Source organism: Mucilaginibacter sp. PPCGB 2223 (assembly GCF_001705515.1).
GTDB lineage: Bacteria > Bacteroidota > Bacteroidia > Sphingobacteriales > Sphingobacteriaceae > Mucilaginibacter.
This window is the reverse complement of sequence record NZ_MDJS01000001.1, coordinates 922,743-1,038,085: the sequence shown is the minus strand read 5'-3', so window position 1 is coordinate 1,038,085 and position 115,343 is coordinate 922,743. Positions and strand designations below refer to the sequence as shown.

119 protein-coding genes and 1 riboswitch (2 of these 120 cut by a window edge) are annotated in these 115,343 nt (G+C 44.0%); of the genes, 60 read left to right on the top strand and 59 right to left on the bottom strand.

The window, feature by feature from the left end; translation table 11 throughout:
• Positions 1-127, bottom strand: the beginning of a protein-coding gene (locus BEL04_RS04365; RefSeq protein WP_066000612.1) for a DUF3347 domain-containing protein. 374 nt of this gene lie to the left of the window's left edge; only the first 127 of its 501 coding nucleotides appear in the window; the start codon lies at positions 125-127; its stop codon lies beyond the left edge, outside the window.
• 156 nt (positions 128-283) lie between these two features.
• Here BEL04_RS04365 and pelA point away from each other — a divergent pair, with 156 nt between their 5' ends.
• Positions 284-1,495 (top strand): pectate lyase, encoded by a 1,212-nt coding sequence (gene pelA, locus BEL04_RS04360; RefSeq protein ID WP_066000610.1) that lies wholly within the window; start codon positions 284-286, stop codon positions 1,493-1,495.
• On the opposite strand, the gene BEL04_RS04355 is transcribed toward pelA, so the two are convergent.
• The 4 genes from BEL04_RS04355 to BEL04_RS04340 form a co-directional block, all read right to left on the bottom strand.
• Positions 1,479-1,958, bottom strand: coding sequence for an energy transducer TonB (locus tag BEL04_RS04355; protein WP_083227755.1), 480 nt, complete (start codon positions 1,956-1,958; stop codon positions 1,479-1,481). The two genes, pelA and BEL04_RS04355, sit on opposite strands and share 17 nt — an antisense overlap.
• Positions 1,959-2,031: 73 nt before the next feature.
• On the bottom strand, positions 2,032-3,006 hold the full coding sequence (locus BEL04_RS04350; RefSeq protein WP_066000603.1) for a polyprenyl synthetase family protein: 975 nt from the start codon (positions 3,004-3,006) through the stop codon (positions 2,032-2,034).
• A 16-nt stretch (positions 3,007-3,022) separates the two neighbouring features.
• Positions 3,023-5,158, bottom strand: coding sequence for a ribonuclease R (gene rnr / locus BEL04_RS04345; RefSeq protein WP_066000601.1), 2,136 nt, complete (start codon positions 5,156-5,158; stop codon positions 3,023-3,025).
• Positions 5,159-5,212: 54 nt separating this feature from the next.
• Positions 5,213-6,196 carry a chitinase gene (locus tag BEL04_RS04340; protein WP_083227754.1) on the bottom strand — a complete coding sequence of 328 codons (984 nt, stop codon included), beginning with the start codon at positions 6,194-6,196 and terminating at the stop codon, positions 5,213-5,215.
• Positions 6,197-6,318: 122 nt separating this feature from the next.
• On the opposite strand from BEL04_RS04340, the gene BEL04_RS04335 reads away from it, so the two are divergent.
• From BEL04_RS04335 to BEL04_RS23955, 3 genes are all read left to right on the top strand, one after another.
• A complete protein-coding gene (locus BEL04_RS04335) occupies positions 6,319-6,867 on the top strand; it encodes a cob(I)yrinic acid a,c-diamide adenosyltransferase (protein WP_066000599.1) in 549 nt (182 codons plus the stop codon).
• 91 nt (positions 6,868-6,958) lie between these two features.
• Entirely contained in the window at positions 6,959-7,180 is a 222-nt protein-coding gene (locus BEL04_RS04330) for a DUF2795 domain-containing protein (protein ID WP_002996718.1), read from the top strand.
• A 160-nt stretch (positions 7,181-7,340) separates the two neighbouring features.
• Positions 7,341-7,487 (top strand): lmo0937 family membrane protein, encoded by a 147-nt coding sequence (locus BEL04_RS23955; RefSeq protein WP_139112915.1) that lies wholly within the window; start codon positions 7,341-7,343, stop codon positions 7,485-7,487.
• A gap of 65 nt (positions 7,488-7,552) precedes the next feature.
• Here the strand turns inward: BEL04_RS23955 and BEL04_RS04325 are convergent, their stop codons facing one another.
• The 3 genes from BEL04_RS04325 to BEL04_RS04315 form a co-directional block, all read right to left on the bottom strand.
• Positions 7,553-8,239, bottom strand: a complete 687-nt coding sequence (locus BEL04_RS04325; RefSeq protein WP_066000597.1) for a 2-C-methyl-D-erythritol 4-phosphate cytidylyltransferase — start codon at positions 8,237-8,239, stop codon at positions 7,553-7,555.
• Between the two features lie 78 nt (positions 8,240-8,317).
• Positions 8,318-9,367, bottom strand: a complete 1,050-nt coding sequence (gene queA, locus BEL04_RS04320; protein WP_066000592.1) for a tRNA preQ1(34) S-adenosylmethionine ribosyltransferase-isomerase QueA — start codon at positions 9,365-9,367, stop codon at positions 8,318-8,320.
• Between the two features lie 180 nt (positions 9,368-9,547).
• Complete coding sequence (locus tag BEL04_RS04315; protein ID WP_066000591.1) at positions 9,548-9,991, bottom strand: hypothetical protein; 444 nt, start codon at positions 9,989-9,991, stop codon at positions 9,548-9,550.
• Positions 9,992-10,220: 229 nt separating this feature from the next.
• Between BEL04_RS04315 and BEL04_RS04310 the strand changes: the two genes are divergently transcribed.
• Together BEL04_RS04310 and BEL04_RS04305 are read left to right on the top strand one after the other, a co-directional pair.
• Positions 10,221-11,762 carry a glycoside hydrolase family 28 protein gene (locus BEL04_RS04310; protein WP_139112914.1) on the top strand — a complete coding sequence of 514 codons (1,542 nt, stop codon included), beginning with the start codon at positions 10,221-10,223 and terminating at the stop codon, positions 11,760-11,762.
• A 253-nt stretch (positions 11,763-12,015) separates the two neighbouring features.
• The gene (locus tag BEL04_RS04305; protein WP_066000587.1) at positions 12,016-12,819 is read left to right on the top strand and encodes a murein L,D-transpeptidase catalytic domain family protein; all 804 of its coding nucleotides are present in this window, start codon (positions 12,016-12,018) and stop codon (positions 12,817-12,819) included.
• A gap of 1 nt (position 12,820) precedes the next feature.
• Here BEL04_RS04305 and BEL04_RS04300 read toward each other — a convergent pair whose 3' ends face one another.
• The 3 genes from BEL04_RS04300 to BEL04_RS04290 form a co-directional block, all read right to left on the bottom strand.
• On the bottom strand, positions 12,821-14,260 hold the full coding sequence (locus BEL04_RS04300; RefSeq protein ID WP_254659525.1) for a L,D-transpeptidase family protein: 1,440 nt from the start codon (positions 14,258-14,260) through the stop codon (positions 12,821-12,823).
• 154 nt (positions 14,261-14,414) lie between these two features.
• Entirely contained in the window at positions 14,415-14,642 is a 228-nt protein-coding gene (locus BEL04_RS04295; protein WP_066000583.1) for a hypothetical protein, read from the bottom strand.
• 6 nt (positions 14,643-14,648) lie between these two features.
• The gene (locus BEL04_RS04290) at positions 14,649-15,221 is read right to left on the bottom strand and encodes a pentapeptide repeat-containing protein (RefSeq protein WP_066000581.1); all 573 of its coding nucleotides are present in this window, start codon (positions 15,219-15,221) and stop codon (positions 14,649-14,651) included.
• A 160-nt stretch (positions 15,222-15,381) separates the two neighbouring features.
• Here BEL04_RS04290 and BEL04_RS04285 point away from each other — a divergent pair, with 160 nt between their 5' ends.
• Positions 15,382-16,449: an arabinan endo-1,5-alpha-L-arabinosidase gene (locus BEL04_RS04285; protein ID WP_083227753.1), complete on the top strand. Its 1,068-nt coding sequence runs from the start codon at positions 15,382-15,384 to the stop codon at positions 16,447-16,449.
• Positions 16,450-16,507: 58 nt separating this feature from the next.
• Positions 16,508-17,758, top strand: coding sequence for a YdcF family protein (locus BEL04_RS04280; RefSeq protein WP_066000579.1), 1,251 nt, complete (start codon positions 16,508-16,510; stop codon positions 17,756-17,758).
• Here BEL04_RS04280 and BEL04_RS04275 read toward each other — a convergent pair.
• Positions 17,730-18,908, bottom strand: coding sequence for a lipopolysaccharide assembly protein LapB (locus BEL04_RS04275; RefSeq protein ID WP_066000578.1), 1,179 nt, complete (start codon positions 18,906-18,908; stop codon positions 17,730-17,732). The two genes, BEL04_RS04280 and BEL04_RS04275, sit on opposite strands and share 29 nt — an antisense overlap.
• A 130-nt stretch (positions 18,909-19,038) precedes the next feature.
• Here BEL04_RS04275 and BEL04_RS04270 point away from each other — a divergent pair, with 130 nt between their 5' ends.
• The 7 genes from BEL04_RS04270 to BEL04_RS04240 all read left to right on the top strand — a co-directional run bounded on the left by BEL04_RS04270 (position 19,039) and on the right by BEL04_RS04240 (position 24,711).
• Complete coding sequence (locus BEL04_RS04270) at positions 19,039-19,539, top strand: hypothetical protein (protein WP_066000576.1); 501 nt, start codon at positions 19,039-19,041, stop codon at positions 19,537-19,539.
• Between the two features lie 124 nt (positions 19,540-19,663).
• Entirely contained in the window at positions 19,664-19,951 is a 288-nt protein-coding gene (locus BEL04_RS04265; protein WP_066000574.1) for a hypothetical protein, read from the top strand.
• Between the two features lie 105 nt (positions 19,952-20,056).
• Positions 20,057-21,091, top strand: coding sequence for a glutamate 5-kinase (gene proB / locus BEL04_RS04260; RefSeq protein ID WP_066000573.1), 1,035 nt, complete (start codon positions 20,057-20,059; stop codon positions 21,089-21,091).
• Entirely contained in the window at positions 21,091-22,338 is a 1,248-nt protein-coding gene (locus BEL04_RS04255) for a glutamate-5-semialdehyde dehydrogenase (RefSeq protein WP_066000572.1), read from the top strand. Before proB ends, BEL04_RS04255 begins: the two co-directional genes overlap by 1 nt.
• Before the next feature lie 58 nt (positions 22,339-22,396).
• Positions 22,397-22,783, top strand: a complete 387-nt coding sequence (locus tag BEL04_RS04250) for a hypothetical protein (RefSeq protein WP_066000570.1) — start codon at positions 22,397-22,399, stop codon at positions 22,781-22,783.
• A 110-nt stretch (positions 22,784-22,893) separates the two neighbouring features.
• Positions 22,894-24,285 (top strand): hypothetical protein, encoded by a 1,392-nt coding sequence (locus BEL04_RS04245; RefSeq protein WP_066000568.1) that lies wholly within the window; start codon positions 22,894-22,896, stop codon positions 24,283-24,285.
• 168 nt (positions 24,286-24,453) lie between these two features.
• A complete protein-coding gene (locus BEL04_RS04240) occupies positions 24,454-24,711 on the top strand; it encodes a YtxH domain-containing protein (RefSeq protein WP_066000566.1) in 258 nt (85 codons plus the stop codon).
• A 54-nt stretch (positions 24,712-24,765) separates the two neighbouring features.
• Here the strand turns inward: BEL04_RS04240 and BEL04_RS04235 are convergent, their stop codons facing one another.
• Both BEL04_RS04235 and BEL04_RS04230 read right to left on the bottom strand, forming a co-directional pair.
• Entirely contained in the window at positions 24,766-25,533 is a 768-nt protein-coding gene (locus BEL04_RS04235; RefSeq protein ID WP_066000564.1) for an SRPBCC family protein, read from the bottom strand.
• Between the two features lie 64 nt (positions 25,534-25,597).
• Entirely contained in the window at positions 25,598-26,812 is a 1,215-nt protein-coding gene (locus BEL04_RS04230) for a serine hydrolase (protein ID WP_254659524.1), read from the bottom strand.
• An 80-nt stretch (positions 26,813-26,892) separates the two neighbouring features.
• Positions 26,893-27,103, top strand: a riboswitch (cobalamin riboswitch).
• 103 nt (positions 27,104-27,206) lie between these two features.
• On the opposite strand from BEL04_RS04230, the gene BEL04_RS04225 reads away from it, so the two are divergent.
• The 5 genes from BEL04_RS04225 (at position 27,207) to BEL04_RS04205 (ending at position 31,799) form a co-directional block, all read left to right on the top strand.
• On the top strand, positions 27,207-29,168 hold the full coding sequence (locus BEL04_RS04225; protein ID WP_066000562.1) for a TonB-dependent siderophore receptor: 1,962 nt from the start codon (positions 27,207-27,209) through the stop codon (positions 29,166-29,168).
• 65 nt (positions 29,169-29,233) lie between these two features.
• Positions 29,234-29,803: a DUF6580 family putative transport protein gene (locus tag BEL04_RS04220; protein ID WP_066000561.1), complete on the top strand. Its 570-nt coding sequence runs from the start codon at positions 29,234-29,236 to the stop codon at positions 29,801-29,803.
• A 71-nt stretch (positions 29,804-29,874) separates the two neighbouring features.
• Positions 29,875-30,561 (top strand): NAD-dependent deacylase, encoded by a 687-nt coding sequence (locus tag BEL04_RS04215; protein WP_254659523.1) that lies wholly within the window; start codon positions 29,875-29,877, stop codon positions 30,559-30,561.
• A 53-nt stretch (positions 30,562-30,614) separates the two neighbouring features.
• Positions 30,615-31,100: a TlpA family protein disulfide reductase gene (locus BEL04_RS04210; RefSeq protein WP_066000557.1), complete on the top strand. Its 486-nt coding sequence runs from the start codon at positions 30,615-30,617 to the stop codon at positions 31,098-31,100.
• Positions 31,101-31,184: 84 nt separating this feature from the next.
• Positions 31,185-31,799 carry a thioredoxin family protein gene (locus BEL04_RS04205; RefSeq protein ID WP_066000555.1) on the top strand — a complete coding sequence of 205 codons (615 nt, stop codon included), beginning with the start codon at positions 31,185-31,187 and terminating at the stop codon, positions 31,797-31,799.
• Between the two features lie 85 nt (positions 31,800-31,884).
• Here BEL04_RS04205 and BEL04_RS04200 read toward each other — a convergent pair whose 3' ends face one another.
• Positions 31,885-32,205 (bottom strand): hypothetical protein, encoded by a 321-nt coding sequence (locus BEL04_RS04200; RefSeq protein ID WP_139112913.1) that lies wholly within the window; start codon positions 32,203-32,205, stop codon positions 31,885-31,887.
• Between the two features lie 93 nt (positions 32,206-32,298).
• Positions 32,299-32,955: a TMEM175 family protein gene (locus tag BEL04_RS04195; protein ID WP_066000552.1), complete on the bottom strand. Its 657-nt coding sequence runs from the start codon at positions 32,953-32,955 to the stop codon at positions 32,299-32,301.
• Positions 32,956-33,007: 52 nt separating this feature from the next.
• On the opposite strand from BEL04_RS04195, the gene BEL04_RS04190 reads away from it, so the two are divergent.
• Positions 33,008-35,185, top strand: a complete 2,178-nt coding sequence (locus tag BEL04_RS04190) for a penicillin acylase family protein (protein WP_066000551.1) — start codon at positions 33,008-33,010, stop codon at positions 35,183-35,185.
• A 187-nt stretch (positions 35,186-35,372) separates the two neighbouring features.
• Complete coding sequence (locus BEL04_RS04185) at positions 35,373-35,894, top strand: hypothetical protein (protein ID WP_066000550.1); 522 nt, start codon at positions 35,373-35,375, stop codon at positions 35,892-35,894.
• A 9-nt stretch (positions 35,895-35,903) separates the two neighbouring features.
• On the opposite strand, the gene BEL04_RS04180 is transcribed toward BEL04_RS04185, so the two are convergent.
• From BEL04_RS04180 to BEL04_RS04140, 9 genes are all read right to left on the bottom strand, one after another.
• Positions 35,904-36,734: a family 16 glycosylhydrolase gene (locus tag BEL04_RS04180; RefSeq protein WP_066000549.1), complete on the bottom strand. Its 831-nt coding sequence runs from the start codon at positions 36,732-36,734 to the stop codon at positions 35,904-35,906.
• A gap of 27 nt (positions 36,735-36,761) precedes the next feature.
• The gene (locus tag BEL04_RS04175) at positions 36,762-37,568 is read right to left on the bottom strand and encodes a DUF4393 domain-containing protein (RefSeq protein WP_066000548.1); all 807 of its coding nucleotides are present in this window, start codon (positions 37,566-37,568) and stop codon (positions 36,762-36,764) included.
• Between the two features lie 41 nt (positions 37,569-37,609).
• Positions 37,610-39,895, bottom strand: a complete 2,286-nt coding sequence (locus tag BEL04_RS04170) for an ATP-dependent helicase (protein WP_066000546.1) — start codon at positions 39,893-39,895, stop codon at positions 37,610-37,612.
• Between the two features lie 255 nt (positions 39,896-40,150).
• Complete coding sequence (locus BEL04_RS04165) at positions 40,151-40,546, bottom strand: hypothetical protein (protein ID WP_217493597.1); 396 nt, start codon at positions 40,544-40,546, stop codon at positions 40,151-40,153.
• Positions 40,547-40,582: 36 nt separating this feature from the next.
• Positions 40,583-41,707 carry a magnesium/cobalt transporter CorA gene (corA, locus tag BEL04_RS04160; protein ID WP_066000543.1) on the bottom strand — a complete coding sequence of 375 codons (1,125 nt, stop codon included), beginning with the start codon at positions 41,705-41,707 and terminating at the stop codon, positions 40,583-40,585.
• Positions 41,708-41,744: 37 nt separating this feature from the next.
• Positions 41,745-42,263 carry an N-acetyltransferase gene (locus BEL04_RS04155; protein ID WP_083227752.1) on the bottom strand — a complete coding sequence of 173 codons (519 nt, stop codon included), beginning with the start codon at positions 42,261-42,263 and terminating at the stop codon, positions 41,745-41,747.
• A gap of 52 nt (positions 42,264-42,315) precedes the next feature.
• Complete coding sequence (locus tag BEL04_RS04150) at positions 42,316-43,302, bottom strand: alpha/beta hydrolase fold domain-containing protein (RefSeq protein WP_083227751.1); 987 nt, start codon at positions 43,300-43,302, stop codon at positions 42,316-42,318.
• 140 nt (positions 43,303-43,442) lie between these two features.
• Complete coding sequence (locus BEL04_RS04145) at positions 43,443-44,045, bottom strand: CDP-alcohol phosphatidyltransferase family protein (protein WP_066000541.1); 603 nt, start codon at positions 44,043-44,045, stop codon at positions 43,443-43,445.
• A gap of 13 nt (positions 44,046-44,058) precedes the next feature.
• Positions 44,059-45,156 carry a mandelate racemase/muconate lactonizing enzyme family protein gene (locus tag BEL04_RS04140; protein ID WP_066000538.1) on the bottom strand — a complete coding sequence of 366 codons (1,098 nt, stop codon included), beginning with the start codon at positions 45,154-45,156 and terminating at the stop codon, positions 44,059-44,061.
• Positions 45,157-45,533: 377 nt separating this feature from the next.
• On the opposite strand from BEL04_RS04140, the gene BEL04_RS04135 reads away from it, so the two are divergent.
• The 4 genes from BEL04_RS04135 (at position 45,534) to BEL04_RS04120 (ending at position 53,196) form a co-directional block, all read left to right on the top strand.
• Positions 45,534-47,540 carry a thioredoxin domain-containing protein gene (locus BEL04_RS04135; RefSeq protein ID WP_066000535.1) on the top strand — a complete coding sequence of 669 codons (2,007 nt, stop codon included), beginning with the start codon at positions 45,534-45,536 and terminating at the stop codon, positions 47,538-47,540.
• A 15-nt stretch (positions 47,541-47,555) separates the two neighbouring features.
• A complete protein-coding gene (locus BEL04_RS04130; RefSeq protein ID WP_066000533.1) occupies positions 47,556-48,056 on the top strand; it encodes a peptidylprolyl isomerase in 501 nt (166 codons plus the stop codon).
• Positions 48,057-48,236: 180 nt separating this feature from the next.
• Positions 48,237-50,678 (top strand): hypothetical protein, encoded by a 2,442-nt coding sequence (locus BEL04_RS04125; RefSeq protein ID WP_139112912.1) that lies wholly within the window; start codon positions 48,237-48,239, stop codon positions 50,676-50,678.
• Positions 50,679-50,688: 10 nt separating this feature from the next.
• Entirely contained in the window at positions 50,689-53,196 is a 2,508-nt protein-coding gene (locus BEL04_RS04120) for an MG2 domain-containing protein (RefSeq protein WP_066000526.1), read from the top strand.
• Between the two features lie 27 nt (positions 53,197-53,223).
• On the opposite strand, the gene BEL04_RS04115 is transcribed toward BEL04_RS04120, so the two are convergent.
• The gene (locus BEL04_RS04115) at positions 53,224-53,631 is read right to left on the bottom strand and encodes a thioesterase family protein (RefSeq protein WP_066000524.1); all 408 of its coding nucleotides are present in this window, start codon (positions 53,629-53,631) and stop codon (positions 53,224-53,226) included.
• Positions 53,632-53,804: 173 nt separating this feature from the next.
• On the opposite strand from BEL04_RS04115, the gene rpsO reads away from it, so the two are divergent.
• From rpsO to BEL04_RS04085, 6 genes are all read left to right on the top strand, one after another.
• A complete protein-coding gene (rpsO, locus tag BEL04_RS04110) occupies positions 53,805-54,083 on the top strand; it encodes a 30S ribosomal protein S15 (protein WP_066000522.1) in 279 nt (92 codons plus the stop codon).
• Positions 54,084-54,211: 128 nt separating this feature from the next.
• Complete coding sequence (gene pnp, locus BEL04_RS04105) at positions 54,212-56,347, top strand: polyribonucleotide nucleotidyltransferase (protein ID WP_066000517.1); 2,136 nt, start codon at positions 54,212-54,214, stop codon at positions 56,345-56,347.
• Between the two features lie 216 nt (positions 56,348-56,563).
• Complete coding sequence (locus BEL04_RS04100) at positions 56,564-56,845, top strand: hypothetical protein (protein ID WP_066000509.1); 282 nt, start codon at positions 56,564-56,566, stop codon at positions 56,843-56,845.
• A gap of 51 nt (positions 56,846-56,896) precedes the next feature.
• Positions 56,897-57,553 carry a ribulose-phosphate 3-epimerase gene (rpe, locus tag BEL04_RS04095; protein ID WP_066000507.1) on the top strand — a complete coding sequence of 219 codons (657 nt, stop codon included), beginning with the start codon at positions 56,897-56,899 and terminating at the stop codon, positions 57,551-57,553.
• A gap of 209 nt (positions 57,554-57,762) precedes the next feature.
• On the top strand, positions 57,763-58,830 hold the full coding sequence (gene serC / locus BEL04_RS04090) for a 3-phosphoserine/phosphohydroxythreonine transaminase (protein ID WP_066000505.1): 1,068 nt from the start codon (positions 57,763-57,765) through the stop codon (positions 58,828-58,830).
• 25 nt (positions 58,831-58,855) lie between these two features.
• Positions 58,856-59,803, top strand: a complete 948-nt coding sequence (locus BEL04_RS04085) for a D-2-hydroxyacid dehydrogenase (RefSeq protein ID WP_066003435.1) — start codon at positions 58,856-58,858, stop codon at positions 59,801-59,803.
• 129 nt (positions 59,804-59,932) lie between these two features.
• On the opposite strand, the gene BEL04_RS24160 is transcribed toward BEL04_RS04085, so the two are convergent.
• The 7 genes from BEL04_RS24160 to BEL04_RS04045 form a co-directional block, all read right to left on the bottom strand.
• The gene (locus BEL04_RS24160) at positions 59,933-60,613 is read right to left on the bottom strand and encodes a hypothetical protein (RefSeq protein ID WP_175403995.1); all 681 of its coding nucleotides are present in this window, start codon (positions 60,611-60,613) and stop codon (positions 59,933-59,935) included.
• Positions 60,614-60,840: 227 nt separating this feature from the next.
• Positions 60,841-61,485, bottom strand: a complete 645-nt coding sequence (locus BEL04_RS23805; protein ID WP_083227749.1) for a hypothetical protein — start codon at positions 61,483-61,485, stop codon at positions 60,841-60,843.
• A gap of 78 nt (positions 61,486-61,563) precedes the next feature.
• On the bottom strand, positions 61,564-62,088 hold the full coding sequence (locus BEL04_RS04065) for a hypothetical protein (RefSeq protein ID WP_139112911.1): 525 nt from the start codon (positions 62,086-62,088) through the stop codon (positions 61,564-61,566).
• Between the two features lie 80 nt (positions 62,089-62,168).
• The gene (locus tag BEL04_RS04060; RefSeq protein WP_066000495.1) at positions 62,169-62,669 is read right to left on the bottom strand and encodes a hypothetical protein; all 501 of its coding nucleotides are present in this window, start codon (positions 62,667-62,669) and stop codon (positions 62,169-62,171) included.
• Between the two features lie 88 nt (positions 62,670-62,757).
• The gene (locus BEL04_RS04055) at positions 62,758-64,149 is read right to left on the bottom strand and encodes an MBL fold metallo-hydrolase (RefSeq protein WP_066000493.1); all 1,392 of its coding nucleotides are present in this window, start codon (positions 64,147-64,149) and stop codon (positions 62,758-62,760) included.
• A gap of 97 nt (positions 64,150-64,246) precedes the next feature.
• Positions 64,247-66,070 carry an ABC transporter ATP-binding protein gene (locus tag BEL04_RS04050; protein WP_066000491.1) on the bottom strand — a complete coding sequence of 608 codons (1,824 nt, stop codon included), beginning with the start codon at positions 66,068-66,070 and terminating at the stop codon, positions 64,247-64,249.
• Between the two features lie 45 nt (positions 66,071-66,115).
• A complete protein-coding gene (locus BEL04_RS04045) occupies positions 66,116-66,637 on the bottom strand; it encodes a hypothetical protein (protein ID WP_066000488.1) in 522 nt (173 codons plus the stop codon).
• Positions 66,638-66,873: 236 nt separating this feature from the next.
• On the opposite strand from BEL04_RS04045, the gene BEL04_RS04040 reads away from it, so the two are divergent.
• Positions 66,874-68,886 (top strand): DUF1800 domain-containing protein, encoded by a 2,013-nt coding sequence (locus BEL04_RS04040; RefSeq protein WP_066000486.1) that lies wholly within the window; start codon positions 66,874-66,876, stop codon positions 68,884-68,886.
• A 53-nt stretch (positions 68,887-68,939) separates the two neighbouring features.
• The gene (locus tag BEL04_RS04035) at positions 68,940-70,226 is read left to right on the top strand and encodes a DUF1501 domain-containing protein (protein WP_066000484.1); all 1,287 of its coding nucleotides are present in this window, start codon (positions 68,940-68,942) and stop codon (positions 70,224-70,226) included.
• A 67-nt stretch (positions 70,227-70,293) separates the two neighbouring features.
• On the opposite strand, the gene BEL04_RS04030 is transcribed toward BEL04_RS04035, so the two are convergent.
• Complete coding sequence (locus BEL04_RS04030; RefSeq protein WP_066000482.1) at positions 70,294-71,163, bottom strand: AraC family transcriptional regulator; 870 nt, start codon at positions 71,161-71,163, stop codon at positions 70,294-70,296.
• A gap of 143 nt (positions 71,164-71,306) precedes the next feature.
• On the opposite strand from BEL04_RS04030, the gene ppsA reads away from it, so the two are divergent.
• Positions 71,307-73,763, top strand: coding sequence for a phosphoenolpyruvate synthase (gene ppsA / locus BEL04_RS04025; RefSeq protein WP_066000480.1), 2,457 nt, complete (start codon positions 71,307-71,309; stop codon positions 73,761-73,763).
• Between the two features lie 93 nt (positions 73,764-73,856).
• On the opposite strand, the gene BEL04_RS04020 is transcribed toward ppsA, so the two are convergent.
• Complete coding sequence (locus tag BEL04_RS04020; protein ID WP_066000478.1) at positions 73,857-74,480, bottom strand: NUDIX hydrolase N-terminal domain-containing protein; 624 nt, start codon at positions 74,478-74,480, stop codon at positions 73,857-73,859.
• A 75-nt stretch (positions 74,481-74,555) separates the two neighbouring features.
• Positions 74,556-75,284 (bottom strand): hypothetical protein, encoded by a 729-nt coding sequence (locus BEL04_RS04015; RefSeq protein ID WP_139112910.1) that lies wholly within the window; start codon positions 75,282-75,284, stop codon positions 74,556-74,558.
• Between the two features lie 138 nt (positions 75,285-75,422).
• Here BEL04_RS04015 and guaB point away from each other — a divergent pair, with 138 nt between their 5' ends.
• Positions 75,423-76,892: an IMP dehydrogenase gene (guaB, locus tag BEL04_RS04010; RefSeq protein ID WP_066000474.1), complete on the top strand. Its 1,470-nt coding sequence runs from the start codon at positions 75,423-75,425 to the stop codon at positions 76,890-76,892.
• A 75-nt stretch (positions 76,893-76,967) separates the two neighbouring features.
• Here guaB and BEL04_RS04005 read toward each other — a convergent pair whose 3' ends face one another.
• The 3 genes from BEL04_RS04005 to BEL04_RS03995 are packed head-to-tail and all read right to left on the bottom strand — an operon-like array spanning position 76,968 to position 78,617.
• Positions 76,968-77,561, bottom strand: a complete 594-nt coding sequence (locus BEL04_RS04005; RefSeq protein ID WP_066000468.1) for a hypothetical protein — start codon at positions 77,559-77,561, stop codon at positions 76,968-76,970.
• Complete coding sequence (locus BEL04_RS04000) at positions 77,548-78,045, bottom strand: RNA polymerase sigma factor (RefSeq protein ID WP_066000466.1); 498 nt, start codon at positions 78,043-78,045, stop codon at positions 77,548-77,550. Before BEL04_RS04000 ends, BEL04_RS04005 begins: the two co-directional genes overlap by 14 nt.
• A 44-nt stretch (positions 78,046-78,089) precedes the next feature.
• Positions 78,090-78,617: a hypothetical protein gene (locus BEL04_RS03995; protein ID WP_066000464.1), complete on the bottom strand. Its 528-nt coding sequence runs from the start codon at positions 78,615-78,617 to the stop codon at positions 78,090-78,092.
• 124 nt (positions 78,618-78,741) lie between these two features.
• Between BEL04_RS03995 and BEL04_RS03990 the strand changes: the two genes are divergently transcribed.
• From BEL04_RS03990 to rpmA, 4 genes are all read left to right on the top strand, one after another.
• Complete coding sequence (locus BEL04_RS03990) at positions 78,742-80,130, top strand: dicarboxylate/amino acid:cation symporter (RefSeq protein ID WP_066000461.1); 1,389 nt, start codon at positions 78,742-78,744, stop codon at positions 80,128-80,130.
• Between the two features lie 82 nt (positions 80,131-80,212).
• Positions 80,213-80,710 (top strand): hypothetical protein, encoded by a 498-nt coding sequence (locus BEL04_RS03985; RefSeq protein ID WP_083227748.1) that lies wholly within the window; start codon positions 80,213-80,215, stop codon positions 80,708-80,710.
• A gap of 154 nt (positions 80,711-80,864) precedes the next feature.
• Complete coding sequence (gene rplU / locus BEL04_RS03980; protein ID WP_066000458.1) at positions 80,865-81,173, top strand: 50S ribosomal protein L21; 309 nt, start codon at positions 80,865-80,867, stop codon at positions 81,171-81,173.
• A 47-nt stretch (positions 81,174-81,220) separates the two neighbouring features.
• A complete protein-coding gene (rpmA, locus tag BEL04_RS23800) occupies positions 81,221-81,664 on the top strand; it encodes a 50S ribosomal protein L27 (protein WP_083227747.1) in 444 nt (147 codons plus the stop codon).
• Between the two features lie 78 nt (positions 81,665-81,742).
• Here the strand turns inward: rpmA and BEL04_RS03970 are convergent, their stop codons facing one another.
• The 3 genes from BEL04_RS03970 to BEL04_RS03960 all read right to left on the bottom strand — a co-directional run bounded on the left by BEL04_RS03970 (position 81,743) and on the right by BEL04_RS03960 (position 83,850).
• Positions 81,743-81,976: a hypothetical protein gene (locus BEL04_RS03970; protein ID WP_066000457.1), complete on the bottom strand. Its 234-nt coding sequence runs from the start codon at positions 81,974-81,976 to the stop codon at positions 81,743-81,745.
• 132 nt (positions 81,977-82,108) lie between these two features.
• Positions 82,109-82,528 carry an energy transducer TonB gene (locus tag BEL04_RS03965; protein ID WP_083227746.1) on the bottom strand — a complete coding sequence of 140 codons (420 nt, stop codon included), beginning with the start codon at positions 82,526-82,528 and terminating at the stop codon, positions 82,109-82,111.
• Positions 82,529-82,533: 5 nt separating this feature from the next.
• Positions 82,534-83,850, bottom strand: a complete 1,317-nt coding sequence (locus BEL04_RS03960) for an energy transducer TonB (protein WP_139112909.1) — start codon at positions 83,848-83,850, stop codon at positions 82,534-82,536.
• A gap of 212 nt (positions 83,851-84,062) precedes the next feature.
• Between BEL04_RS03960 and BEL04_RS03955 the strand changes: the two genes are divergently transcribed.
• The 4 genes from BEL04_RS03955 (at position 84,063) to BEL04_RS03940 (ending at position 86,039) form a co-directional block, all read left to right on the top strand.
• Entirely contained in the window at positions 84,063-84,635 is a 573-nt protein-coding gene (locus BEL04_RS03955; protein WP_066000443.1) for an RNA polymerase sigma factor, read from the top strand.
• 8 nt (positions 84,636-84,643) lie between these two features.
• A complete protein-coding gene (locus tag BEL04_RS03950) occupies positions 84,644-84,985 on the top strand; it encodes a hypothetical protein (protein ID WP_066000441.1) in 342 nt (113 codons plus the stop codon).
• A complete protein-coding gene (locus BEL04_RS24155) occupies positions 84,985-85,551 on the top strand; it encodes a hypothetical protein (RefSeq protein WP_066000439.1) in 567 nt (188 codons plus the stop codon). Before BEL04_RS03950 ends, BEL04_RS24155 begins: the two co-directional genes overlap by 1 nt.
• A gap of 62 nt (positions 85,552-85,613) precedes the next feature.
• On the top strand, positions 85,614-86,039 hold the full coding sequence (locus BEL04_RS03940; protein ID WP_066000437.1) for a hypothetical protein: 426 nt from the start codon (positions 85,614-85,616) through the stop codon (positions 86,037-86,039).
• Positions 86,040-86,084: 45 nt separating this feature from the next.
• Here the strand turns inward: BEL04_RS03940 and BEL04_RS03935 are convergent, their stop codons facing one another.
• From BEL04_RS03935 to trpS, 6 genes are all read right to left on the bottom strand, one after another.
• Positions 86,085-86,786, bottom strand: a complete 702-nt coding sequence (locus BEL04_RS03935) for a hypothetical protein (RefSeq protein ID WP_066000435.1) — start codon at positions 86,784-86,786, stop codon at positions 86,085-86,087.
• Positions 86,787-86,860: 74 nt separating this feature from the next.
• A complete protein-coding gene (gene yidC / locus BEL04_RS03930; RefSeq protein WP_066000434.1) occupies positions 86,861-88,672 on the bottom strand; it encodes a membrane protein insertase YidC in 1,812 nt (603 codons plus the stop codon).
• 26 nt (positions 88,673-88,698) lie between these two features.
• A complete protein-coding gene (locus tag BEL04_RS03925; protein WP_066000432.1) occupies positions 88,699-90,309 on the bottom strand; it encodes a CTP synthase in 1,611 nt (536 codons plus the stop codon).
• A 148-nt stretch (positions 90,310-90,457) separates the two neighbouring features.
• Positions 90,458-91,192 (bottom strand): 3-deoxy-manno-octulosonate cytidylyltransferase, encoded by a 735-nt coding sequence (gene kdsB, locus BEL04_RS03920; protein WP_066000430.1) that lies wholly within the window; start codon positions 91,190-91,192, stop codon positions 90,458-90,460.
• Positions 91,192-91,806: a deoxynucleoside kinase gene (locus tag BEL04_RS03915; protein ID WP_066000428.1), complete on the bottom strand. Its 615-nt coding sequence runs from the start codon at positions 91,804-91,806 to the stop codon at positions 91,192-91,194. Before BEL04_RS03915 ends, kdsB begins: the two co-directional genes overlap by 1 nt.
• 75 nt (positions 91,807-91,881) lie before the next feature.
• Positions 91,882-92,877 (bottom strand): tryptophan--tRNA ligase, encoded by a 996-nt coding sequence (trpS, locus tag BEL04_RS03910; protein WP_066000426.1) that lies wholly within the window; start codon positions 92,875-92,877, stop codon positions 91,882-91,884.
• A gap of 37 nt (positions 92,878-92,914) precedes the next feature.
• Between trpS and BEL04_RS03905 the strand changes: the two genes are divergently transcribed.
• From BEL04_RS03905 to BEL04_RS24150, 7 genes are all read left to right on the top strand, one after another.
• A complete protein-coding gene (locus BEL04_RS03905; RefSeq protein ID WP_066000423.1) occupies positions 92,915-93,658 on the top strand; it encodes a 1-acyl-sn-glycerol-3-phosphate acyltransferase in 744 nt (247 codons plus the stop codon).
• A 41-nt stretch (positions 93,659-93,699) separates the two neighbouring features.
• A complete protein-coding gene (locus tag BEL04_RS03900; protein ID WP_066000421.1) occupies positions 93,700-94,431 on the top strand; it encodes a 1-acyl-sn-glycerol-3-phosphate acyltransferase in 732 nt (243 codons plus the stop codon).
• Positions 94,428-94,709, top strand: coding sequence for an Asp-tRNA(Asn)/Glu-tRNA(Gln) amidotransferase subunit GatC (gatC, locus tag BEL04_RS03895; protein WP_066000418.1), 282 nt, complete (start codon positions 94,428-94,430; stop codon positions 94,707-94,709). Before BEL04_RS03900 ends, gatC begins: the two co-directional genes overlap by 4 nt.
• Before the next feature lie 2 nt (positions 94,710-94,711).
• Positions 94,712-95,080, top strand: a complete 369-nt coding sequence (locus BEL04_RS03890; RefSeq protein ID WP_066000416.1) for a DUF1801 domain-containing protein — start codon at positions 94,712-94,714, stop codon at positions 95,078-95,080.
• A 67-nt stretch (positions 95,081-95,147) separates the two neighbouring features.
• Positions 95,148-95,870 carry an ABC transporter ATP-binding protein gene (locus BEL04_RS03885; RefSeq protein ID WP_066000413.1) on the top strand — a complete coding sequence of 241 codons (723 nt, stop codon included), beginning with the start codon at positions 95,148-95,150 and terminating at the stop codon, positions 95,868-95,870.
• 6 nt (positions 95,871-95,876) lie between these two features.
• A complete protein-coding gene (locus tag BEL04_RS24665) occupies positions 95,877-96,008 on the top strand; it encodes a hypothetical protein (protein ID WP_256389276.1) in 132 nt (43 codons plus the stop codon).
• A 41-nt stretch (positions 96,009-96,049) separates the two neighbouring features.
• Positions 96,050-96,202: a hypothetical protein gene (locus BEL04_RS24150; RefSeq protein WP_175403994.1), complete on the top strand. Its 153-nt coding sequence runs from the start codon at positions 96,050-96,052 to the stop codon at positions 96,200-96,202.
• Between the two features lie 14 nt (positions 96,203-96,216).
• Here BEL04_RS24150 and BEL04_RS03880 read toward each other — a convergent pair whose 3' ends face one another.
• Together BEL04_RS03880 and BEL04_RS03875 are read right to left on the bottom strand one after the other, a co-directional pair.
• A complete protein-coding gene (locus tag BEL04_RS03880) occupies positions 96,217-97,959 on the bottom strand; it encodes an ABC transporter ATP-binding protein (RefSeq protein WP_066000411.1) in 1,743 nt (580 codons plus the stop codon).
• Positions 97,960-97,962: 3 nt separating this feature from the next.
• Positions 97,963-98,667, bottom strand: a complete 705-nt coding sequence (locus tag BEL04_RS03875; protein WP_066000410.1) for a 3'-5' exonuclease — start codon at positions 98,665-98,667, stop codon at positions 97,963-97,965.
• Between the two features lie 170 nt (positions 98,668-98,837).
• On the opposite strand from BEL04_RS03875, the gene BEL04_RS03870 reads away from it, so the two are divergent.
• Together BEL04_RS03870 and BEL04_RS03865 are read left to right on the top strand one after the other, a co-directional pair.
• On the top strand, positions 98,838-99,278 hold the full coding sequence (locus tag BEL04_RS03870; protein WP_066000409.1) for a helix-turn-helix domain-containing protein: 441 nt from the start codon (positions 98,838-98,840) through the stop codon (positions 99,276-99,278).
• Positions 99,279-99,305: 27 nt separating this feature from the next.
• Positions 99,306-100,004, top strand: coding sequence for a CPBP family intramembrane glutamic endopeptidase (locus BEL04_RS03865; RefSeq protein WP_066000408.1), 699 nt, complete (start codon positions 99,306-99,308; stop codon positions 100,002-100,004).
• Positions 100,005-100,297: 293 nt separating this feature from the next.
• Here the strand turns inward: BEL04_RS03865 and BEL04_RS03860 are convergent, their stop codons facing one another.
• The 4 genes from BEL04_RS03860 to BEL04_RS03845 all read right to left on the bottom strand — a co-directional run bounded on the left by BEL04_RS03860 (position 100,298) and on the right by BEL04_RS03845 (position 105,246).
• A complete protein-coding gene (locus BEL04_RS03860; protein WP_066000407.1) occupies positions 100,298-100,702 on the bottom strand; it encodes a hypothetical protein in 405 nt (134 codons plus the stop codon).
• 102 nt (positions 100,703-100,804) lie between these two features.
• Positions 100,805-103,222, bottom strand: coding sequence for a type I DNA topoisomerase (gene topA, locus BEL04_RS03855; RefSeq protein ID WP_066000404.1), 2,418 nt, complete (start codon positions 103,220-103,222; stop codon positions 100,805-100,807).
• 177 nt (positions 103,223-103,399) lie between these two features.
• Positions 103,400-104,488 (bottom strand): tRNA 2-thiouridine(34) synthase MnmA, encoded by a 1,089-nt coding sequence (gene mnmA / locus BEL04_RS03850; RefSeq protein WP_066000402.1) that lies wholly within the window; start codon positions 104,486-104,488, stop codon positions 103,400-103,402.
• 155 nt (positions 104,489-104,643) lie between these two features.
• Complete coding sequence (locus tag BEL04_RS03845) at positions 104,644-105,246, bottom strand: TIGR04282 family arsenosugar biosynthesis glycosyltransferase (RefSeq protein ID WP_066000398.1); 603 nt, start codon at positions 105,244-105,246, stop codon at positions 104,644-104,646.
• 663 nt (positions 105,247-105,909) lie between these two features.
• On the opposite strand from BEL04_RS03845, the gene BEL04_RS03840 reads away from it, so the two are divergent.
• Positions 105,910-106,920, top strand: coding sequence for an LLM class flavin-dependent oxidoreductase (locus tag BEL04_RS03840; protein WP_066000396.1), 1,011 nt, complete (start codon positions 105,910-105,912; stop codon positions 106,918-106,920).
• Position 106,921: 1 nt separating this feature from the next.
• Positions 106,922-107,323, top strand: coding sequence for a hypothetical protein (locus BEL04_RS03835; protein ID WP_066000393.1), 402 nt, complete (start codon positions 106,922-106,924; stop codon positions 107,321-107,323).
• 3 nt (positions 107,324-107,326) lie between these two features.
• Here BEL04_RS03835 and BEL04_RS03830 read toward each other — a convergent pair whose 3' ends face one another.
• A complete protein-coding gene (locus BEL04_RS03830; protein ID WP_066000391.1) occupies positions 107,327-107,614 on the bottom strand; it encodes a hypothetical protein in 288 nt (95 codons plus the stop codon).
• A gap of 66 nt (positions 107,615-107,680) precedes the next feature.
• The gene (locus BEL04_RS03825) at positions 107,681-107,908 is read right to left on the bottom strand and encodes a hypothetical protein (protein ID WP_066000389.1); all 228 of its coding nucleotides are present in this window, start codon (positions 107,906-107,908) and stop codon (positions 107,681-107,683) included.
• Between the two features lie 190 nt (positions 107,909-108,098).
• Here BEL04_RS03825 and BEL04_RS03820 point away from each other — a divergent pair, with 190 nt between their 5' ends.
• From BEL04_RS03820 to BEL04_RS03810, 3 genes are all read left to right on the top strand, one after another.
• Entirely contained in the window at positions 108,099-109,409 is a 1,311-nt protein-coding gene (locus BEL04_RS03820; RefSeq protein WP_066000387.1) for an aspartate kinase, read from the top strand.
• 87 nt (positions 109,410-109,496) lie between these two features.
• Positions 109,497-110,702, top strand: coding sequence for a diaminopimelate decarboxylase (gene lysA / locus BEL04_RS03815; protein ID WP_066000385.1), 1,206 nt, complete (start codon positions 109,497-109,499; stop codon positions 110,700-110,702).
• Positions 110,703-111,000: 298 nt separating this feature from the next.
• The gene (locus BEL04_RS03810) at positions 111,001-112,359 is read left to right on the top strand and encodes a GH1 family beta-glucosidase (RefSeq protein ID WP_066000382.1); all 1,359 of its coding nucleotides are present in this window, start codon (positions 111,001-111,003) and stop codon (positions 112,357-112,359) included.
• Positions 112,360-112,388: 29 nt separating this feature from the next.
• On the opposite strand, the gene BEL04_RS03805 is transcribed toward BEL04_RS03810, so the two are convergent.
• Both BEL04_RS03805 and BEL04_RS03800 read right to left on the bottom strand, forming a co-directional pair.
• Positions 112,389-113,336, bottom strand: a complete 948-nt coding sequence (locus BEL04_RS03805; RefSeq protein ID WP_175403993.1) for an aldo/keto reductase — start codon at positions 113,334-113,336, stop codon at positions 112,389-112,391.
• Positions 113,336-113,710 carry a hypothetical protein gene (locus BEL04_RS03800; protein ID WP_066000379.1) on the bottom strand — a complete coding sequence of 125 codons (375 nt, stop codon included), beginning with the start codon at positions 113,708-113,710 and terminating at the stop codon, positions 113,336-113,338. The genes BEL04_RS03805 and BEL04_RS03800 overlap by 1 nt, the downstream gene beginning before the upstream one ends.
• A 95-nt stretch (positions 113,711-113,805) precedes the next feature.
• Here BEL04_RS03800 and BEL04_RS03795 point away from each other — a divergent pair, with 95 nt between their 5' ends.
• Both BEL04_RS03795 and msrA read left to right on the top strand, forming a co-directional pair.
• Positions 113,806-114,021 carry a DUF3820 family protein gene (locus BEL04_RS03795; protein ID WP_066000378.1) on the top strand — a complete coding sequence of 72 codons (216 nt, stop codon included), beginning with the start codon at positions 113,806-113,808 and terminating at the stop codon, positions 114,019-114,021.
• Positions 114,022-114,109: 88 nt separating this feature from the next.
• On the top strand, positions 114,110-114,763 hold the full coding sequence (msrA, locus tag BEL04_RS03790) for a peptide-methionine (S)-S-oxide reductase MsrA (protein WP_066000377.1): 654 nt from the start codon (positions 114,110-114,112) through the stop codon (positions 114,761-114,763).
• A 53-nt stretch (positions 114,764-114,816) separates the two neighbouring features.
• On the opposite strand, the gene BEL04_RS03785 is transcribed toward msrA, so the two are convergent.
• Positions 114,817-115,343, bottom strand: the 3' portion of a protein-coding gene (locus tag BEL04_RS03785; protein ID WP_066000374.1) for a WbqC family protein. Its footprint extends 82 nt past the window's final position; the window shows 527 of its 609 coding nt (coding positions 83-609); the start codon falls outside the window, past its right edge — the gene reads right to left on this strand; it ends in the stop codon at positions 114,817-114,819.

Sequence of the window (115,343 nt, the reverse complement as noted above, 5' to 3'; positions counted from 1 at the left end):
CGGCGAGGGCATTTTTTATTTCGAGGTACGCTGCCAGAACCTTATTAATTGAAGTATTGGTGCCGGCTTTTACAACGGTAACGATTAGCAATAAGATCGCTGCTACGCAGTATTTTAAAGTTTTCATGAGTTGCTGGATTTATTTAATCAAAATTAAGGTAAATAGGTAATATATACTACGCGGTTATCGTTTTTTAATAACGCGGTTATCTGTATTTTATTTATGACAATTTAGACATTCAATAATAAAAGCGATAATTTTACCATACTAACACAAACCTAAATGGAACAGCTATACAAATCAGGCCGATCGTTATTTAACAGGAAGCTTTTAACTGTGCTGATGACATTTTTATGGATAGCACCCGCCTTTGCACAGGATACCCAATATAAGATAGATGAAGAAGCCTTTGGCGATAATTCCCGTCATTGGTATGGTATTTTTGATAAACACAACATCATAAACCCTATGCCAGGCAGGCCGAGATATAAAGCAACCGACATTACCCAGGTTGCCGATAATATCCTGTTGTTTCAAAAAAATAACGGCGGATGGCCAAAAAATTACGATGTAATGGCCATACTGACAGATTCGCAGAAAGACAGTGTACTTAAAACCAAAGCCGATTATAACACCACCTACGATAACGGCAGTACTTATACCCAAATAACCTGCTTAGCAAATGTTTATACAGCAACCAAGCAGGACAAGTATAAGAACGCCGCAATTGCAGGCCTCAATTTTATTCTGTCGTCACAATATAAAAACGGCGGATGGCCGCAGTACTATCCCCTGCAATCAGACTATAGCCGTTGTATTACCTATAATGATGGTGTATTTGAAGGCATTATGGAGCTTTTGCAGGATATTAAAGATAACAAGCCCGAATATGCTTTTGTAGATGATAAACTCCGCGAAAAGCTTGTTAATGCTTATAACAAGGGCTTAGCCTGCATCCTCAAAACGCAGATCAATGATATGGGCAGGCCAACAGCATGGTGCCAGCAATACGATGAAGTTACGCTGAAACCAGCCTGGGCACGTAAGTTTGAACCGCCAAGTATCAGCAACGGTGAAAGCTCCGGCATAGTGCTGTTTTTAATGCGGATAGATCACCCTAAAAGAGAGATTGTTGAAGCGATACAAAATGCCGTTGCGTGGTTTGATACATCGAAAATATATTACACACGTGTTAAAACTATTGCGGCCCCGCGCATGGTAACTCCATTTCGCGTTTCGGTTACAGACAGGATAACGGTTGAAGATACAACCGCCCCGCCCATCTGGACGCGTTATTACGAGTTGAAAACGCACAAACCTTTGTTCAGTGACAGGGATAGCCGGATGCTTTACTCGTTAGCTGATGTGCCGCGTGAGCGCCGCGACGGTTATGGCTGGTATACCTACAACCCGCAAAAGGTATTGGATAAGTATCCAGAATGGCAGCAAAAATGGGCGCCAGGTAAAAATGTGCTGGCTAAGGCTGCAAACTGAAGTTTATTGCTATGGTAAACTGAACACGCACAATCCTGTTGCCAATAAGCCCGGGCGACCATTTGGGCATGGCCTTAACCAGCCGTTCAGCTTCGATTGCCATGGTCGTAGAAGGAGCAGTTAAAGCTTTTACATTATTGATGCTGCCGTCTTTTTCGACCACAAAACGCACCAATGCCTTGCCTTGCCTGTTGTCTTCCCTGTCGCGGGTAGGATACTGCATATTGTCGTTGATATACCGCTTTAGCGCATTGTCGCCACCGGGGAAATTAGGCATTATATCGGCTTTGGTATAAATCTCATTACTGTATTTAATGGAGTCGGCTTTTGCTTTTTTTGCCTGTTTGATAGAATCAGCAATTTGCTTTTTTCTGAGCTTAGCCAGATCGTCGGTTTTTGGGGTTTGAGCGTTGGCGGTTGAGGCTAACCAAAACAAGAGTAGGATAAGATAGTGTGATTTCATAAGTTTAATATTTCACTAACGCTGCATATTAGTGTTAATTACGCTATCATATCAATCATTTGCAAATCGGTTGTTAATATTCCCGCACCAGCAACTGATCTGCAAACTCCTTTAATACAGCCTTACGCTCGTTAGGCAGGTTTATCGCTTTAAAACTTTGCATAGCGCTGCGGGCATATTTATTCATTTCGGCTTCAGCCTGCTCGCGTATACCTAATCGGGCATAAATGTTTTTGATTGCCGTTACCTTTTCCACAGCATCAAAATCGGTAAGAGTGAGCCAATGATTGAGTTGGGCAAGATCACCGCCTTTGGCTAATTCCAGAGCTTTAATAAGCAAATAGGTTTTTTTGTTCGATAAGATGTCGCCGCCAACCTGTTTACCGAATTTTTCGGGGTCGCCGTATACATCCAATATGTCATCCTGCAACTGGAAGGCTATGCCTAACTGCTCGCCAAAGTTGTAAAGCAGCGCTGCGTCCGCAGGGCTGGCACCTGCAATCAAAGCGCCAATCTTCATCAATCCGCCGAGCAATACCGCAGTTTTGAGGCGTATCATGTTAATGTACTCATCAACCGAAACCCTGTCGCGGCTCTCAAAATTCATATCGATCTGCTGGCCCTCACAAACGCCTGTGGCAGTTTCGTTAAAAGCATCAAGCACCGGGCGTAAAATACTGTCATCAACCAGCATCATCAGGCGGTTGGCTTCAACCATCATCACATCGCCCGATAAAATGGCCACATTGGTATCCCATTTTTCGTGCACGGTTGGTTTGCCGCGGCGAAGGGGCGCCTTATCCATGATATCGTCGTGCATCAGGGTGAAATTGTGAAATACCTCGATCCCTATCGCCGCCGACAGTGCTTTTTGGATATCTCCTCCAAATAAATCACAAGCCATTAATAACAGACAAGGACGTAAGCGTTTGCCGCCGAGCGACATGATATAATCTATCGGTTCGTAAAGTTCGACAGGTTCGTGGCCGTATTTTTTTGAGGCTAAAGCTTTTGTAACAAGTTGCTGCAGATAAGGTATCGAATGCATGTATGGTGTAAATCTGTTAATCCTGAACTAAAGTAAAATCGATCTGCTTTTTTGTGAGATCGACGTTTTTTACTTTTATCCGCACTTCGTCGCCCAGACGGTAGGTTTTCTTTTTGCGTTGACCGATTATCGCATAGTTCTTTTCGTCGAGCGTATAAAAATCGTCGGAAATATCGCGCAGACGGATCATGCCTTCGCATTTATTATCCACGATCTCTACATACATACCCCATTCGGTAACACCCGAAATAATGCCCGTAAAGATATTGCCAACCTGCTCTTTTAAGTATTCGGCCTGCTTGTATTTAACAGAAGCACGCTCGGCATCGGCAGCTTTTTTTTCCATCTGTGAGCAGTGAAGGCATAAAACCTCATAGTGCTCGGCATTTACCGATTGCCCATGTTGCAGGTAATGCTGTAACAAACGGTGAACCATTACATCCGGGTAACGGCGGATGGGAGAGGTGAAGTGGGTATAATAATCAAAAGCCAAACCGTAATGACTTGTCTTTTTTGTGGTATAAACAGCCTTGGCCATTGAGCGGATTGCCAACTGAGTTAACACGTTCTGCTCTTTTTTGCCTTCAACATCCTCCATCAGGAAGTTAAGCGAACGTGCTATATCCTTATCTGATTTGGTGCTGATCTTGTAACCAAAACGTGCCGCAAACTGCGCGAAACTTTGGAGGGTTTCGGTTTTTGGTGAGTCGTGTTCGCGGTATACAAAGGTGTATTTATGCTTGCCGGTCCCCAGTTTTGCCACATATTCGGCCACCTTGCGATTGGCCAGCAACATAAAATCCTCGATGAGTTTGTGCGCGTCTTTACGCTCTTTTACATAAACACCGATCGGCTTGCCGCCATCATCTAACTTAAATTTAACTTCGGTAGTTTCAAAGCTGATAGCGCCGTTTTTAAATTTGCGCTCACGCAGGACGTAAGCAAGCTTATTAAGTAGGTTGATTTCTTTTACATAATCGCCCTCCTGAGTCTCTATCACAGTCTGAACCTCCTCGTAAGTAAACCGGCGGTTGGAGTGTATAATGGTTTTGCCAAACCACTGATCAATAATATGCGCCTGCTCATCGAGCTCAAATACTGCCGAGAAACACAATTTATCTTCGTTAGGTCGCAGCGAGCATAAGCCGTTTGACAATCTTTCGGGCAACATGGGTATTACACGGTCGACCAGGTAAACCGAGGTAGCACGCTCATAAGCTTCTTTATCTAAGGCCGAATCCGGGATGATGTAATGAGATACATCGGCTATGTGGACACCAATCTCATAATTGCCATTATCAAGGTAACGAACCGATAAGGCGTCGTCAAAATCCTTAGCATCAAACGGGTCGATAGTAAAAGTCGTCACCGGGCGAAAATCGCGGCGTTTGGCAATCTCTGCCTCGTTTATGGTTTCTGAGATATGGTTAGCTTCATGCTCCACTTCTTTTGGGAATGAAAGCGGGAAACCGTATTCGGCCAGGATAGCGTTCATTTCGGTATCATTCTCGCCTTGCTTGCCCAGTACATGCTTGATGCGGCCGATGGGGTTTTTAGCTTCAGGCGGCCAGTCGGTTATCTCGGCCACCGCTTTTTCTCCATTCCTGGCGCCGTTAAGATCGGGTAGGGGGATGAAGATATCGTGCATCATTTTCCGGTCGTCCGGAATGAAGAATGCAAAACGCTCGGAGAGTTTTACTATGCCTGTAAACTCCATTTTATGGCGTTTGATGATCTCGATCACTTCGCCTTCTTTACGTTTGCCTTTGCTTTTGGCATAAACGTAAACCTTCACCCAATCGCCGTTAAGGGCATTGCGCAATTTACGAGGGGCAACAAAAATATCGGTTTCCGATTCATCATCGGTAATGATAAATGCTGATCCATCATTGGTCAGATCGACTTTGCCTTCGATAAAAGTTTTAAGTTCGATCAGTTTGAAGCTGCCCGGCGATACCTCTTTAAGGGTTTGTTTAAACGCTTCGTCTTTAAGTATTTCGAGGATAACCGCCTTGGATTCGGGCTCTCTGATATTGAGTTTTGCAGATACCTGCTTGTAGTTTAATGATTGATTGCCATTTTGTTCAAACACATCGAGCACTAATTGCGTAAGCACTTGTTTGATGCTGTTATTGGCTGATTTTTTAGACATATGTATATATTATACCATAAAGGTAAGGCTATTCCGGGTAGCCTGAAAGAATATTTAATTGTAAGGCTGTGTTTTACTGCAACTACATGCACAATCGGGGTCAGAAACGCCAAGCATCGTTAAAAAATGCTGGTAAAAGCCGATGCGATCCGTCATGCCGAAAACGTCACCATGGTTGCATTCGATATCGCCGTTGATAATGTTGATAGTCATGCCAAAACCAGGCCTGCGGTTCTTGGCGATATCATCGGCTTTGGGCTTCCAGTTGCCCACCATCACGTCGTGAGCCGATGGTTTGTAGGTTACCGGCGTCATCCAGAAAAATATGGCAGCTTTAAACGCTACAACAGCATTCGTCGCTACCAGGTCCGGGTTATTCAGCAACACCGTTTTATCGCCGAAAATGCAATCTGATGCATAGCCATAATTGCCGTTATAACTTAATTGCAGCGGACCGCGGCCGTAATAGTTTTTGCCTTTTACAGGCGGATAAGCATCGTTATCGGATATGTAAACAGCATTGGTGTTTAGCTCATGTGTGTACATCAGGCCATCATCGTATTTGCCATTCATGCCATGCCGTGTCTCGTGGGCCACATTAGCAAAAAAGGCTGCAAGTTCTCTTTTATTAGTTAGCAGGTCTTTTTCCGAACAAAAAGTGCCATAATCGATATTAACAAAACTATACGGGCGCTTTTGTGCCCAGGGTTCGTTCCAGTCCTCATCCTGGCGAACTACCACAGGCCTGCCGGTAAGTTTATCGGTACGGGTAACCCTGTAAATGGATACTTCGCGCTTTTCGACCTTTAATTTTATCTGCCCTAACTCTCTGACAGCCTGTATAAATGCCTGATAGGTGTAAAATTTATCGCGCTGTGGGAACAACGAATTGAAATCCTTTTCCGTAAAGAAGGATGAAACGCCCTTAGGAACTGCTGTACCTGCAGATTTTACAGTTGAACTGCATTTAAAACTAAAGAGTATTAAAGCGACAAGGCAACCGAAAACTGTTTTAAGATAGAATGCAAGTAGTTTCATGAAGGAGTAACGTATAAAACAGTTATAATGTGTGCAATATTAATAAAACAGTTTGACTGGCACTGATAAAAAATTATTAACACATGCTGAAAATGCGGCGAAATAATTTTTATTTGTATAAGATGAAGATTTATACCAAGACAGGCGACAGGGGCCAGACATCGTTGATAGGAGGTACGCGCGTGCCCAAACATCACGTGCGCATTGAAAGCTATGGTACTGTCGATGAGTTAAATTCGTACATTGGGCTGATACGCGACCAGGATATTGACGCAAAGCATAAAGATGTTTTAAAAGAGGTACAGGACAGGCTTTTTACAATAGGAGCCAGCCTCGCATCTGATCCGGAGAAATCGAAAATGAAGATACCTGACCTGCATAATGCTGATATCGAACTCCTTGAGCAGGAAATGGACCGTATGGATAGCGAATTACCGCCTTTGCGACATTTTATTTTGCCCGGAGGAAGCAATGCGATATCTTTTTGTCATCTTGCACGTTGTGTATGCAGGCGTGCCGAAAGGTTGGTGGTTCATTTAGCGGAGGAAAGCTTTGTAGAGGAGAAGGTGATCATTTACCTCAACAGGCTGAGCGATTACCTTTTTATCCTGGCCAGAAAAATTGGTAGTGAGCATAAAATTGCCGAAAATGAATGGATTGCAAGGGTTTAAGCGTTGAAATTTATTTTGAGAAATAATTTGAAAATCAAATTGGAAATATTATACTTTTGCAAAAAATAGAAAAAATCGAAATTTAGAAAATATGTATTGGACACTCGAACTGGCATCGCATTTAGAAGATGCACCATGGCCCGCAACTAAAGATGAATTAATTGATTACGCTATACGTTCAGGTGCGCCTGTTGAGGTTATTGAGAACCTCCAGGCATTGGAAGACGATGGTGAGCCGTACGAAAATATAGAAGAGATATGGCCTGATTACCCTACAAAAGATGACTTCTTTTTTAACGAAGATGAATATTGATTGGTAATTTTTGTTAAATAATTTAATCTGATATTAATTAAAAATATCTTAAGGTTAAATAATGATGATAAATAGGCCCTGGCATAATTTGCCAGGGCTTTGTTGTTGATAATGGAACGGTTTTAGCCTGTATGGTGGTATAATAAAAAAACATACTACCATGAGAAGTTTACTTTATATTATAGCTGTTATCCTGATCATAGGATGGGCGTTAGGAGTTTTTTACTATTCGGCCGGTAGCCTGATACATGTGTTGCTGGTTATAGCGATCATCGCTTTGCTGTTGGGCGTTATACGCAGGGCGTGACAAGTATTGAGATATGCGTATTGCGTGTTGAGATAAGAAAAATCGCATCACGCAATACGCTATACTCAAATCTTCTTCAACAGCATTTCAGCAATTGCAATATCTTCGGGGAAAGTAATTTTGATATTGGTGTAAGTACCCGGTACGATATGGATGTTAATGCCTAATTGCTCCACAACGCTGGCATCATCAGTAAATTCGGGTTTGTATTCCTGCTCGTAAGCTTTGTTTAAGATATCCGACCGGAAGACTTGTGGTGTCTGTACCAGGTATATCTCATCGCGGTTTAACGCAGCCGACAGCTCATTTTTAACCTGCCGGATCGAATCGCGGCTTTGTACGGCCACAATAGCATTACCATTGATTGCGGCATACTGGTAAGCCTCATCAATAACTTCGGCACTTGTTAAAGGTCTTACAGCATCGTGTATGGCAATTACACTACCTCCTTCAATCAGGCTCAACCCGTTTTTTACAGAATGGAACCGAGTTTCGCCACCGTTAGTTACGGTGTGTGGTACGGTGAAGTTATGTTTCCGGCAAAGCTCATCCCAGTATTGACGGTGTGCCTGCGGTAAAACTAAAATAATCTGTGGTTGGCTCTGGCTATGGTAAAAGGCGTTGATGGTATGCATCAGCACCGGGAGGCCGTTAAGCGATAAGAACTGTTTGGGTATAGCGGCTTGCATACGCATACCAGAGCCGCCGGCGACGATGATGACGTGATTTTTAAATTTTAGATTTTCTTTCATCGATTTCAAACGGGCATAAAACAAAAATGAGTATTGAAACCTTAATCTCAATACTCATATCTAATACTCAAATCTAAATTAAATAATCAGCATCGCATCGCCATAGCTGTAAAAGCGGTATTTTTCTTTTACGGCAACTTCGTATGCGTTCATTACGTTTTCGTAACCGCCAAAGGCACAGATCATCATCAGTAAGGTCGACTCCGGTGTGTGGAAGTTGGTGATCATCGAATTGGCAATGCTAAAATCGTACGGCGGGAAGATGAACTTACTTGTCCAGTCGTTAGCTGCCTTTAAGGTTTTATTTGCCGATACGGCCGACTCGATGGCACGCATCGACGTAGTACCCACAGCGCAGATGCGGCGTTTGGCTTCGATACCTTTATTTACAATATCGGCTTGTTTTTGTTCGATAATAAACTGTTCCGAATCCATTTTGTGCTTAGTCAGATCCTCAACCTCAACCGGGCGGAAGGTGCCCAGGCCAACGTGCAAGGTTACTTCGGCAAATTCAACACCTTTTAATTCCAGGCGTTTCATCAGTTCGCGGCTAAAGTGCAAGCCTGCGGTAGGCGCGGCAACTGCACCTTCGTTTTTGGCGAAAATGGTTTGATAGCGCTCTTTATCTTCTTCGGTAGCTTTACGTTTAATGTATTTCGGCAGCGGGGTTTCGCCCAATATCTCTACATTACGCCTAAATTCTTCATCGGTACCATCGAACAGGAAACGGATGGTACGGCCTCGCGAGGTGGTATTGTCAACAACCTCGGCAATCAGTAGATCGTCATCGCCAAAGTATAGCTTGTTACCTACGCGTATTTTACGGGCCGGATCAACCAGCACATCCCATAAACGCAGTTCTTTGTTCAGTTCGCGCAGCAGGAACACTTCGATAGTAGCACCGGTTTTTTCCTTATTACCGTACAGGCGGGCTGGAAATACTTTGGTGTTATTGATGATCATCACATCTTTATCGTCAAAATAATTCAGAACATCCTTAAATATTTTATGCTCAATTTTTCCGGAATCGCGGTGCAAAACCAATAAGCGCGATTCGTCCCGCTGATCGCTGGGTGAATGAGCTATTAATGAATCGGGTAGGTTGAATTTAAACTGAGATAATTTCATGCTGTAAAAAAAGAATTTTAGGGCGCAAATGTATTAATAATTTATGATAGTTAAACGCGCAATTTTATTACAAAACTGTAACGATATTGTTTAAGATATTTGCGACATAGCAGGTATTTTAAATGCAAATTGCCCCGTACAAGGTACAGGGCAATTTGATAGGATAGCGAAACGGCAAAATCACTCTGCGTGCGATTGTAATTTTTGGTCTATCAAAAGCAGCTCGGTAATTTGAAATATATCATTTTTAACATTCTTAAAACGCTGGTTCAGGTCTTTGATCTCTTCGGCAAGCCTGTTATGTTCGAGGTATAAAAAATCTTCGCGTTTCTCCATATTGTTTTTGAGGGTATTATCAAGATTGGTGCGGTGAGTGATCACTTCGTCTTTGATAATCTGCTTATGCAGGCAAACACGTTTTAAATGATCGTTGATCAGTTGAATCCGGTTAACGTGCTCCTGGTGCAGCGCTACCGCAAAATATTTCTCAAGCAATATGTTTAAAAATTTGGCTTCGTCATCAAAAAACAAAAGATCATCTAACCAATGTTTGGTAGCAAGATAAATTTCCTGCAAGCCTGGTACCTCCTGTACGTTAGCTTGTATTAATGTTTGATCGCCCATGATGAGTTAATTTTAAGTGGATTTGCAACATAAAGGTACAACAGGATATGCCATACAGTGTATGACTATTGTCATTATAATACAACAGCACTGGTCATTTTTTGTTGACAAATGCGGTTAATATCGTCCGGGAACGTTTGCACAGATTTTTATCGGGGCAGAGTAAACACAGCAATTGAATTTTGAGATATTTGATACACTACAAACACCTAAAAACCTATTTTGAATAATGAGATTACCAAACAAATTTACCTGCAGCCTATCCGCACTGCTGCTTATCGCCGGTATGGGCAAGGCCCAAACTATGACACCTTATAATGTTAAAAACTTCGGGGCCACTGGTGATGGAAAAACCATCGAGACACAAGCCATCAACAAAGCTATCGAGACTGCCGCTGCCGCGGGCGGAGGCACTGTTTATTTTCCGGCAGGCAATTATCAAAGTGGTTCGATCCATCTGAAAAGCAACGTGTCGTTGTACATCGACCAGGGAGCTACCATTATTGCTGCCGAAGCAACCAAAGAGGCTGGTTATGATGAGCCGGAAAAGATTGTGACAAACGAATATGAGGATTTTGGCCACCGCCATTGGCATAACAGCCTGATATGGGGCGAAAACCTGCACGATATTTCTATCCTGGGGCCAGGTACCATTTGGGGAAAGGGCCTGGAGCGTACCAACCACGCCGAGATGAAAGGTGAGGAAGATAAGAAACCCAATAAATCCATTGCGTTGTACAAATGCCGCAATATTATCATCCGTGATATTTCGATATTGCATGGCGGTTGGTTCGGCATATTGGCTACCTCTGCCGATAACATGACCATTGATAATGTAAAAATGGATACCAACCGCGACGGCATGGATATCGACTGCTGCCAGAATGTACGTATTTCCAACTGCAGCGTTAACTCCCCGTACGATGATGGTATCTGCCTCAAAAGCTCCTATGGCCTAAACACCGGCCGGGCCTGCGAAAACATTACCATTACCAATTGCCAGGTAAGCGGTTTTGACGAAGGCTCCTTTTTAGATGGTACCTATAAACGTACTGTAAAATATAACGGCGGGCCTACCGGTCGTATTAAATTCGGAACTGAATCAAACGGCGGTTATAAAAATGTGGCTATATCCAACTGTGTATTTAGCTATTGCCGCGGCCTTGCGCTCGAAAGTGTTGATGGCGCTTTGATGGAAGACGTGTCGATCAATAATATTACAATGCGCGATATTGTGAATGCCCCGATATTTGTGCGTCTTGGCGCCCGCATGCGTGGCCCCGAAGGTACGCCAATTGGTGCGGCTACGCGCATTAGCATAAGCAATGTAACGGCTTATAATGTTGATGCCATGCAGGGAGCCATTATTGCCGGCTTGCCCGGCTATGAAATTAACGATTTAACGTTAGAAAATATTCATATTTACTTTAAAGGCGGCGGAACAAAAGAACAAGCGTCAATCGTAGTTCCCGATCAGACGAAATTATACCCGGAGCCTAAAACTTTCGGTATTACACCGTCTTACGGGTTTTACATCAGCCATGTAAAAGACCTGAAGATGCGTAATGTAGAAACTAATTATATCGCCGAAGATATGCGGCCACCATACTTTTTAGAGTTTGTTAACGGCGTTGATTTTCAGCATATCCGCTCACAAAAAGCCGCAGGAGTACCCACGTTTATGCTAACCCAGGTAAAGGATTTTAATATCTTTAATACTGCGCAGGTGCCCGATACCAAACTTACGTCAGTAGATAAAAAAAATCTGTAAACGTTCGATATTAACCGGACAGCGGAAGTGCAAGCTTCCGCTTTTTTTATGCCAGTGCTTTTTTTTCTTTAATCTTGATGGTAATTTAATTTCTTAATAATTAATTGTAGTTTAAAATAAAGACCATTTTACTACGTTGAATAGGACCTGGCATTTCATTTATAGCGATAAAGTTTGCTTTTAAATTAATAATTGGTAACCTTTAGATCTAAACCAGCGTATAAACAGTGTCTTTAATTAATTTAGATTATTTATGAGAAAACGATTTTTGTGGGTTACGTGTGTTTCACTGGCATTATCTTTTGTTATTATCAGCTGGACAAGCAAAGTTCTTAAACCAGCACCTGTCAGTCAAGCCTCTTCAGTTACAACAGGATCAACAACACAGTTTTTTGAGAGTTACATTACCAATATTTACCAAACTGCAAGGCTGGCCAATTTTGGTATGGATAACGCTGTTTTTGAAAGAGCCATGACAGGTTTTTTTAACCTGAAAAGCGCTAATAAATTACCTTCCGACTGTTCGATCGTAACGGTAGTCGACCTCGCAAAATCGAGTTGCAGCAAGCGCATGTGGATAGTCGACCTGAAAAAGATGCAGCTTGTGCTGAATACCTGGGTATCGCACGGGGAGGGCAGCGGCGGCGATATAGCTACCAATTTTTCGAACAGCGTCGATTCGTACCAAAGCAGCCTGGGTTTTTACGTAACCAATAATGTTTATCAGGGCAAACACGGCGTTTCCTTACGGCTTGACGGCATGGACGAAGGTTTTAACGATATGGCCGCAAAACGCGATATAGTTGTACACGCAGCCTCGTATGTAAGCCAGAGTTCAATTAACCAGCTTGGCCGTTTAGGACGCAGCCAGGGTTGCCCGGCCGTTTCGGCGAAAGTGATTAACCGTGTTATCAATACCATTAAAGGCAAAACTCTGCTGTTTATCAATGGTAACGATGAGAGCTATACTTCCAAATATCTTGACCGCGACATGGCGGCCAACTTTGCCTTTAACCAAACCAATGGCGGGGGGCAGGTTACCGCTGCAGTATTGTAATTTATACCGTAGTAAATTTTTGCAGGTGTGCATATAACACAATGTCCTGCGCGTAAATATCTTTTCGATATTGTATGGTTCCGGTTTCATCAACCCAACAGGTAATGTAGGTGATGTAGACCGGAACTTTTTTTGGCAGATAAAGCCGTGTCGGCTCTGGATTGTCTTTGCCATAGTTATCTAAAATGGTTTGATAGCGTTCGCCATCGCCAAAAAGCGCGTGGGCAAATTCCAATGGCTTTTCCAATCTCACACAGCCGTGACTCACGGCACGCATCGCTTGTTTAAAAGGCGCCTGCGTGGGTGTATCGTGCAGGTAAACGTTGGTTTTATTGTTGAACAGGAATTTAATTTTGCCTAAAGCGTTGTCTGCGCCGGGTTGTTGTTTAAATTCGTAAGAGTCGTCGTCTTTTTTTACCTGGCTCCAGTCGATAGTTTCAGTATCTTCAATTTTTTGTCCGTTTTTGTATACATCGATGTTTTTATTGGAGAGGTAGTAACGATCTTTCGCCGCTTCAACCATGATCTCCTTACTGGCAATACTTTGCGGTATATTCCATACAGGGTTAACTTCGGCCACATAGATCAGGCTGTTCAATTGCGGCGTTTCGTGTGTAAAGGGCCTGTCCACTTTGTCGCTGTCGTCATATTCAACCAGGGTATTGGCGTGATCCTGGTTGCGCCCTTCGCCTACACAAACTTTCATACATAAAGCGCATTTGCCGTTCTCCATCAGGTTAAGTGTAAAATCGGGAATGTTGACCACTACATAGCGGTTTTCGGTTGGCTTATTCTTCCAGCGTAGGCGTTCGAGATTGACCACCAGGATGCGCTGGGTTTCCTCTTTGCTCATACCAGGCGCTAAAGTTCCGCTTGCCAGGGCTTTTTGCAGAGCCAGGTATTGTGGGTTACGAGGCTGGATACTGTCGAGGTAACTTTTGAGATTTTCTACCGAAAAAATGCGGCTTGTTGAAGCGCTGTCGGGACGCAATGTTTTGGTATAATAGTTAGCATAAATGCGTTTGGGGTCTATCAGGCCAAATTGTAGTGCGTTAGCGTAAGTGATAAGCGAATTGGCAACCAATAACTCCAGTTTTGCCATATCGCGGTAAGCCTGATTAAGCGATTTTATCGCCTTTTTATCGTTTAGCCGGCTCAGCAAAGCTTTGATCGTATCGGTATGGAACATAGCCGGTACGAGGCCGTGCTCTGCTGTACGATCCAGGTAACTGGTGAGATTTTGGATATCGCCATTAGCTGTATGATCCATCAAAAAAATGGGATCGTACTCATTTTGCCTGTACCAGGCTTCGATTACTTTATAATTATTTAGCGAAGTTTTTTGCTGCTGCAAAGCCTGTTGCAGAACAGGTGCGAACCCCTGCGGGGTAACATCTTTAAAAACTTTATTGTGCGATCTCTCAAAAAGAACCTCGCCCATATCGGAACGCGATTTCTTATGGCAACTGGTTAAGGCGAACAGGATAATTAAAAGAGCGGAAAATAATACTGGCCAAAAAGTATACCGGGCATTATTAGAGATAATCATAGGGTGTGTTCAGTTATATTTACACACCAGTGCAATTGCTATGCCACTAAAACTGTGTAAGCTGCCAGCGCAGCCGGTCGATCTGGTCGCCGATGAGCTGTACATTCTCTGCAGTAAGATCCTCGCGCGAATATTCCTCAAGCATCCAGCCACTGCCGTCCCTGCGGATATAACCGATAAATTTATGATCGAGCGATATGCGGTAATAATCTTTCTGTATCTGTTTTACTTTTACCAGTTTATTGCCGCTAAAAGGTATAATATGTTCGTCCATGAAAGATTATTCAATGATGAGGTTGTATTTAATTAATAAGCCGGATAATGCATGCGAGCTGAATTTCGCTTTTGCCATGGTGTTATTTTCCGGATCGATGTTAAAATTGCTTGCCGATGACAGGTCAGCGCCTTTTAATATCGTGCGGTCGAAAATAGTGCGGTTCAGATCACAGTTTCTGAAGATGGCGTTAGTGAGGTCTGCTTCGCTAAAATCGGATTCAATCAGCGAGCAATCTTCAAACACAGTGCTTTTCAGGCGCTTTTTCTGGAAGATGGTATAATCAAGGATACACTTGGTAAAGCTTACCGCGAACGAAAAGTTATTGCTGGTGCTGAAATTAACGCCTGTAAACTTACAATCGCGAAACTCTACCTCCTGGAAACCGGTGTTGATGAGTTTGGCCAGCGACAGGTTACAGGTATCCATGCTGCAATTGATAAAGGTGATCTGCGACAGGTCGGCGTACGAAAAATCGCAGTTGCTGAAGGTGCAGCCCTCAAATATTCTGTCGCGCCCTTCGATATCGGCGCCCTTAATATTTTTGTAAATCTGGTTCTCGGTAAGTTGCTGTTCCATGAATTTGTCAGGGTAAATATCCGGCAATTTTTTCAGAATAAGTTAATGACTTACCAACAGGGCATTCTTCTTTATATTGTTTAACATCATCATTCGACAGGATTGTACAGGATGCGAGTTACTCAATTTGTGAATAGTTTTAGGCTACCAATTACAATCTATGAGCCATTTTTTAACCAGAGCATTAGCCATTGCGCTTTTGGCGCTTACCATACATGCATCGGCACAAACTACACCGCCTGCCAATAACCAGCAGCGGCAGCCAAGGCCGGATACCATTATCAGTAATAACGGCCTAAAGGGTAACCTAAATGCTCACGATCCCTGCATGATCAAGGCCGGGGATACTTATTACGTGTTGACTACAGGCATGAGCATCAAATCATCAAAAGATATGGTGAACTGGACGAATGCCGGGCCAGTTTTTGATAAAGGCATGTCCTTTTCGTGGTGGAACAATGATATCCCCGGCAAGGTCGGCCTTTGGGCGCCCGATATCCATTATGCCGACGGGCAGTATCACCTGTATTATTCGGTTTCGGCATGGATGAATTTTAAATCGGGCATAGGTTATGCTACCAATGTTACTTTAGATAAGAAGGCCCCGAAGTATAAATGGATAGACCACGGTCTGGTTGTGAACTATAAAAACGGCGGCGACAGCGTGAATTGCATCGACCCGAATGCTTTTACCGATGCAGATGGAAAGAAATACCTGATCTACGGCTCGTACAAAGGCGGTTTGCGTTTAATAGAGCTTAACCCCAAAACCGGCAAACCCGATAGCGATAAACCCGAATTGTACACCATTACCACCAAACTGGGCGAAGGCAGCTACATCATCAAAGGGCCGGAGTATTACTATATTTTCGCTTCGCGCGGAAAATGCTGTTCGGGGATACAAAGCACCTACCAGATTGTAATAGGAAGATCGAAAAGTGTGAAGGGGCCCTACCTGAACAAGGAAGGCAAAAGCTGGATAGATAACAATTATTCGGTTTTCCTTGCCGGCGACTACGATGAACCGGGGCGTGGCCACAACGGCTTTTTTGCACAGGGCGATACGACTTATATTGTGTACCATGCCTACACCCGGTCATTTGGCGGGCAATCTTTGCTGAATATCAAGCCATTGCATATCGATAAGGATGGCTGGCCGAGTTTGAACCCTAATGATAAATTGTTTGAGATGCCCGAATTTGAGAAGAGGGTATTTGCGGGGAAATGATAGTTTGCTGCATTTGCCATTCGTTAACTTTTACTTATCTTGACTGGCGAAAGCCGATATGAAAAAGTGCCTCTTACTACTTGTTTTCGCTGTTTTTGGGTTGCGCCTGTTTGCCCAGGAAAGCCATCCCAGCCAACAGTACCAACCTATAGGGCAAGGCAGCGTTAAGGTTAAAAACTACTACCTGCTATCGCTCATCAAACACGATCCGGCTGTAATGCGCCTGCTCGAAAACGATGCCGTACTTGCTGATATGGCTGCTAAACGTAATGCGGCGATCAGTGCCAGTTTAACGGATTGTAAGGATTATACCTGTTTTACCGCAAACCTCAAATTTACCGATGATCAGATCAAAACGGTTGGCGAACGCCTGGCGGCTTTGTATACGCCGCTCAACGCATTGGGTAAGCTGGTTAAAACGCAGCTCATTCCATCGGGCACGCATGTGCTGAACCAAAAACTTGAGCCTAAACAATTGCTTGTAAAAGCCTGGGAGATAGAAGCTTCCGGCGTTAATAGGGTCATCAGCGTTTACGCCGAAGGTAAAAAGCCTAATTATCCAACGATAGATTCGATCAGTTTTAACGTGCACGCTAAGGGCTATACTACGCAAATGGCCAATGCTGTAGCTACTTTATACGTTGAAGTAAAAAGCAGCAAACTGTTCTTCCAGGCGCCTCTTACCGCTGCTTTAATATTTTTAGATATTAACGAACGTACGGACGCCGCCAACGACGAACCGATGGCCGAGACGGTAAATAAAGCTGCAGTTGAAAAAGCCAGAACGGTGGATTGGAATAAGTACAGATACTCAGTAATCCTGGTGCCCGGAGCCGGGCCCGGCGAAAGCGGCATGGCCCTGAGCGCCGAGGGGATGTTGCGTTGCCGTCTTGGCGCAAACCGTTATTTTGAGGGCCTGGCCCCGTTTGTTATGACGTCGGGCGGGAAGGTGCATCCTTTCAAAACCAAATTTTGCGAGGCCGACGAAATGAAAAAATATTTGGTCGAAAGCCTGCATGTGCCCGCGAGCGCTGTCATTGTTGAACCACAGGCGCGGCATACTACTACCAATATGCGTAACGGGGTAAGGTTAATGTATCATTACGGGTTCCCGTTTGGTAAACCGGCCATTACCTGTACCGACAAATCGCAAAGCGAATACATTGAGAAAACAATGGCCGACCGCTGTATGAAAGAATTGGGTTATATGCCTTACAAGTTAGGCAAGCGCTTATCCGACACGGAACAGGAGTTTTACCCGCTCATCGAATCGCTGCAGATCAATCCGTTGGAGCCGCTTGACCCTTAACATTACCCTGTAAAGCCGCTACGCGGCTTTGCACATACTCAATATAAGCTTTTTGGATAGCAGGCGGCTTGCTTTCGAGGTACTTTTTATAGTATTTAAGTGCGTTGCGCTTATCTTTTAATTTGCTGTCGTACAGGTTGGCCAGCGCGTACAACACCATATCTTTTTCTTTGAAAAATAAGCTTTTCTGATAATTGGCGATGGTGCTTTTTAGCTGGTGCAGTTCGTCGTAACTGTCGGCCATTTCGCTGTAATAGAGGTTAGTATTAGGCGATATGCTTTCGCGTAAGGTAAGCTCAAAATAGTCGATAGCCTTATGATACTGTTTGAGCGCTTTATAGCTTTCTGCCGTGAAATAGTATTCGCGTTCGGTTTTAAAGATATCCTGCATCAGGGCAAACGTTTCGATACAGCATTCGTAATTTTTGATCATATAATAAGAAGCACCCAGTTTTTTTAGTACTTGTGCAGATTGATCGCCAAGGTCCATCATCTTATTGCAGGTTTTGATCGTTTCGTTGTATTCTTCGGCGTTGTAGGTTACGTTCACCAGGCATCGCAATAAAAACAGGCTGGCAGAGTCGGCTTTCAGGGCCCGGTTCAACACCGTTTCGGCCTGTTTGGTATGCTTCAGGCCCGATAATACAAAACTCAGTTCGGCCGCTACGTCAGGATCTTCCGGGTTAAGTTTGTTGGCTGTCTGAAGGTTTTTTAAGGCTTTTAAAGTATCGTTCCTCTCTCGGTATAGCAAACCAACCTGTTTAAAGGCCCTGAAGTTCGTACGGTCAAGTGTCGTGATGCGTTCGTAAAAGTAAAGAGCTTTAGTCTTATTCTCCCTTTGGGAATTGATGCCGGCCAGACTGAAAAGGGTAGATACGTTGGTGGAGTCGATCTGGTACAGGCGTTGATAATACGCCTCTGCATCGGCTAATTTACCCGCCATCTGAAAAGTGTAGCCCAGGCGGGATAGTGCCCGGGTATCAGTTATTGGTTCGGTATATATGTTTTTCAGGTAAGCGGCTGCCTCGGCATAACGCTGGCTTTGGTACATATCGAGCAGCAAAGCATCATCGGCTTTGGTTTGGGCTAATGTTGCTGTAGTTGTTAAAAACAGCAGAATAACTGTAAGATAGGCGATCAACGTTTTCATCGCTCAAATTTAAACTAAAAATATAGTTTAAAAAAGAAGGTAGTTGATGTTTTGTAACATAATTGAAATATTGGCCCGGTGTTTGTTTTGTTTCAGTTAAATAATTAACAAATAACTAAATGATTATATTATGAAGAAGATAAGTTTAATAATTGCGACAGTAATACTGGCATTTACCGTAAGCAGTTCGCTGGCACAAAAAAGTGATACCAATCACGTCGAAGTTAAAAAGAAAGTTAAGGCCGGCGTGCACGGGCATACCAAAACCAAAATTAAAGTAAGCGGTAAGGGCACAGCGGGCGCTGTTGGCGCAGCCGCAAACGGGAGCACCCCGGTTATTGCACCGGCGCCACAACCCACAACGGTTGTGGTAACACCGCCACCGGCAGAAAAGGAAATTGTAACAGTACCAGCCCCGACACCTCCGGCACCGCAGCCAAAAACAACGGTTACCACTACCACAACAACAAACCCTTCATCAACGGTTCATGCAGTGCAGACAACCAAAACCAGTACAACCCGGACCACCGTTCATAAAACAGCCCCGGCAACGCACCGTGTGGTTAAGCATATTGTTAAAAAAACGCCCGCAACCACGACAACCACAACCACTACGGTTAAAAACCAGTAGAAAATTATATCAGATATAAGCCTGCGGAAAAGCATCTTCTGCGGGCTTTTTTGTTTTACCTGAAACAAAAACAATCTGCAGGTACTTATAGATAGAGTAAATATTAACCTTAAAACTGATTGTCATGGATAAGATTAAGAAGTTTGAACTGATGGAAAAGATTGCACATGAGTTGGTCGATCTGCGTAACAGCCAGCAGGCCATCATACAAAAACTGACCAAAATAGAGGTCGATAATATCGATCTGGGTGATAAAAAACTGGAAAAAGACCTGCCCGATATGCACCAGCGGGTATCGGATAACCTGGATACCATAGCCGAAATACTGGAATATTTTGAAGGAAAAACGAGCGAGTATGAAGCATCGAACAACATCCAGCAACTTAAAGAGCAGGAAGCTATGAAACACTGATGTTAACAGGCATCCCCGGAAGGGGGCAGTTTTTAAGTCCTATTTGTAAATTTAACCCATATATTTTGTCGTCTTTTTATAGCTTTGGGCATTTAAAATATACAATTGACAAAGCCTATACTCGTTATCAAATTTGGGTCGGCATCCATTACGCATAAAAACGGCGAACTGGATGAGGTGGTAATGGTGGATATTGCCCGCCAGGTGGCAGCCATACATGGCGGTTATCACATCGTACTGGTATCCTCGGGAGCAGTGGCTGCAGGTAAAAAGTTTGTAAAAAACTATGCGGGCACCATTACCGAGCGTAAAGCCGCCGCAGCCGTGGGCAACCCGATATTATTGAACAAATATGCACAGTTTTTCGCTCCGTATGGCATTGCCATTGCACAAAGCCTTTGCGAACGGCAGCATTTCAGCAACCGCGATCAGTTTTTGCAACTGAAGAAAACCTATGAAGATCTTTGGGCAAACGACATTATTCCTATCGCCAACGAGAACGACGTAGTAAGTAACCTTGAGCTTAAGTTTTCGGATAACGACGAGCTTGCCACGCTGATTGCCGTTGGCTTCGGTGCATCTATTCTGTTATTCAGTACTTCGGTTCCTGGTGTTTTAGATGCTGATGGACAGGTGGTTAAAGAGATGCCCGTGATCGATAAAAACGAGCTTGCACTGGCTAATAAGGAAAAATCGGCACTGGGTTTGGGCGGCATGGTATCGAAATTAACCTTTGCCCGCCTGGCAACGCGCATGGGTATTAAGGTAGTGATTTTTGGTATACGCACCACCGACGGCATTTTACAAGCTATTGAAGGAAAGACAGGTACATTGTGCCATCCGCAGAAATGCTCTATCCCGGCAAGGAAAAAATGGCTGGGCAGTGGCAGTTTGGTAACGGGCAGCCTGCAGGCCGATAGCGGAGCCTGCAAAGCCATACAAAACGGGCATAGTCTGCTGGCTGTAGGCGTTAAAGCGATTGTTACTAAATTTGAATCGGGCGAGGTGTTTGAGATATTAGATGAGAACCAACTGAGCATAGCCGTTGCACGGGCCAAAGTTTCGTCGGACGAAATATGGATTGACGTTAAAACCCAGAAACTCATCATCGCCCACGCCGACGATATTGTATTATTATAATGGAAAGCATCCAAACGTTATTAATTGACGCCAGCAAGGCCACACGGTCCATCAATTCGGCTACAGACGAGCAGAAGCAGGGCGTACTGCGCAAACTCGCGAATGAGATCATTGCGCATACACAGCTGATCATAGATGAAAATAAAAAGGATCTTGACAGGATGCCGGATACCGACCCCAAAAAGGACAGGTTACTGCTGAATGAAGCCCGTATTAAAGACTTGGCCGACAGCCTGAATGATATTGCCGGCTTACCCGATCCTACGGGAAAACTGATGCTGGAAAGCACGACTAAAAATGGTTTACAGATACGGAAAAAGACAGTACCGCTGGGCGTGGTCGGTGTGATCTACGAGTCGCGGCCGAATGTCACCATCGATGTGGCAGCTTTGTGTATCCGCAGCGGTAATGTATGCGTTTTGCGCGGCGGCAGCGATGCTCTGTACACCAATATTGTGCTGGTAAGCATTATACACAGCGTTTTGCACGATTCGGGTTTAAACCCGGCCATAGTACAGCTGTTGCCAACCGATCGTAAATACATTAACGAGATGCTGTCGGCAGTAAAACATATCGATATCATTATCCCGCGCGGATCGCAGCAACTGATCGACTTTGTTCGTGCGAACTCTAAGGTGCCAACCATTGAAACAGGTGCAGGCGTATGCCATACATACGTGGAGCAAACGGCCGACCTGGAGAAGGCCGCAGCCATTGTTGTGAACGCCAAGGTATCGCGCCCATCGGTATGTAATGCACTGGATACCATAGTAGTTGACAGGGGTGTTGTAAAGCAATTATTAATGCTGGCCGCGCCCGGCTTACTGGCTTACAACGTTGAAATATTTGCCGATAACGAAAGCTACCCGGTTTTAAAAGAGCTCAATTATCCTTATCTGCAGCAAGCCACAGCAGAAGACTTTGGCCGCGAATTTTTGGATTTTAAATGCTCTGTTAAAGTGGTTGGGGGATACGAAGATGCGGTAGAACATATCACCCGGTATTCATCAAAACACTCGGAAGCCATTATTACACGAAATAAGGAGCTGGGCCAACGCTTTATGAATGAGATAGATGCGGCGGCCGTTTATATCAATGCTTCGACACGCTTTACCGATGGCGGCATGTTTGGGCTTGGCGCCGAAATTGGTATCTCGACTCAAAAACTGCATGCCCGCGGGCCTTTTGCTTTGGAGAAACTCGTCACCGAAAAATGGTACGTGCATGGCGACGGGCAGGTGAGGTAGATAGATGAGCAAGTAGAGCAGAAGCGTTTTTATTCAAATAATTATTACTTTTGCTACCATGAAACGTATAGTCGTCATAGTGCTTACTGCTGTTTACCTGTTCTCATCGCTTGGTGTGGCAGCTAAAAGCATGTATTGCTCAGGCGTACTTACGTCTACAACTATTGCCTACAGCGACCATAGCAAGGAAAAATGCAAAATGGGCGTCGAAATGCGCAAATGCTGCAAAACTAAAAGGCGGTATCTCAAAGTAAAAGATCAGCATTACGGTTCGGCTACTTTAGCGTTTCTGGCAAAGCTATTCCCGGTGTTCAGCCATTTCTCATCGACGGATACCGTACTTGATGAGCCTTGCCTGTACCGTTTGCATGCGTATAACAGTAAAGCGCCTCCGTCGGCGTTTAGTACGCCAACCTACATTTTGCACTGCACCTATCGCATTTGATCTTCTTCGATCGAAGGTAAAGTCTTTTTACCTGTCCTGAAATATCCTGAAACAAGTTCAGAATAACTTTTCTTTTTTATCTGTCTATTTATTTCTTAGAACTATTTACCATGAAGAAGATCATCATATTTATCGCTGTTATAGCGATCAACCTGTCCGCGAAAGCTCAAATGCACATGCCGGGCATGCAGATGGATACTGCTAAAAAGAAACCGGCTCAAAACGCAGGTACTACCCCAAAGAAGATGGACATGGATATGAGTGGGATGTATATGGGCGATATGAGCCACGCTTACTCGCTTAACCTGCCCATGAACCGCGACGGATCGGGTACCTCATGGCTGCCTGATCAATCGCCCATTTACGCTTATATGCTCACTGCAGGGAAATGGAACCTGATGTTTCATGGCGCGGTGTTTTTAAGATATACTACACAAAATTTTAATAACGATGGAAAAAGGGGGCAAGCCAGTAAATTTGATGCTCCGAATTGGGCTATGGCCATGGCGCAGCATAAAGTTGGTGAGAACGGTTTGTTCAGTGCCAGTTTAATGATGTCGGCAGATGCATTGACCGAAGGCGGTTATGGTTATCCGTTGCTGTTTCAATCCGGCGAAAGCTGGAAAAATATTCCGCTGGTTGACAGGCAGCACCCACACGATCTGCTCGCCGAACTGGCCGTAGCTTATACCCATGCATTTAATAAGGACGCCGATCTGACGGCATATGCTGGCTACCCAGGCGAACCGGCTTTGGGCCCCGTGGCCTTTATGCACCGGCCATCGGCGATGAACGACCCGGATGCGACGCTTGCGCACCACTGGCAGGATGCAACCCATATTACCTTTGGCGTAGCTACCCTGGGTTTCAGGTATAAAATGGCTAAGATAGAAGCGTCGTTGTTTAACGGTCGCGAGCCTGATGAGAATCGTTATAATTTTGATAAACCGGTGTTCAATAGTTATTCGTACCGCTTATCGGTTAACCCGAACGAGCACCTGGCCCTTCAGTTTTCGCAAGGTTACATCAAAGGGCCCGAGGCTTTAAACCCGTTGGAAAACATCCTGCGCACTACGGCATCTATTAGCAAACAGTACAATTTTACTGATGATAAATTTCTTAGCAGCGCGTTGATATGGGGGTATAACCATGTTGAAGAACCTGATGGGCATACAGCCAACGAGCATTCGGTTACTGCCGAAGGGAACATCCAGCTGAACAAAACCGCGGTATATGTGAGATACGAGTTTGTGCAGAAAACAAGTGATGAGCTAAACCTTTTGCCGCCCGACGTAAATGGTGCAATATTTAATGTAAACGCAATAACCCTGGGTATTAATCACAGGGTTTTGCAGGCAGCAGGCACCAATTTTACACTCGGTGTGCAAGGCACGCTGAATGTCATCCCGCAAGGGTTAAGCACACTTTACGGCAGCTCCCCCCTTGGTGCTGAGGTTTACCTGAAGATCAGCCCGGCGTTGATGAAGACAATGAAGATGTAAAATTAACCCGTTCAGAATGATACTGTTGGTACCGAAAACAATAATTGGACATTAATTTTACAATTTTTAACAACTAATTCCTTCGGCAAGCGTTAAAAAATGAGCAAATTTGTAAAGCTTGTAGCAAAGCGGTACTAACCAAATTATTGAGATACATTTTTTATTTATATGAATAACACTTCAAAATCGGCTGCATTATTATTGGCAGGGTTGGCTGCAGGAGTAACCCTGGGTGTTTTATTTGCCCCTAAAAAAGGAAAAGAGAACCGGGAAAAACTGGCAAAATCGTTGATTGGCCTGCGTGATGCAGCGGCCGACCAGGTAGATAACCTGTTAACTATTGCAGATAACATGATCATTACGATGAAAACTCGTAATGATATGTATGCTCATCAGCACGACGATATTGAAAACGCGATCATTTAAAAAAGACTTATAAAACAAAAAGCCTCCCGGATACCGGGAGGCTTTTTGTTTTAATTAAATATCATCCTGTGTTTCTATACTCACGATGGTAATCGTATCCTGATCTGCAGTTGTCTCGCGGTCATCGGTACTGTAAGTTTCCATATAGTCTTTAAAGCTTAATACATCCTGCCTTACCAGTTTTTCGAAAACGGGGTTCAGTAATTTGGCAATACCAGTGCCCACGCCGCCGGCAGGAGGCAGGTAACTGATCACAACTTTAACAATAGTGCCTTGCTCGCCCGGGGTATCTTCAAATATCACTTTGCCCGAATTGTTGATAGTAGAACCCGGTATCGATTGCCAACTGATAGAGCTGCCTGATATATCTTCAGTAATCTCAGCATCCCAGCTAATATTGGCGATGTTGCCCGGTATTTTAGCTTCCCAATGCGAATATCTTGCATTAACAACCTGGATATTATCCAGATGACTCATAAACAAGGGCAGGTTTTCCAGCCGGCGCCAAAAATTGTATACATCCTGCCGGTGCCTGTTAACTGTAAACGTATAATTAATATTAATGCTTACCGGCTCGGTGGTGGTTTTACCTAAACGTGTATACAACTCGCAATGGCCGGTTACGCCGCGCTGTACCAGGTACCCGCCTGCAAATATGCGCAATGCGCTTCGTAACGGGTGCCTGAACATGCGCGATAGCCCGCCAAATGCCATCCGGGTACCTAAGGCAACCGAGGCCACGCGCTCGGGCCATTCGAGGTTGATAACCGGTGTTGAGGTACCGCCTGTATATTGATCCTGATTTAGTGCTGTATCTGGCATAACATTTATCTTTTATGTATAAATGTTAACCAATTACCGGTCAAGTAGTTTTCGTTAAATGAAATTATTTATAATCGAACCTAAACCTGCTCAGGTCCGGAAGATGCCTTTTTTTGCGCTGCAACTCGTACTGGTAAATGGTTTGACCCAGGTTCTTCATAAAAGGCAGGCAAACAGTAGTGTACTCATACTTATTATCATTCAGGATACCGTCTTCGTTTGATTGTACCACGGCGGTGAGCATAAACTCCACCTTGTTTTTAAAATCGACGATGTAAGCATTATCGATATCGTAACCGTACGAGTCGCCTATTTTATTGAAAATGCGAACATCGGGGTTGATCACTGCGGAGGTATCGGAGCCGTAAAACAGGTACTTGCAAAATGCGGGGTAGTACTCTGGTCGCGGGTAGGATGGGTGATCACTTTCCGTCGGGAACATGCTCATGTATTTATACACAAAGCTGTAGTCGTCGTCGGTTAAATTAAAACGCTGTTCTTTCGGGAATGATTTGGGAAAGATCAACCTGCGCAGCACCATTTGCTGATCAGCAATAGGGTAAACGTTTTTATCTTCAAAACTAAACTGTCCCATCACCAGTTTATCGTGGCTATCCATATAGCCTTTGCCCTGCAACATATTTTCGAGGTGCATGGGGTATTCGTTCGGGTCGAAAGCGGCGGGTTTGAGGTAAATAGTTTTGTCTCCGTCGTAAAAACGGATAGGGTTGGTGTGTTTTGTTGATTCGCCGGCATCGCCAATGGCCAGCCGGCCGATAATGCGGGTATTATTGAGATTGTACTTTTTAAGCTTGGTGTTGATCTCGGCACGATCGTTAAACTCATACAGGCGGTTATAGGCATCATTATCACTGGTGAGTAATATTTTTTTAATGTAGTTTTCGATACTGGGCAGGCCGTCTGCCGAAGAAGCATCTTTGGTTACCCGTGTCTGGCCTTTAAATGCTGTATCAGTTTCCATGTGTGTTTTACGTGTAAGCCCTGCAATTTTAAGTTCGTTCAGTTTTTCGAGTGCGAAGATGGCCGTAGGCAATTTAACCGTGCTGGCGGGATAAAAATAATGGTTGGCGTTGAGCCGGTAACTGTATTGTTTAAAATGCGGCTGGTTGTTGGCATCACGGTCAATCTGCGTATACAGTATCTGCACTTCGTTATGGGTGGGGTGTTTTAATATGCCCGCAAACAGCTCCGGGTGGCTTTCTAATAGTTTTTTAAGAAAAACTGTATCGGTTTTTTGAGCTGCCGCGTATAGTGACATAAGCATTGTAAGTAAAGTGCAATAAAATTTCATAGGGGTAAATATAGCCGATTTTGTATTGCGGATAATAAATGTTGTATTACATTTGCAACGCTTTCGGTTTCTTTACGAACGAGATCGTAATGGATTAAAAGGGAATCCGGTGTAAGTCCGGAACTGTCCCGCAGCTGTAAGTCCGGCTTAACCTGCAAGGGTTAAGCTTAGTTGAATTCACATGGTCACTGTTGAAAAATGGGAAGGCCTCAACAAAAAGGATAAGTCAGAATACCTGCCATAAGCATTATAATATTCATAGCTTTCGGGGATAGAAGCTTGGATGAGATAGCACCTCGCGTGCCTTTCCCATTCCTTATTCTTCATTTCTGTTTGCTGTGGGCTAAACCCTCACAACAACATGAAAAAAAACTATTTAGCAGTTGCTGCAAGCCTGGGGCTTGTACAACTTGGGCTGCAGGTAAACACAGCCCACGCGCAAAGCGCAAAATCAGCAGACACCAGTAAAAGCTTAAACGAAGTAGTAGTTACCGCTACCCGTTCTCCAAAAAAACTGGCCGATATCGGCAGGGTAGTTACAGTTATCGGCCCTGAAGAGATCAGGCAATCGCAGGGGAAAACAGTGCCACAATTGTTAAACAGCGTTGCCGGCATCACCTTTTCGGGTGCGCAAAACAACATGGGTATCAGCTCGTCCCTGTATGTTCGCGGAGCCTCGGTTGGCAATACGCTGATCCTGATCGACGGTTTCCCGGTGAATAATGCCGGTTCTATCGACGGCAGCTATGATCTGAATGCTTTTTCGGTAGATCAGATCGAACGTATCGAAATACTGAAAGGTAGTGGTTCAACATTGTACGGCTCTGATGCTGTTGCCGGTGTGATCAACATCATTACCAAACATCCTAAAACACCAGGCTTAAAAGCCGACGTGCAATTGAGTGGGGGTAGCTATAACACGTTTAAAGAGAGCGCGGGCTTATCCGGCAAATTAAATAAAACGGGGATCGCTTTAAATGTATCTAATGTCGATTCAAAGGGGTTCCCGGCGGCAACCGATACCACAGGTAAGGCCGGCTTTAAAAATGATGGCTACCATCAGCGGGCTGTTAGTTTGAATCTGGATCAGCAATTAAGCGATAAATTAACGCTGAACGGCAACTTTCAAACCAGTTATAATTATGGCGACCTGCCCGACGGCGCCTTTACGGATGATCCTAACTACACTTATCACAACACGTTTTTGTTTGGCGGTATAGGCGCTAAATACCTGTTGCCAAAAGGTGCGTTGCAGTTAAATGTGAGCCAGAACACAGTTTGGAATAAGTTTTTAGAATCTCCTTCGGCGGCTAATTTCAATACCAGCTACGAGGGTAAGAACATCGGCCGCATAACTAATGCTGAGCTGATTTATAACCAAACCCTGAACCAAAACTTTGATATTACCAGCGGCGCCGGGTTTAAATACAGTAATACGAGCCAGTTTAGCCATTATAGCCAACCAGGTTATGATCCAGGGCCAAATGTCAGCGGTCCCGATAATAATATAACCAGTGTGTTTAGTTCACTGTTTTTTAAATCTGATATCTTCCACATGGAGTTAGGGGGACGTTACAATAACCACAGTAAATATGGAGGTAACTTTACTTATACCATTAATCCATCGGTTATCATAGCCGATCGGTTTAAGATATTTGGCACTGCCGCTTCTGCCTTTAAAGCTCCATCTCTGTACCAGTTGGCATCGCAGTACGGCAACAATGACCTCAAGCCCGAAACCACAACTTCGTACGAGGCCGGTTTTGACTGGAGCATTACCAACACCTTATCATTCAACACGGTTTTCTATAAACGTAAAACAACCGATGTAATTTATTTTTATACAAACCCGTCAACCTTTAAATCCTATTACCAAAATGGTAACCTGGAAGATGACAAAGGCTTTGAAAGTGAGTTGAATTACCATATCGAAGGGTTAACGGCTTCGGCATATGCCGCCTACGTAACCGGTACACAAACAGATACCAAAGGGGTTGATACACATAACCTGTTGCGCCGCCCAAGGAATACCTATGGCGCAAGTATAGCTTACGATGTGACCAAAGTATTTGAGGTTGGTGTAAATTACAAATACACCGGCGAGAGAAGCGATACGCATTTTTTAAATGTAGCGCCGTATTCGCGTGTTGAAGGTTTGGCGCCTTATAGCCTTGTAGACCTGCACGTACAGGCGAAGGCTACGAAGAAGTTGAGCCTTTATGTTGACCTGAATAACCTGTTCGACGCCAAATACATCGATTGGATAGGCTATAATACCCGTGGCTTTAATGCATATGGTGGTTTAAAATACCAGATCAATTAAGGCACTATCCGGGTTTTATTTTGTAATTTAGTTTAAGTATTTTTGCAATAAGAATAAAAAGAATTATGTCGACACAGCAAAAAATTAATATCCGTAACGGTGTACTCGTTTTAATGATCGTGGTTGCCACTTCGGTACGTATGCTCAACCCGGGCAATATTGTTACCTGGGCTAACTTTACACCGGTTGGCGCTGTGGCATTATTTGGAGGAGCCTATTTTTCGGATAAATGGAAAGCCTACCTGGTGCCTTTGGTTGTACTGCTGATAAGCGACCTGGTGATCAATTATACTAAGTACGATAAAGTGGGTTTGTATAATGGCGCCTGGATAGTTTACCTGAGCTTTGCAGTGATGGTATTTATCGGTACACTGATCAAAAAGGTGAGTGCTTTAAAAGTAATTCTGGCATCTGTAACTGCGGTAGTAATACACTGGCTGCTTACCGACATGACATTCGGCAGCACTTTTTACGGCCCCGGTTTAACTGGTTATTTTCAATCGCTCACAGCAGCTATCCCGTTCGAAGCTAAGATGATCTGGGGTACTTTGCTTTTCTCGGCCCTGTTATTCGGAGGTTTTGAAGCAGCCAAAACAAAATATGCCGTTTTACAGGTGCAGCCTCAAGTAGCATAATTTAATCTGAATTTGATAATTGGAGCGCCCTGTAAAACCAGGGCGCTTTTTTTGTACCTATGTTTATCACGATGAAACAGAAACTGGTAGTATTGACCGGCGCCGGTATCAGCGCCGAAAGCGGATTGAAAACCTTCCGCGACAGCGACGGCCTTTGGGAAGGTTACGATATCAATGATGTAGCAACGCCCGAAGCCTGGGAGCGCAACCCGGCCCTGGTGCAGGAGTTTTATAATATGCGCCGTAAACAGGTGCTGGAGGCTGAACCTAATGCCGCGCATTATGCCCTGGCAAAACTGGAAGAAAAATATGATGTAACGATTGTTACCCAGAATATCGACGATCTGCACGAAAGGGCAGGATCGACCAATGTGGTACATCTGCATGGTATTATCACCCGGTCGCAGTCGAGTAAAAATCCAAGGCTAACTTACCCCATTAAAGGCTGGGAATTGCGAATGGGCGAGCTTTGCCGTTTAGGATCGCAGTTGCGCCCGCACGTGGTTTGGTTTGGCGAAATGGTACCGATGATAGAGCCTGCTGCCAAAATATGCAGCCAGGCTGAGGTGTTTATTTTGGTAGGATCATCGCTGGCAGTATACCCGGCATCGGGATTGATCAATTACGTGCCCGGCAATGTGCCCAGATATATTGTCGACCCAAAGATACCGGCGGTTTACGGCGTGCCGGATCTGATCAAAATAGAGGAAAAAGCGACCATTGGTTTACCCGTCCTGGTTGACGAGTTAATGAAATAATTGGTAATTTAGTATTGTTATCACAAAAGCATTTGCAAAACGTTATCTACCTGATGAAGTACCGGAATTTTATACTCTTATTCTTGCTTTCGACCATTGGCCTGGCTGCACCTGCCCAAACCAGAACGGTTACGCCGATCACTTACCAGCAACTCGAAAAGCGGATAAGCAACAAGGACACCGTTTATATAGTTAACTTTTGGGCTACCTGGTGCGCACCATGTGTTGCCGAACTCCCCAATTTTGAAAAACTACAACAAACCTATAAAGGTCAGCCGGTAAAAGTGTTGCTGTTGAGTATGGATTTTAAATCGAAACTTAACGAGGTTAAAACATTTGCCAGTAAGAGGAAATTGATCAGCGAAGTGTACCTTGCAGATAAGCCAAGCGAGCAGGTTTTTATTGACCAGGTAGACAAAAACTGGAGTGGCGCATTGCCTGGAACGATGATTGTGAATGCACAAAAAGGTATCCGTAAGTTTTATGAAAAAGAGTTTACTTATGATGAACTGAATAAATTATATCAAACCAATAAATAATTAAACGCCATGAAACCATCATAAACTACTACAAAAAGCAAATTGTTTATGATAGCTTCATAACCATTAAAAAAAAATAAAATCATGAAAAAATTATTTGCCTTGTTAACTGTGGCCGTAATTGGCCTCACAGCCTTTAAAGCCGATAATGGCGGTTATAAAGTTGGCGATGTTGCTGCCGATTTTAAATTGAAGAATGTAGACGGTAAAATGGTCTCGCTGGCTAATTATAAAGCCGCAAAAGGTTTTATCGTTGTATTTACCTGTAACCATTGCCCTTATGCCAAGGCTTACGAAAGCCGCATTATGGATCTCGACAAAAAATATGCCGCCAAAGGCTACCCGGTGATAGCGATCAGCCCGAACGACCCTGTAAGCGAGCCACAGGATTCGTTCGATAATATGAAGAAACGCGCCTCCGAAAAGGGTTATACTTTTCCGTATACCATAGATGAAACCCAGGATGTAACCCGCGAATACGGCGCAAAAGCTACACCGCATGTTTTCGTCTTACAAAAAACAGATAAGGGCAATGTGGTAAAATATATCGGCGCCATTGACGACGATACCGAGAACAGCAACCCTAACCACACCCGCTATGTGGAAAATGCTGTAGATGCGTTATTGACCGGGAAAAGTGTAGCAACGACCAGCACAAAAGCCATAGGCTGCTCTATCAAATGGAAGAAGGGAGCCTGATTTAGTGTGCAGACGTGCAAATTATAGCATATAAAAAAATCCCGGTTGATCATCCAGCCGGGATTTTTTTATGGAGATGCTGCGATTATTTCGCTTCTGTAATACTGCTTACATCAATCGAGTCGTCGGTTACGGTACCTTCTACAGTAACTTTTTTACCGGCAAATTTGATCACCTTTTTTTGATTGGCAATACTGTAAACTTTATCGCCTACAACCAGGACAGCTGCCGCCCCGCCTTTGATACATTTTGCAGCGCAGGCAGCATGATCGGCACTATTGGCTTTACCCTTAGCTGCACACATGGCATCGCCGATGTAGCCGGTTAATGTTGTTTTTTCTACCTTAAAAGCAAAAGTAGTGCTCATGGCTGCGGCCATCATCAGTAATAAAAAAAGTTTTTTCATGGCTAATTGGTTTAATGTTTTGATTATCAAATATAACTAAAAAGATATTTAAAAATCAAATGGCTATGATTTACATCTTGTGCTTGTTCTTACTTACTCTTTCGCTGCTTTAGGGTAGTACCTTTTTGCACTTGCACGAACGATGAGCATCTGAAACATGACGATGTAAACAACATACTGTACCATATTTAGCAAGTTTACGGCCACTATCGCAAGCACAGCAAAGGGCGTTAATATTAAATTTAACCGGTGTGCTTTCCATTTGAGCGTAGTTTCGATAGTTGACGGCGAAAAACATAGTTTTTGTTTATGTTTTACGATGTATTGAATAATTAAAGTTTGTGCGAATATACCCGTCAATATAACGCCGATATAAACATCAAGTGCCCATAGGTTGTGTGGCGATATAGTGCCCGCGATAATAGAAACAGCAAATGGAAAAAGCGAAATAGCAAATAGGAAGAACAGGTTACGCGCTATCATAGGCGTATCATAGTCTTTTAAAACCTTAAAAATTTTGAGGTGGCGCACCCAAAATACACTTACCAAAAAGAAACTTAAGGCATAAGCGCCAAGGCGGGGCCCGAGGTCTATAAAAGCCTGAGCTATCTTCTCGGCCGTGGCATGGCGCAAATCTTCCGGGATTCTTATCTCAAGCACCATGATGGTGATGATAATGGCAAATACAGCATCGCTGAACAGGATGACCCGCTCTAATTCAAATTCCCGTTTTAATTCTTTTTCTTCCATTGGATAAATACCTTATTTGTACTAAATTACATTTTTAATAGTTAACCCGACCATGCTCCGACTTTCGTTTTTTTGCACATTATTGTCGCTGTCCATATTTTGCAGTGCCCAAAAACTTTCAAAAACAGATGTTGCCCGCTGCCAGGGAGAGGCCGGGCGGGTAACCATCATCCGCGATAACTGGGGCGTACCGCATATTTATGCCAAAACAGATGCCGATGTGGTTTTCGGTTTGCTTTACAGCGAATGTGAAGACAACTTTAAAGGCGTAGAACGCAACTACCTTAACGTGTTAGGCCGTACTGCCGAGGCCGACGGGGAGAAAGCGGTATATACCGACTTGCTTATGCGCCTTGCCGAAGACAGTACCGATGCCATTAAAGACTATAAACGTTGTGCCCCCGCCTTTAAAAAATTGCTCGATGCTTTTGCCGATGGCATTAACTATTACCTGTATAAACATCCCGAAGTTAAGCCTGCCGTTTTAACCCGCTTTAAACCCTGGTATGCTTTAATGTTTACCGACGGTAGCGTAGGTGCGACGATAACTGGCGGGGCTACCGTTGAGGACGTACGCAGGTTCTACGGTAATGATGAACCACAATTGGGCTATGACTACAAAATAAACGACGAGCTGATCGAAACCGGCTCGAACGGTTTTGCCATTTCTCCATCAAAAACGGCCAGTGGTAACGCCATGTTGTATATCAACCCGCATGTACCGTTCTATTTCCGCTCGGAAGTGGAACTGGTGAGCCAGGAAGGCCTGCATGCTTATGGCGCCGTTACCTGGGGGCAGTTTTTTGTTTACCAGGGCTTTAACCGGCATTGCGGCTGGATGCACACAACAAGCAACGCCGATGTTGCAGACCTGTACGCTGAGAAGATAAGCCATACCGGTAACAGGTTATTTTACGAGTACGAGCATAAGCAATTGCCCGTCCGTCCGCAAAAGGCAGTTGTTAAGTTTAAATCGGATAACGGTATCACAGCTAAAAGTTTTACCATTTACTTTACGCATCACGGCCCGGTAATGGGCAGCCGCGATGGCAAATGGTTAAGTTTGCGGGCCAACAACCGTTCGCTGGATGCCTTACTCGAATCGTGGCAGATCACTAAAGCTAACACCTTTGAAGAATATAAGAAGGCCATGGGCCTCCTTTCCAACGCAACCAACAATACAGTTTATGCCGACGACAAAGGCAATACGGCATTTTGGTATGGGAACTATGTGCCTAAACGCGATCCGAAAATCGATTGGACACTGCCCGTTGACGGTACCGTTGCCGCTACCGAGTGGCTGGGTGTGCACCCTTTAAACGAGATCGTGCACGTTTACAATCCACAATCGGGTTTTATACAAAATTGCAACGCCACGCCCTATGCTTCGGCAGGCGCAAGCAGTCCCGATAAGGCAAAATACCCGGTTTATATGGCGCCCGATGGGCAGAATTACCGTGGTGTTAACGCCATAAAATTATTGAGCGATGCCCGCGGCCTTACCCTTGATGCCTTGATTGCCAAAGGTTACGACCATTACCTGGCCGCTTTCGATGATCTGCTGCCGCCGTTGTTTAAAGCCTACGACCAAAGCGGCGATTCGGTAAAACAGGCCCTTGCCGACCCCATTAAATTATTAAAAGATTGGGACAAACATTCATCCGTAAACTCTGTCGCTACAACTGTTGCTACACAGTGGGGTATGCTGATGCTCGACAAAATGCCCAGGCCCAAAACGGTCGAGGAAGGTACATTCGCAACAACCCGCATCTCAGCTTTTGCCGCTTACCTGGATGGGAAAACACAGATAGGCTACTTGCTGTATGTGGTCAATAATCTGCAAAAAACTTATGGTACCTGGAAAGTGCCTTTAGGCGAAATTAACCGTTACCAGCGCCCCGACGACGGCAAAACGTTTGACGATAGCCGGCCGAGTTTGCCGGTAGGGCAGGTGTCGTCGGCATTCGGTCAATTGCCCTCGTTTGTAAGCAGGCAAATGGGTACCCAAAAGCGTTATGGCTATTCGGGCAATAGTTTTATTGCTACTGTCGAGTTCGGTAAGCGCATCAAAGCCAAAAGCATCATTACCGGCGGCCAATCGTTCGATCCCAATTCTAAACACTTTACCGATCAGGCGCAGATGTATATCGACGGCCGGTTTAAGGATGTGCTGTTTTACAAAGAGGATGTTTTAAAACATGCTGAGCGGACTTACCACCCGGGCGAGTAGTTAAAACCGCAGGCCCATGCTAAATTGATGGTCCACATATCCGTTTGCAGGTTTTGATTATCTGGGTAAAAGGTAACTTTATTGATACAGATACATTAAAATGATATCTAAATTAGAGTAAATAACGAACCCCATGAATAGATGTGTAATTCTCTTAATGTTATTGTTAAGCATTAGCAAATTAACGATGGCGCAAGACTTTATGAAAGATTACAAGGCATATTTGATGAAAAATAGGCATTTAAAAGATACCAGCGCAAAAATGTATATTGACTCCTCTATATCGCGTTTGAGTAGAACTTTGAAGCAATTTGAAGTTGAAAAAAAACGCAAATTTTTAGCTGATACTATATACATGATTAAAATGTATGGAATGGAAAGCGGAGAGCCTTCGTTAATTATCTGGGATGTTAATGGGAGTTGTTATTATCACTATTCTTCGTCATTAGAGAATTGGAAAGTAGTTAACAAAAAACTCAAGATAATTACAGATGCAAGCAATATGATAAAAAGTATAGACCCGGAATTTAAATCTATAGTAATGGCCGGGGATATTGAAGCTTTAAAAAAATATGACAGCCGTCATCAAGTGTTGGATGGTGAGGGTATAACATTTACCAGAGCTATAAGAAGAAAACAAAAATGGATTTTCACCAGCGGCGGATCAAAAAGCGGGATGTATATTTATAACTCATTTGACAAGCAATAATGAAGTGCTTTAGTCCCTCGTCACCAACACCCAGTCAACCAGGTAATCAGCCTTTCCGGCTTTGATCTTATCCACGGTACTTTGCGGCAAGCCAGGGTAGGGCGACTGTACCTTATTTACGCCCTGCGGGTAACCGCCGCCTAAAGCATAGTTAAGGATAATGAACTTAGGGTTATCGTAAGCCCAGCGCCCGTATTTCTCAACCATTTCGCGGGTTACGGTATAGGTTACTGTACCGTCAACGCAGAAGATGAGGCTGTCTTTAGTCCAGTTTACCGAATAGATATGCCATTGTGTAACATCGATCCCTTTAGGGAAAAAGGAGCGGTGGGCGAGAGGCGTATTGCCAAAGTATCCCGGCCCGTGCAGGGCATGGCTTACCCACGATGAATCGCCTACGTTTTCCATCATATCTATCTCGCCGCAATCGGGCCACTTGCCTTCGCCTAAGGCCCAGAAAGCAGGCCATAAGCCAGCGCCCGCTGCCATTTTGATGCGCGCCGAAGCGGTACCGTAGGTAAATTCAAACTTTTGACGGGTGTTGATCCTGCCCGAAATAAAATCATATTTTCGGCCGCCTTTAATGGTAAACCCCTGTTGATAGATCGGCTTGATATCCAGCAACCCGTTTTTAAAAATCAACGTGGCCGTCGAATCTACATAAGCCTGCTGTTCGTTGTTTACCGTATGTGCGTTAACACCGGTAACCTCAACGTTCCATTTGGCGCGGTTTAGGGTAGGGTTGTCGAAGCTTTCGTAGAATAGGGTATCGGGCTTGTGTTGGGCGAATACAGGTGAAGTTGCCCAGGTAAATAAAATAAGTAGATAAAATGCCCTCATATCACATTCGAAGATAAGATTTGGTAACTATTTTGAAATGCAAGTTTCACAAAATTGACGTCCCAACGGTGTTAATATTAGGAATTGTTTTTCAGCTGTTATTTCGATATCAATGTCCTTTTTCAAACCGTTATACAGTGTTTCATATGTTGGTAGTTTTTCTATTAACTCGTATTCTGCGGAGTCCTTTAATAAAAGGTCTTCTGGAGTAGAGATTAATCCAAGACGATCCAGGTTATTTATTAGGTTTAATCCACCTAACTTTAATGGCTTTTCATACTCTATTTCATATGTAGATAAGAAATAATCTATGCGAAGTTTTGTGCCAGTACTCTTTCGCTTCCCGTATAAAAATATGCATGCGAAATACTGTTTTCGATAAATGTAATTTAAGATTTTTGCATCATCAGAAGACAGATTTTTAATGATTTCAACAAAACCGGGATGTGCATTCTCTGTAGTTTCAGAATTAATTGAAGTAGCTATTAATTGAGCATAAAGTTCTCGTAAATCTGCTTCATTAGCTAAAAATTTAATTGCTTCGATTGATGGCCCCACGATTGACGCAGGAGGAGTAATAATGTTTTCTGGTAGAACATCACTCAACTTCTCGGATAATGTTTGAGTTAAATAATCAGAAACTTTGTCATAACCCCACACAACTGCAGCAACAGGAGCAAGGGCAACATTGATAAGTCCGGCAATAGTGCCTAATGCTTTACCTACTTGTTTAGCTGCTGGTTGCACGATGTCCGGATATAATGGAGGAATTTGCCCTCCCAATCCTTTTGCGGCACCTTCGGCAGCGGCTTGAATTATTTCTTTTTCATCCATAAATAAAGATAATATTATTTATTAGATAAAATCTTGTAATACTATGCAATCCTCAGCTTCGCAAACTTCAGCAACAACTGCTTTTGCCCAACCTCTTTAAAAAATATGGTCGCTTTAATATCCGGTTTATTGCCCTCAAGTGTTAATACTTTACCAAAACCAAAGCGTTCGTGCTCCACTTCCATACCTACCTGCAAATTGCTGGTATCGCTTGGCGCAAAGCCCGCTGTTGGTACGTGTGCTTTGGCCAGTATGGATGTAGTTTTAACTTTAGCCGCCATTGGTTGCGATGCCGGTTTAGGCTTACTGAACGTATCGCGGTTACTACTCCAGGCTGTACGCTCATCGTCAAAGAAGGGGTTGTTGCCGGGTTGTGGCTTGGCTGTAAAATCGAGCTCGAGGTATTGCGGGTCTATCTCATCCAAAAAACGGCTCGGCTCGCAGTTGATGAGCGTGCCGAATTTAAAGCGCGAGGTAGCGTAGCTGATGGTGAGTTTACTTTCGGCACGGGTAACGGCTACGTAGAACAGGCGGCGCTCTTCTTCCAAGTCGCTGCGCGAGTTGAGCGACATTTGCGATGGGAACAGATTCTCTTCCAGGCCCACCACATGCACTTGCGGAAACTCCAGACCTTTACTCGAGTGGATAGTCATCAGCGATACGGTATCGGCATCCTTGTCTTTATCCTTATCGTCGTTGGTGAGCAAGGCCACATCCTGCATAAACACATCAAGACCTTTTTCTTCGATATCCTCGCGCTCGCTAAACTCTTTGATACCGTTCAGCAGCTCCTGGATGTTTTCGTAGCGGTTTAAACCCTCAACTGATTTATCCTCGTATAAGTCTTTCAGAATACCGCAATGCTGCGCGATGTGCAGGGCAGCATCGTAAGCATTCGAGTTTTGCGCTATCACCTGGAAGCTCTGGATCATGGTTACGAAAGGGTAGATCACCGAGTTAATGCGCCCGTCGAGGTACATCTGCCCGTTGGCCATAATATCCCAGGCCGATTTGCCTTGCTCGCCTGCTATTACAATAATCCGATCGACAGTTGTATCGCCGATACCCCGTTTAGGGTAATTGATCACCCGCTTCAATGCTTCTTCATCTGCCGGGTTAAACGTGAGGCGGAAGTAGGCTATTAAATCCTTGATCTCTTTACGTTGATAAAACGAGAGCCCCCCATATATTTTGTACGGGATATTGAGTTTGCGCAAGGCTTCTTCCATCGAGCGCGATTGCGCGTTGGTACGATACAAAATGGCAAAATCGTTCCATTTTAACCCTTTATTCCCACGTTCCTGGAAAATGGCTTCGGCCGTCATCTTACCTTCCTCGTTATCGCTGAAAGCCCGTAGTATTTTTATTTTATCGCCATGTTCCTTCTCGCTAAAAACATTCTTTTTCAGTTGCTCCTTATTATTGGAGATGATACTGTTGGCAACGTTTACGATGTTCTGCGTCGAGCGGTAATTCTGCTCCAGTTTGAACACTTTCAGATCAGGGTAATCCTTCTCAAAGTTTAAAATGTTCTGGATGTTGGCCCCGCGGAAAGCGTAGATACTTTGCGCATCATCGCCCACTACGCAAATGTTTTCGTTGATGGCGGCGAGTTTTTTTACAATGAGATATTGCGAAAAGTTGGTATCCTGGTACTCGTCCACCATCACGTACTTAAACTTGTTCTGGTATTTGTACAGCACATCGGCATGATCGCGGAACAGTTCGTTGGTTTTGTACAGCAGGTCGTCAAAATCCATAGCGCCGGCACGGAAGCAGCGGTTTACATAAGCCTGGTATATTTCGCCCAGTTTGCCACGCCCGCTGCTAAAATCGTCGGCAGAGATAGCAGGATCATTCTGGTATTTTTGCCACGATATCAAACTGTTTTTGCAGGCCGAAATACGGTTGAGCACAAAATTTACATTGTACAGCTTGTCATCGAGGCTCATTTCTTTAATGATGGCCCGCAGCACGCTCTTGCTGTCGTCGGTATCGTAAATGGTAAAGTTGCTGGGGTAGCCTATCTTATCGGCTTCAACACGCAGTATCTTGGCAAATACCGAGTGAAAGGTGCCCATCCAGATGTTTTTAGCTTCGGCGCCTGCGGCATGCATAATACGCTCGCGCATTTCGCGCGCGGCTTTATTAGTAAAGGTAAGCACCAGTATGTTAAACGAGTCGACACCCTTTTGTATCAGGTGCGCTACCCGGTAAGTAATAACCCGTGTTTTGCCCGAACCTGCACCGGCAATGATCATTACCGGCCCTTCGGTTTGTAGTACTGCCGCCTGCTGCGATGGGTTTAATCCTTTTAAATAATCCAAAATCTGTTCCTCTTTTCTGTGAGCAACGAAATTAAGGGTTTGCAGGCAAAGGGCATAGTGCCAAGGGCATAGAGTGCTGCGTTTTGACGGATTGTGGAAAAGTTTTGCTGTTGCTTGGATGTTGTAATGTTGAAGAAGTACATTTCGGTTTTGTGCTTTTAACTTTTAGGGGCATTGCCTGCGGCCGGGCTTTTCGCTCATACTACACGGGCATTAGTCACAAGGCCGGTATCCGCTACAATCCCTAATGCGGATTTACGTTAACTTATTTTTCCAGATATGGTGCAATATCCACCCGAACGGCCCTATCCATATCAGGTCATTAAAAACATTTACCCAAAGGAAACTTGCCGGTATGGCACCGACAGTAACATAGCAAGCCGCACCGATAGGGCCAAGCACCTTACCGATCAATCCGACCAAAATCAGCGGCCAGTAACGTACCGGATCGCGCGAGCAAAAATAGTAAGCCACACCATAAACACCCACCAGCATGCCAATGCACCGAATCAATATCAAGATGTAAGGCGTAGGGGCATTGCCGAATAAGATCAATTGAGGGTGTATAGAAATTACCGCTCCCCAAAACAGGTTGTATATCGCAGCTGCGAGCATAATCCATTTAGACCACCTTGAAAAATTGCCTTTCATAAATGGGTATTACTAATCAACAAATGAACCAATAAACTATAACCGGCTAAACCAGCCCTTTTTCCAGAAAAACAGTATCTGTGCAACCGTAATGGTGATCATGCCTATCCAGCAATACAGGTAGCCGTTGGGCGAGGTAAGCTCGGGCATATTGCCGGGCAGCACCTTGTTCGTCACCGGGTCGACATGCTGAAAGTTCATGCCATAAACGCCGACGATGAAGGTTATCGGCATAAAGATTACCGATATCAGCGTCAGCACTTTCATGATCTCGTTCATCCGGTTGCTTATTATCGACAGGTATACATCGATGATGCTCGAGGTGATCTCCTGGTAGCTTTCGATCATGTCGATGATCTGGATACAGTGGTCGTAAGCATCGCGCAGGAAAACTTTTACCTCTTCGCTGATGAGCGGGTTATCATCGCGTATCATGGAGTTGATCTTATCACGCTCGGGCCAGGTGGCACGGCGCAGTACAATGAGCGAACGTTTTACCCGCTGTGCCTCATACATAATGCTTTTATCGGGGTTATCGTACAATTGCTCCTCTATATCTTCCAGTAAATCGCCCAGGTTATTGAGCAAGCTGAAGTAGATATCGAAAATCGTGTCCATCATGGCGTAGCACAGGTAAGCCGGCCCTGCTATGCGTATTAAACCCTTGCCTGCGTGCAGGCGTTTGGCTACGGCTTCAAAAACATTGTTGTAATCTTCCTGGAAACTGATGATCAGGTCATCTTTTACGATGAACGAAACCTGGTAGTTGGTTACTACATTGTCTTTGTAATTGATCAAACGGCTGGTGGCGAAGAAAAAGCTGCTGTAATCGTCGATCTTAGGCCGTTGGTGGGTATTGACGATATCTTCGAGCACCAGGGGGTTAATACCAAAGTGCTTGCCAATCTCCTCGATCATGTGCTTGTCGCCCAAACCGTTGATCTGCAGCCAGTGTGTATGCGTTTTGCAGGCTTTGAGCTGCTTTAATACATCGTCAAAGTCGTCGCCGCCGCTTTCCTGCACTTCATCTTTATTGTACGAATAGAGCTTTACAACCGGTTTGAGCGAGTCGTCATCGATGTGGATCATGCCCGGCGAATCGCCGATGTTGCCATACTTGCGGTGTTGTTTTATTTTTAAGCGGTTAACCTTTTTTGCCATACTGTCAAATGTATCGTTTTTGTCTGAACAGGTGAGATTAAACCATTTTTTTCATTAACAGGTCGGTCTGCCTGTCGTTACCCACCATAAAATAGTGACTGCTGAAAATGCTGAAACCATTACGCTGGTAAAACCGGATAGCATGGCTATTGTTTTCCCAAACGCCGAGCCAAACATATTTGAGCTTTCTGCTGCGTGCGGTATCGAGGGCGAAGTTGAGCAGTTGCTGCCCGATCTGTTTGTTTTGATGGGTGGATGAAACGTACAGGCGTTCAACCTCTGCTGAATCATTGTTCTGGAATTCGGTTTGCGCAGTTGCGAAATTTAATTTGATATAGCCTAAGATATCATCCTTGTTAACAGCCAAATAGAATTCTGAATGCGGATTGGTTAGCTCGCTTTCGAATTTTGCCTTTGTAAACGCAACATCAGTATAAGCCTTAAAATCTTCGGGATTATTTACTGCTTCAAAAGCATCAAAAAAGGTTTGCCTGCTGATGAGAAGCAGCGCATCGAGGTCGGCAAGGGCAACTTTACGGATGGTTATGGTGTACAAAGGATGATTGGTTTTTGCAGCTAAAATAGTAATCCTGAGATGATTTCAATGATTAGTGCAAGCCCAGCCGCTGACAATCGATCAAGCCCACTAACTCTTGCGAAACGTAGTTGATAGTACTGTCGGCATATTTGGTGGAACTAATATAAGGCGTTGCGCCGGCGCCGGCGAACGCGTGGAAAGCTGTATTGAGTTTTCGGTTAGTTGCTACCGAGTCGATGAGATAGCTACCGTATGCCGTTGTTTGGGTATACGGACTTGCTGCGCCCGACTGGTAAGGGATTACAGCATCTTTGGTACCGTGAACCATAATGAGCGGCATATTGATGTTGTTGAGCCAGTTGAGATCCAGTATAGCTCCGCTTAAGCTGATGATGCCTTTAACATGAGACGAATAAGGCAGGGTTGATAAACCCTCAATTCCGTTTAATGCGCTTAGCAGGTCGGGGTTGGCAATCTCGGCAAACTGATCGGACGAATTTAAATAACCCATTTGCAAAGCAACCATGGCCCCTGATGCTTCGCCTGCGATATATATCTGCGCGGTATCGATACGATAGGGGTTACCTTGCTCAACAGCAGTTTGTTTAAAATATCTTACAGCGGCTTTAACATCCTGTACAGCCCGTATCTGTGCGCTTAATACATCGTTGTCGCCATTGTTTCCTATCCCCAAACGGTAATCGATGCTGGCAGCAACATAACCGCGTTTGGCGAACGACTGGCAGAATTTTACCGGCCAGGCACTGTTACGAGCACCCGAAGTGAAACCACCGCCATGACAATAAATAATTAAAGGCCTGCGCGATAGCGTATCGAGGCTGGGCGAGTAGATATCTAATGAAAGGTTTTGATTTTTACCCTGGTAGTCGACTGCCTGGGTGTACAATACTGTTGCCGAGCTTACTGCAAATTGCTCGGTAACAAACCTGTTTGCAGGGCATACGTAAGTTACAGCAGGTACAGCGTTATTTTTGCCGCAACCGGCCATAACGTAAACTATACCTATTAAAAGTAACGAACGTAAAATATTACGCATATTATTCAGGTTGATATTAATACTTTAACGAACTTGCAGGTAAAAGGTTTAATCGGCATAAGCAATATATTATGCATACATAAAATTTTACATTAAGTTGCCCTGCAGAAAGTGTTTGTTAGGCACCAGGGTGATTGAACTTACCCATTAAACAGTTTATATCTTTTAACAGGTTTTCCCTTCCTGATCTTAAAAGCATGGTAAAGCGTTGGGATATCATTCGTCCATGTTTTAATGACAACCAGCATAGCTATAATTTCTAACCGTGATATCACACCAAGGTAAAAGCAGATTCTGAACACCGGTAACGGGCTACTGGTATTGATGATTAATACTAACGTAACGAAAATACTAATGGCCCATGCTTTGGCGGATAAAGCATGGGTGGCTACTTCTTTTTTGAACCTGAGAAAACAAAGCACATAGCATGTGACTTCGAGCAAAACGAGGATAACTACCGGCCAATAGTTCTGCTTATAAAATGCAGGGCAGATGATCACGCTGGAGATAATGATACATATCCAAAATACCATATCAACGTTTGAGTCCATACGCCGCAGTTTGGTTGTGGATATTTTTAAATAACGCGCAATAATGCCGTCCAGAATGTCGCCAGCAAAACCAATAGCGATCAGGACGGTAATAACGCCCTGAAAATATTGAGGTTGAAGCATAGCCAACAGCACAATAATTACCCCGAAAAGTAATCGGGAGCAAATGAGAGCTATGGGGATATTCTTCATTTTTGTTTTAAGCTTAAACCACCCATTTTTCGCACTTCTTCAAAAACGCCTCATCTGCATCGGCTCCAATGCCAATGGTATCATCAATAGTTAAATGATACCCGTTGTAAGTAACACCGCCCACAACCGGATCTTCCAAATGGCCGAGCATACAGGTATCCATATCGAAGAATTTTACATTCGGACTGGCGTATACAAAATGCATCTGCGCGCTGGCTGCAATACGGCTCTCCAACATGCCGCCCATCATTACCGGGATGCCGAGGTCATCGCCAATATCGTGTATTTTAATGGCTTCGTTAATGCCGCCCGATTTGGCGAATTTAATGTTGATATAATGGCAGCTTTTGCTGTTGATCTGCTTGCGTGCATCGTGGTGGTTATACACGCTTTCGTCGGCCATAATTTTTACCGGCGAAAGTTCCATCAGGCGGGGTAACAGGTCATCGTACCAGGTACGCATCGGTTGCTCACAAAACTCAACATCCAGGCTGGCCATGCCCTGTAATGCTTTCACGGCGTCTTCAAAGCTCCAGCCCTGGTTAGCATCAATACGTACCTTCATTTCCGGGCCAACTGCCTGGCGTATCTTGCTTATCCGTTCGATATCGGTGTCGGCATCTTTACCTAATTTTATTTTGAGGATAGTAGCGCCCGATTGCTTCAGTTTTACCGCTTTGGCGGCCATATCATCGGGTTGGCCAATACCTATAGTAATATCTGTTTCAACGGGACGCCTGCTGCCACCTAAGTATTGGTATAAAGGTAGACCGGCATTTTTAGCAGCAATATCATATAAAGCCATATCAAAAGCGCTTTTGATGGTAGCGTTGTTGGCCGTAAAGTTGTGCAGGTCCTGCAAACGGGCGGCCATATCAAGCGGATCTTTACCCTTCCACAGTGCGGCAAATTCGCGGGCCATCAGCAGGCAGGTATCCTGTGTTTCACCTACGATCATCGGGAAGGCCGAACACTCGCCCACGCCGTAAAAACCGGCATCGGTATGCACACGTATAAAGGTATTCTGCGCAAAGGTCATGGTACCGGTGGCAATGGTGAACGGTTCCATAGCGATGCTGAAACGGTAGATATCGGTGTGTGTAATAAGCATGGGGCTAAGGTAAATTTTTATCCGTTAACCCGAAAATTATCAGCATGCCGGAGTATGTCAGCAAACGATAATATTTTTCAATTTTTTAATAACCTTTTGTTTCGTAATTCGTTATATATGTGAGGCGATAACAATAAGATATATAGCATTAAGGTCTACAACCTAACCACCTCATTTTTTTAAGAGGATCTCAATTTTATTTGTATTTTTTTTAGCGGTGGGGGCTAAAACCTCTGCCGCTTTGTGTTTGTGAGTAGAGAGTGGTGAATAGTGAATATTGGATAGGGGTATGAGTAGTAAATACTATCTTTGCCTTTAAGTAGTAAACATCGAATTTTAATTATGCCATTCACTACTCATAATTGACTACCCACCTTATGAACAAACTCAAAAACTCCACCTCGCCATATCTGCTGCAACATGCCAATAACCCGGTAAACTGGTTTCCATGGGGCGCCGAAGCATTGCAAAAAGCCAGGTTGGAGAACAAACTCATCATTGTGAGCATCGGTTACTCAGCCTGCCATTGGTGCCATGTAATGGAACACGAAAGCTTCGAGAAGGAAGACGTCGCCAAGGTAATGAACGATCATTTTGTGTGTATTAAAGTAGATAGGGAAGAACGCCCGGATATCGACCAGATATATATGAGTGCAGTTCAGTTAATGACCGGGCGTGGCGGCTGGCCGTTGAATTGTATCTGCCTGCCCGACCAGCGGCCTGTTTACGGCGGTACCTATTTCCGCAAAACTGATTGGATAAACCTGCTGAACAATCTTGCGGAGTTTTGGGAGAATAAACCTGACGAAGCGGAGGCTTATGCGGTAAGGCTTACCGAAGGCATTAAACAATACGAGAATATCGGCCTTGTAGCCGAACAGCAGGAAAACACCAGGGCCGACCTTGAAGCGGTTGTAAAACCCTGGAAACAGCTTTTTGATTATGAGTTGGGTGGGATGGGGCGCAGCCCGAAATTCCCGATGCCGAACAACTGGCAGTTTTTGCTGCGTTATGCCCACCTGATGAAAGATGAAGCCATACAGGTAATTGTTGGCCTGACGCTGGATAAGATGGCCAAAGGCGGCATTTACGATCATATCGGCGGTGGTTTTGCGCGGTATTCGGTTGATGAGCGCTGGCATGTGCCGCATTTCGAAAAAATGCTTTATGATAACGCACAGTTGATCAGCTTATATTCGGAAGCATATACCTGTATTGGTGATGAGCAATACAAAAAGGTCGTTGCCGAAACAATTGAGTTTGTCGGCCGTGAGCTTACCTCGCCCGAATTTGGCTTTTACTCGGCCCTGGATGCCGACAGCGAAGGAGTGGAGGGTAAATTTTATACTTTCGATCTGGACGAACTGGAAGAAATATTGGGCGATGATGCCGGCTTGTTTGCTATTTATTATAACGCTACGGTTGATGGGAATTGGGCCGAAGAGCATACCAATGTGTTTTTCAGGTACGATGATGACGATGTACTTGCCGAAAAACTGGGTATACCGGTTGACGCGTTGGCGGATAGGATCGTCCTGCTAAAACAAAAGGTATTTGATCATCGCGTAAAGCGGATAAGGCCGGGGTTGGATTATAAAATATTAACCTCGTGGAACGGGTTGATGCTAAAAGGTTTATGTAATGCTTACCGGGCTTTCGACGATCAGGAGTATCTTGATCTCGCACTTAAAAATGCATCGTTTATCCGGGATAATCTGATCACCCTTTCGGGCAAAGTGATACGGGTGTTTAAATCGGATGATGCAGGCGGAACGGTAGCTTTTTTGGATGATTACGCTCTGATTATTGATGCGTTTATTGCCTTGTATGAGGTGACTTTTAATGAGCAATGGCTTAAAGAAGCTAAAAAACTGACCGATGGTGCTATCGACAGATTTTATGATGCTCATTCGGGCATGTTTTTTTATACACCTGCAGATGGCGAGCAATTGATAGCCCGTAAGCTGGAGGTGATGGACAGCGTTATCCCTTCATCAAATTCGGTAATGGCACGTAACTTAAATAAACTTGGATTACTGTTTGATAATGAGCGGTATATGGAGATATCGCAACAGCAAATGCATAATGTTAAAAAGTTGATGGCCAAATATGGATCTGCGTATTCAAACTGGGCCATGCTGCTGCTTGACGATGTTGCCGGTGTGTACGAAATAGCCATAACCGGTACTGAAGCTGAGCAAAAACGAAAAGAGATAGAAAAAAACTACATCCCCAATAAAATAATGTTGGGCGGAACAAAAGGAAGTTTACCTTTGTTGACAGATAAGTTTGGCGCCGAAACCAGGATATTTGTTTGCAAGGATAAAACCTGCCGGCTGCCTGTTACAGAAACAGCCGAGGCGCTTAAGCAAATTGAGATCTGATAAAAACAAAAAGAAATGAAAATTCAACCCGAAAGCGTAGTGTCGTTAACCTACGATTTGTATGTTAAACAAGAAGACGGCTCTGAAGCATTTGTAGAGAGCGCTACGCAGGAACAACCTTTAACCTTTTTATTCGGCGTTGGCCAGATGCTGCCCAAGTTCGAAGAAAACCTGAGCACGCTGTCAACCGGCGATAACTACGAGTTCCGCCTTGCGGCTGATGAGGCCTATGGCAGTTACGATGAAGAAGCGGTGGCTAATTTACCGATCGAAATGTTTAAAGGAACCGAAATGCCCGTAATTGGCAGTGTCCTACCTTTACAGGATAATAATGGCAACCATTTCCAGGGCCAGGTAGTATCGATTGCTGAAGATGCAGTAATTGTGGACCTGAACCACCCGATGGCAGGCCAGGAGCTGCATTTTAAAGGCACTATTTTAAACGTGCGCCCGGCCACCCCCGAAGAACTGTCGCACGGCCATGCACATGGCCCCGACGGCCATCATCACCATTAATAATATTGTTACAATAATATGCCCAAAAAACCTTTTTCTAAAAACCGGAAAGGGTTTTTTTATTGTTGTTTTACTTATAATAATATGCCTAGGGCAGGACAGTAAAGGATGGTTGTATTTAAACCTTTTTCCACTTTTAGGTCTATATACCAATTATACCCAAACATCTAACCTGTCTTAATGAAACACAACTTCCGTCTCTTATTTTTTGCCGCAATATTGTGCGGAACCCAACAATTGCTACTGGCTCAAAGCAAACCCTCGCCCGCTCCCAAAACAGCGTCGTTTAAGTTGTTTTTTGAAAAGGTTTACCTGCATACCGACCGTGATTATTATGCAAGCGGCGACGACCTTTGGTTTAAAGCCTACCTGGTTAACGGCGAAAGTAACTATCCCACTTTTACCAGCAATAACCTGTATGTCGACCTCGTATCATCCGAATCGAAGATCATCAGCCGCGAAATTATCAGGTTGGATGATGGTATGGGATACGGCGATTTTAAATTAACCGACTCGATACCGGGTGGCATTTATCACCTGCGTGCCTACACCAACTGGATGCGCAACTTTGGCGATAACTTTATTTTTGATAAGCAAATCACGGTGAACAGTATTCCCGGTATCAAACCTGTGGCGGCAGTCATCAAAAAAAGCAGAAAAAATAAAGCCGCCATTGCCGGCGACGATGCAGGGAATGGCAATAAGATAAGCCTGTTTCCTGAAGGCGGTTCGATGGTTGAAGGTGTAATGGGCATTGTGGGTTTTAAGGCCGAAGATGCTTTGGGCAACGGCGTACAGGTTAACGGCACCGTACTATCATCGCAGGGCGAAACCGTAGGCAATTTTGCCAGCACAAGCCTGGGCCTTGGAAGCTTTGCGCTCATGCCGGTGGCTGGAGTAACTTATCACGTTAAAGGTAACTACAAAGATGGGACTGGGTTCGACGTTGACTTACCTGCCGCGCTTACCGAAGGATATGCCATGCACATCAAAAACAGCGATACGACCAATGTACAGGTAATCGTCAGCGCAAATCCGGCCACGTTTGCCAAACACAAGGGGCAAAGCCTCACTATCGCATCTAAACATGCCGATAAAATCGTGTCCGACGGGCAATTTGTATTGAATAACGAGCAAACGGCAATCAATATCCCCAAAGCTAAACTGCCCGCTGGGGTAAACAGTATATTATTGTACGATGAGCAAAAGCGGCCAAATTGCGAAAGGCTGGTTTACATTAACTGCAATAATGATATCCGGGTAACGGTAACATCGGATAAGAGTTCCTATAAACCGAAAGAAAAAACAATTTTGAATATCAGCGTGGTTAACGCGCAAAACCAGCCGGTAAAGGCTAACCTGTCGTTAGCTGCTGTTGACGGTAATGTTGTGCCGGCTAACGAAGGCAGCATTGCGTCGTATTTATTGCTGCAGGCAGACGTGCGTGGAAAAATCGAAAATGCGGCCCAATATTTTGATCCGGTAAATGCAAACCGTTTTAAACAACTCGATTTATTGCTGCTGACCCAGGGTTGGCGCGATTTTGTATGGAAGCGCCTGGCTGATTCGACGCTGAAATTAAGCTACCTGCCCGAGGCAGGTTTTACCATATCGGGTAAATTACGTTCAGTTTTAATCAATAAACCCATACCGGATATGAACATCACGCTGTTTGCACCCGGGGCAAAGGGCAACAAGATGTTTTTTACCAAAACTGATGATAAGGGTAAATACTTTTTAGATAATATCGAACTGTATGGCACGCAGACGCTGCACATTACATCGCGTGATGACAAAGGGAAAAAATCTGGCTGGGTGTTTTTAGATACGATCGGCCATGACCCGGTTCCGGCGCCGCAAATCCCGGTCATTGAACAGGAACCCTCAGATGCTTTAGCTGCCTTTAACGCAGCAAGTAAAACGAGGCAAAACAACGCCCGCAGGTTTAGGGTTGCCGATGGCGTAACCTTAAATGAGGTTGTGATTAAGGATGTGCATAAAACCATCGTATCGTACAACGGCGAAACGCTGAGTACCTTTGGATATCCTGAGTATAATAACACCATTACGGCCGCCGACTATAAATACAAGGACCTTGAAGACTACCTGGTTCACAAAATACCCGGCGCGCAAACCAACAACGATGCTGCACAAGGCATTGTGTTTCATTTTGGGGGAAAACCGGTAGTACCACGTTTAACTGTAGATAAAAAAGAAGATATATTTGAGCGCCTGGATTATTATTCGCTCAGCATGGACCAGGTGATCTCTGTAAAAGTTGATCATTACGTTAACGGTGCAGGTGGAGATGTGATCTATATCTATCTTACCTTAAAGCCAACTGCTTTTGATAAAAAGGAGTTTAATATTCTGAACACTGAAGTTACCGGTTATTACAGTGCGCGTACCTTTTATTCGCCTAACTATGAGTATCCGTCAAACAAAGCCGATCAGCGCACAACAATCTACTGGGAACCGATGATCACGACCGACGCTAACGGAAAAGCTTCAGTAAGCTACTACAACGCCGACCCGAAGTCAAAAATCAGGGTTGTTGTTGAAGGCCTGACCGAAAAAGGTGTACCGGTAGTTTCAACCAGCGGATATAACGTCAATCAATAAATTTTAATCAATGAACCTTAAAAACGTGGTCGGGCCAACATTAAGCTTTATCCTGATTTTGCTTGCAACGACAGGTATAGCGCAGCAGGTTGCTACACCACCGGTAAAGCAAGCCCCACCCACAAAACTTTTGTTTGAAAAGGTTTACCTGCATACCGACCGCGATTACTATAGCGCCAATGATGACGTCTGGTTCAAAGCCTACCTGGTAGATGCGCAGACTAATCAACTGGTCAATTCGAGCAATAACCTCCATGTCGAACTGTTAACGCCTCAGGGCCAGGTTTTTGATAACGAGGTTGTTTATCTGAAAAACGGTACAGGGACCGGTGATTTTAAGTTGACCGATTCGATACCGGCCGGGAACTATCGTTTGCGGGCTTACACCAACTGGCAGCTCAATTTCGGCAGCAGCTTTATTTTTGAGAAGAATCTCATCGTTTATAACAGGAAAGTGAATGAAAGGCCGATAACAATTAACGCATCCGGTAAAAAACTACCCGTTATTCCACCGGCGCTAAAGCAAAACGGCGGGCCGGTTATCCGCTTCTTCCCCGAAGGCGGTTCGATGGTGGAAAATGTGGCCGGCCTGGTGGCGTTTAAGGCCGAAGATCCGAGTGGTAAAACTGTTGCGGTTAAAGGTAATTTGGTATCATCGACAGGGGATACGCTGAGCCGTTTTGAAAGTGTATCACAGGGTATGGGCAGTTTTGTATTTATCCCGGAGCCCAACAAAACCTACACTGTTAAAGGTGTTTTTAATGGGAAAAGGCCGTTCAGTGCCCAATTACCGGCCGCTTTGCCTAAAGGCTATGTACTGCATGTAAGCAATGCCGACTCGGCGCACCTTCGTATCACCATCAGCACAAATGAAGCTACAATGGCCGAGAACCCCGATAAGGAAGTAACCTTTATGGCCAGGCATGCGGGCGTACGTTTTTTGAACAGCCCCATCAAATTCGTGTTCCTTCAGATCAATGCTACCGTGCCTAAAAACAAATTTCCGGCGGGCATTTCGAGTGTTACCATTTATGATAAGCAGTTAAAACCGCAGTGCGAACGCCTGGTTTATGTGCCCGATTCGACATCGGCGAAAGCCATCATTATTAAGACAGATAAGAAACAATACAATTCGAGGGAAAAAGTTACCGTAAGTATAAATACGGCAGCGGCTACAGAGCCTGTTCGTGCCAATCTGTCGATGGCGGTGGTAGATGCCAATGCTATCCCGGTGAGCGAGGGAGATATCGCTTCGTACCTGATGCTGCAATCGGAAGTTAAAGGCCCTATAGAACATCCGGAGGTATATTTTGATCAAAACAATCCCAACCGGTTTAAACAATTGGATTTGTTGCTGATGACGCAGGGCTGGCGCGATTTTGTATGGCGCCGCTTAGCCGATGACGGCATTCGCATTACTCAACCTGTCGAAAACGGATTCACGGTATCAGGCAGCCTGAGGCAAAAATTTGCCAATAAGCCTATACCCAATGCCAATGTTTCGTTAACCGTGAAAGGAGAGGTAATCAGCCAGCAATATATGGCTAAAACGGATAATGCCGGTAAATATGTTTTTAACAGTATACCGATCGTAGGCAGCAAAGAAGTAACTCTCGCGTCCTTCGATAATAAAAAGAAGAAGTTGGGCTGGCTGCAACTGGATTCGCTAAATGGTAGCCAGCCGCCGGTTACAGCAATTCCTGAATATACCGGCGACCCGGAACAAGAGGCCGTATTTGAGAAAACGGCTGCAAACAATTGGGGCGCAAGGGTAAAGCTTTCGGATACGGTAAAATTGCATGAGGTGAAGATTAAAGCCAATAATTATTACCAGTTGATGGACCAGACCACCACCAAATTTGGCTACCCGGATTTTAAGTACGATATCACCTCGAAATACTATTCCTACAACTCACTGCGCGACTTTTTACTGCACGAAGTACCCGGTGCGCGCAGTAATGACCAGGACTCAGTCGTGTTTAAAGGTGTAAGGTTCGACCCGAACAGGAATGCGGATAAAAGCGTTTGGATAGAACCCCGCATGATTGTTAACGGCAGGGAAGATGCCGACGATGTGAACAATGGCATGTACCTCAATCTACCGATGGACGCGATCAATAAAGTGTTGGTACGCCATGTATTGGGTTCCACGCTTATGGCAGCGAACAATAACGGTGATATGCGTACAGGTTCGGGCGGCGATGTTTTCCTGATCTTTCTGGATATTAAACCGACAGCCTTTGATAAGGTAGAGTATAACACCATCGATACCCACCTGGAGGGCTACTACCAGGCACGTACCTTTTATAAGCCTTTATATGATGGCAAATCCGACCTGAAAACAATAGATAACCGCACCACCATACACTGGGAACCAAACATTATAACCAACGGACTTGGCGAAGCGACTGTTAGTTTTTACAATGCCGACCCAAAAACTAAAGTAAGGTTAGTGGTTGAGGGTGTTACAGATAAAGGTGTGCCGGTGAGCGGCATGGTAAGTTATGTTGTGAAGTAGACTTCAATCCATTGAAAGGAGAGGAGCCTAAATATTATAATGACTGATGATATCCGCCGGTACCTTGGCCGACTTACCTGTTTGCATATCGATCATCACAAAATCAAACCAGCCATCGGCGCAGGTTTTATTGCTCGCTTTGCTGTTGATGGTAAAACGAACCCGGCAACCATTTTCGTTGATACTTTCGATGCCTGTGCGGACCACGAAATACTCACCCATCGTTAAGGCGCGCTTGTAGTTAATGTGTACCGATTTTACCAGCCAGCCGTAACCTTTCTGTAAAAAGCTTTCGAGGCTCATGCCGTAAAACCTGTCCATTTGCTCGTAACGCGCGGCAAGTACATAATCGAGATACTTGCTGTTATGTACGTGCCGGTACATGTCAATATCATCGGGGCGTACACGGTGTTCGGTTTCGAAGGTCTGGTACATAGTTTCTGAATTAAAAAGTTAAAAGTAAAAATTCAAAGCTAAAATATGCCTGTGGGTAATTATCCAATAGCCATGATTTTGAATTCTGTTTTCTGAATTTTAACTTATCATAAAAAACACTATCTTTGCGCCACAATTAACAAAAGTATTAACGCTTTAATATTATTCAAGTAATGTATTTAAGTACTGAATGGAAATCAGAGATTTTCGAAAAACATGGTGGCGCTGCCACTAACACAGGTTCGGCAGAAGCACAGGTTGCATTATTCACCAGCCGTATTGCACACTTAACCGGTCACCTGAAAAAAAACAAGAAAGACTTTTCAACCCAATTGTCTCTTCAAAAATTAGTAGGTAAACGCCGTGCATTATTAGCTTACCTGTACAAAAAAGATATTAACAGGTATCGTGCCATTATCAAAGCTCTTGAGCTGCGCGATATCATCAAGTAAATATTTTGCACATTCAACAAAAAGCCGTCGCATTTGCCGATGGCTTTTTTAATTTTGTCCGAATAATAAATACACAATAAAAATCGCCGTGCTCCGAAAGATGAAAAGTATGGCACAAACAAAAAAAGATGAGTTTAAACGTAATTAAAAAGGTTATCGATTTAGGTGACGGCCGCACCATTGAGATCGAAACAGGAAAACTGGCCAAACAAGCCGATGGTTCGGTTGTGGTAAAAATGGGCGACACCATGTTGCTTGCAACCGTAGTATCTACCCCCGAAGCAAAAGAAGGTGTTGATTTTTTACCTCTTTCTGTTGATTATCAGGAAAAATATGCTGCTACCGGTCGTATCCCCGGTGGATTTTTACGCCGCGAGGCCCGTTTATCAGACTATGAGGTGTTGATCTCGCGTTTGGTTGACCGTGCATTGCGCCCGATGTTCCCTGATGATTACCATGCTGATACGCAAGTAATGATCTCGCTGATATCGGCAGATAAAAACATAATGCCTGACTGCTTAGCAGGTTTAGCTGCATCGGCGGCACTAGCTTGTTCCGATATCCCGTTCAACGGCCCTATATCAGAAGTACGTGTAGCTAAAATTGATGGTAAACTGGTGATCAACCCAACTTTAAGCGAGTTAGAGAAAGCCACTTTAGAGTTTATAGTTGCAGGCAGCGAGCACGACATCAACATGGTTGAAGGCGAAAGCGCCGAGATTCAGGAAGCTGAATTGGTTGAGGCCATCAAATTTGCCCATGCTGCAATTAAAGTACAATGCCTTGTTCAGAAAGAATTAACCGCAGAGCTTGGTAAAACCGAAAAACGTGTTTACAGCCATGAGCATAGCAACGAAGAGCTTAAAAAAGCTATCTACGCCGCAACCTACGATAAGGTGTACGCTGTAGCAAGCTCAGCATCTGCTAAGGATGAGCGCGCCGCTAAGTTTAAAGAAGTTAGAGATACTTATATCGAAACCTTAGGCGAGATCGATGATATCACCAAAGGATTAGCTAAAAAATACTACCACGATGTTGAGTATGATGCTATCCGCAACCTTGTTTTAGACGAGGGCAAACGTTTAGATGGCCGTACCACCACGCAAATCCGTCCTATCTGGAGCGAAGTTGGTTATTTACCGGCTGCTCACGGTTCGGCAGTGTTTACCCGTGGCGAAACGCAATCATTAACATCGGTTACCTTAGGTGCTAAGGATGATGAGCAGATGATTGATGGTGCCTTCATCAATGGTTACCAAAAGTTCATGTTGCATTACAATTTTCCTGGTTTCTCAACCGGCGAGGTTCGCCCGAACAGGGGAGCGGGCCGCCGCGAGATCGGTCACGGCAACCTGGCGCAGCGTTCGTTAAAACGTGTATTACCATCAGAAGATGAAAACCCTTATACTATCCGCGTAGTTTCTGATATCCTTGAATCAAACGGATCATCATCAATGGCTACGGTTTGTGCCGGTACATTAGCCTTGATGGATGCCGGTGTTAAAATCAGTAACCCGGTATCGGGTATCGCAATGGGATTGATCACCAACGAAATGGGCACCAAATATGCTATCCTTTCGGATATCCTGGGCGATGAAGATCACTTAGGCGATATGGACTTTAAAGTAACCGGCACCAAAAACGGTATCGTAGCCGTTCAGATGGACTTGAAAATCAATGGTTTATCTTACGAAGTGTTAGCTAAAGCTTTAGATCAGGCTAAAGAAGGCCGTTTGCATATCCTTGGCGAAATGGCTAAAACCATTACCGCACCACGCGAAGATTACAAACCACACGCTCCGCGTATTATTACCCTTAAAATCGATAAAGAGTTTATCGGTGCTGTTATCGGTCCCGGTGGTAAAATCATCCAGGAAATGCAGCGCGAAACCGGTGCGACCATCTCTATCGAAGAAAAAGATAACCAGGGTATCGTACAGGTATTTGCCGATAATAAAGCTTCTATTGATGCTGCCGTTAGTCGTATTCGTGCTATCGCTGCTAAACCAGAAGTTGGCGAGATCTATCAGGGTAAGGTTAAATCGATCATGCCGTTCGGTGCATTTGTTGAGATTATGCCTGGTAAAGATGGCTTACTGCACATTTCTGAGATCGATCACCGCCGTATTGAAAACATGGACGGCATCTTCGAGATTGGCGAAGAAGTACGCGTTAAATTATTAGATGTTGATAAACAAGGCAAGCTGAAACTTTCGCGCAAAGCTTTATTGCCAAAGCCCGAAAAACCGGCGGCTAATGCCTGAGTTTTTAATGATAATTGATAGTAGAGGCCCTCAAGTTTTGAGGGCCTCTTTTGTATTTGGATATAATGATATATTGTCGCTATTTTAGAAAGGTTTTTAATGAATATTTAAATTGGCAAAAACAAAAGTGTCGGCTTGATGTTTAAAAAGCGTGAAGTTGTTTTTTGCCCCAAGTGTAAAGTACGATTTAAACATTTCTGAGCCTGTTTATATTACATGATACCTCCGCCTAATAGTCCTTTAGATTTTTTAGATAACTCACCTAATAATAGCGGCGGGACAGCCCAGGGCGACAGTACCGATTTAATACAGGATTTGCTTTATGAGATCATCAGGGTAAAAGAGCTGATCAAGTACTATGACAATATCCCGAACGGGGCAGGGCTGCTGGGGGCGTCGATACTCACCGAACTGGTTGCCGAAGCTTATAAATCGTTGGTTGACTATGATCCGGTACTCATGAAAAAATACTACGATCTGTTACAAAACTGCGATTAACGCTGAATACTTAACACTTAGCCGAAAGAAAATATTTTGTAAGTTTGGGGCATGAATCACCTGGTTTCGCCCTCTGTTTTAACCGCCAACTTTGCCAATCTGAAACAAGAAATTGAGATGCTGAACAGCAGCAATGCCGATTGGATGCATGTTGATGTGATGGATGGCATGTTTGTACCCAATATTTCTTTCGGTTTCCCGGTTATCCGTTCTATTAAACAATATGCCCAAAAACCACTGGATGTGCATCTGATGATCGTCGACCCGGACAGGTACCTTGAGGATTTTAAAGATGCCGGTGCTGATGGCATCACTGTTCACCTGGAGGCCTGCACGCATTTAAACCGGACCGTGCAACGCATCAAAGAGTTAGGCTGCAGGGCAGGGGTAGCCATTAATCCGCATACGCCTGTAACATTATTGGCTGATATTATTGCCGATGTCGACCTGATACTGGTCATGTCGGTAAACCCCGGCTTCGGCGGGCAGAAATTTATACAGAACACCTATAAAAAGATACGCGAAGTTAAAGAGTTAAGCAAAGAGGTTAATTCAGATCTTTTTATTGAGATTGACGGCGGCGTAGATCTATCTAACGCAGCCAGGTTGATACAAGCCGGGGCCAATGTGCTGGTTGCCGGTAATGCGGTATTTGCATCGCCCGATCCCCTTGAAGTTATATCACAACTCAAAAAAGCAGGAAGCTGATACCTTAAGATAGATTCATCAATACAGTGTCGATTTTTTTTAAATATTAGCTGCAATCAATTCCAAATTATATAACTTAGCGGCGTAAATTTTAACATCTTAATAAAAATAATCCTAAGTTTTTTTTAAATACATAATATATAAATCCTATAGTCTAAACAGTATAAAAATAAAAGTGATCTTCAAATCACCTTATAATTAACTTACAAATGAAACATAATTTTGGCGCCGGACCCGGCATTTTACCTCACGAAGTACTAAAGCAAGCGGCTGAGGGCGTATTGGATTTAAACGGAATTGGACTATCAATTTTAGAGATATCACACCGGTCGGCCGAGTTTGAAGCCATATTAAACGAGGCCGTGAGTTTGGTAAAAGAGCTGTTTAATGTTCCGGCCGGTTATTCAGTTTTGTTTTTGCAAGGAGGTGCCAGCACACAGTTTGCCATGGTGCCTTACAACCTGTTACCATCGGATGGTAAAGCAGCTTATCTGGATAGCGGAGTTTGGGCAAGTAAGGCCATTAAAGAAGCAAAATACTTTGGCGAACCTGTCGTGGTAGCTACCGGTAAAGAAAACAATTACCGCAGCATCCCTACGGATTATGAGATACCTGCCGATGCTGCTTATTTTCACATCACCTCAAACAATACCATTTACGGTACACAATTACAGCAGTTCCCGAAATCGCCGGTACCGCTAATTTGTGATATGTCGTCGGATATCTTTAGCCGTGTGGTAAACGTGGCCGATTTTGGTTTGATCTACGCAGGCGCGCAAAAAAACATGGGCCCGGCTGGTACCACTTTGGTGATTGTTAAAGATGAGATATTGGGCAAGACCGACCGCAAGATACCTGCCATGTTTAATTATCAAACGCAAATTGAAGGTGGTTCGATGTACAATACACCTCCGTGCTTTGCCATTTATGTATCCATGCTTACCCTGCGCTGGTTAAAGGCCAAGGGTGGTGTAGCTGCTATAGAAAAAGAAAACAACGCAAAAGCTGCTGCTTTGTACACTGAGATCGATCGTAACCCATTCTTCAAAGGTGTATGCGTGCCGGAAGACCGCTCAAAAATGAATGTTTGTTTTCTGACTGAAAACCCGGATCACGAAAAACCTTTCCTGAAACTGTGCGATGAACGAGGTATTGTTGGCGTAAAAGGTCATCGCAGTGCAGGCGGTTTCCGTGCTTCAATATACAATGCTTTGCCAATTACAAGCGTTTATGCATTGATCGACGCAATGCAGGAATTTGCCGAAAAAAACAAATAAATACCACTTCTTCATAAAACTAAAAATGAAAATATTAGCTAATGATGGTATCGATCCGGCTGGTAAAGCTTTACTGGAAGCTGCCGGTTTTATAATTGATACCAACAATATCCCGCAGGACGAACTACCTGCTCGTTTAAATGAATACGACGCCATTACCGTTCGTAGCGCGACAAAAGTACGCAAAGCCCTGATTGACGCCTGCCCTAATATTAAGCTGATTGGCAGGGGAGGCGTAGGTGTCGATAATATCGACGTTGAATATGCCAAAGAAAAAGGTGTAGCCGTATTTAATACTCCGGCATCGTCATCTTTATCAGTTGCCGAACTGGTATTCGGTCACCTGTTTACCGGTGTTCGTTTCTTGCACGATAGTAACCGCAAAATGCCTGTTGAAGGTGCTGCCAAATTCAACGATCTGAAAAAGGCTTATGCTAAAGGTATTGAGTTGGGCGGTAAAACGATCGGTATATTAGGTTTTGGGCGTATCGGCCGCGAAGTAGCTAAAATGGCTATCGGCTTAGGCATGGATGTTTTAGCATTTGACGTTTACGACTTTAGCCCCGAAGTTGAGTTAGCCCTTGGTGGTGGTTTGAAAGTTAAAGCCTCGGTAAAAAAAGCAAGCAAAGAAGAGATCATCAAATCGGCCGATTTTATTACTCTGCATACACCATTTATTGATAAACCGATTTTAGGTGCTGAAGAGTTTGCCGAAGTGAAAAAGGGGGTTGGTATTGTAAACTGCTCGCGCGGCGGCCTGATCGACGAATTGGCTTTGATCGATGCATTAAACAGTGGCAAAGTAAGTTTTGCCGGTTTGGACGTTTACGATAACGAACCGACGCCGCGCCAGGAAATATTGAGCCATCCAAAGATATCGTTAACACCGCACATTGGTGCGGCAACCAACGAAGCACAGGAGCGCATCGGTGTTGAGCTGGCCAATCTGATTATCGGTTACTTTAAGAAGTAATAACAACAAAGCATAAAAAGGTTACCAAAATTGCAGAGGGTACTGAAAAAGTCCGGGTAAATTCGAGGAAAAGAAAGGGGTTGTTTCATAAGCATGAACAACCCCTTTTTCTTGTCTTGTAGAACTCAATCAATTTGTCGAGAGATAAAACGAACCTTCGATCGGAACATAGTTGTTATCGAAGTTATTATCTGCCAAGCCATAAAATGTGCCTTTTATTGTACCTAAAACAGCAACAACGCTGAAACTTGTTATTACTGTTTTACCACCGGCCATGGCAACAAAGTCGTCGCCCGCGGCATCCTGAATGCTCAATTTACTCATGTTAAATGTACCTACTGAAGCACCATCACAGGTAAGGTTTACAGAATCAGAACCCTGATAAAAATTCATGAAAGTTGTGGGCCCTAATGAGCCTGAACCAGGTGTGCTTGCAAATGCATTCATTGCATTTGTAAGAGTGATGGTAGTTGTTTTACCATTTATTTTATAGATAAATGTGTTTTTTGCACCGATAGGCACTGAACTGGATGTTGGCATGGCCGGCGTTGAACTACCGCCGCCAGAGCCCGACCCGGAACCACTTCCAGATCCAGATCCGCTTCCAGCCCCTGAGCCGGAACCGCTACCAGATCCACTTCCAGACCCTGAACCAGACCCACTGCTGCCACTTCCACCGGAAGTTTTGGTGCTCCCGCCTGTCGGGTCAATAGGATGTCCTGGTATTTTTTCGCACGAACTGAGGATAGTGCCGCAAAGGAATAAAGATAAAACACAATAAATAAAGCTAAGTGGTAGTTGTTTCTTCATACTGGTATTTATAGCAATAAAGTTAATATAATTTAATAATTTTAAAGAATCAAGCTCACAAATGGATTGTATCCGGTTGCTATGGTTGCTAAAGGTAGACGATTATCCGGGCAAGGAACGCAGATGTATCGAAATGGCTAATACTTGTACTGGCTTACTTTGATGATAATAACAAGAAAATGCCGCGGCGTATTCTGAGCTTTTAATTTGTAAACCGGAAGACTGTCTTACTGCTGAGTGAGGTTAAACGAACCAGCAACGCGTACAGAATCTGAAGCGTAGCTATTTACATAAGCATATCCATCAAATGTACCTTTTAATACCAATACATTGTTTTGCATAGCCTCCGTAGTAACGGTCACTTTTTCTGTTCCTGTAAGGAATTTATTCCCCGAAAGTAAATCTAACGAGATCTTTACCTCCGATTTTTGCGTGCCGGGCGATAAAGAATAATACATAATTTGAAAATCATTCAATCCACCTATTCCCGATTTTGCACTAACAATGGGATGTGTCAGATTAAGAGGAGGACTAACGGTAACGATCTGAATATTATAATCCTGAGCTGTCCACGTATAGGTAGTATCGTTGTTTATTCTAAAAATAACCGTATTTGTAGCACCAATAGCTATCGGTCCGCTACCTCCGCCAGGTACCATGGTAGATGCGCCACCAGAACCTCCGCTGCCGCCTGATGAACTACCACCGCCTGAACTGGATGATCCGCTGCTGCTTCCTGTACTTCCGCCATTGGCGCCTCCTGAAGGTACAACAGTATGCCCGGGTATTTTTTCGCACGAACTAAGAATAATACCGCAAAGGAATAGAGGTAAAACGAAACAGATAAGGCTAAGTGATAATTGCTTTTTCATATTAATCTGCAACAGCTAAATTATTAGCTATAAAGATAATATAAATTAAACAATACGAAAAAAGAATAGTCTGCGATGTTATTGCTGTATATTAAACGTGCCAGTCGCAGTAACAGTAGTATTCTTAGCGTCCTTTATCGGGCACGAGAATGTACCTGTGAGCACACCACCGCTCGCATTAAGGCTATTTACAGTTACTGTGCCGCTGGTTGTTGAGGTAATTAAGACGGTTTGGTTATCGGCCAAAATATAACTGAACGCAGCATTTGTAATGGCGAAAGTTCCTGTTGTATTTGAGTTCCATTCCAGATAAGCTGAAAGATATTTTTGGCCGTTTTGCGCAGTTATCGTGGTTTTAGGGGCCGTTGTTACGTTAAATTTAACCGTATCAAACGCCGTGGTTTGTAAGATATGTGTGGTGTCGTTTATCTTAAAGGATACTACACCTTGTTTAGTGCCACTGCCTGTACCTGTACTTGTGCCGGTTCCTGTTCCCGTTCCAATCGTATGCCCCGGTATTTTTTCGCACGAACTAAGAATAGCACCGAAAAGAAATAAAGATAAGATGCAATAGATAAAACTAAATGTCAGCCGCTTCTTCATATCTTTTATATGAAAGGTTGTAGCTATAAAGATAATAAAATAAAACAATTAAAAGAAAATAAATATCACCGCAAGCAGTGTTACTGCTGTATATTAAAAGTACCGGTTACGGTAACTACAGTGTTTGAGGTATCTTTTACACTTGTGGTAAAACTACCGGTGAGCAAACCGCCGTATACATTAAAACTATCAACCGTTACTGTGCCGCTGTTAGTAGCGCTGGTAGTAAGAGTACCCTTGCTTGTGGGTACTGTAAACGAAACCGAAGCAATCGGGAACGAGCCTGCTGTATTGGCATTGAACGAGAGTATCATTGCCAGGTTTTTTTGCCCGTTTTTAGCAGTTATAGTAGTTACAGGTACTGTGGTGGTGTTGAAAGAAACAGTATCCAAACTGGTTGTGGATAGAATATGCATGTTGCCGTCGAGCGTAAAGGAGGCATTCCCCTGTTTGGTGACAGGTGTTTTACTTGTGGATATCGTATGCCCGGCAATTTTTTCGCATGATGTAAATACTACTGCCAGCCCGGCAAATAACAACAATATCCACGCGCCCGATCGTAATGTAAAAGTATTTTTCATGATATGACTGACAAAAATTCGTTTTTCTGTAATTACGGTTAAAACGAAAAATGGTTGCCGTTATTATAATTTAATACTGATGGCCGGGCTATAGTTCATAGCTTATATCTCTTTCGGGGATAGTAACTGTATATCCCTCCCGTGTCAGCTCATTAGCCATAGCCTCCATACCTTCGGTTTCGCCGTGTACAAGGTATACGTTTTTCAGCCGCTCTTTGTTTTGTTGTTTAATCGTATTGACCAGATCGGCGTGATCGCCATGAGCGCTGAACAGGTCCGTTTTCTTAATCGTGGCGTATACAGCCAGGTCACGGTCACGGATGTGGACTATGGGGTCGCCACGTAAAAGCCTGTGGCCAAGCGTACCTTTGGCACAATAACCAATAAATAAAATGGTAGCGTAGTAATTCTGGATATTGTAATATAAATGATCCTGTATCCGGCCACCATCCAGCATACCGGCCGAGGAAATGATGATACAAGGCTCGAAATAATTGGATACCTGCCGGCTGTCGCGCAGGTTTTCGATATAAGTGAGATTGTCGAACTCAAATTCATCGCCCTGCCGGTTATAAAAATCCTGTGCATCTTCGTTCAGCAAAGAATGGTATTTCCTGAAAACTCCGGTTGAAATATTTGCCAGCGGACTATCCACAAACACCTTTACAGGTGGCAATAAACCCTTGCTGAATATCTTGTTAAGCGAATAAACCAACGCTTGTGTGCGTCCGATGCTGAACGCCGGTATGATCAGCCTGCCCAATTCTTTTATACAAGCTTTATTAATAGTTTCGACAAGTGTTTCCTCGATGTTTTTGTCTTTGCTATGATGACGCCCGCCGTAGGTTGATTCGGACACCAGGTAATCAACCTGGGGTATATCCTGTGGGTCGTTCAATACCGGGTAGTTTTTACGACCGATATCGCCGGTAAAGGCAATGGTTTTTTCCTCACCTTCATCATTGATCCTGAGTACAACTGCAGCGGCACCTAATAAATGGCCTACAGGTATAAAAGTCAGTTCGATATCGCCGGTAATGCGGAACGGTTTGTTAAACCCGATGGTGATAAACCGGTCAACGGTATCCATCACATGTTTTTGCAGATATAGCGGCTGCCGGCCACGCCCTGGCCTTTTACGGTTATGTTTACGAGATTTTTCCTCTTTCCGTAAAAAGATGTTTACCGAATCGAGTAATAATAACTCGGTAAGGTCGGCAGTTGGCGGGGTACACAATATCTGTCCGTTAAAACCCATACGTACCAGGGTAGGTAAGTTACCCGAGTGGTCGATATGGGCATGGGTTAAAATAACCACATCTATCTCTTCAGGCCTGAACGGGAAGTTTTCGTTCAGCTGTATGTGGCTGTCCTTTTCGTAGTCGAGGCCACAATCTATCAGTATTTTATACTGGCCCGTATGCAAAAGGTGCATGCTCCCGGTTACTTGCTGGGCCGCACCGTGTATGGTTAACTTCATTATTTAGTCGATAGACCATAGACCATGGCCCATGGATTTGTTTTAGTTTGTTGTTTTTGTCTATGGACTATTGACCATCGACTATTGACCGAAGCTTTCATACTTCGAACTGCAAACTACTCAAATATCTGTATAATCCGCTCTCGTTTTGTAATAATTCGTCGTGGTTGCCGCTTTCAACAATAACACCTTTTTCGAGCACGATGATCTGGTCGGCTTCACGAATGGTAGATAAGCGGTGTGCGATGATGATGGATGTGCGGCCTTTCATTAGTTCCTCCAGTGCCTCCTGTACCAAACGTTCCGACTCCGAATCGAGCGACGAAGTAGCCTCGTCCAGTATCAGTATAGATGGATTTTTCAGCAAAGCCCTCGCTATGGCTATTCGTTGCCTTTGCCCGCCCGAAAGTTTTACGCCGCGCTCGCCTACAACCGTACTAAAACCTTCAGGGAAACCAGTTATGAAATCGTAGGCGTTGGCACGTTTGGCGGCTTGTTCTATTTCTTCGTCGGTAGCACCAAGTTTACCGTACGCTATGTTTTCGCGGATGGTACCGCCGAACAGGATCACATCCTGTGGTACAATAGCTACCTGTTTGCGGATATCGGTAAGTGAATAAGCCGAGGCCGGTTTGCCGTCGAATAGCAATTCGCCGTTTTGCGGGTGGTAAAATTGCAGTATCAATGAAGCGGTAGTCGACTTACCCGAACCGCTTGGGCCGACGATAGCCACCTTTTGCCCGGCAGTAGCATCAAAGGATACACCTTTTAAAACCTCGATCTCGGGCCGTGAGGGGTAGTGGAATTGTACATTGTTAAAGCTCAGGTTGCCTTCAATTTTTTGCTTGATACGATTTTCTGATTCGATAATGTTAACACTTTCGCCTTTATCATTCAGTATTTCGATAACGCGCTCGCTGGCGCCAACGGTACGCTGGATATTAGCATATTGTTCGGGTAAGCTCGCGAGAGATGTCGAGACCATCATTGCATAAATTACAAATTGTATAAGCTCGCCAAATTTTAAATCTTTTATTAAAACTAAATGTGCGCCATACCATACCATGCAGAATATTACACCAAAACCTATAAATACTACAAAAGCTGCAAATAAGCCCCTCACCGTCGCTCCCTTTATACCAAGTCGTGCTACGTTTCGTATACTTTTGTCGTACCTGGCAGCCTCGAAAGCTTCGTTGACAAAAGCTTTGACACTTGCAATACCCAATAAGGTTTCTTGTACAATAGTATTTGAAGCGGCAAGTTCATCCTGTGCTGCGCGTGATATTTTGCGTGTATAGCGTGCAAAAAGGATAGCCGAGGGGATCAATAGCGGCAGGATGACCAATATCACTAAGGCCAGTTTGCCGGATACCATCGCCATTAAAATAATACCGCCTATCATTAGGGTAATCTGCCGTATTATTTCGGCGAAATTTGTGGTAATCGTATCTTGTATTTGAGATAGGTCGGACGAAATACGGCTGTTTAATTCGCCAACCCGACGATTGGCAAAAAAATCCATCGGCAAGGTTATCAGCTTAAAATACGTATCACGCCGAATATCGGCCAGCGCATTTTCTGCTATCTGGACAAACCACGTTACTCTGAAAAATGAAACAAAGCCCTGGGCAAACAGCACGGCTAAAGCGATGAGGCCGATGTCGTTTAAATTGCCGGGTAATAAACCTTGCTTAAGGCTGTGAGAAGCAGCGTCTACCAGGCCACCTACAAGTTTTGGAAAGGCTAAGCCGGTAAGGCTCGACAAAAACAAAAAGAACATAGCGCCCGCAAACTTAAGCCGGTAAGGCTTTAGATAATTAAATAGTTGCTTTATATTGTGTAGGCTCCGCCTGTTTATCTTCGCTTTGGGTAGTTCCTGTTCTGCTGCGTTGCCGCTGTTGAGTCGTCCTCTGGCCATTATTTACAATTTAAAAATGTAATTCTCAGATGGCAAAAGTACGGCTCAGTTGGTGTTTGCTGTCGGTCTTTTACGGGTTAATAAAAAAACTGACAATAGGATGAGCAGCAGGATCACCACAATATGCATGGTTTGACGCTGGCGGAACTCATTTGTTACCCTGTTTTCTTCAGATTGCAAGCGGGTGTTTTCGTCGCGCAGCTTATTGATGGTGGCCATATAGGCAAGCGCATGGTTTTCAGTCTCTTCCGACTTGCTGGCTACCTGGGTTTGTTCGAAAGTTTTATACTCCAGCAGTATCTTCAATTCTTTAAAAATGTTGTCGTCGGTGCGTACAATCTCCATCAATATTTCGTTTGATCGCCTGATGTCTTTCTTGGTTTGCAAGCCAAAAATACCTGTGTGCATATCTAAACTTTCGGTATACTGGCTGAACTTTTGCCGGCGCACATCCAGCATACCGTTTATTTTGGCACGCTGATGTTCGTAAAGCAGCGAATCGGTGTTAATGGCGAAACATTTTATAAAAGCAGCCATCGCGATAAAAGTAAGTACGAGTTTCTTCATAATTTCTTATACAACTACGTACAATATTTGTTTCCCAAAATGGATGCCGCTGTGCTGGCCAGCCGACGTGATCCCTGGTTATGAATATAGTAAACAGCGTTAAAACAGTATTTGCAGATGATTATATATACAGTAAATAAATTTCATCCGATTTTCATTAAATTTAACTACCCGATTAAACTTCGGTAGTTTTTAACCGTCTGACAGTTAAATTGCTAACCTAAAAGCTATTTATTATGAAAGCCCCATACAAGTACCTTTTGCTATTTGTTGCGATTGCCGCAAGCGCTGTGGCCCTGAGCTCGTTTTTCAGGGGCCCGGGTTTACCGGCTAAATCTTTTGCGTTCCCCTACAAACAGGCGGGTTTAACCGAGCGCCAGGCGGCGGCACACTTGTTAAACAGGTTTACCTATGGGGCAACACCCGGCGAGGTTGACGCGGTGGTGAAAATTGGCCTCGAAAAATGGTTCCAGCAACAACTGGAAGCCAAACAAGCCGACCCGGCGCTGGATAGTATGCTGGCCCAATATAAAGATCTGACTCTGAGCAACGAACAGATTGTGGCCGAGTACCCCAAAAACGGACAACTGGTACGTATGGCGGTAAAAGAAGGTATCATTAGCAAAGATTCTGTAAATAATCTCAAGGCTGATAAGAAGGAATATCGTGAGCAGATCAAAGCTTATATGGATAAGAACGGGCTCAAACCACAACAGGAATTGTTACGCCAGTTTGTTAATGCCAAGATATTCAGAGCCGCTTACACCAATAACCAGTTACAGGAGGTTTTGACCGATTTCTGGTTCAACCACTTCAATGTATCATTTACCAAAAACGACTGTGCCGAATTTATCCCGGTTTACGAACGCGATGCTATCCGCCCGAATGTGCTGGGTAAATTTGATAAAATATTACTGGCGACTGCCAAATCGCCGGCGATGTTGTATTTTCTTGATAATTTCAGCAGTGTGGGCGTAAATACCAACGCTAAACAGCCAAATGCCCGCCGTGCCCAGTTCATACAACAACAGCAGGAGCAAATGATGCAGGCCGATCCGAACTCGCCGCAGGCCAAATTTTTAGCAAACGCTCAAAAAGCCAGGAAGGCGCAGGGGCTGAATGAGAATTACGCCCGCGAGGTGATGGAACTACACACTTTAGGAGTTGATGGTGGCTATACACAAAGCGATGTTACACAGGCTGCCAAAGTGCTTACCGGCTGGACCATCTTCCCGATGAACGATGGTTACGGAAATGCGGCCCGCAAAATTGTAGATACCTACGGTACTGCCAATATGGAGAAAAACGGTTTTGTGCGCGATGGCGACTTTTTATTCAACGCCAACCGCCACGATGAGGGCCAAAAAGTAGTTTTAGGGCATACTTTTCCTGCAGGCGGAGGCTACCAGGAAGGTGTCGACTTGTTAGAAATGCTGGCACACCATCCGTCGACAGCTAAATTCATTACCAAAAAAATTGCCGTTCGTTTTGTAAGCGATACCCCGCCGCAAAGCTTATTGGATAAAATGGCCAAATCGTTTACCGATCACGATGGCGACATCAAAGAGGTGCTGATCACGATGGCTTCTTCGCCTGAGTTTTGGAGTGCGCAGTCGCTACGCGAAAAAACCAAATCGCCATTCGAGCTGGCTATTAGTTCGGTACGCGCATTAGATGCTCATATCACTGCTCCATATCCGTTGTATCTGTGGATCACCAAAATGGGCCAGAAACTATATTATTACCAGGCGCCAACCGGTTTCCCGGACAGGGGGCAATACTGGATCAATACCGGTGCATTGCTTAACCGCATGAACTTTGGCTTGGCCCTGGCTACCAAACGCATACCGGGCATCACTTTCGACCTGAAAGCGTTGAACAACAACCGCGAACCCGAAAGTGCACAGGAAGGCCTGGTTACTTATGGCAAGCTCATCATGCCGGAGCGTAACCTCGATCAAACTATCGCCCGCTTAACGCCGATGTTGAATGATCCCGACCTGGGTAAAAAGATAGACGAAGCTGCCGGCAAAACCAAATCGGTGCAGGATATGAACGCGGGGGGCGATGATAACAATATGATGCAGATGGCCGATAACGCGAAAAATTATAAAGCCAAATTGAATAAAGGCGGCGGCGCAGCTGGCGACAGGTTGATGTACGCTATGCAGAACAGTCCTGGCCAAAACAGTATGTTATCGCAGGTTGTTGGTATTTTGATCGGTTCGCCCGAGTATCAGCGCCGTTAATAAATTAAGATCATTAACCGAAACAAGACACACACCTATAAATATTACAGATCATGACATCGAGAAGAGGTTTTCTTAAAGCAGGCGGGTTAGCCTTATTTGGAATAAGCTTAATGGGCGGTATCCCATCATTCATAGCCGAAGCCGCAGCCAGCGACAAAATCATCAGTCCCTACAAAAAGAAGAAGACGCTGGTTTGTATCTTCCAGCGCGGTGCGATGGACGGCTTGATGGCTGTTACGCCGTTTAATGAGCAATATTTACAAACTAATCGCCCGACGTTGTTTTTATCGGCAGCCAAAGGAGGCAACGGCAATAAAACACCGCTGATCGACCTGGATGGCCGTTGGGGGCTGCACCCGTCGATGAGCGCTTTCGAGCCTTTGTTCCGCGATAAGCGTTTAGCGATAGTACATGGCATTGGTTCGCCAAATAATACCCGTTCGCACTTTGATGCACAGGATTATATGGAATCGGGCACGCCGTTTAACAAAGGCACCGCCAGCGGCTGGTTAAACCGCGCGGTTGGCCTGCTGGGCCACGATGCCGGTACGCCTGCAACACCATTCCAGGCTGTAAGCTTAACCTCTGCTTTGCCACGTTCGTTCTATGGCGATAACCCATCGGTAGCCATCAGCAACCTGCAGGATTTTGCCATCCAAATGCGTGGCAACCCGCAAGGTGTAAACATGGCGGCAAAAAGCTTCGAAGACCTGTACGATCAAACTTCTTCAAGCTTATTAAAATCAACAGGCAAGGAAAGCTTCGACGCTATGAAAATGCTGCAAAAAACAGATATCAAAAATTACAAACCGGCTAACGGCGCTGTTTATCCGAATACTGCTGTAGGTAACTCGTTAAAACAGATTGCTCAGCTCATCAAAATGGATGTAGGTTTGGAAATAGCCTTTACCGAATCGGGTGGTTGGGATACACACTTTAACCAGGGATCTGACACAGGTATCTTCGCCCGTAATGTAAACGATCTGAGCAACTGTATCGTAGCTTTCTGGACAGATCTTGGTCAATACACCGACGATGTTACCCTGATGACCATGACTGAGTTTGGCCGTACCGTAAAACAAAACGGCACCGGCGGCACCGATCATGGCCGTGCATCATGTAATTTTATCTTAGGTAACGATGTTAACGGTGGTATTGTTCACAACAAAGTGCAGCCGATAAGCCTCGAAACACTGGAAGACGGCCGCGACCTGGCGGTAACTACCGACTTCCGCTCGGTGTTCAGCGAAGTGGCTGACAGGCACCTGTTGATTAAAAACGATAAGGTACTCTTCCCGGATTGGACCGGTGAGCACATCGGTGTGATGCGCTCTTAATTTCCGACATCTGTTTATCAAACATATGGCCCCGGTCGTACCGGGGCTTTTTTATTGCCACACATCTTTAAAGAGACCTGTAACTCTTTCTGTATTCCAGCGGAGATTTTCCTATAATAGCTTTAAAATGCCTGTTAAAGTTGCTGAAGTTTTTAAACCCGCTTTCGTAACACACAACTGCAACGCTGTAATCAGTTTCTGATAATAATTTACAGGCCTGGCTTACCCTTACCTCTAACAAAAATTGAGAATACCTTTTTTTTGTACGCTGCCTGAAGTACCGGCAAAAGGAGTGGGGCACCATATAAACAATCGAAGCTATTTCCTTAAGCGTGATTTCGTGGTTGTAGTTATTTAAAGTGTATTGATAGATCCTGTTCAGCCGGCTCTCGTCTGATTTGTTGAGCACCCGGTTGCGGCTAAAGTGTGCGATGGTTTGGTTATCTGGCGCTGCAGCAATGGTATTTAATAACTGTAACAATAGAATAATGCGTTCGCTCTTCTCTGCAAAACCCAATTGCTCCATTTGTTGTCTAACTTTTTCTTTGGTATGGCCATGTATAGTAATGCCATACTGTGCCTTTTCCAGCAACTCACTGATAGGCTTGTTCTCAGGAATGTTTAAAAACGCAGCGCCAAATATCTCCGGTAAAAAATGCAGCGTTACCGATTCGGCCTTCAAACCGGGCAGGTCGTTATAATAATCGTCATCGTTGCGGAATAAATGCGGCACATTCGAGCCTATCAGCACCAGTTCATCCGCGGTAAAACTGTTAACACTATCGCCGATAAACCTGCTGCCCGTTCCGCGAATGATATAAACCAGTTCAACTTCGGGGTGATAATGCAGTTGGTTATAGAAATAGGACACCACATCGTGCTTGATACTGAATGAATACTCTGCGCTTGCCGATATCTTAAATAACTGTGGATTCATTTATAATACTAAGATAACTTATTTTAAATGATATATTCAAAATAGTGGTTAAGATAGTATCAAAATTGGTTAATAAGTATTCAAGTCAAACCAAAAATTAGCCTGTTCTTTGTATCGTATTCAGACACGTAAAACCAATTGTTATGAAAAATACAAAGTTCATCCTGAACCTAAACGAAGTTGGCATTGATAATATAGATATTGTTGGCGGCAAAAACGCTTCCCTGGGCGAGATGCTCCAGCACCTTACCAAGCTGAACGTGCGTATCCCGGGAGGATACATTATCACCGTGGCTGCTTACCAGGAGTACATCTCCTACAACCTGCTCGAAGATCAGATCAAAAGTCTCATTCACGCAACAGACCTGAACGATCTCGACGCCCTGCGCCGTTGCGGTCAGAAAGTGCGTCGTATGATCGCTGCGGGAGTATTTCCACCCGCATTGACAGAGCAGATTACACATGCTTATCATGAACTTTCAGCCGAATATAGCGTTGATAATGTGGATGTTGCAGTGCGCTCATCAGCTACAGCTGAGGACCTGCCGGATGCATCTTTTGCAGGCCAGCAGGAAACTTTTTTAAATGTGAGCGGTGTTGATGCATTGCTGGATTCTGTACGTGATTGCTTTGCTTCCTTGTTTACCGATCGTGCCATCAGCTATCGCGAAAGCTTTAATTATGATCATTTTGATATCGGTTTGTCGGTTTGCGTACAAAAAATGGTGCGTTCCGATCTGGCTGCTTCTGGTGTGGCGTTCTCATTGGACACTGAAAGCGGTTTTAAAGATGCCGTGATCATCAATGGTTCTTACGGCCTGGGCGAACTGATTGTGCAAGGCTCTGTATCGCCTGATGAATTTATGGTGTTTAAACCAACTCTGAAACAAGGTTTCGACTCCATCATTGAACGCAAATTAGGCGTAAAAGATAAAAAGATGGTGTATAGCAAAGTAATTGGCGAGCGTGTAACAATTACTGAAACCTCGCAGGCCGAGTTCAATAGCTTTTGCCTGAGCGATGTGATGGTATTGCAACTGGCGCAATGGGTAATCACTATCGAAGAGCATTACTCGCGAATTAAAAACCGCTGGTGCCCAATGGATATTGAATGGGCTATCGATGGGCAAACAGGTCAGTTGTTCATCGTGCAGGCTCGTCCCGAAACTATACATTCGCGCAAGCAATATAATACGCTTACCGGTTACAGCATCACCGATGCCAACCGTACTGGGCACCTGCTGTTAAAAGGCATCGCCGTTGGTGATAAAATAGCTGCCGGCAAAGTAAATATCCTCGAAGCTCATAGTAAAGACGAGATCAGTCACATCGATTTTAAAAAAGGCGATGTGCTGGTTACCGATATGACCGACCCCGACTGGGAACCGATTATGAAGATTGCTTCGGCCATTATTACCAATAAAGGCGGCCGCACCTGTCACGCAGCAATCGTTGCCCGCGAGCTGGGGGTACCGGCAATTGTTGGCTGTGGTAATGCCACCAAAATACTAAAGCAAGAGCAACTGATTACCGCATCATGCGCCGAGGGTGATACGGGTTTGATCTACAACGGCGCCATATCATTTAAAGAAACAACCTATAATCTCGACGAACTGCCCGAAACCAAAACCCCGGTAATGCTGAACGTAGCTTCGCCGGATATGGCTTTCAATTTCTCGCATTATCCGAATAAAGGTGTCGGCCTGGCCCGTGAAGAGTTTATCATTAATAATTATATCCAGGTGCACCCGATGGCTTTGATGCATCACAGGGAATTGAATGATGTTGACCTGAGCGCGCAAATCGACAACCTGACCCGTGGTTTCAAGGATGAGGAAGATTTTTTTGTGCAGAAATTAGCTTGCGGTATTGCCCGTATCGCCTCTGCATTCTATCCTAATAAAGTGATCGTACGCTTCTCAGATTTTAAGAGCAACGAATATTATAACCTGCTGGGCGGCAAATACTTCGAACCAACCGAGGAAAACCCGATGATCGGCTGGCGAGGAGCTTCGCGCTATTACTCTTCCGAGTATAAAGAGGCATTTGGTTTGGAATGTAGAGCCATCAAACTTGTTCGCGAAAAGCTGGGATTGAAGAATGTAGTGGTGATGATCCCTTTCTGCCGTACGGTAAAAGAGCTGCTCCAGGTTTATGAAGTAATGGCCGAATACGGTTTAAACAGGGGCGAAGACGGACTGGAAATATTCCTGATGGCCGAATTACCTTCGAACGTGATCATGGCCGACCAGTTTGCCAAACATATTGATGGGTTTTCCATCGGCAGTAACGATTTAACTCAATTGGTTTTAGGTCTGGATCGCGATTCGTCGCTGGTTGCGCACATTTACGACGAACGCAACGAAGCCGTAAAATCCATGATCAAAATGCTGATCAAAACCGCGAAGCAGTCAAACATAAAAGTTGGCATTTGCGGCCAGGGGCCGTCAGATTTCCCTGATTTTGCACAGTTTTTGGTTGAGCAGGGCATCGATACCATCTCAGTTACGCCCGACTCATTCTTCAAAACAGTAAATGCCATCAGCCAGATTGAACAAGGTTTAAAAACTGAAAAAGTAACGCTGGATAGCGCAGCTTAAAGAAATACCGCACTAACCGGCGGTTGTTGACTGACCAATTATAGACCACCTCCCCAATACCACTGGGGAGGTTTTTTTGTTGTTGAAGGTAACCTAATCCACCACCGCCACTTTATCCGGATCGTCAAGATACTCAAACATCAAGCTAATCTGCGCCGGTAAAACCCGGTCTAACGATAAAGGCGGTATGGCATCACGACCAAAAAAGTCTACTTCCAAAATATCAAAAGCCGGATTGTATTCGCCGTGAAAAATCCGGCATTGGATAAATATTTTATACACATAATCCAACTCCGGCGGGTGCGTATGGCAGCGTTTATCCATTACGGCCAAAAGTTTAACCGGCTCCACGGTAAATCCGGTTTCTTCAAACGTTTCTTTTACGGCTACATCCACAGGAGAGAGGCCGATATCAGCCCAGCCCCCAGGTAACGACCATCGCCCGTCCGACTTTTCTTTAACGAGCAGTATTTCCTGCTTTTCATTGAATACAACAGCGCGGATATCCACTTTAGGTGTGATATACTCTTTTTTATGATGAAAATAAGTGGTCAGTATTTCCAGCGGGTGCTCGGTAACCATGTTCATCAATTCAAGGCTGATCTGTTCAAGTTCTTTGTAACGGTCGGCATCGTACTCGTTGTTGGCGTAGGTAAGGCCCAGGTGCGACATGGTTTTCAATCGCTTGGCAATATTCAGCAGGTTGGTAGACGACATGCTCAAAGATAACAATGTGCAAATGCGAAAATGTGCGGATGTACAAATTAATATAAACTTAACAGGTGATAAAAACTACTTCCACCATGTGCGTTGCTCTTCTTTTTTTGCTTCCGCAGATTTAAACTGATCAATATAACTCTGCCAGCCCAAAGAAACATCCTTGGTATTTGGCCCAAATTCTCCGGCTCCGTGATCAAAACTCCCGGCATTAGGTATCCGGTAATCGCCCCAATTGCATATTTTGGTTATTTTACCATCATAACTTGTCCATATACCTACAAATTCATTGTTGGTAAAACCGTCTGCATTAAGATCAATGTCATCATAATGTACCTGATCTTTTCTGTCGACATAAAAATTGGTTTTAACGCTACCCTTAAATACGCCGACATGCTTTTGTGTTTTATCTTCATAGAACGTATACAATCCGGTCAAACCATATTGAGCCTTAACCTTATTTTTGTATTCATTATCCACGCCATACGACGCTTTTGAGTATTTGCTAAAAGCAGCAATAGTAATCGTTCCCGTAAAATCGCAGATGTTCCCCTTCACCATAGTTTTACCGGTAATATTGTAAAGTCCCATATCGTTTGGATCGCGGCTTACGGTAATAAACTTCACCCGTATACGCTGGTGGTTATTCCCAATAAAGCCAAAAATAACCTGATTATCAGTATGGGTCCATATCTTGCTGTAATCATACTGATCTATATTGAGCTTATTCGTCTTTCCCTGATTAGTCTGTCCATAAAGCGGTATCCATAACATCAATAGCAAAATAGAATAAGTCAACTTCATGAGTTTAGTATTTGACCCTAATTTAAGATTTTATTTAGCAGAGACATTAAATCGACACATATTCCATCTTCCATTTCATATTTTCCATAAAAAAACCTATCTTTGCCCGGCAAATAAGAAAACATAATCTCATTTGCCATGTCACTCGATCCCGCCAAATTCGTTTCCGAAGGTTTAACTTACGATGATGTTTTACTGCTCCCGGCTTACTCGGAAGTGTTGCCGCGCGAAGTAAATACCAGTACCTTTTTAACCCGTAACATCAGGCTCAATGTGCCTATTGTTTCGGCCGCTATGGATACCGTTACCGAGTCGCAACTGGCTATCGCCATTGCCCAGGCAGGTGGTATTGGTATGCTGCACAAAAACATGAGCATACAGCAACAAGCTGATGAGGTGCGCAAGGTAAAACGTTCGGAAAGCGGGATGATACAGGATCCGGTTACTTTGTTGGAAACCGCCGTTTTAGCCGATGCCTTTAAAATAATGAAAGAATATAAAATCGGCGGCATACCGGTTATTGATGGCGACAGGAAACTAAAAGGTATCCTTACTAATCGCGATCTGCGTTTTCAAAAACAAATGGCTAAGCCGGTTACCGAAGTAATGACGAAAGATAACCTGGTAACCGCACCCGAAGGAACTACTTTAGTACAAGCCGAGGAAATATTGCAGAACTATAAAATCGAGAAACTGCCGGTAGTAGATAAAGACGGGCGCCTGAGTGGTTTGATCACTTTTAAAGATATCCAGAAATTTAAAAATTACCCTGCAGCTTGCAAGGATGAGCACGGCCGTTTACGCGTAGGCGCCGCAGTTGGCGTTACTGCCGATACTTTAGACAGGGTAGATGCCCTGGTAAAAGCCGGGGTGGATGTTATTACGATAGACACCGCTCACGGCCATAGCAAGGGCGTTATTGATAAACTGAAAGAGGTAAAAGCCAAATATCCTCAATTACAGGTAATGGTGGGCAACGTAGCCACCGGCGCAGGAGCCAGGGCATTGGCCGATGCAGGTGCCGATGCTGTCAAGGTAGGTATTGGCCCGGGTTCTATCTGTACCACCCGTATTATAGCCGGTGTAGGTGTACCGCAGTTATATGCAGTTTACGAATGCGCTAAGGCCCTGCAGGGCACAGGCATACCGGTAGTTGCCGATGGCGGGATTAAGCATACAGGTGACATTGCCAAAGCTATCGGTGCAGGAGCAAGTACCATAATGGCAGGTTCGTTATTTGCCGGTGTGGAAGAGTCGCCAGGCGAAACTATCATCTACGAAGGCCGTAAATTTAAATCATACCGAGGTATGGGTTCGATTGAGGCAATGGAACAGGGATCAAAAGACCGCTATTTTCAGGATGTTGAGGATGATATCAAGAAATTGGTTCCAGAAGGCATCGTTGGCCGTGTACCGTTCAAAGGTACTTTGGCCGAAGTAATGTATCAGTATGTAGGCGGTTTACGCGCCAGTATGGGTTACTGCGGCGCTAAAGATATCGAAGCATTACAAAAAGCACAGTTTGTGCGCATTACGGCTTCTGGAATCCGCGAATCGCACCCACACGATATTACGATAACCAAAGAAGCGCCGAATTATACACGTTAATTAGTTCTAAGTCCGGAGTCTTTAGTCTTGAGTCCTTTTCGACTCCTGACTCAGGACTCTCGACTCAAGACTATCTTATACCGCAAACTGATCTTTCAAACGTTCCAAACGCTCAACAATCAGGTTGATCTTTTCCTCTTCATTTTTTACAATGCGGTCCTTGAGGTAAAATGTGCAGATCAGGAACCATACTGCGGTTAATGTGTAAACCACTATTTTTCCTGTCAGCGTAGCATCATTCAATACTTCTAAAAAGTATAATGCCAGGCCAATGCTGAGCAGCACGATATAAGAGTAATATAGTTTCCCGTACAGAACTGCACGGTTCTTTTTGTATTCTTTCAGGCTTTGCAGGTAATCGGTCGGGTTAACGGTAACATCGCGGCGATGTATTAACCGGTAATCGCGAAACATCATTACCACATAAGTAACCATCGGTATCAGCATAATAAGTATGCCTACATAAGTCACCCACGACTGGAACACCATAAAAAATAAAATAACAAAGGCGTTTACTATAGCCACTATCATAGCCACAATCCCCCACATCAACTTACGGCTAAGGCTGCCCATCCCTTTTTTTACCTGCTTAAGAGCCTCATCCACCGAAAGCTGCTCCTTTACGGGTTGGTTTTGCCAAACCGTCATCAAATGCTCAAAGTCTTTCATAGTGGTTATATAAATCTGTCAACTTCTGTTTAATGCGATGAATTTTAACCCGCAGGTTACCTTCGGATATACCCGATATTTCTGCTATTTCCGGGTATGGCATTTCATCTAAAACCATGGTGATAATAATTCTTTCCGATTCATCCAGTTTCGATATACATTTATACAGCAAAGCCACCTGCTCATTTTTTTCGCTTACTTCGTCTATTTTGGTTTCAGCGATAAAAGGGGTCAGCTCGTCTTTTGCTTGTCGTTTTTCTGATCGTAGGTAGGTAAGGCAGGTGTTTACAGCGATGCGGTATATCCAGGTCGAGATCATGGCCTGGTTCCTGAACTTTTCGAGGTTTTGCCATACTTTCAAAAAAGTTTCCTGCAAAAGGTCGTTCGCGGCATCGTCGTCGCCGGTATAACCATAGCACAAATGGAATATCTTTTTTGAATTGGCCTCGAAAATTTGCTTAAATGCCGCCTCTTTATTGGTCACGTACAGTTAAATTATATTTCTTAGACTGGTGCAGTTATTAATTGTTACAACGTTAATTCGTTTTTATGAAACCAGGGCAAACGTTTTTCGGCATCGGCCACTAAGGCATCAAATTCGGCAGTATAATCAAACTGCAGGTCCTCATGCAGCTTGTCTATCGCTTTCTTAACCTTTTCCAGTTGCTTGGTCAGAATTGTCCGCAAAGGTTTAAATGAAGTGCGCCTGTCCACATAATCCAGGTAATTACGGCAAAAGGTGAGCAGTAATTCGGCTTCAACCTGTTTCGAGCCGGTAAATTTGATGTATTTATTGGTTGTTTTCAATACTTTCCGTAAAAGCTTGGCAGCATCATAGCTGCGCAAAGGCACCTGGCTCATCATTAAGCCAATCTCATGCTTAAAATTTTCGGCGAAAGCCAATTCATCACCGGCATCAAAAAGCAAGTAAGCCAGCAGCTCTTTATTCTCTTTTTTGTACCGTGCCATGCGCAGCAAGAGCAAAGCTGCCTGCTTATCGTCGAGGTGCTGCAGTTCTTTCTTTATTTCCTGTAAACCGTATTGGGTAATGCTCATAAATACTTTGGCAAAGTAATGATTTTATTATATGTGCTCAATAGTTTTAAGTTTGATTATGGTAAACTACTAACATTGATAATTGAAATTTTGTTATATTTTCGTGATCCAATTAAAATCGCACATGGTTAAAAACAAACTCGCTCTCTATATTTTTATCGCCTTAATTGCCGGTGTAATAGCCGGATACATTTATAATGGTACTGTTATCAAACCTTATAACGATAAACTGTCAGCGGCCGAAGTAAGCATTAAAACGCTCGATAATCAACTGGTACAGATAAAGGATACGACCAGCGCGAATTATAGGGCTTTAAAAGTATTACGATCGGGACAAGTAAAAATACGTACCGAAAATACGGATGCACGCGAGTCGAAACTGGAACCGTTTACTTTGCTGAGCAAAAAGTTTCTGTCGCTAATCAAAATGATCGTAGCGCCGTTGGTGTTTACTACACTGGTAGTCGGCGTAGCTAAAGTTGGCGATATAAGTACGGTTGGTCGCATTGGCGGTAAAACCCTGTTGTGGTTCATCAGCGCTACGCTTGTATCCCTATTGTTAGGTATGATATTGGTAAATCTTTATCAACCGGGCAGTCACATGCATATCCCATTGCCCGATAGCCATTTGGGTACCGATATCAAAAAATCGGCGCTATCGTTAGAAACCTTTCTCGATCACTTTTTTACCGATAGCTTTTTTAAATCGATGGCCAATAACGAGATATTGCAGATCGTGGTATTCGCTTTGTTTTTTGGCGTGGCTACGGCTGCGATAGGAGAGCAGGGTAAGATCGTGATCAAAGCGATGGATGCCATAGCGCACGTCATTATGAAGATAACCGGCTATGTAATGGCGCTGGCGCCACTGGCCGTCTTCGGTAGCATAACAGCCATCGTGGCCAAACAGGGCTTGGGCATTTTATCAACTTATGCGGTGTTTATCACTGAATTTTATTCGGGCTTGTTCATTTTATGGCTGGTGATCATTTTTGTAGGCTACCTGGTTTTAAGCGGCAGGGTATTCACACTGGTTAATAATATCAAGGATGCCATACTGATCGCCTTTAGTACCTCAACCAGCGAGGCCGCTTACCCGCGGGTGCTGATCGAACTCGAAAAATTTGGCTGTAAAGATAAGATTGTAAGTTTTGTTCTGCCTTTAGGCTACTCCTTTAACCTGGATGGTTCGATGATGTACATGACTTTTGCTTCGCTTTTTATTGCCCAGGCCTATAATATCCCATTGTCTTTCGGTCAGCAAATTACCATGTTATTGATACTGATGCTCACCAGCAAGGGTATAGCGGGTGTTCCGCGCGCTTCGCTGGTGGTAATTGCAGGTACCATCGCCACATTCAACATACCAGAGGCTGGCCTGGCCCTGCTTATTGGCATCGACCCGCTGCTGGATATGGGGCGCTCGGCAACCAACGTTTTAGGCAATGCCATGGCTACCGCGGTAGTGAGCAAGTGGGAAGGCGAACTGGATGAAAAAGTTATCAGTAATTAGCTCTGGAAACTGAGGAATTTATTTTAACTTCTAAATCCCCGTTGTTTTTTAATTTTTACTTTTGCGTTTCAATTTCCTGTTCATGTCATTAAGAGCCAAAAAAATATTTCTGCTGGTCAGCATCATCTTACCTTTCTTGCTGTATTGTTTTTACTACTATGGTATGATGATCAAGAACGCACCGTATAAATTTGCCGAGTTTGAATCCATTACGCTTAATTATGGCCTGGGCGATTCGCTGATCAATAAGTACAATTCGCGAACAGGTAATTATCAATACCTGGATAAACGCGATTCATTGATTAAAAAGCACCTGAAACTAAATAACGACGATTTACTGTATCTGCATCGGAAAGCCGCCGACCTGGGGTTCTGGAACTTTCCTTCGAGGATTGGTTTCGACAGTATGGAGATAGGCTTTAATAAGGCTCCGCACTACCTGATTCAGTTTAAGTATCAGCGCAAAACTAAAACCGTGATGTTTGATGCGGCTTTTGATGGCAAGCCCGAACTAAAAGATGCCGCTCAACGCCTGATTAAGGAGATACAAAGCCGGCTGGATGAAGCGGAGAGAAGATAGGAAAGAAATAAGAGAGCCAGGAAGCAGAATCAAGATTCAAGACAAACACTGCAACATTTAAGCGTTTCAACAGTAAAACCAAAATTCGCTTGCTTTTTGAAAAACAAAGCTCTATATTTGCACCTCATTTTAAATAACTAAATAATTAACAATAATGTACGCAATAGTAAGTATAGCCGGACAGCAATTTAAAGTTGCAAAAGACCAGCAGATCTTTGTACACCGTTTACAGGGAGATGAGGGCGCTAGTATTGAATTTGACAAAGTATTGTTAGCCGAAAACGATGGCAAATTCAAATTGGGAGCCGATTTGAAAAGTGCCAAAGTTACTGCTAAGATCGTGTCTCATTTAAAAGGTGATAAAGTAATCGTTTTCAAAAAGAAAAGGAGAAAAGGTTACAAAAAGAAAAACGGTCATCGTCAGCAATTCACTAAAATAGAGATCACAGGTATATCTTTATAATTATTAACCTCCGAGAACCTGTTAAGGTCTCATAAAAAATATAAAACATGGCACACAAAAAAGGGGCCGGTAGTTCCAAAAACGGTCGCGAGTCACATAGCAAGCGTTTGGGTATAAAAATTTTCGGCGGTCAGCCAGCTATTGCAGGAAACGTTATCGTTCGTCAGCGTGGTACCCCGCACAACCCGGACAAAAACGTAGGTATCGGTAAAGATCATACTTTATTTGCTTTGATCGATGGTACTGTAGTTTTCAAAAAGAAAGCTGATAACCGCTCTTATGTATCGGTTATCCCTTTCGCTGCACAACCTGTAGCTGTTGAAGAAGCTCCCAAGGCTGTTGCAAAAAAAGCACCTAAAGCTGAAGCTCCGGTTGTTGAGGCTGCACCCGCTGCGGAAGAAGCTGCTCCAGCAGCAAAAGCTCCAAAAGCAAAGAAAGAAAAAGTTGAGCCTGCTGCCGATAAAGCAGAAGAGACTCCAGCTGCCGAGTAAAATAACCGGCAGTTAAAACAAATTTTAAAAGCCGTCCTGATTAATCCGGGACGGCTTTTTTGTTATTTACTTATTCAATCAAGGATAAACGTGTCCTTTTTCGCGTGGTGGCGCAATAACGGTTACCAGGCCCGACATGAACATGACCAGGCCAATAAAATCGGGCCATGGGAACGACTTGATCCCGTTAATGTAAACTGTAAAAGTGTTGGAATCGACCGCATTAACATACACCAGATTTTGAAATGTTAAGCGTCCGATGAGAATGATAACCACCGCGGCTATCATCAGATAAATGCCTGTTTTGTTCATAATTAATGGTTTTATTAATAGTATGAACCTCCGGTGAGTCAGGGATGTATAAGCGATGGCTTATCGGGGTTGTAATTGATTATATCAAATATAACGTTTTGATACGAACAATATGTTTTCACCAAAAAAATTTTAACTCCGCTTATCGCCGATTAAAGCATAGTTGATAGTGAAAGTATAGCGTACGCGTATAGGCTGCCCACGCTGCATACCGGGTTTCCATTTTGGCGATGCGGCCATTAACCGTATAGTTTCGCGGTCCATCACTTCCGACAGTCCGTTGATGATTTTGATATCGGTTATAGTGCCGTCTTTTTCAATGGCCATCGCCAACGTAACAGAGCCGTTCATTTCCTGCGATGAAGCATTTACAGGGTAAATTACATTTTTCGACAGGTATTTATTGAATGCTTTAGCGCCGCCTGGAAACTGCGGTTCCACATCGATAGCTTTAAAATTAAGCGCAGTATTGGCGTGTTTGGTTACAGTTACAGTTTGTGCTTTCGGTAAAAATGGTAACAGTAACAACAAAAGGAAGAAAAGACGTTTCATTATACTCAGGGTTGACTCGGTTTATTATCTTGTATCTTAAAATTTATAGGCACAGTAAAAGTTTCCTTTACAGGTATGCCGTTCTGTATACCTGGTTTCCATTTCGGCCCTGCTAAAATTACCCGCCTGGCTTCCTGCGCAAGGTCTTCTGCAGGTGCACTTATAATTTTTATATCAGTAACCGTGCCATCTTTGTCGACCACGAAGCTTAATGTTACTTCACCTTCAATTTTATTGATCTTTGATAGGATAGGATAGTGAATATTTTCGCTTAAGTATTTAAAAAAACCTGGTTTACCACCATCGGGGAAATACGCTTCCGACGATGGTCCGAGTGTGTGGTTCAGGTCATCCTCCGGCTTTTTGCTTTTTGCAACAAGCGGCGCTCTATGCTTGATTGCGGGGTCTGCGGCGACCTTTTTTTCAACGGGTTTAGCAACAGGTGGTTTTACTTTCATTACGGCGGGCGGCGGTATTATTGTTTTGGCCACTGCAGGTATCGCTTTTTTTCCGGCAACAACGTTAGGTTTTTTAACAGCAGGCGCAGGAGGTGCAGTCTTTTTTGCGATTTGTTCAGCGGGTTTCTTAATTACAATAGGATTGGGCTTCTTAATTATCACCGGTGTGGGTTTTTTTATCGGTGCCGGCGGCGTTTTGGCTACGGGGATAGTTTTTTTAGTAATCGGAGGGGGCGGCGATGTTTTTTTTACGACCTGGGGCAATGGTTTCTTTTCTACAGGCACCGGCTTTTTGTCATAAGGGGGTATAGGTTTTTTTACCGCTTTCAAAACAGGTTTCTTCTCCGAGGTAGTAACAATCGGGGTTGGTTCTGCCTTTTTTTCAGAAACAGGTGGCGCTTTTTTGCTCGTCACTACAGGTTCTATTACCGGTTTCTTTATTGGTTCCGATGTGTTAGCAATAGTATTTTGCGATTTGGCCGGCGGAGCAAGTGCGCTTATTACACCCATATCAATGTTAAATACCATATACACACCAATAGGTTTGCCCTTAACCATTGCGGGTTGCCATCTTGGCGAAGATTTGATCACGTGTGCTACTTCCTGGTCTATTTGTGGTGTTACACTTTTCAGGATGTTCACGTTAGATACTTTGCCATTTGTATCAATCTTTAAAGATATAATTACCTGGCCGCGTAAATTCCTGTCTGATTTTTTTTGGTAGTTGATATTGGCGGCTATATACTTGGTAAAATCGCCGCCGGGGAATTTTGCCAATACATCGACATGTATAACTGGTATCTTACTTATTTTAGCCGCAACGGTATCTGTTTGTGCTTTTAACACTGCAGATATACAAAGCATAAATAAAAATAAGGGATACTTTTTCACGAATACTAAGGTAGTATTAAGATAGCAAATTGTATAAAAGCTAACTGTGATGTTGCAAAAATTTAACAATTTATAACAGTGCTTTTGCAACAATGGGTTAGCTCGTTTTTTATTTATAAAAAAAAGTAAATTACAGCGCAGGATTATTTAGGCAATGTCGTCTAACCTTTAAATATAAACCGGTTTTGGTTGAAGAACTATTAATTGAACAGCTAAAAAATAAGCAGCAAAGTGCTTTCAGGCAGGTTGTTGAGCTGTACCAGAACATGGTCTTCAATACGGCGTTAAGTATGTTGCAAAACCGGGAGGAGGCTGAAGATATTGCCCAGGAAGTTTTTATACAGGTTTACGAATCGGTACAGAAGTTTAAAGGCGAATCGAAGCTCTCCACCTGGGTTTATCGCATTACTATAACCAAAGTGTTGGATTGGCAGCGGCACAAGCAGCGAAAAAAGCGCTTTGCATTAATAAGCAGCTTGTTTGGTACTGATAATGAAGTTGAAAGGGACGTGCCCGATTTTGTGCACCCGGGCGTATTGATGGAAAACAAGGAGCGTTCGGTTATATTGTTTAAGGCATTGGATAAGCTGCCCGAAAACCAGAAGGTTGCATTCGTGCTCAATAAGATCGAAGGCCAGAATTACCAGGAAGTGGCCGATATTATGGGGGTAACTGTAGGGGCCGTCGAATCGTATATGCATCGTGCCAAGCAAAATTTAAGAAAATTATTAGAAACATATTATCATACAGATAAATAGATCACATCATGGAAACCAGGACGAACAGAGATGATGAAATAGAGGCAATACTCAATAGTCTCGATGGGGCAGGCAGGGCAGAGGTGTCGCCATTTTTCTATACGCGTGTTGAAGCGAGGCTGCAACAACAAAAGAACCAGGTATCTACCGATTTTTTACAGCGGCTGGTCAGCCGGCCTGTGCTTGCTGTAAGTGTGCTTACCGTGTTCCTGGTATTTAATATTATGGCTATCAGGGGCTTAAGCTCGGTTAATAATTCAGTTTCGACAAGTTCGGCGAGTGCGCTCCAAAATTTTGCGGCCGATTATAATATGAATACGACAGTGCTATACAATAATTCCGAAAGATAATGGATCAATTATTAAAAAACAGGATGTGGGGTTTTATCGTAGGTGTATTGGTTTTAGCCAATATAGCTACGCTGGCAGGTTTTTGGTACCTGAAACTTCATACCGATATTAATAAACCAGCCGACACGCCGCGTGGCCAGGAGAACACCAAAAGCTTTATCATTGCCCAGCTTGGATTAAACCAATCGCAGCAGCAGGCTTACGGCGAGCTTGTTCAGCATCATCGCCAGAATGTAGGCCTGATCCAGGAAAGATTGCATGAGGCAAAGGATGCTTTTTTTAATTCGCTCTCGGATACAAAAACGACTCAGGTACAGTTGGATAGCTTATCGGCCCATATAGTTGCATGCGAAAGCAAACTGGATATGCTCACCTATGAACATTTAAAAAAGGTGCGCGCCCTGTGTAACGATCAGCAGAAAGAAAAATTTGATAATATTATTAAACAGGTATTACGAATGATGGGGCCGGCAGGGGGAAGGCCGCAAGGTCCGCCACCTCCACAAGGCCAGGGCGGTAATTTCCCGCCGCCACCACCTGGCGATGGACAAGGCCCGCCACAATAAAATGATGAGCGGCGCAGGATTTCTAAAATTGCAGCATCTAATACCCTAAAAGCAATTAAATTATGAAAACTAAGATTACAATCCTTTTATCGGGTTTGCTTTTAGCAACCTGTATGGTTAAGGCACAGCAGGGCCCTCCGCCCGGACAAAAACCGCCATCACCCGAGGAGCATTCAAAACAAGTAAGCAGCAAGCTTGAGAAAGACCTTACTTTAAACCCGGCGCAAAAAGCGAAGGTAGAAGCGGCCTACAAAAATTTTTTTACAGGCATAGAAAAGGTGCGGGGTAAAATGCCCCCGCCACCGCCGCCGCCATTGCCACCGGGGAAAAAGAAATCGGCAGATAGCCTTGTCGCTATCCGCGATGCAGAAATAAAAAAGGTACTTACCCAAGCCCAGTTTACCAAATATAAGGAAGTTGAAAAAACTATGCGCCCGCCACGACCGCAGGGCCCGCCTCCACCCAACGCCCCCGATAAACAACAATAATATACAATTAGGGGCCTCCTTCGAAAAAGGGAGGCCTTTTTAATTTTAATATAAGCTGATAGACCAATCGGGATTAATTTTTACCAATATTGAAATAGTAGACACTACCGGTTGCCGGTTAATTGTGGCAGCCACAAATTGCTTGTCGTATTCATCCAACAGGTCATTGTTCAATAAATAGGTATCCAAAATTGCATTATTGTTTTTTAGTTGCACAATGAGCTTGCATTCGGATAAGCGGCCGCCCGGACTTACCAGTATCTGTAAAAATGCACGTATTGTCACCGATCCGTAGAAGTTCAGCGGATCGACCTTAAAGAGCTTAATATAAGGCAGATAACCAAACCACGTGCCGCCAATGCGCACGGGCTTGGTCACCGTATCCTTGCGGGTAGTTTTTTTATCAAATATGTATTCGATATAATCGTGTGTGCTGTCAACGGGTGCTTCATACAGCAATTTTTGTGTCGTGTAGTTATATAGCTCGTTTACATGGCCATCCTTATCATAAAAATGCCAGATACCCACACGCTTGTTATGATCGTAAACCCCCGATACAATAGCCGTGTTTTTACGGGTAATTTGCTGATATAGCCCTTGTTTTATTTTCCGGTCGCTTTTTAAAGTATTGTATTTTTCGGTTATACCGCCGCCATGATAAGTGCTTAACTCAATTGTTTCCTGCGCTAAGCAAAGTTGTGCTGAGATAAGTAGTAGTATAAAAGTAAAAATAAGCCGGAATGACATAAATGATATGGTTTATAAAAAAGGCTCTGTATACCAAATATACAGAGCCCGTGTTTTCATTCAAACTAAAATACCTATTTCTTCTTATTAGCCTGTTGTATTTGTTGCTGTTGCTTCATGTAATCTTCCATACGTTGGGCAAATGCCGATTTCTTTTTAGTTTTATCTTCGGGCTTCTTTTTGTTTTCCTGTATTTCGGCATGTATTTTCTTCTCGTCGACCATCAGGCGGATCAAATATTGTTGTGTGAAAGTTAACATGTTCGCCAGGAAGTAGTAATAATTCAAACCCGATGGGTATTTGTTCAATACTACGATAAAGATAACCGGCGTGATGTATCCAATGTATTTCATCTGGCCGGTTACGCCCGATATCTGGTTATTGAAATAAGTATAGATAAATGTCGATATCGTCATCAGCAAACACATCAGACTGATGTGGTCGCCCAGAAACGGGATATTCGTTCCGAATTTGATCACATCATCATAAGTCGACAAATCCTTCATCCACAAAAAGCTCTGGCCCCGCAATTCGAATAAAGCCGGGAAGAAGCGCAGGAACGCAAATACGATTGGTAATTGCAGCAGCATAGGCAAACAACCACCAAGCGGGTTTACACCGGCTTTTTTATATAGCTTCATCGTTTCCTGTTGCAGCAGCGTAGGATTGTCTTCGCCGACTTTTGCTTTGATCTCGTCGATCTCAGGTTTCAGGATACGCATCTTAGCCATCGACAGATATGATCTGTAGGTTAACGGGGATAATACCAGCTTTAAGAGGATGGTCAGTGCCAGGATGATCAACCCATAGTTCCAGCCGAAGGTTTTTAACAAACCGAATACAGGCAATACTACCCAACGGTTAATGTATTTAAGTGGTCCCCAGCCAAAAGCAATTTGTTTTTCAAGATCGTCGCCCTGAGCTTTCAGTATTTCAAATTGGTTTGGCCCAAAGTAAAAAGTCATCGGGTAATAGCCACCGGTATTATTTGGAAGTTGTACTTTAGCAAGGGTTTGTTTAACCTCACCTTTCATGCTGGTATCACTGCTTACGTGCAGGCTGGCATTTGCAAAGCCGCTTTTGTAGATCAGCACGTTTGAGAAAAAGTGTTGTTTAAACGATACCCAATCCAGCTTTTTATCTTTGATCTGGATGGTGTCGTCTTTGTTTTCATTCAGGTTATTGACCTCGCCTTCGGTATCTTTGTAATAAACTGTCGAGTATTGGCGCTCCATGGTCATGTCCTTCTCGGTTTTGTTCAGGCTGGCCTGCCATCCTAAAGTTAAAGGAGCATTGCTTGGGATAATCTGCTCAAGGCCGGTCATCTTAATATTAAAACCAAGCTTATAACCGGTTTTTGGCAGCGAGTACACATAATCGATATACTGGTTTGGGCTGTAATTCAACCGCAGTGTAACCGATGTGGCATCTGCGCTAACCTGTTTAAAATACAGGGTATTGGTGTTGATGCTTTTACCGGCAGCGGTAAAATATAAGCCCAGGTGGTTTTGCACGCCGTTAAAAAGAACGAGAGGCTGTTTGTCAAACGTCTTATAGTTTTTTAATTCAACCGACTGTATCCGGCCACCTAAAGTAGAAAGCTTAACAATCATCTCATCATTTTCGAGTGTGATGAATTGCTCAGTGCCGGCCATAGTAGCGCCAAAAGGTGATCTCAAAGCTGCCGAATCTAACTTAATGGTTTTGCTGGCGCTATCGGCTTTGGCTGTTGCCGCTGCTTGTTTTATACCGGCCCTTTTTAGCGAATCCTGGTGTTCGCGGGCTTTGGCTAATTTGATGTCGGCTTCTGATGGCTTGGTTAAGTAAAAGAAACCAAACAAAATGAGCATGATCAGGAATAATCCTGTGTATGTATTCTTATCCATTATTTAAAATGCTGCATTAATCACAATTATTTTTTACGGGCATAAGCCAATGCAGCGGCGACAAAGTTAACAAAAAGTGGGTGCGGATTAGCAACTGTTGATTTTAATTCGGGATGAAATTGCGCGCCCAAAAAGAACGGATGATTTTTAAGCTCAACGATCTCAACCAGGTTATTATCAGGGTTAATACCCGATGGTATCAGGCCACCGTTCTCGTATTGTTTTAAATATGCGTTGTTAAACTCGTAACGGTGGCGGTGGCGTTCAGAAATATGCGCCTTGCCGTAAATGGCAGCTGCTTTACTGTTCTTACGCAGATCACAGGCATAAGCGCCTAAACGCATGGTACCGCCTTTGTTGGTAACCTTTTTTTGTCCTTCCATCATCCCGATAACCGGGTGAGGCGTTTCGGTATCCATTTCGGTACTGTGTGCACCTTTTAAACCCAACACGTTGCGCCCGTACTCAACTACGGCCATTTGCATGCCCAGGCAGATACCAAAAAACGGAATATTGTTTTCGCGAACGTAACGTATCGCTTCAATTTTACCCTCGATACCTCGCTGGCCAAAACCCGGCGCTACCAATATGCCATGCAGACCCTGCAGTTTTTCAATCGCATTTTCAGGCGTTAATTCTTCCGAATGAATTGTTTCAACACGCACCTTACATTCATTTTTAGCGCCTGCGTGGATGAACGACTCAGTAATAGATTTATAAGCATCGGGCAACTCAACATACTTGCCCACCAAACCGATACGCACTTCGGCGGTCGGATTTTTTAAACGGCCCAGGAAATCTTTCCAGCTTTCGAGGTTAGGCTCGTTTTTGGCTGGCAGTTTAAGCTTGCTTAAAACAGTTTTATCCAGTTGTTCTTTCAACATCAGCAACGGCACATCGTAAATTGTCGACGCATCGATCGATTCGACTACCGCGTTGATGTTAACGTTACAAAACAATGCAATTTTTTTACGGATATCAGAATTAATATGATGCTCGGTACGGCAAACCAAAATATCAGGCTGTATACCATACTCCAGCAACATTTTAACCGAGTGCTGGGTAGGTTTTGTTTTTAATTCGCCTGCAGCTGCCAGGAAGGGAATTAAAGTAAGATGGATAACCAGCGAGTTGTTCTGCCCGGTTTCCCATCTGAACTGGCGCACAGCTTCAATAAACGGCAGCGATTCGATATCACCCACGGTACCACCTATCTCCGTAATTACGATATCGTAATTACCACCTTCGCCTAAAATGCGGATATTGTTTTTGATCTCATCGGTAATATGGGGTACAACCTGTACAGTTTTGCCCAAAAAAGCACCCTGGCGCTCACGGTTGATCACATTCTGATAAATACGGCCGGTAGTGATGTTATTGGCTTTTGATGTTGGCGTGTTCAGGAAACGCTCGTAGTGCCCAAGGTCGAGGTCGGTTTCGGCGCCATCCTCGGTTACATAGCATTCGCCATGCTCGTACGGGTTCATCGTACCCGGATCAATGTTGATATAAGGGTCGAATTTCTGGATGGTTACGCTGTAACCACGGGCCTGTAAAAGTTTTGCGAGCGAAGCGGAAATTATACCTTTCCCTAATGACGAAGTAACGCCACCCGTAACAAAAATGTATTTAGTCATGTGTTCTATGAGATTCTGGCTTCAAAAAAGAGCGAAACCAAATGTTTGTGTACGGGATGCAAAAGTAATAAATTTTTTGGATTAAGCCGTAATTGTGGAGAAAATGCCTTTTGTTTGGAAGTCGATATAAGCGATTACAACAATATTGTTAAAGGTTTTTTAATAGCTTTTCAAGGTCTTGGGGTGTATCGATAGCATGCGTTTCCAACTCAGTTTCGGCAACCTTAATGCGGTAGCCATTCTCAATCCAGCGTAGTTGTTCGAGGCTTTCGGCTTTTTCGAGCGAGGATAGAGGCAGGAGTGTGATCTGCTGCAGTATGGCACTGTTATAACCGTAAATACCGATATGCTTGTAGTAAGTACTATGATAAAGCCATCGTTGTGGTTCTTCGCCGCGCACGTGTGGTATTGCTGCCCGTGAAAAATAGATGGCTTCCGACAGTTTATTGATGATAACCTTCGGCGAGCTGAAGTTATAGAGTTCTTCGGTGGTGGTTATTTTTTTGATGAGCGTTGCTAACTGTGTACCCGGCTCGTTAAAGCAACTTGCTACACGTGCTATCTGTTCGGGATCGATAAAAGGTTCATCGCCTTGTATATTAATCACAACATTGTATTCCGGATATTTTGCAGCAACTTCGGCACAGCGGTCGGTACCGCTTTGATGCCTATCGGATGTCATGGTTACCATCCCGCCAAAGCTTTTTACATGGTCGAATATGCGCAGGTCATCCGTAGCAACAATCACTTCATGCAGGCTTTTACACTTTTTGGCTTGCTCATAAACGCGATGCAGCATGCTTTTACCAGCAATATCAACCAAAGGTTTACCCGGAAAGCGGGTAGAGGCGTAGCGAGCCGGGATGATGCCGAGAACTTTCATTAAAACAAGCCGTTTATTTCGCGCTCTATCGACAATACCACGCTGCTCAGATCTTCAGGGTTATTGGTAAAATCGAGCGTATCCTTATCCAATATCAGCAGTTTGCCAAGCTTATAGCCATTAATCCATTTTTGGTACTTTTCATTCAGCTTTGAAAGATAATCCAGGCGGATACCGCTTTCGTATTCGCGGCCGCGGCGCTGTATGTTGTTTACCAGCGTTGGTACCGACGCTTTGAGATAGATCAGCAGATCGGGCGGTTTGATAAAGCTGGTAATGTTATCGAAAATAGCACGGTAATTTTCGTAATCCCTGCTGGTCATCAGCCCCATATCGTGCAGGTTTTCGGCAAAGATGAAAGCGTCTTCGTATATCGTCCTGTCTTGTATAATATTACGCGTACCTTTCTGTATCTCGATGATTTGCTGGAAGCGATTATTCAGGAAATAGATCTGCAGGTTAAAGCTCCAGCGTTTCATATCACCATAAAAATCCTCCAGGTATGGGTTGTTGTCAACCGCTTCGTAAAGCGGCTCCCAGCCGTAGTTTTTGGCTAATAGTTCTGTTAGTGTGGTTTTACCGGCCCCGATGTTGCCTACAATGGCTATGTGCATGTTGTTAGTTCAAAAGTTTAAAGTCAAAAGGTAAAAGTTATAAATCGAAAATCCTAATGGTTATTTATTGATAACTCAAAAACCACGGAACCCGATAATTTCTCTTACGTCTTTAATTGTCTTTTGTGCGCTTTCACGAGCCTTAATGGCGCCGTGTTTAGCCACCTGGCGCAGGTAAACGGCATCGTTGGCAATGGCATCGATACGTTCGCGAATGGGCGCGGTGGCTATGACCATATCTTCGGCCAGCTGTTTTTTCAAGTCGCCATAGCGGATGGCGCATTTGTTGTATTGCTCATCAAAGTGTGCAAGGGTATCCGGCGCAGATACCACTTTCATCAGGTCGAACAGATTTTGTATCTCAGCCGGTTTAGCCTGATTTTCGGCGGTTGGCCCGCTATCGGTAACGGCGCGCATTACCTTTTTACGGATAACTTCAGGCGAATCGGACAGGTAAACCGCATTGGCTTCGCCTTCTGATTTGCCCATTTTTCCTTTGCCATCCAAACCTGGTATTTTCACCAGGTTATCGCTATAGTTAAAAGCAAAAGGCTCCGGGAAATAGTCGTGATTATACAAGCGGTTAAAGCGGTTACCGAAAGTGCGCGCCATTTCCAAATGCTGCTCCTGATCTTTACCTACAGGCACTTTGGTAGCTTTATGGATCAGGATATCTGCGGCCATCAAAACCGGGTAAGTGAGCAAGCCGGCGTTTACGTTATCCGGGTTGGCACGTACTTTATCTTTAAACGAGGTGCTGCGTTCCAATTCGCCCAGGTAGGCGTTCATATTCATATACAAATACAATTCGGCAATCTCGGGCACGTCCGACTGTACATAGATCGTAACCTTTTCAGGATCGATGCCTGCAGCCAGGTACTCTACCAAAACCTGCTTCACGTTGCCATGCAGGTCGGTAGGTGTAGGGTGGGTGGTTAACGAGTGCAGATCGGCTATAAAAAAGAAGCATTTAAACTCATTCTGCATTTTTACGAAGTTTTGAATGGCTCCGTAGTAATTGCCTAAATGTAATTTTCCGGTGGAACGAATACCACTAACAACAGTTTCCATGGGGCGAAAGTAAGTATTTTTTCTATTTTTGGGGACGATGATCCTAAGGAAACTACATGCCCGGTTTTATCGCTACGGCGTAGCCACGTTTATCTATTTATTTTACCTGCTGCTTTATTTCTTTTCGCGAAAGCCAAGCCGATATCCTGTAATGAACAAGCTGCGCAAAATATGCGGCTGGCTAAGTTCGGGCGTTGCAGGCATACGCTATCGTTACCAGTTTGAACAGCCTATCGACTGGAGCCGCACCTATATTATCTGCCCTAACCATAGCTCAAGTTTGGATATCACGGCCATTACGCTGATGGTGCAAAATAATTTTTGCTTTATCGGCAAAGAAGAGTTTGTACGTAACCCTGCACTGGGTATCTTTTTCAAAACCATTGATATCCCGGTTAACCGCAATAGTAAAATTTCATCCTTTAAGGCTTTTAAAAAGGCCGGAGAGCGCCTGCAGAACGGCATGACGGTAGTGATCTTCCCCGAGGGTAAAATTCCCGACGATTATCCGCCCCGGCTCAACGAGTTCAAAAACGGCCCTTTCCGCCTGGCTATCGAACTTAAAATACCGATCATCCCTGTAACCTGTATCGATAACTGGAAGCTGATATGGGATACCGGTCTCGAAACAGGCGCCAGATCAGGCGTCAGCCATGTTTACGTACACAGGCCCATCGAAACAGCCGATATGAGCCTGGATGATGCCGATAAGCTGAAGGACAAGGTGTTCGGCATCATTGATCAAAAATTCAGAGCCGAAAACGAGCTTCAATCCCGATAATGCCTTTTTACGTATCTTGATAAAACTTACCAACCTTATACATGATACTTTTTTTACGGAGGGCACATAATTATTATTACATATTTACGGCCGCTTTGGGCCTGGTGCTTTTTTATCCGTTGCTGTATTTTTACTCGCGTAAACCCTCGCGCTATAAAGAGCTTAACCGGCTGCGGCGGATGATCAGTTATTTCAGCGCCACGGCCTCAGGTTTCTTTTTCAGGATAAAACATGAGCAGCCTATCGACTGGAGCCGCACCTACATTGTTTGCCCTAACCATACCTCTAACCTCGATATCCTGTCGATGGGGATCGCTATAAAAAACAATGTGAGTTTTATGAGCAAGGCCGAACTGCTGACCAACCCCTTGTTTTCCATTTTTTTAAAGAGTGTGGATGTTACTGTAGACCGCGACAGCAAAATATCATCCTTCAGGGCATTTAAAAAGGCCGGCGAGAATTTAAAGCAGGGGCGAACTCTCATTGTTTTTCCCGAAGGGAAGATAGGGGATGACTATCCGCCTGTACTCCACGAGTTTAAGAACGGCCCGTTCAGGCTGGCTATAGAGCTGCAATTGCCTGTTTTGCCGGTAACATCATTAAATACCTGGCATGTGCTATGGGACAGCGGTTTCAAATTAGGAACACGCCCCGGCATTTGCGATATTTACATTCATAAACCTATCGAAACAAATGGCTTGAGTACAGACGACGCTGATATGTTAAAAGATAAGGTTTATAACCTGATAAATAATAAATTTGCCGAAGCATGAATAAAGAAACCGTTGATAAGATAGCCCACCTGGCACGTTTGGAAGTTACCGATGCCGAACGTGAAGAACTGATCAAGGACATGGAGAATATCCTGGGTTTTATGGATAAGCTTAACGAAATAGATACCACCGGTGTTGAACCCCTGGTTTATATGACGACCACCTTAAGCCCGCTACGGCCGGATGTGGTAAGACAGGAGATCACCCATGAGCAAGCGCTTGAAAATGCTCCTGAGCACGATGATGATCATTTCAGGGTGGCTAAAGTAATAGGCTGATATTGACCGAGCTCGAAAAGTTATATTTTGAGCAACCAGAACCTGTAAAAAGTTGTTTACTGGCGTTGCGCGATATCATCCTGGCCCAGGATGAGAATATAACCGCCGCATGGAAATACGGGATGCCGTTCTTCTGTTTCAAAGGCAAAATGTTCTGCTATTTGTGGGTGCATAAAACATTGCATCAACCCTATATCGGCATAGTGGAAGGCAAACATATCGAGCACCCCAATCTGCTACAGGAAAAGCGCGGCCGCATGAAGATTATGTTATTTGACGGCAGCGCTGATCTTCCAATTAATACCATTCAAAGCATATTACAGCAGGCTATTTCATTGTATACCTCAGGTAAGATTAAATTGAAAAGTTAGCCGTCAAAAATTCGTTTATCCTCTGTAACATTCTATACCTTATCTTAGTCAAACAAAACAAAAACGAATGGAGCCACTCATTAGCATTAAAGATATAGGTCGTAAATATGTTATCGGCACCGAGGTTATCCACGCCCTTAAATCGGTTTCGTTAACGATAAAAAAAGGCGAATTTGTAGCTTTAATGGGGCCTTCGGGTTCGGGAAAGTCAACGCTCATGAATATCCTGGGCTGTTTGGATACCCCATCAAAAGGCGAATATATTTTAAATGGCACTAATGTTAGCCAGATGAGCGACAACGAACTTGCCGAAGTGCGTAACAAAGAAATTGGTTTCGTTTTTCAGACATTTAACCTGCTACCGCGTAATACAGCTTTAGATAATGTTGGTTTGCCGCTCATTTATGCCGGTGTTAAGAAAGCCAAACGCCAGGAATTAGCCACACAGGCATTAAAGAACGTTGGTCTGGGGAACCGTATTGACCATAAGCCGAATGAACTTTCCGGGGGGCAGCGTCAGCGTGTTGCCGTTGCAAGGGCGCTCATCAATAATCCATCCATTATATTGGCCGACGAGCCTACGGGTAACCTGGATACCAAAACGTCGATCGAAATTATGGGTTTGCTTGAAGATATCCACGCCAAGGGCAACACAATTATACTGGTGACACACGAAGAGGATATTGCTCTGCATGCTCACCGCATTGTGCGCATGCGCGATGGTTTAATAGAAAGAGATTATCAGAACCCGGATATCCACACGGTTGGGCATAAAGTGCCCGAAAGCTGATAGTTTATGAAATTGCGCATCCTGATGTTAACTATGCTGGCTATCTTAAGCAGTTGCGAGGGATATAAAAGCATAACAGCAATTGTGGTAGCAAAAACACCGGCAAACCTGTACCCGGAGCCCGGATCGTATCTGTAAGCCCCAAACCCGATCCTGCTAAATCAGATACCATTACTGATATGGCAGGGCGGTTTAAGTTAACTACATTTTTTACCTCATTGATGTTTGGCAGGCCAAAATTCAAATTTACGGTTGTAAAGGCAGGGTATGAACGTACAACAGTAACTGCTAACAAAGGCTTGGATACCATCAGGCTGGCACCGATGCCCTAAGCCGCTGCCGGTCTTCAGTTTGTATTATTTTTAGCCGGAACCCGACCTGGTATGGAAGCGATGAGTTTTTGTGTATACGCGTTTTGCGGTTGATAGTAGATCTGCTCCGGCGTGCCGCTTTCTTCAATAACCCCTTTATTCATGACCAGAATACGGTCTGAAATGTGTTTGATGACCGACAGATCATGCGAGATAAAGATATAAGTGAGATTTAGCTCTTGCTGTAATTCGCGCAACAGGTTTAAAACTTGCGCCTGTACCGATACATCGAGTGCAGAAACCGACTCATCGCAAATAATAAATTTAGGTTGTAACGCTATAGCGCGCGCTATCACGATACGTTGCCTTTGTCCGCCCGAAAACTCGTAAGGATACCGGTTAAAATGCGCGGCCGTCAGATTAACCCGCTCTAATAATTCTATAACCCGCTGTTTACGCTGTGTATTGTTATGATATAAACCATGTACCTGCAAAGGTTCCATGATCGATTCTCCTACCGCCAGGCGAGGGTTCAAAGAGGAGTAAGGGTCCTGAAAAATGATCTGTATATCCCGCCGTATCCGCCTCATCTCTTCCGTTTTCAGGCTTTGCAACTCTGTGCTTTCAAATACTACATTGCCCGAAGTTGGTTCGACCAGGCGTAGAATACTTCGTCCCAGGGTAGTTTTACCACAGCCAGATTCGCCTACCAAACCCAGCGTTTCGCCTGGATAAACCTCAAAACTCACATCGTTAACGGCCTTAATCATTTCTTTTGCTTTTTGGAGGAAACCTCCGCCGGCAGGGTACCAGGTACACAGGTTTTGCACTTTAAGGATAGGTTGCCGACTGTACAATTGCTGTTTACGGTCGTCTATTTCCTTGTCGGAATAAGTGAGTTGTTTACGCAATTCCTCAATGCTTAAACCGGAGCCTTGCATATTGCCCTGTTCGTCAAGTTTTAAAAAATCCGATAATACCGGTAGTTTTTTTAATTGATAGGCAGGAGAGGGGCGGCATGCCAGCAAGCCTTTTGTATAGGGATGTTGCGGATTGTTAAATATTTCGGTAATTCCGGCCTGTTCAACAACATTGCCCTTGTACATCACGATCACCCGGTCGGCAATTTCGCTGATCACGCCCAGATCATGCGAGATAAAGATCAGGCTCATGTTGCGCTCCGTCTTCAGCCTTAGCAGGAGCTCGATAATGGTTTTTTGCACCGTTACATCCAATGCGGTGGTCGGCTCATCGGCGATGAGTATCTCCGGGTCGCACGATAGCGCCATCGCTATCATCACACGCTGTTTTTGGCCGCCCGATATTTCGTGCGGGTACGAATCAAATATTGACTCTGGTCGTGGCAACTGCACTTCTTTAAATAAAGCCAAGGCTCTTTCGCGAGCCTCGGTATTGTTTAAGCGCCGATGACGTTTAATCGCTTCGGCGACCTGGAAACCGCATGTCAGTACCGGGTTAAGCGAGGTCATGGGCTCCTGAAAGATCATCCCAATGCGATTGCCGCGGATCAGCTGCATTTCATTTTCCGGTAGTTTCAGCAGGTTCGCCTCATCCAACAATATCTCTCCCTTTACCTGGCTCACAGAAGTCTCGAGCAGCCGCATTATAGCCAGGGATGTTACCGATTTCCCCGACCCCGATTCGCCTACGATGCCAATAACCTCGCCTTTGGCCAGTTTAAACGAAACGCCTTTTACGGCTTCAAACAGGCCATTCTCTGTTTTAAATTCAACTTTAAGGTTATTGACGGTGAGCATATTTTAAACTATTGTTATATTTTCCTCGGCGATTAATGCGCTGCCCCTGAATCTGAGCAAAAGCTGCGCTGTGGCTACGACGTCCTTTTGGCAATAAATGCAAATTCGCGGCAGGTCGCTTTCCTGCCAGTACACATGGCCGACCATACTGCCATCGATGTCATCCTTTGGGGTTGGGATATTAAATATTTCGGTTAACAAACTCAGAGAAGTGTAGCTTTTATAATCGCCAAATTTCCAGAGCTCCATCGTGTCAAGGTGGTTTACTTCCCATGGTTTTTTGCCCGATATCTCGAGTTGGGATGGGATAGGTACCGCATTAATGAGCATCCGCCGGCACAGGTACGGAAAATCGAATTCCTTACCATTATGTGCACACAGCATCAGGTTTTTAGATTGTTTGCCGAGCAACGTACAGAATTGCTGTAAGATTAGTTTTTCATCGTGCCCTGCAAATGATTTTACACGCAGGCCCACAGGGCTGCCAGGGGTAAATATGCCTACCGAAATACAGATGATTTTACCGAACTCCGCCCATATGCCGGCACGTTCGTAAAACTCATCGGGTGTTTCGTCTTTACGCTGGTACTGGGTTTTTGCGGCCCACAGTTTTTTTAATGTTTCGGGCACCTGGTCAAAATCGGCATATTGAGGTACTGTTTCAATATCCAGCACCAATACGTTTTGCAGGTCGATGTGCTCAAGCATTGCTAAAAGTAAGATAATTTTTTGTTTTTAGTTTTCGATATCTATTTAAACGGCTAACAAGAATAAAAAAATACCGTATTATTACTCATTGCCGGTAAACGGCTGCTGATTGACGTGTAAACGTCGTGTTCAAGAACATACAATTAAAAATCTGCCCGGGTATCTTTGCCATGAACTTAAGAAAAAAAGAAATGGTTGCGCTTGCTATAAAGAAAAGAAGACTTGAAAAGGGCTTTACGCAGAAAGAGCTTTCGGATATGACCAATATCAGTCCGCGATCGATACAGCGGATTGAGAACGGTGAGGTAATGCCAAGGATGTACACGCTCAGGACCATTGCCCGGTCGCTCGATATGCCCGTACAGGTTTTTGAAACAGATAATGAGGCACAGGCAGAACAAAATCACACTGAGATAAAATCAACTTCAGTAACTCCGTCTAAAATAATTTTATCAGCAGGCATTAGCGCAATAAGTATTTTGTTGGGCTGGGCTTATACCGAGCAATCGGCCAGGTTTCCTGAAACAACTTTCGAGTTGATCCTGTTCATTGCCGGTATTATGGCTTTTATCATCATAAACTTACTGCTTATCTGGCGTGTGAAACGCTAATCATAAACACATTAAATTCTTCATCCGATGATCGGTATTATAATCGAAGTCCTGCTTTCGTATGTGTTATTGCGAATCTTTGAACAAAAAAACTTGATAGTTTTAGGATTTACACCTGTTAAATTACGACTACCACAAATACTCAGCGCTTTTTTATTAGCCGCTGCGTTGTGCGCATTAGATAAATGGAAAGATGCGCTGCTAACACATATTGAATGGAATTTGAACCCTCTATTTACGTTGGGTATGCTGGGAATTGCCTTTTGGTGGGTATTAAAAGCTGTTTTGTACGAGGATCTGATATTCAGAGGTGCCTTGCTTTACATTGCAAACCGGAAACTGGGTGAGAAGTGGGCCATTATACTTTCTGCTGTATGTTTTGGGGTTTACCATTGGTTTTCGTACGGTTTGCTGGGCAACCCGGTAATGATGATAATTGTATTTATAGTAACAGGCACAGCGGGTTGGATATGGGCATGGTCGTTCGTAAAAACCAGGTCAATGGCACTGGGGTTTGGTTTACACCTCGGTTACGATTTTACCGAAATTGTTTTATTCTCAAAAGGTCCGTTAGGCAAGCAATTGCTCGTTTCCGTTCAAAGTTCACAATATCATCAACTTATCGGCCTGGCATCACTCATTAGTTTTATTTTGCCGTTCCTGTTGCTGAACATTCTGAGCTATTTGCTCATCAGGTACTGTGTTAAAAAGCAAACAGCGTATTAATTAAACTACAACATTTTGCAGGCTGACTAAGTACTAATGAGTATAAAATACGTAGTAATATCAGGCAGGCGTTAAATTTTTGTTAAAGTGTAATTGTGGGTTGAATTGGTGTGCTTTTTGTGTGTGATACTGTAAACAACAACGAAAGCCATGAAGTACCTGTTGCCAAAGATTGAGAGCTTTGCTAATTTGCTTTTCTCTCACCCCAAAAAATATTTGTAATGAAAGTTTAAGCTTTTTTACAATTATTACGGAGCGCTTTTAAAGTGCAATGGCAATTTACGGCCCTACAACTACCTGATCATTACCCCCGGCTTATTTACTACAGGTATCTTTATAAAATTCGAATCGATGATGCTTTCGGGTAAAAAGATAAACTTCTTATCGTAAATATTACCGTCGATATAGTAACTAAGCCAGTATTCGTTAGTCAGTCCGAAAGTATCTTCGTCAATAGGCTCAACCAATACAAAAGTACCGGGCTCAACTTTCGGGAACATGTGCCTCAATACTGATGTTTTTACCTGCTCCCCGTTTTTTTCGCCATAGCCCCTGGATGTGATCAGTACATTTTCGATAGCAACATTTTTAAGATTGATGAGATAGACATACCACATCTTCGATTCTATGCTTTCCTTTTCGAGGGCGACTGCAACAGCTATATCTTCAACGGTATTATCGGGGAAATCCTTTTTCATCAATGTGTAATTTATAACCAGATGCCAACTGTGCCGGTACCTGCATCAAAATTAAACAAAGTAATTTGTGCCTGCTATTTTACCGGCGAAGCAATGTGATTTTTATTTCTTTTTAGCTGTTTTTTTTGCAGCAACTTTTGCAGCAGGCTTTTTGCTTGCCGCAACTTTCGGAGCAGGTGCTGCAGCTTTTTTACCAAACCTGCCTGTTTTTTTTGGCTCCTTTTCAGCTGCTTCGGATAATGCTACGCAATCCTGGTAGGTAAGTGTTTGAGCATCTTTGTCCTTTGGTATTTTAAGATTTAATTTGCCAAACTCAACGTAAGGTCCCCAACGGCCATTTAATATTTTTACATCAGGATTTTCATCGAATGTTCTGATCACACGCTCAATATCCCTCTTACGTTTGGCTTCAATTATCTCAATAGCTTGAGATTCGCTTACATCATGCGGGTCAACCTCTTTAGGTAACGAGTAGAAAGCACTGTTATGACGGATATACGGCCCAAACTTGCCGATCGCTACCGTCATTTCCTTATCCTCAAATACACCTACTTTTTTAGGCAACTTAAACAGTTCCATCGCTTCTTCAAGCGTAATGGTTTCGATCATTTGCCCTGCCCTTAAACTTGCATACAGCGGTTTCTCGCTGTTGGCGTCATCTTTATTCTCATTATCGCCAACCTGTACGAACGGGCCGTAACGACCGATACGCACCGAAACTTTTTTTCCGCTAACCGGGTCTGTGCCCAATTCACGTTCACCGGTAGCCTTATCGGCAGTTTTGATAGTGCTCTCAACTTCGTTATGGAACGGCGTGTAAAAGCTGCGGATCATAGTTGTCCACTCTTTTAATCCCTGTGCTATTTCGTCAAACTGTTTCTCAACGCTTGCGGTAAAGTTAAAATCGACGATACCTTTAAAATGTTGAACTAAAAAATCGTTAACCACAGCACCGATATCGGTAGGGAAGAGTTTGGCCTTTTCTGCACCGGTATTTTCGGTTTTGGTTTCTTTGGTGATAGCATTATTGCTTAGGGTAAGCACACGGTAAGCACGTTGCTTGCCTTCGCGATCTTCCTTAACTACATAACCGCGGTTTTGAATGGTTGAAATAGTGGGGGCGTAGGTCGACGGCCTGCCGATGCCTAACTCTTCCAGCTTTTTAACCAGACTTGCCTCAGTATAACGCGCAGCCGGGCGCGAAAAGCGCTCCGTCGCCGTCATATCGCGTAAAGCCAATAACTGACCTTGTGTTAAAGGCGGCAACATAGCGTTTTCGCCATCTTCCGAAATCTCTTCATCTTCGTCGACAGATTCGAGGTAAACCTTTAAAAATCCGTCAAATTTCATTACTTCTCCGTTAGCCACCAGGTTCTCACTCCGGGTTGATATGTCGATCTTTGCTGTTGTTTTCTCAAACTGGGCCTCGCTCATCTGTGATGCGATGGCACGTTTCCAGATCAGTTCGTACAAACGTTTTTCGGACGGGTCGCCATCAGTGGTATGATTTTCAAAGAAAGTGGGCCTGATAGCTTCGTGGGCTTCCTGTGCGCCTGCTGATTTGGTTTTGTATTTACGCAGCTGGTGATATTTTTCGCCATAGGCTGATACGATCTGCTTTTGGGCAGCCTGCAATGCGGTATCCGAAAGATTAACCGAATCGGTACGCATATAGGTTATTTTACCGTATTCGTACAACTTTTGAGCTACCGACATGGTTCTTGATACTGAAAAGCCCAGTTTCCGGCTTGCTTCCTGCTGTAAAGTTGAAGTGGTAAACGGTGCAGCAGGAGAGCGTTTTGTAGGGCGTGTTTCCAGGCTTTTTACCGAGAATACCGCATTAATACAATCCGTTAAAAACTTTTCTGCTTCTTCCTGTTTCCCGAAACGCTCGGGCAATTCGGCTTTGAACGCCTCGCGGCCCTTACCAAATATAGCAGTGATACGGAACGAGGCTTCGCTGTTAAATTTATTGATCTCGCGCTCCCGGTCGACAATTAAACGCACTGCCACTGATTGTACACGCCCGGCCGACAGGGAAGGTTTTACCTTTTTCCACAACACGGGCGACAGCTCAAAGCCCACCAGTCTATCTAAAACGCGGCGGGCCTGTTGGGCATTAACCAAGTTATAATCTATTTTGCGCGGGTTCTGGATGGCTTTTTCGATGGCCGATTTGGTGATCTCGTGAAATACGATACGCTTTGTTGTGGCGTCTTTCAGATCGAGTGTATCGAACAGGTGCCACGATATCGCTTCCCCCTCGCGGTCCTCATCGGAAGCGAGCCATACCATTTCGGCTTCTTTAGCTAATTTCTTTAACTCGCTAACTACCTGCTTTTTATCAGCTGGCACTTCATATTTTTGTTGGAAATTATTACTGATATCGATAGCGTCTTCTGACTTAATTAAATCGCGGATATGCCCGTAACTCGATTTAACCGTAAAGTCTTTACCAAGGTATCCCTCAATGGTTTTGGCTTTCGCCGGGGATTCAACAATGAGTAAATTTTTAGCCATTCAAATTCAGTTTTTTTGCAAATAAAGCATAAAGTATGCTAATCGCAAACTTTAGTTTAATAATGAAAGATTGGTTATTGTGTTATCAGGCTATTACGTTATTGAGCAATGGGCACTAATCATTACCGGAATTTACCGGTAATGGCTATTAACCCAATAGCCCGATAGATAACCCGATCACATAAGGAAACCGCCACCTAAAAGGTCGTTCCCTTCATAAAAAACGGCAGATTGCCCGGGTGCGATGCCGGATACTGAATGGTGAAAATCGATCTTCATATGTTCGCCTATCTGTACGATATTACTCATCGAGCCGGCGTCCTTATATCTTATTTTAGTGATGGCCTCGATCGGCTCCTTAATATTTTCGTACTTAATCAGATTCAGGTTACGCACCCATGCTTCTTTCCGTTCCAGTTCGTCGGCTGTTCCTAATACTACAGTATTGGTTTCAGGGATGATTTTAGTAACGAACATCGGATGGCCAAAAGCAACTCCAAGGCCCTTGCGCTGTCCGATAGTGTAAAAAGGGTAACCTTTGTGCTTGCCTACAACAGTCCCGTCGGCCAAAGCATAATTTCCACCGTCAACGCGTTCTTCCAAATCACCAATTTTATGGCGCAGAAATGCGCGATAGTCATTATCAGGCACAAAACATATTTCGTAGCTCTCGCTTTTGTTAGCCAATTCTAACTGCCCCATATCCTTAGCCATCTGCCGAATTTCAGATTTGGCAAAGCTCCCCAACGGAAAGCGTGTACGCGCAAGATTTTGTTGTGACACGCCCCAAAGTACGTACGATTGGTCTTTATGCTCGTCCAAACCTTTTGATATGACATAGCGGCCGTTCTCATACCGGCGAATGTTGGCGTAGTGACCGGTAGCAATAAATTCGCAGTTCAGCTTGTCGGCGCGTTTGAGCAGTGCTTCCCATTTTATATGGGTGTTACATAATACACATGGGTTAGGTGTGCGACCAGCCAGATATTCGTCGACAAAATTATCGATCACAAAATCACCGAATTCGCTTCGGATATCCAGGATGTAGTGAGGGAAACCATAGCCAACGGCCAGAGCGCGGGCATCGTTAATGCTGTCTAAGCTACAGCAACCGGTCTCTTTACTATTGGTGCCCGATGAAGCATAATCCCAGGTTTTCATGGTGAGCCCGATAACCTCGTACCCTTGCTCGTGCAGCATTACTGCCGCCACCGAACTATCAACACCGCCACTCATGGCTACCAAAATTCTACCGTGCTTGCTCATTGTAAATCAGGCTGCAAAGGTATGCAATTATTGCAATAAATGGGGTCTGGTTGGTCAGGCTAAGGTAAATACTATTGATAATAAGACGGTGGCTTTCCGGATATTTAATCTTAACCAATGGTTAATTGTGACTATAAATCAATCACTTATAAAAACTATCTAATTAATTGTTTGAGATTGTTATTCAAGTCATCCGCTGTAACAACACCAGATAGCTCAGAAAGCATAAAGTAGGATTTATTTAAATGCTGGATCATTTTCAGTACATCGGCCACCAATGAAGATGTGCCCCAACTGGTTACCTTAAGCACATCGGCCTGATAGCCGTTCATTCCAAAAAGATAAAAACCGCCATCTTTGGTGGGTCCTATAACCGTATCAAAATGTTCCAGTTGGCGAAATGCAAGTCTGATAACCCGTTCATCCAGTTCGAGGCAGTCGCTGCCGATGATCACTATGCGCTGATAGCCCTTGCTGTAAATCTTTTTTAAAGCATTCTGTATGCGTGTAACCATATATTGGCCCGATTGTACATCTTTCTGATAAATATCATTTGGCCAATTATCGTTCATATCTTTGGTACGATCATAAAACAGGTACTTATCGGCGTTCAACGGTCGCGTGATGGCTTGGGTATGCTCAAGCATTCCATTATATACATCAAGCGCCTGTTCTTCGCCAACGGTCTGAGCCAGGCGTTTCTTTACCCTTCCAAGATCCGGGTTCTTGATAAAAATTATAATCGCGGTATTCTTCATCAGCAATGGCTTCTGTACATGCTAAATATAACGTTTTTGCAGCATATTGTTAACTCATTAGGGCTATTTAACAAATAAATAATATCAAAGCCTAAGATAATCGGGGTAAGTATAGAGCTTCTTTACTATCTGGCAAGAGTAATTTGATACGTGTTTTTCTGACACTTAGGCACTTTACGCAGAATTTATTGCGTGTTTTTGTGTTTAAACGATTTAAACCGGCTTTTTGAAAACTTAGCGTCTCAAAAAAAGTTTGGTTTTGTTGCCATTTTTTTAACTGAAAATGCACGAAGTTATATAGCACTCAATGTAATTGAAATGTTAATTGAAAATTAATAAAAGTGTGTCAGCCCCTTGCCAAACAATGTTTTATATATAGCTTTGGTTAATCCCTTAAGATAATGAAAGCAATTACCCAAGCGTTAACTTTTGAACAAAAGTTACAAGTTTTTATCCTGGCAATTATAGGTATCGTTGCCTTAGTAAATTACATAGTCTAACCAGCTATAAACCTAAAGTACTCAAGGGTAGTCAGTTAACCAAATGACTACCCTTTTCATTTTCTGCTTCCCGACACTTTTCAGACCATTTTATGATTTTGATATTACTATCAATCAAACTGGATTTATTCAATTTGCAGTAAAAACACACCTGCTTACCGGAATGAAAAAAATTAAACTGAGTATCCTCGATCAGTCAACTATTAGTAAAGGCAATACGGCAATCAATGCCATAAAGGAAACCGTACAATTAGTTCAAAAGGCCGAAGAGTGGGGATATCACCGCTTCTGGATGTCTGAACACCATAACCTGGCCGGTATTGCCGGTTCGGCGCCCGAGGTGCTGATAGCGCATCTCGCCGCGTTTACAAAAACCATCCGCCTGGGCGCGGGCGGTATTATGTTGCCTAACCATAGTTCGCTTAAAGTCGCCGAAAACTTTCGTTTGCTCGAAACCCTGGCCCCAGGGCGTATCGACCTGGGCGTTGGCCGTGCGCCGGGGGGCGACAGGGTTACTGCATCATTGCTTAACCCGTCCAATCGTTTTAAGGAAGAAGACTATATACAACAGGTAAACGAATTACAGTTGTATTTTAACGACCGTGTGCAAACCCAGTTTGGCGCTGTAAAAGCCATACCTGTAGTTTATGATGAGCCGCCCATCTGGATGCTAACCTCGAGCGGCACCAGCGCTTACATAGCAGCCGAAATGGGATTGGGCCTGGCGTTCGCCCAGTTTATAGCAGCAAACGGCGTAAAAGAAGCCATACAGGCTTACCGCGAGAGCTTTATCCCATCGGATATTTTTCAGAAACCTGAAGTGCTTATTGCAATATGGGTTTTATGTGCAGATACTGAAGAAAAAGCCGAAGAGCTGAAAAAATCAATGTTGCACATTTTTTTGCAGATGGAAAAAGGGGAGGTGCGCACAGGGATGATGCCTTACAGCGAAATAAAGAATTATCTATACACCGACTATGATAGGATGCGCATGCAGGCCAACAGTAACCGCATTATCGCTGGTACGCCGGAGCAGGTTAAACAGGCGATCAACTCACTGGCGCATACCTGTCAGGCCGATGAGATCATGGCTGCTGCGATTACTTACTCGCAGGAAGACAGGTTCCGCTCGTTTGAATTACTGGCGCAAACCTTTAATTTGCAGCAATCTTAACATGATGACCAAAATATGCTGTTTTTTACTGGCGATAATTGCTTTAAGCAGTTGTAAACAGGTTATTAAGCCTGAGGATCTTTTTGGCAAATGGAAATATGTTAAAGTTTCAAATCCGTACTCACGCAATCCGGATGATACAGTGTCGGCGAAAGAGCTTAGAGAAAAATCACCATCTGTCACTTTTTCGCCAAATGGACATATGGACATCATATCAGAAGGCAAAATATTATCACAGGGTAAATACCGTGTAGAGGACCACAATATTTTAGTAACCGAACAATTGCCTGATGGCAAAACACGCAACTTCCCGTTTTATATTATGAGCCTTAATGGTCAGCAAATGATTTTTGAAACCAAGGAAGATGATGCCGTCCGGGTGACGGCTATCCATCTCAGATAATAATTATTTAGGTAGCGGATATTGAGCAATAATCCCGTCAAAATGTTCCGGGCCGATATAGATATTTCCCCATACTGTTATTTCATGCGGTTGCATATCGACGCCGAGCTCTCCGCTGGCAATGATATCATCCCCTCCGGAGAGGCTAAAAGGCATTGTACGGGTAGCTTTATTAAGCAGCCCCTCTGCAATTAACACATCCAGGTAATATAACTTTACACGGATTGTCGCAGGGCTTCTGGGGTTAAGATCTGAGGTTATTAAAAAGCCATCAAAAACAAATCTTTTCATAGGCGTAGGTTAATTACTGCAATATAGCGGTACCACCGAATAATAGGAAGAATCATGAGCATTAAACTATGTTAATTTTTCAGCATAATGCTCCCGTACATGCTGGTTGATGTATGTTGCCAACCCTTGCCCGGTAATGGCCAATATCTTCATTTGTTCGATATGCTCCTTGCCGGTACTTTGGTAAGTGTACAAATATCGGTTTGTGTCCTCAAATTCAATAATGATAAAATCAGTGCCTATCTCATAAGCTGATACGCCCGAATTTTCCGCTTCGTTTTTGTACGTGTGCATTGATTGATCAGCACAAACCGCTTGCCAATTAAACAATGTTACAGTAAATAATGACAGAAAAATCTTTGGTTATCTCGAGTTTGCGGGTACCTTTTCCGAATTTAATTCCGATCATGCTGTAACTTTTGCCTTAAAATCCTAATTTTGAACGCTTATATTTATTTAAGTATAGGCTTATAACGCGTAAAAGATGAAAGTTTTAAAATTCGGCGGCACTTCAGTAGGTAGCCCCGAAAGGATGAAGAAATTGCTGGACATTATCGATCCGTCACAAAAGCAGATCGTTGTCCTGTCGGCAGTTTCGGGTACAACAAATGGTTTAGTTGAGATAGGGCAGGCTTATCTTAAAAGCGACAAGCCACAGGCAGCGCAACTTATTGCTGCATTAAAGGCCAAATACGAAGATTTTATTAAGGAATTGTATTTAAAGACTGAGTTCCTGGTACTCGGAAAAGAAGTGATCGACTATCATTTCGACTTGCTTTCATCACTTGCTAATGATTTCTTTACCGGGATTGAAGACAAGATCATCCTGGCACAAGGCGAGCAGCTGTCCACAACGTTATATCATGTTTATTTGCAGGAGTTGGGCGTGAAGTCGGTTTTACTGCCTGCGCTTGATTTTATGAAGATAGACGAAGATGGCGAGCCGGATATCGATTATATCGCAACTCATCTTAAGCCGCTTCTGCAAAAGCATGGTGATAACAAACTTTTTATAACCCAGGGATACATTTGCCGTAACGCTTTTGGCGAGGTGGATAACCTGCGTCGCGGGGGGAGCGATTATTCGGCATCGCTAATAGGGGCAGCTATCGGTGCCGAAGAGGTACAGATATGGACGGATATCGACGGGATGCATAATAACGACCCGCGCATCGTTCAAGGCACAAAACCTATCAGGCAGCTTTCATTTGACGAGGCAGCCGAGCTGGCTTATTTCGGCGCCAAGATCCTGCACCCTCAAAGCGTTTTTCCGGCACAGAAATACAATATCCCGGTAAGGTTGCTCAATACCATGGAGCCCAATGCTCCCGGTACTTTAATCGATAGCAACAACGACAGGGGCGAGATCAAATCTGTCGCTGCTAAAGACGACATTACAGCCATTAATATCCACTCGAGCCGCATGTTGCTGGCCCATGGCTTTTTGCGCCAGGTATTCGAGGTGTTTGAGCGCTATAAAACGGCTATCGATATGATTACTACTTCGGAGGTCGCGGTATCCTTAACCATCGATGATACGACATACCTGGATGAGATCAGGGCCGAATTAAATGCTTTTGGAACGGTTGAGATCGACGTAAACCAAACCATCATTTGCGTGGTCGGCGACTTCAGAGCCGAAAAACATGGTTATGCAGCCAAAGTCCTTGAAGCGATTAAGCACATCCCGGTACGCATGATATCCTACGGCGGCAGCAGCTACAATATCTCCATACTGGTGAAAACCGGCGACAAGGTTGAAGCGTTGCGCAGCTTACACAGCCGCCTGTTTTAAAAGTCAAGAATCAAGAAAATAAATCCGAAATCGAAAACGGCGAAGCCCTCAACGCAGTTAATTCGAAATTCGAAATCAAAAGAAGCAATGTTCAACACCGATACCATATCCCGTTTTAAGCAATTAGAAACGCCGTTTTATTACTACGATCTTAACCTGTTAAAGCAAACGCTTCAGGCTTGTACATCTGCCGCAGCGCAGTACAACTTCCATGTGCATTATGCCATGAAAGCCAATTTTAATCCCAAAGTTCTTGAGATGATCCAATCCTTTGGCATTGGTGCCGATTGTGTGAGCGGGGGTGAGGTGAAAGCTGCAACCGATCATGGCTTTGCTCACGATAAAGTGGTATTTGCCGGCGTGGGTAAATCGGACAAAGAGATCAACGAGGCGCTCGACCGTGATATCTTCTGCTTCAATGTCGAATCGGTACAGGAGCTGCAGATCATCAACGATCTGGCGAAAGCCAAAAACAGAACCGCCAGCGTTGCCATCCGCATTAATCCAAATGTTGACGCACATACCCATCATTTTATTACAACCGGCCTCGAAGAAAACAAATTCGGTGTGAATACCTGGGAGTTGCCCGCTGTTGCCGAAGCATTAGCAAAATGTCCGAATCTTCAGTTTATCGGTATCCATTTCCATATCGGTTCACAAATCACCGACCTCAGTGTTTATAAAAACCTGTGCATCCGCGTAAACGAACTCCAGCAATGGTTCGAAGATCACAACCTGGCTGTTAAAGTACTAAACTTAGGAGGCGGATTGGGTGTAGACTATTATCATCCGGACGAAAAACCGGTCTGCGATTTTGAAAGCTATTTTAAAGTATTTCACGATTTTTTAGATATAAAACCTGGCCAGGAGGTTCATTTTGAACTGGGCCGTGCTTTAGTAGCGCAATCAGCAGCATTGATCAGCCGTGTGTTGTATGTAAAAAACGGATTGAAAAAGAACTTTTTGATTCTCGATGCCGGTATGACGGAATTGATTCGCCCGATGCTGTACCAGGCCTATCACCAGATCGAGAATTTAAGCCGGCCAGTGAATGGTCAGCAGCCAGTAGTGAGCGAGGAAAAAGGTTCACTACTCACTACTCACCAATCGCTACTACATTATGACGTAGTCGGCCCAATCTGCGAAAGCACTGATTGTTTCCGCAAGGATGTGGAATTGCCCGAATCATTCCGGGGCGACCTGATCGCGGTTCGTACTGCAGGCGCTTATGGTGAAGTAATGGTTTCGGGCTATAACCTGCGCGACAGGGTACAAAGCGTTTATTCGGAATAAGGTCAGGCATTGGGAAACATTTTTCCTGCTTTGAACGTATCATATTACATAAGCTGCTAATGGCTTGTTTAACAATAATATAACAGTTGTTGAATATTAAGTTAAAGGCAAGTATTTAAACTTGTAATATGAAAGTATTGAATCTTTTTTCTCTTGTACGGAATATTAAAAAAATGTTGTTTTTGAGGAGCATGCGCTCATCGTTCATGCACTAAAAAATAACAATTTGTTAATTTTCTGTTATACTTTAAATAAAAATTTACAGTTTAGGCAAAAATTAGCTTGACCTGGACTATCGATGGACTCCCATATCGAAAACAATAACCTATCTAAACAACTTTTTGGCAACGATTTTACCTGGGGCGTGTCAAGCGCGGCAGCCCAAACCGAGGGCAGTTTTGACGTTGACGGCCGCGGGCTTTCTGTCTGGGATGTGTTTTCGCAAACTAAAGGTAAAACCTTAAACGGTGATCATCCGCAAATCGCTACCGATTTTTATAACCGTTACCGGGAAGATATCCTGCTCATTAAACAGCTGAATATTCCTAATTTTCGATTTTCCGTTGCCTGGCCGCGCATTATGCCCGATGGCACCCAAGCTTCGCTCAACCAGGCTGGTATAGATTTTTATAATCGTGTGATCGATTTTTGCCTGGAGAACGGCATTGAACCCTGGGTTACGCTTTATCATTGGGATATCCCCCACGTTCTCGAACAAAAAGGTGGCTGGACGAATCGCGAAGTGGTCGGCTGGTTCAGCGACTTTGTAACCGTTTGTGCCCAAAACTTCGGCGACCGCGTTAAACACTGGATGGTGATGAACGAACCCTCGGTCTTTGTAGGGGCTGGTTATTTTTTGGGCCTGCATGCGCCCGGGCGCACAGGTGTAAAGAATTTTTTACCGGCTGTGCATCACGCCATTTTGTGCATGGCTGCAGGAGGGAGGATATTGCGACAGTTATGCCCCGGCGCAGAGATCGGCACAACATTCTCATGTTCGTATATCGAACCCTATTCGAAGAAGCCAAGGCATATCGCCGCTGCAAAACGTGTTGACGCTATTCTTAACCGGTTATTCTTCGAACCTACAATAGGTTTGGGCTATCCTACCGAAGTAAAAATATTCAGCGAGATTAAAAAGTATATGTTGCCCGGCGACGAGCAGCTCATGACTTTTGATTTTGACTTTATCGGGTTACAGAATTATACCAGAGAGATCGTTAAAGCTTCGTTCTTTGTGCCTTATGTAGGGGCGAGGCTTGTTAAACCCGAAAAACGGAACGTACCTGTTACCGCTATGAAATGGGAAGTTTATCCACAGGCCATTTATCACATTATTAAGCAGTTCGAGGCTTATCCGCAGGTTAAAAAAATAATCATCACCGAAAATGGCGCCGCTTTTCTGGATATGGTTACCGGTGGTATTGTTGATGACCCTTTACGATTAGGGTATCTTAAAGACCATATAGCGCAGGTACTTAAAGCTAAGCAGGAAGGCTGCAAAGTAGGCGGCTACTTTATCTGGACCCTGACCGATAATTTTGAATGGGCCGAAGGCTATCACCCGCGCTTTGGCATCATCCACGTTGATTTCGAAACGCAGAAACGTACCGTTAAATCATCCGGCAAGTGGTATGGTGAGTTTCTGAAGGGATAGAACATTCTTTAGTACCTTTTATTGTATAATTACCACGCCGATGCCCGATCAATCACAGTCATTGCATTAGCATCGAGCTTCAGCTCTGTTGCTTTAATCAAATCCTGTAGCTGATCGATACTTGTAGCACTGGCTATAGGCGATGTAATGCTCGGCCGGTCCATTTGCCAGGCGAGCGCTACCTGCGCCGGGTTAGCACCATAGCGGGCAGCCACCTCATCCAAACCTTTCAATATTTTAAAACCACGTTCGTTAAAATACTTTTTATTGCTTTGTCGCCGCGTTTTTGCCAGGTCTTCCTCTGTACGGTATTTCCCGGTTAAAAAGCCGCTGGCCAAAGCATAAAAATTGAGCACGCCCAATCCGTTGGCTACACATACTGCTTCCAGCTCTTTTTCGTATGCCTCCCGATCGTACAGGTTATAAAGCGGTTGTAAGGTTTGATAAGCAGGCAGGTTGTTTTTTTTGCTCACATCCAACGATTCCTGTAACCTTTGCGCATTGTAATTAGATGCGCCAATGGCCCGAACCTTTCCCTGTTTGATCAGCTCGCCGAAAGCCGCTAAAGTTTCTTCAAACGGCGTTTGCTGATCATCATCGTGCGATTGATACAGGTCGATATAGTCAGTTTGCAGGCGTCTCAGCGAATCTTCAACAGCTTTGGTAATATAGGCCTTAGAGAGGCCTTTTTTGCCGTTGCCCATATCTTTCCCAACTTTGGTAGCAATGATTACCTTATTGCGGCTACCAGTCTTTTTTAGCCAGCTGCCTATAATGGTTTCAGATTGTCCTCCCTCGCCGCCATGTGCCCATGCCGAGTAAACGTCGGCAGTATCAATAAAATTCAGGCCAGCATCGACGGCGGCGCTTAATATCAGGTGCGATTGCGGTTCGTCTATCGTCCAGCCGAAAACATTGCCGCCGAGGCACAAAGGGCTAACCTGTATACCGGTGCTGCCCAACTCGCGTTTTTCCATTATTTGGTTTTTGTTACTGCCGAAGATACTTTAGCTTTTTTATTTGCCGAAACCTTCACTGTCGTTTTTTTGTCAGTATCCACCTTTGCTTTCTTAACAGGTAGAGCAGTAGCAGTTTTGCTTTTTGTTATAGTTGCTGCAGTTTTAACTGTTTTAGGTTGCGATGCTATCTTTTCGGTCAGTTCATCTACCCATCCCGAAAAATAGGGTTCGCTGCCTGATAAACGTATCCACCGGCCATCTTCGTTTTTGGTGATGGTTAAATACAAGGCGCCATCTACCGAGGTAAATTGGTAGGCTTCTTTGCTTAATTGTTTAACTGTTCCGGCAATTTCGCCATCGCTTCCGGTTAATGTGGTTTCAAAAGGTTCCATAATTTGCTGATATACCTTAGTAACACAAATGACGGCGATGTGTTTTATTGCACGCAAAGTGCAAAAGAGGTATATTTGAGGATTAAAAGCCGATTTTGAATCCGGAGATACTTAAAAAACTGATAGCTACCCGTATGCCTTACGGTAAATATAAGGGAACTTTGATATGCGATATTCCCGCTTATTATCTCGAATGGTATCAAATGCAGGGATTTCCGAAAGGTGAAATGGGCATGCTGTTGAGCACCATGTTCGAGATCAAGATCAATGGTCTGGACTATTTGCTTACTCCGCTAAAACACAAACCTTAAATGTGAATTTGAAATGATAAACTATTTGTAAGGTTCAGCAACTGCATACCGACCAATTGCGTAAATTCAAATAATTAAATCAATATCCATGAAAAAAATAAGTTTGTTATTTTTAAGTATCATATGGCTGGCTGTAGGCTGTGCAAATGCACTGCCCGAAGATCATTCGTTTGCTAAATTACCTGCTCCGGGTCCAGGCGAAAAGGTGGCTACTTTTGCCGGAGGCTGTTTTTGGGCCATGTCCGAAGCAATGTCTGAGCTTAAAGGTGTAAATAAAGTTGTTGCCGGCTATTCGGGCGGTATAACCGTACGGCCAACCTACGAGCAGGTTTGCGAGAAAAATACAGGTCATGCCGAATCGGTACAGATCTATTACGACCCTAAAGTGATCAGCTACGCCCAATTGGTAAACGCCTTTTTATATGCGCACAACCCGACCGAGTTAAACTATCAGGGGCCGGATGAAGGTGAAGATTACCGTTCGGCAATTTTTTACCGTACCCCCGAAGAAAAGGCTGCTGCAGAGGCCGAAATCAGAAAAGTAAATGCTACTCACCATTACGACAAAGCTATAGTAACCGAAGTTACTGCTTACAAAGTGTTGTACCCAGCCGAAGTATATCACCAGGGCTATTACCGCTTACATCCAGAGAGCGGTTATATCCAATCGGTATCGGTACCGAAAGTGATGAAGATGCGCAAAGCAGTGCCCAGTCTGTTAAAGCCGGAGTTTGCTAAGTAAAATATAGTTCTGTTTAGATTTGGCAATTTTTTTAAAGTTGTCAAATCTAAAATTTACAAATAATTAACCGCCTGCGGCCCCTGATTAAACAACAGATCGACAATGCTCAGGTTGTTCAAAAAACCTTTCCGCTCTTCAAATAACTGGAAATAGGGTTTTTGCTGTGGTTGCTCCTTCTTGGGATCGAGCGACAAGCGCAGGTCGGTTCTGTCAGGATAACTTTCCTCGTATTCGTCTGTAAATTTGATCTCCGTATTAATTTTCAGCAACTTCATTATTACTTTAAGTTGCTGTAGGTTATAGTCGAACAAATTATCGTACCGCATCTGGTAAAACGGCGCAAAGCTATCCTCATAAAACTCAAAATAAGCCGACCGGCGATAGCAGTTCTGCAAACTCATCCAGTGCAGGCGCTGCCAGTCAAAATCATAACTGATCTTTACATCCTTAACCTTCGTATGCACTTTGGCGCCCCTTACAACCGGTACCGTTAGCGCCAAAATACCATCGGGCGAGTAAATATGCGCCCGGTTGCGGTAGGTTTGTTTAATAAAATGTTCTTCTTTATCAATTAATATAT

Coding starts and splice junctions, on each gene's coding strand:
- BEL04_RS04290 (WP_066000581.1), bottom strand. CDS start 15,221: ATGGAACAGCAACTTACCGAGAACCAGATTTACAAAAATATTAAGGGC.
- BEL04_RS03995 (WP_066000464.1), bottom strand. CDS start 78,617: ATGAGCATTACCCAATACGGTTTACAGGAAATAAAGAAAGAACTGCAG.
- BEL04_RS04275 (WP_066000578.1), bottom strand. CDS start 18,908: ATGAAAACGTTGATCGCCTATCTTACAGTTATTCTGCTGTTTTTAACA.
- BEL04_RS04065 (WP_139112911.1), bottom strand. CDS start 62,088: ATGAAGAAGCGGCTGACATTTAGTTTTATCTATTGCATCTTATCTTTA.
- kdsB (WP_066000430.1), bottom strand. CDS start 91,192: ATGAAAGTTCTCGGCATCATCCCGGCTCGCTACGCCTCTACCCGCTTT.
- BEL04_RS03885 (WP_066000413.1), top strand. CDS start 95,148: ATGGAGCCACTCATTAGCATTAAAGATATAGGTCGTAAATATGTTATC.
- BEL04_RS04285 (WP_083227753.1), top strand. CDS start 15,382: ATGAGCCATTTTTTAACCAGAGCATTAGCCATTGCGCTTTTGGCGCTT.
- BEL04_RS04180 (WP_066000549.1), bottom strand. CDS start 36,734: ATGAGGGCATTTTATCTACTTATTTTATTTACCTGGGCAACTTCACCT.
- BEL04_RS03940 (WP_066000437.1), top strand. CDS start 85,614: ATGAAAACTAAGATTACAATCCTTTTATCGGGTTTGCTTTTAGCAACC.
- BEL04_RS04045 (WP_066000488.1), bottom strand. CDS start 66,637: ATGAAGAAACTCGTACTTACTTTTATCGCGATGGCTGCTTTTATAAAA.
- BEL04_RS03970 (WP_066000457.1), bottom strand. CDS start 81,976: ATGAACAAAACAGGCATTTATCTGATGATAGCCGCGGTGGTTATCATT.
- BEL04_RS04200 (WP_139112913.1), bottom strand. CDS start 32,205: ATGAAAAAACTTTTTTTATTACTGATGATGGCCGCAGCCATGAGCACT.
- BEL04_RS04120 (WP_066000526.1), top strand. CDS start 50,689: ATGAACCTTAAAAACGTGGTCGGGCCAACATTAAGCTTTATCCTGATT.
- BEL04_RS04340 (WP_083227754.1), bottom strand. CDS start 6,196: ATGAAACTACTTGCATTCTATCTTAAAACAGTTTTCGGTTGCCTTGTC.
- BEL04_RS03820 (WP_066000387.1), top strand. CDS start 108,099: ATGAAAGTTTTAAAATTCGGCGGCACTTCAGTAGGTAGCCCCGAAAGG.
- BEL04_RS04235 (WP_066000564.1), bottom strand. CDS start 25,533: ATGCCAGATACAGCACTAAATCAGGATCAATATACAGGCGGTACCTCA.
- BEL04_RS03805 (WP_175403993.1), bottom strand. CDS start 113,336: ATGGAAAAACGCGAGTTGGGCAGCACCGGTATACAGGTTAGCCCTTTG.
- BEL04_RS04335 (WP_066000599.1), top strand. CDS start 6,319: ATGAAGATTTATACCAAGACAGGCGACAGGGGCCAGACATCGTTGATA.
- BEL04_RS04295 (WP_066000583.1), bottom strand. CDS start 14,642: ATGGACGAACATATTATACCTTTTAGCGGCAATAAACTGGTAAAAGTA.
- BEL04_RS04030 (WP_066000482.1), bottom strand. CDS start 71,163: ATGAATCCACAGTTATTTAAGATATCGGCAAGCGCAGAGTATTCATTC.
- BEL04_RS24155 (WP_066000439.1), top strand. CDS start 84,985: ATGGATCAATTATTAAAAAACAGGATGTGGGGTTTTATCGTAGGTGTA.
- BEL04_RS03865 (WP_066000408.1), top strand. CDS start 99,306: ATGATCGGTATTATAATCGAAGTCCTGCTTTCGTATGTGTTATTGCGA.
- rplU (WP_066000458.1), top strand. CDS start 80,865: ATGTACGCAATAGTAAGTATAGCCGGACAGCAATTTAAAGTTGCAAAA.
- queA (WP_066000592.1), bottom strand. CDS start 9,367: ATGAAATTATCTCAGTTTAAATTCAACCTACCCGATTCATTAATAGCT.
- BEL04_RS04165 (WP_217493597.1), bottom strand. CDS start 40,546: ATGAAAGGCAATTTTTCAAGGTGGTCTAAATGGATTATGCTCGCAGCT.
- BEL04_RS04060 (WP_066000495.1), bottom strand. CDS start 62,669: ATGAAAAATACTTTTACATTACGATCGGGCGCGTGGATATTGTTGTTA.
- BEL04_RS03840 (WP_066000396.1), top strand. CDS start 105,910: ATGAAAAAAATTAAACTGAGTATCCTCGATCAGTCAACTATTAGTAAA.
- BEL04_RS04265 (WP_066000574.1), top strand. CDS start 19,664: ATGGATAAGATTAAGAAGTTTGAACTGATGGAAAAGATTGCACATGAG.
- BEL04_RS03810 (WP_066000382.1), top strand. CDS start 111,001: ATGGACTCCCATATCGAAAACAATAACCTATCTAAACAACTTTTTGGC.
- BEL04_RS03905 (WP_066000423.1), top strand. CDS start 92,915: ATGATCCTAAGGAAACTACATGCCCGGTTTTATCGCTACGGCGTAGCC.
- BEL04_RS04310 (WP_139112914.1), top strand. CDS start 10,221: ATGAGATTACCAAACAAATTTACCTGCAGCCTATCCGCACTGCTGCTT.
- rpmA (WP_083227747.1), top strand. CDS start 81,221: ATGGCACACAAAAAAGGGGCCGGTAGTTCCAAAAACGGTCGCGAGTCA.
- BEL04_RS04280 (WP_066000579.1), top strand. CDS start 16,508: ATGAAAAAGTGCCTCTTACTACTTGTTTTCGCTGTTTTTGGGTTGCGC.
- BEL04_RS23955 (WP_139112915.1), top strand. CDS start 7,341: ATGAGAAGTTTACTTTATATTATAGCTGTTATCCTGATCATAGGATGG.
- BEL04_RS04085 (WP_066003435.1), top strand. CDS start 58,856: ATGAAAATATTAGCTAATGATGGTATCGATCCGGCTGGTAAAGCTTTA.
- BEL04_RS04270 (WP_066000576.1), top strand. CDS start 19,039: ATGAAGAAGATAAGTTTAATAATTGCGACAGTAATACTGGCATTTACC.
- lysA (WP_066000385.1), top strand. CDS start 109,497: ATGTTCAACACCGATACCATATCCCGTTTTAAGCAATTAGAAACGCCG.
- BEL04_RS04115 (WP_066000524.1), bottom strand. CDS start 53,631: ATGTACCAGACCTTCGAAACCGAACACCGTGTACGCCCCGATGATATT.
- BEL04_RS04150 (WP_083227751.1), bottom strand. CDS start 43,302: ATGCGTAATATTTTACGTTCGTTACTTTTAATAGGTATAGTTTACGTT.
- BEL04_RS03830 (WP_066000391.1), bottom strand. CDS start 107,614: ATGAAAAGATTTGTTTTTGATGGCTTTTTAATAACCTCAGATCTTAAC.
- BEL04_RS04140 (WP_066000538.1), bottom strand. CDS start 45,156: ATGCTTATTACACACACCGATATCTACCGTTTCAGCATCGCTATGGAA.
- BEL04_RS04230 (WP_254659524.1), bottom strand. CDS start 26,812: ATGTCACTATACGCGGCAGCTCAAAAAACCGATACAGTTTTTCTTAAA.
- BEL04_RS03960 (WP_139112909.1), bottom strand. CDS start 83,850: ATGCTTTGTATATCTGCAGTGTTAAAAGCACAAACAGATACCGTTGCG.
- BEL04_RS03870 (WP_066000409.1), top strand. CDS start 98,838: ATGAACTTAAGAAAAAAAGAAATGGTTGCGCTTGCTATAAAGAAAAGA.
- BEL04_RS04325 (WP_066000597.1), bottom strand. CDS start 8,239: ATGAAAGAAAATCTAAAATTTAAAAATCACGTCATCATCGTCGCCGGC.
- BEL04_RS04315 (WP_066000591.1), bottom strand. CDS start 9,991: ATGGGCGATCAAACATTAATACAAGCTAACGTACAGGAGGTACCAGGC.
- BEL04_RS04015 (WP_139112910.1), bottom strand. CDS start 75,284: ATGAAGTTGACTTATTCTATTTTGCTATTGATGTTATGGATACCGCTT.
- mnmA (WP_066000402.1), bottom strand. CDS start 104,488: ATGAGCAAGCACGGTAGAATTTTGGTAGCCATGAGTGGCGGTGTTGAT.
- BEL04_RS04215 (WP_254659523.1), top strand. CDS start 29,875: ATGAAACAGAAACTGGTAGTATTGACCGGCGCCGGTATCAGCGCCGAA.
- topA (WP_066000404.1), bottom strand. CDS start 103,222: ATGGCTAAAAATTTACTCATTGTTGAATCCCCGGCGAAAGCCAAAACC.
- BEL04_RS04190 (WP_066000551.1), top strand. CDS start 33,008: ATGCTCCGACTTTCGTTTTTTTGCACATTATTGTCGCTGTCCATATTT.
- BEL04_RS04185 (WP_066000550.1), top strand. CDS start 35,373: ATGGCGCAAGACTTTATGAAAGATTACAAGGCATATTTGATGAAAAAT.
- BEL04_RS04210 (WP_066000557.1), top strand. CDS start 30,615: ATGAAGTACCGGAATTTTATACTCTTATTCTTGCTTTCGACCATTGGC.
- BEL04_RS23805 (WP_083227749.1), bottom strand. CDS start 61,485: ATGAAAAAGCAATTATCACTTAGCCTTATCTGTTTCGTTTTACCTCTA.
- serC (WP_066000505.1), top strand. CDS start 57,763: ATGAAACATAATTTTGGCGCCGGACCCGGCATTTTACCTCACGAAGTA.
- trpS (WP_066000426.1), bottom strand. CDS start 92,877: ATGGAAACTGTTGTTAGTGGTATTCGTTCCACCGGAAAATTACATTTA.
- BEL04_RS03800 (WP_066000379.1), bottom strand. CDS start 113,710: ATGGAACCTTTTGAAACCACATTAACCGGAAGCGATGGCGAAATTGCC.
- msrA (WP_066000377.1), top strand. CDS start 114,110: ATGAAAAAAATAAGTTTGTTATTTTTAAGTATCATATGGCTGGCTGTA.
- BEL04_RS04225 (WP_066000562.1), top strand. CDS start 27,207: ATGAAAAAAAACTATTTAGCAGTTGCTGCAAGCCTGGGGCTTGTACAA.
- BEL04_RS03860 (WP_066000407.1), bottom strand. CDS start 100,702: ATGAAAAAGGATTTCCCCGATAATACCGTTGAAGATATAGCTGTTGCA.
- BEL04_RS04005 (WP_066000468.1), bottom strand. CDS start 77,561: ATGAAAGACTTTGAGCATTTGATGACGGTTTGGCAAAACCAACCCGTA.
- BEL04_RS03965 (WP_083227746.1), bottom strand. CDS start 82,528: ATGAAACGTCTTTTCTTCCTTTTGTTGTTACTGTTACCATTTTTACCG.
- BEL04_RS04020 (WP_066000478.1), bottom strand. CDS start 74,480: ATGTCGTCTACCAACCTGCTGAATATTGCCAAGCGATTGAAAACCATG.
- BEL04_RS04040 (WP_066000486.1), top strand. CDS start 66,874: ATGAAAGCCCCATACAAGTACCTTTTGCTATTTGTTGCGATTGCCGCA.
- BEL04_RS03875 (WP_066000410.1), bottom strand. CDS start 98,667: ATGCTTGAGCACATCGACCTGCAAAACGTATTGGTGCTGGATATTGAA.
- BEL04_RS04355 (WP_083227755.1), bottom strand. CDS start 1,958: ATGAAATCACACTATCTTATCCTACTCTTGTTTTGGTTAGCCTCAACC.
- BEL04_RS04300 (WP_254659525.1), bottom strand. CDS start 14,260: ATGGGCGAGGTTCTTTTTGAGAGATCGCACAATAAAGTTTTTAAAGAT.
- BEL04_RS04145 (WP_066000541.1), bottom strand. CDS start 44,045: ATGAAGAATATCCCCATAGCTCTCATTTGCTCCCGATTACTTTTCGGG.
- BEL04_RS03835 (WP_066000393.1), top strand. CDS start 106,922: ATGATGACCAAAATATGCTGTTTTTTACTGGCGATAATTGCTTTAAGC.
- yidC (WP_066000434.1), bottom strand. CDS start 88,672: ATGGATAAGAATACATACACAGGATTATTCCTGATCATGCTCATTTTG.
- BEL04_RS04100 (WP_066000509.1), top strand. CDS start 56,564: ATGATACCTCCGCCTAATAGTCCTTTAGATTTTTTAGATAACTCACCT.
- BEL04_RS03915 (WP_066000428.1), bottom strand. CDS start 91,806: ATGCACATAGCCATTGTAGGCAACATCGGGGCCGGTAAAACCACACTA.
- BEL04_RS04240 (WP_066000566.1), top strand. CDS start 24,454: ATGAATAACACTTCAAAATCGGCTGCATTATTATTGGCAGGGTTGGCT.
- BEL04_RS04130 (WP_066000533.1), top strand. CDS start 47,556: ATGAAAATTCAACCCGAAAGCGTAGTGTCGTTAACCTACGATTTGTAT.
- BEL04_RS04055 (WP_066000493.1), bottom strand. CDS start 64,149: ATGAAGTTAACCATACACGGTGCGGCCCAGCAAGTAACCGGGAGCATG.
- BEL04_RS03900 (WP_066000421.1), top strand. CDS start 93,700: ATGATACTTTTTTTACGGAGGGCACATAATTATTATTACATATTTACG.
- pnp (WP_066000517.1), top strand. CDS start 54,212: ATGAGTTTAAACGTAATTAAAAAGGTTATCGATTTAGGTGACGGCCGC.
- BEL04_RS04220 (WP_066000561.1), top strand. CDS start 29,234: ATGTCGACACAGCAAAAAATTAATATCCGTAACGGTGTACTCGTTTTA.
- BEL04_RS03925 (WP_066000432.1), bottom strand. CDS start 90,309: ATGACTAAATACATTTTTGTTACGGGTGGCGTTACTTCGTCATTAGGG.
- BEL04_RS04350 (WP_066000603.1), bottom strand. CDS start 3,006: ATGCATTCGATACCTTATCTGCAGCAACTTGTTACAAAAGCTTTAGCC.
- BEL04_RS04175 (WP_066000548.1), bottom strand. CDS start 37,568: ATGGATGAAAAAGAAATAATTCAAGCCGCTGCCGAAGGTGCCGCAAAA.
- gatC (WP_066000418.1), top strand. CDS start 94,428: ATGAATAAAGAAACCGTTGATAAGATAGCCCACCTGGCACGTTTGGAA.
- BEL04_RS04035 (WP_066000484.1), top strand. CDS start 68,940: ATGACATCGAGAAGAGGTTTTCTTAAAGCAGGCGGGTTAGCCTTATTT.
- BEL04_RS04305 (WP_066000587.1), top strand. CDS start 12,016: ATGAGAAAACGATTTTTGTGGGTTACGTGTGTTTCACTGGCATTATCT.
- BEL04_RS24665 (WP_256389276.1), top strand. CDS start 95,877: ATGAAATTGCGCATCCTGATGTTAACTATGCTGGCTATCTTAAGCAGT.
- BEL04_RS04125 (WP_139112912.1), top strand. CDS start 48,237: ATGAAACACAACTTCCGTCTCTTATTTTTTGCCGCAATATTGTGCGGA.
- BEL04_RS04205 (WP_066000555.1), top strand. CDS start 31,185: ATGAAAAAATTATTTGCCTTGTTAACTGTGGCCGTAATTGGCCTCACA.
- BEL04_RS03825 (WP_066000389.1), bottom strand. CDS start 107,908: ATGCACACGTACAAAAACGAAGCGGAAAATTCGGGCGTATCAGCTTAT.
- BEL04_RS24150 (WP_175403994.1), top strand. CDS start 96,050: ATGGCAGGGCGGTTTAAGTTAACTACATTTTTTACCTCATTGATGTTT.
- BEL04_RS04135 (WP_066000535.1), top strand. CDS start 45,534: ATGAACAAACTCAAAAACTCCACCTCGCCATATCTGCTGCAACATGCC.
- rpsO (WP_066000522.1), top strand. CDS start 53,805: ATGTATTTAAGTACTGAATGGAAATCAGAGATTTTCGAAAAACATGGT.
- BEL04_RS03880 (WP_066000411.1), bottom strand. CDS start 97,959: ATGCTCACCGTCAATAACCTTAAAGTTGAATTTAAAACAGAGAATGGC.
- BEL04_RS03985 (WP_083227748.1), top strand. CDS start 80,213: ATGTCATTAAGAGCCAAAAAAATATTTCTGCTGGTCAGCATCATCTTA.
- BEL04_RS04195 (WP_066000552.1), bottom strand. CDS start 32,955: ATGGAAGAAAAAGAATTAAAACGGGAATTTGAATTAGAGCGGGTCATC.
- BEL04_RS04050 (WP_066000491.1), bottom strand. CDS start 66,070: ATGGCCAGAGGACGACTCAACAGCGGCAACGCAGCAGAACAGGAACTA.
- corA (WP_066000543.1), bottom strand. CDS start 41,707: ATGGCAAAAAAGGTTAACCGCTTAAAAATAAAACAACACCGCAAGTAT.
- BEL04_RS04330 (WP_002996718.1), top strand. CDS start 6,959: ATGTATTGGACACTCGAACTGGCATCGCATTTAGAAGATGCACCATGG.
- rpe (WP_066000507.1), top strand. CDS start 56,897: ATGAATCACCTGGTTTCGCCCTCTGTTTTAACCGCCAACTTTGCCAAT.
- BEL04_RS03990 (WP_066000461.1), top strand. CDS start 78,742: ATGGTTAAAAACAAACTCGCTCTCTATATTTTTATCGCCTTAATTGCC.
- BEL04_RS03935 (WP_066000435.1), bottom strand. CDS start 86,786: ATGTCATTCCGGCTTATTTTTACTTTTATACTACTACTTATCTCAGCA.
- BEL04_RS04250 (WP_066000570.1), top strand. CDS start 22,397: ATGAAACGTATAGTCGTCATAGTGCTTACTGCTGTTTACCTGTTCTCA.
- BEL04_RS04255 (WP_066000572.1), top strand. CDS start 21,091: ATGGAAAGCATCCAAACGTTATTAATTGACGCCAGCAAGGCCACACGG.
- pelA (WP_066000610.1), top strand. CDS start 284: ATGGAACAGCTATACAAATCAGGCCGATCGTTATTTAACAGGAAGCTT.
- BEL04_RS04245 (WP_066000568.1), top strand. CDS start 22,894: ATGAAGAAGATCATCATATTTATCGCTGTTATAGCGATCAACCTGTCC.
- ppsA (WP_066000480.1), top strand. CDS start 71,307: ATGAAAAATACAAAGTTCATCCTGAACCTAAACGAAGTTGGCATTGAT.
- BEL04_RS03845 (WP_066000398.1), bottom strand. CDS start 105,246: ATGAAGAATACCGCGATTATAATTTTTATCAAGAACCCGGATCTTGGA.
- guaB (WP_066000474.1), top strand. CDS start 75,423: ATGTCACTCGATCCCGCCAAATTCGTTTCCGAAGGTTTAACTTACGAT.
- rnr (WP_066000601.1), bottom strand. CDS start 5,158: ATGTCTAAAAAATCAGCCAATAACAGCATCAAACAAGTGCTTACGCAA.
- BEL04_RS24160 (WP_175403995.1), bottom strand. CDS start 60,613: ATGAAGAAACAACTACCACTTAGCTTTATTTATTGTGTTTTATCTTTA.
- BEL04_RS03950 (WP_066000441.1), top strand. CDS start 84,644: ATGGAAACCAGGACGAACAGAGATGATGAAATAGAGGCAATACTCAAT.